This window comes from Embleya sp. NPDC050154 (assembly GCF_044460165.1).
Classification (GTDB): Bacteria; Actinomycetota; Actinomycetes; order Streptomycetales; family Streptomycetaceae; genus Embleya.
Genome location: NZ_JBITJP010000003.1, coordinates 475,915 through 591,257, shown reverse-complemented (window position 1 = coordinate 591,257; position 115,343 = coordinate 475,915). Strand labels below are relative to the sequence as shown.

The window sequence follows — 115,343 nt, the reverse complement described above, 5'->3', positions numbered from 1 at the left end:
CCCGCTCGCCGACGCGACACCCACCGCCATGGACCTGCTCGACAAGCGCGGCGCGGCCGTTGCGATCGTGCTCGCGGTCGCGGCCTGCGTGGCGATACCCAACATCCTGTCGCCCTACTGGCTCTACCTCGCCATCACCAGCGTGATCAGCGCCGTGATCATGCAGAGCTACGGCGTGATCGTCGGCCGCGCCGGCGTCATGTCGTTGTGCCAACTCTCCTTCGCGGCGATCGGCGCCTGGGTGGTGATGCGGCTCAACGTGGCCGACGCACCGGGCGGGCTGCTCGTCTGGCTGGTCCTCGGCGGCCTGGCCGCCGCACCGGTGGGCATGCTGATCGGTCTGCCCGCCCTGCGCGTTCGCGGCGTCAACCTCGCCGTGATCACCTTCGGCGCGGCGGTGTCCACCGACATCGTGCTGGGCGCCAAGCAGTTCCCCGGCACCGAGGAACTCGAGACGGTCGCCCGCCCGGCCGCCTTCGCCACCAACGCGAACTACTTCGTCCTGGTCGTCATCGTCTTCACCGTGATCGCGCTCGCCCTCGCCGTTCTCGACCGGACCCGACTCGGCCGTTCCTGGCTCGAACTGCGGCACTCCGAACGGCTGGCCGCCTCGCACGGCATCTCGGTGGCCCGCAGCAAACTCGCCGCGTTCGCGATCAGCGCGTTCATCGCCGGGATCGGCGGCGGCCTGATGGCCGGTCAACTCGGCCTGGTCGTCTCCGGCAACTTCGCCATGGGCCAATCCGTCACGCTCTTCGCGATCGCCATCCTGATCGGTCCGCATCACCCCGAAGGGGCTCTGATGAGTGGGGTGTTCGGCGCGACCATGGCCACCCTCCTGGAGAAGGTCAAGCTGCCCCAGGACCTGGGCGGGATCATCTTCGGCATCGTGCCGATCCTCGCGCTGCGCAGCGGGATGAGCCAGACCGACTTCACCCGCAACCGCAAACGCCTGGCCAAGGCCCGCAAGGTCGCCGACGCCGATCCCACGCACGACCACGAACGTGCCGACGCGGCCCCACCACCCGAGCGCACCGTCGGCGCGCCCGCCCGACCCATGGGCACCGAACCCGCCCTGGACGTCTCGGGCCTGACGGTCCGTTACGGCCCGGTCACCGCCCTGGACGCGGTCGACCTCACCGTCCCCGCCGGCGCCGTGGTGGGCCTGATCGGCCCCAACGGCGCGGGCAAGTCCACCTTCATCTCGGCGGTCGGCGGCTTCCTCGGCCGCACGCCCGGCTCGGTCCGCCTGGACGGGGCGCCCATCGACCGACTCGCCCCGCAGGTACGCGCCGCCAAGGGCCTGCGCCGCACCTTCCAAACCACTTTGATCGCCCCGGAGTTGACCCAGTACGAATACCTCGACATCGGGGCGGGGCGGCGGTTGGGCCGGGCCGAGGCCGACGAACTCCTGGAGTTCTTCGGCTGCCCCGTCGGCGACCTGCCCATCTCGATCGTCGACGCGGGCACCCGCCGCCTGCTCGACGTGGCCGCGGCGATCGCCGCGCGGCCGGCGGTGGCCCTGCTGGACGAGCCGGCCGCGGGCCAGTCCGCCGCAGAATCGCTGCGCCTGGGGGCTCGACTCGCCCAGGTGCCCGAGCGCTACGGCGTGGCCGTCCTGCTGGTCGAGCACGACATGGAACTGGTACGCGTGGCCTGCCGCGAGGTCACCGTCCTGGACTTCGGCAAAGTGATCGCGAGCGGCCGCACCGAGGACGTCCTGCGCGATCCGGCGGTGCTCGCCGCCTACCTCGGCGGCGCGGACACCCCCGACGGCGCGGCCCCCCCGACCGCGATCGTCACCCCCACCGGCTGACTCGCGGGCCGACCACCGGCCCGTCCACCGGCCGACCCGCTCCGACCCGCCCGCACCACCCCCGCGTCGCGCGCTCGCCTTCGCGCCGATCCGGGTTCCCCCGGCATGCCTTCGATCGGATCGACTCCGTACCGATCCACCATGACAAGGACGTTCCCCATGAAGCGTTCCCTCGTGAGCCGGTTGGCCGTGACCGCCGCGCTCGCCCTGGCCGCGACCGCGTGTGCCGGCGACGGCAGCGACGGCGGCTCCACCAGCGGCGCCATCAAGGTCGGCTCGATCAACGGGATCACCGGGCTGTTCCAGACCCCGGAGGTCCCGCAGGCGGTCAAGGCCGTCTTCGACGAGGTCAACGCGGCCGGCGGGATCAACGGCCGCAAGCTGGAGCTGATCAGCAAGGACGACGCGATGAACCCGCAACGTTCCACCGAGAACGAGGTGGAACTCGTGCAGTCCAAGGGCGTGGTCGCGCTGGTCGGCTCCTCCAGCGCGGTCGACTGCGGCGTCAACCGCGCCGCGTACAAGAGCGCGAGGATCGTCTCCATCCCGGCCGTCGGGGTCGACCCCGCGTGCTTCAACAGCCCCGACATCGCGCCGGTCAACCCCGGACCGTTCAAGCTGCTCACCGCGATGCTCTACTACGCCTCCGAGACGCTGCACCACGACAAGGTCTGCCTCTACTACACCACCCTGCCCGGCAGCGGCGGCGGGATCAGCGACGCGATCAAGGAGTGGAGCGACCTCACCGGCAAACAACTGGCCGCCAAGGACACCGCCGTCGGCGAGGGCGACCCCACGCCGCACCTGATCGCCGCCAAACAGGCGGGCTGTCAGGCCGTGTTGTACAACGCACAGGTCGGCCCGTGGTTCGCCCAGGCGCAGACCCAGGGCATGAACAACGTCGACTTCATCATGGGCGCGAACAGCTACACCGACGCCAACGCCAAGCTGGTGCCCTCGGGCATGCGGGCCTATGTCGGCACCGAATGGCAGCCGTACACCGACGTGACCCTGCCCGGCAACGGACGCTGGGCGCAACTGATGGACAAACACGGCATCCAGCGCACCGCGTTCAGCCAGGGCGCGGTGATGTCCGCCGACGTGTTCGTCCAGGTGCTCAAGGGCATCAAGGGCGACATCACCCGCAAGTCGGTCACCGAGGCGTTCAAGAAGATGAGCCCGATCGACTACCCGATGGTCGGCTCCCCGTGGGTCTTCGGCCCCGACGACAAGCACAACCCGGTCCAGGGCAGCCGCTTCGTCAAGGCCGTCGACGGCAAGTGGCAGGTGCTGCCCGAGGGCTTCGTCGTGCCCACCAGGAAGAAGTAGCGCGCGCGGTGGTCCGATCCCGGTGCGACCGATCGACCTCGCCGTGACCGCCGCCGACCGCGCACGCGCGGTCGGCGCGGCCGGCGCCTCGGAGCAGGAGGTGCTCGAATGCTGAACTCTGTGATCGCGGGCCTGAGCAGCGGCGGGGGCTACGCGCTGCTGGGACTGTGCGTGGTGCTGACCTATCGCCTGGTCGCCGTGGTGAACTTCGCGATGGCGGCGATCGGCGCGATGGGCGCCTTCACCATGGTCTCGCTGACCGACGACGGACTGAACGTATGGCTCGCGCTGCCGCTCGGGGTCGCGGTCGGCGCGACCTTGTCCGGCATCCTGGGCGCGGTGCTGATCCGCTGGTTCGGGGAGCACAACGAACGCACCAAGGCGGCCGTGACGGTGGCCGTCTACGTCGCGGTGATGGCCGTGGGGCTGCGGCTGTTCGGTGCCACCTCCACCGGCGCGCGCCGCTTCCCGGCGCCCTTCGACGGGGCGCTGTTCCGGATCGGTGACGTGGTGGTCTCGCAGGCCGTGCTGGTCTCGATCGCCTTCGCGGTGGCGATCACCGTCGGAGTCGAACTGCTGCTGCGCAGGACCCTGGTGGGGCTGCGCCTGCAGGCACTGTCGGAACGGCCGGGCACCGCACAGGTGGTCGGCATCTCCGCACCGCGGCTGGCCACCGCGGTGTGGGTGGCCATCGGCGCGCTCACGGCGCTGGTGATCATCCTGGTCGCGCCGCGCCTGGGCGGCGACTTCTCCACGCTGGGCAAGCTGATCGTCACCGCGCTCGCCGTCGCCATGGTCGGCGGGTTCCGCAACCTGCCGCTGACCCTGGCGGGCGGCCTGCTGCTCGGCTGCCTCGAGGGCATGTCCGCCGCGATGAGCGCGGTGCGCGAGTACCGAGGCGTGATCCCGTTCCTGGTGATCCTGGTGCTGCTGTGGTGGCGCAGCCGGCACGAAGTCTGGGACACCGCGCACAGTCGATGACAATGAACCGGAGTTCGCAGATGATCATGGGAACCCGCTCCGCCCCGGACGGCTCCACCCGCGCCGCGGTGCTGCGCGCGCACGACGAACCGCTCACCCTGGAGGACATCGCACTGCCCGAACGCTGCGAGCCGGGCGCGGTGTTGGTCCGGATCGGCTGCGCCACGCTGTGTGCGACCGACGTGCACCTGTGGCGCGGCGCCATGAGTTTTCCCGGCATGTTGCCGATGGTGCTCGGCCACGAGATGACCGGCGTGGTCGAAGTGGTCGGCGTGGGCGCCACCGACGCGCTCGGGCGCACGCTGCGGGTCGGCGATCGCATCGGCTGGTCCGAGTCGACCTGCGGCACGTGCCACGCCTGCACGGTGTTGCGCCGGCCGGTGGGTTGCGTCGATCGGGGCTACGGCTTCCGGCAACGATCGGACCGATGGCCGTACGCCACGGCCGGGTTGGCCGAGTTCGCCTACGTCGGGCCGCGTGCGGAGAAGGTGCTCGTACCCGACGACGTGCCCGACACCTGGGCCGCGTGCGCGGGGTGCGCGGTCAAGACCGTGCTGCACGCGTTCGACCGGGCGGGTGGGGTACGGCCCGGCGCCGAGGTCGTGGTGCAGGGCGCCGGAGCGCTGGGCATCGTGGCCGGCGCGATGGCCAAGGCGAGCGGCGCGCGCACGGTGATCACGATCGGCGGGCCCGAGAACCGGCTGGAACTGGCCCGGGAATTCGGCGCGGACGTGACGATCGGCCTGGACGGCGACGCCGGGGGCCGACGAGAGGAGGTACTGGCCGCCACCCGCGGGCGCGGCGCGGATCTGATCCTGGACCTGGCCGGTGCGCCCGGTGTGGGTGCGGAGGCGGTCGAACTCGCGGCGTTCGGTGCCACGTTCGTGATCGTGGGCAGTACCGGTCCCACCCCGGAGCGGTTGCCGCTGGGGACCGTCATGGGCAAGGAACTCGATGTGGTCGGCTCGCTCAACGGCGACGTGGGCGACTACCACCGGGCCGTCGAGTTCCTGCGCGACTTCCGCGACCGATTCGACTGGGACCGGCTGTTCGCGGCGCCGGTCGGGCTGTCCGGCGCGAGTGCGGCGCTGGCGGCGATGGGTCGGCAGGAGCAGGTCAAGGCCGTGGTGCATCCGTGGCTGCCGTAAGCGTTGTTCGTCGTTCTTCGAGCGCCGGTTCCGTCCGCACGCAGTAGTCGTTCCCGAGAGGACCTTCGATGGGTGACATCGACAGCATGACCGTTCCGCGCCGCCGGCTGGGGGTCGAGGGCCCGTACGTGTCCGCGCTTTCCCTGGGGTCGTGGCACACCTACGACCGGATGGACTTCCACGACGCGGTCGACATGGTCTCGCACGCCGTCGAGTTGGGGATCAACCTCTTCGACGTCGCGGTGTATGGGATCCCCGGGCAGAAGCAGGTGTTCACCGACGTGCTGTTCTCGGCGATCGTGCGGGCGGCGGGACTGGCTCGGGAGGAGTACCTGCTGTCCACCAAGGTGTGGCTGGAGGGCTATCCGGCGCGGCCGTTGCGCGAGCAGGTGGAACGGGCGATGTTCCGGGCCGGGACCGAGTACGCCGATCTGGCGATCCTGGGCGATATCCGCGATATCCGCGACGACGCGCAAGGCGCTGGGGACGGTGCCGCCGTGGATTTGGAGCAACTCGCCGGTGAGTTGGCCGAGTTGGAGGAGAGCGGGCTGATCGGGCACTGGGGTGTGAACAACTGGTCGGCGCAGGCGATCACCACGATTCGGCGGCACGCGGTGGAGGCGGGTTCGGCCGGTCCGCAGGTCGCGCAACTGAAGTACAGCCCCTGCAGGCGGGCGATCGCGGACGGCGCGCCGTTCGCCGAATTGTTCTCGGCCGGTCTGTCGATGCAGGCGTCCGATGTGTTGGAGGGCGGCATCCTGGCCGGCAAGGTCGCGCCGACGCGGGAGATCGGACGGGATCCGGGGGGCGTACGGGAGCGGATCATCGCGTCCGCGCCCGGGATCGCGGCGGTGGCGGCGGAACTGGACGCGAGCGCCGCGCAGGTGTGCGTTGCGTTTGCGTTGTCGCATCCGGCCACGGCGAGTGTGTTGTTCGGGGCCACGCGACGGGAGCAACTGGTGGACAACGTCGGGGGGTTGCGGTTGTTGGATCGGGTCGGGGCCAGTGCGTTGCGGGCTCGGCTGGTGCCGTTTTTTGCGGACGGGGGTGTGGTGGACCCTTCGGGTCCTTGAGGGTTTTGGTGGCTTGGGGTGGCCTCAAGCGCCGGCCGGGCTGAGAGGTGGCCTCAAGCGCCGGCCGGGCTGATTTGCTGAGAGCTGGCCTCGGGCGTCGGCCGGGCTGGAAGGTGGCCTCAAGCGCCGGCCGGGCTGGTTTGTTGAGGGGTGGCCTCGGGCGCCGGCCCGGCTGAGGGGTGGGCTCGGGGGCCGGCCGGGTTGAGAGGTGGGTTGGGGGTTGGCCGGGCCGGCGGGGTTGTCGGTTGGTTGGGTTGTCAGCGTTCCGTGCCCGTCGGGTTCATTGTGTCGGCGTCGACCCAGGTGGCGGAGAGGGCGGTGCGGAGGTCTTCGGGGTGGCGGGTGAGGAGGTTCAGGGCTTTGAGGTTGTCTTGCCATTGGGATATGCGGCTGGCGCCGAACAGGACCGTGGCGACTGCGGGGTTGGTGAGGCAGAAGGCGATGGCCAGTTGCGCGGGTGTGGCGTCGAATTCGGCGGCCACGCGGGCGATCAGCGGGTACGTGTCGCGGATGCGATCGCGGATGCCGCCGGGGTCGGCGCCGATCTTGCGGTGCGGCCGGAGGTTGCCCGCCAGGATGCCGCCTTCCAGCACGTCGGACGCCTGCATGGCCAGTCCGTCGGCGAACAGTTCGGCGAACGGCTCGCCCTCGGGCACCGCGCGACGCGCCAGGCTGTACTTGAGCTGCGCGAACGTCGGTGGCGTCAGCCCCTCCTCGGCGGCGAACCGCCGGGCCCGCCACACATCCGCGGCCGACCAGTTGTTGACGCCCCACGAGGTGAACCGGCCGGCCGCGATCTGCTCGGCGACGTCGCGGACCACGGCTCGTACGTCCAACTCGCCGAAGAAGTCGCCGACCACGACCAGGTCGGCCCGGTCGGTGCCGATCCGGTCCAGCGAGACCGTCAGTTGCTCGGCGAATCCCTTCCTCGGGTACTCCCACAACCACAGCTTGCCGCACAGCAGAAAGTCCTCCCGGGCCACGCCCGCGTCGCGCATCGCCTGCCCGAAGATCAGGTCGGTGCGCGCGTTCTCCGCGTGCGGACCCATGTCGTAGTGCGCGACGTCGAACAGCTCCACGCCGTGCGCCAATGCGTCGCGGATCAGCGCGACGGCGTCCGAACGGCTCATCCGGTCCCAGGTGTTCCACGAGCCCAGGCCGAGCACGGGCACCTCCGGACCGTGTGCGCCGAGTCGACGACGGGGCACCGGGCTCGGGCTGCCGGCGGCGGGGGAGAGCACCACGGATCCTCCAAGGGAGCGGAGACGGACACGATCGCCACTGTTGATGGCATCGGTAATCATATAGCATTCCAGATACCAACTTCCTGTCCCGCGAGGAGATCCGATGTCAGTTCCCTCGGACGCCCAGGCCGAGGTCGGCCCCGATCGCATCATCGAAATCGCGATCGCGTACATGGCCGCCAAGCAGCTATTCGCGGCCAACGAGGCCGGCCTGTTCGAGGCCCTCGCCGACGGGCCCGCGCCGCTCGACGAGCTCGCGACCCGGACCGGACTTCCCGAGCGCACCACGCTGATCCTGGCCGACGCGATGGTCGGCCTCGGGCTGCTGGAGCGCGGCGAGGCGGGATACACCGGCTCGCCCGCGGCCCGGCGCTACCTCGGGGGATCGACATCGGACGTGGATCTGCGCCCGTTCCTGACCTTCCTGGACACCGTCAGTTACCCGCACTGGCTCGGCTTCGCCGAGACCACCCGCACCGCGCGGCCCGCCCCGCTGGATCTGGGCGGCGATCGGCTCGGCGTCTTCCTCGGCGGGGTGATGACGTACAACGCGTTGCATGCCCGCATGCTGGTGGGCGCCTACGACTTCGGCGCGCACCGGCGGGTCCTGGATCTGGGCGGGTTGTCCGGGTCGTTCCTGGCCGAGGCGCTGCGTGCGAACCCCGAGCTGAGCGCGACCTTCATGTCCGCCGGCGACCTGGTCGGGCACGCGGAGAACACTCTCGCGGCGGCCGGGGTCGAAGACCGGGTCGAAGTGGTCACCGGCGACCCGCTGACGGACGACGTGCCCACCGGCTTCGACCTGGTGCTCCTCGAACACGTCGTGCACCGCTTCGACGCCGAGCAGAACCGGCGGATCGTGGCCGCGGCGCGCAAGGCCGCGGCTCCCGGGGCCCGGCTGTTGTTGCTGGACTTCTTCCTGGAGCCGAACGGGACGCCGCGGCTGATCGACACCCTGCACGCGGGGGAGTACCTGGTCATCGACGGCACCACGGTGTACCCGCGCGGCGAGGTCGAGGAATGGCTCACGGACGCCGGTTGGCGGCCGGTGGACATACTCGAACTCCCGGGCAGTCCGCGGGTGATCGTGGCGGAGGCCCGATGAGCACCGGACGCGTCGTGGTGGTCACCGGCGGGGCGAGCGGCATCGGCGCGGCCGTCGCGCGCGCCTTCGCCGAGGGCGGCGACCGGGTCGTGATCGCCGATCTCGACGTCGACGCGGCCGAGAAGACAGCCCGGGAGATCGGCGGCGTTCCGATCCCGATGGACATCACCGACCCCGCGTCGGTGGCCGCGGCCCTGGACCGGGTCCTCGCCGAGGTCGGCCCGCTCGCGGTCCTGGTCAACAACGCGGGACTGGTCGCGGGCGGCGGACTGCTCGTCGACCTGCCGATCGAGGTCTTCGACACCGTGGTGGCGGTCAACCTGCGCGGCACCTTCACCGTCACCGCGGCCGCGGCCCGGCTGATGATCGCCGCGGAGGCAGGCGGCGCCATCGTCAACATCAGCTCGATCGGCGCCCGGCAGCCCACCGCGGGACTGGGCCACTACGAGGCCACCAAGGCCGCGGTGGACGCGATCACGCGTACCGGTGCGATCGAACTGGCCCCGCACCGCATCCGGGTCAACGGGATCGCGCCCGGTCCGGTGCACACCCCGATGACCGCCGGCCTGATGTCCGACCCGCAGGCCCGACAGGCGTGGGAGGCGCGGATCCCGCTGGGCCGCATCGCGGTCCCCGAGGACGTCGCGCCGCTCGCGGTGTTCCTGGCCTCGCCGGCGGCCGAACATATCACCGGCACGATCGTGCCGGTGGACGGCGGTCAACTCCTGGTCTGAGCGGCGCCCCTCGAACCCGGCGCCCCCTGAACCCGGCGCCACCCGAACCCGGCACCGCAGGGACGCCGGCGCCGCACGAGCGGTACCACGCGACGAAGGGCGGGCTCCCGGAGCCCGCCCTTCGTCGCGTCGCCGAGCCGCTACGGGGTCCCGGTCTTGGCCTGGTGCAGCGCCGCCGCCGTGGCGATCTTGTGGGCGCACGCGGCCTGTTCGATCACCTGTGGGTCGGCGCCGGCGTCGATCAGGTCGAGCAGATGCTCGTGCTCGCGCACCGATGTACGGGCCCGGCCGGGCACGTAGGTGAAGGTCGACCGCCGCATGTGGTCCAGCCGCGCCCACTCCGACTCGAGCAGCGCGTTCAGGTGCCTGTCGGGGCAATGCGCGTAGAGCGAGAAATGAAATCTCCGGTTGAGCGCGGTGAACGCGGTGGGATCGAAGTCCGCCAGCGCCTCGACCATGCGGTCGTTGATCGCGCGGGCCTCGGCGATGTCGGCGGCGCTCATCAGCGGCGCCGAGATCGCGGTCGCGTAACCCTCCAGGCGGGCCAGCACGTTCAGCGAGTGCTCGACCTGCGAACGGTCGAAGACCGCCACCCGGGCCCCGACGTTGCGCACGATCTCCACCAGGCCGTCGGACTGGAGCCGGCGCACCGCCTCGCGCAGCGGGATGGTGCTGACCCCCGCCTCACGGGCGAGCTGGTCGAACACCAGCCGATACCCGGGCCCGTAGGTGCCGTCGAGGATGCGGCCGCGCAGCAGCTCGTAACACATCTCCGATTTCGACGCCTTGGCGGCCTTGCTCGCGGCGGTGGTTGCCTTTGCGGGACTCAACTACGGTCTCCTCAGTCTGGACCGGACACGGTGGCGGGCCGGGACGAGGTGTCCCGGCCCGGCGTCTCCGGCGTGGTCCGGTGGGGGCGGTACGCCGCGGTGGGTCAGCGGTCGAGGACCCGCACAACCAGTTCGCGGAAGAACGGGTTGACCAGAACGCCGTGGTGGTCGCCGGCCATGGCGACCATTCGGGATCCCGGGACCAGGGCGACCAGTTCCTTGGTGCCGTGGACCATCGTGTCGTCGACGCCGACCAGGAACCACGGCGGTGTACCGCCGGCCCACCGCTCGGGTGTGAACGGAGTCCTGCGCAGACCCTCGACACAGGTCACCAACCCGTCCGCGCGCGCACCCTCGGCGCGGATCAGGCTCGCGATCATGCCGGTGAGCGGATCGGCGGGCGGGGCCGCCTCGTCGCGCACCGCCCGGCGCAGCTCCGTGACGTCCACGTCGGCGAACGGCTCGGTCGGGCTCAATCCGCCGAACACGACCCGGCCGATCCGCTTGGGAGCCAGCGCGGCCAGCTCCCAGACCAGTCGGGCGCCGAGCGAGTGTGCGACGACGTCGAACCGGTCCGCGCCGTACGCGTCGACCACGGCCAGCAGGTCCTGAGCCGAGGCGACCGCGTCCACTTCCTCGGCGCTCGTCGGTGCGGGGCTGGCGCCGTGGCCGCGCAGGTCCGGCGCGATCATGGTGCGGCCGGCGTCGAGCAGGGCCTGGACGATGCCCGTCTCCAGCCACGTGCGGCGCGTACTGGAGCAGAACCCGTGTACGAGCAGCACCGGAGGCTGCTCGGTGCGCTCCGTGCTCGGATAGGTGGTGACGGCGAGGGGCTGCCGCAGGCGCATCCTACTTCTCCACTCGGCTATTTCGGATACGATTTCAGATCGTACACCAGGGGCGAATACTCACAGCTGCGACCCGATCCGGAATCCGTCGCCGGTCGCGTCCCGCGCGAACGAGAAACCGTCGGCGCCGACGGTCACTTCCGCCTCGCGGTCCTCCCGCCGGGCGAGCACCGGCTGCGGCCGGCCGGCCAGGTCCAGGACGGGGGAGGCCTCCGCGTACCAGGACGGCACCACCGGGTTGCCCCACCAGTCCCGCCGCTGGTTGTCCCGGACGTCCCAGGACAACACCGGGTGGTCAGGGTCCCCCGTGTAGTAGTCGGTCGTGTAGATCTCCACCCGATGCAGATCGGGATCGCGCACGTAGACGTAGAAGGCGTTGGACACCCCGTGCCGCCCGGGACCGCGCTCGATGTGCGTGGACCGGCGCCGCGCGCCGAGCAGATCGCACACGTGCAACACCTGAGCGCGCTCGTGCGTGCCGAACGCGATGTGGTGCAGCCGCGGCCCGTCGCCACCGGTCAGCGCGATGTCGTGCACCGTGTCCTTGCGGTGCAGCCACGAGGCGTACAACGTCTCGTCCTCGCCCCGGATGTCCTCGGTCACCCGAAAACCCAGGTCGCGGTAGCAGCGCTCGGCCCGGGCCACATCCGGCACCACGATGTTGAAGTGGTCCAGCCGCGCGATCGCGCCCGCGCCGTGCAGGTCGTAGCGCTGATGCAGGCGCGGCACGTGCTCGGCCTCGTAGAAGAACTCCAGGGGGAACCCCAACGGGTCCAGCACCCGTACGGCGGGCCCGATCCCGCGGGTCGCCCCGGGCGCGCGGCGCTCGACCGGCACCCCCAGCGCCCGGTAGTAGCGCTCGGCGACGTCGACCTCCCGCGGCGCGCGCACCCGATAGGCCAATGCGGCCAGCGCGCCGGCGGCCCCGCGCCGCAGCACCAGTGAATGGTGCAGAAACTCCTCGAAGGCGCGCAGGTACACCGCGTCCTCGTCCTCGTGGGTGACCACCAGGCCCAGCAGGTCGACGTAGAACTCGCGGGACGCGGCCAGGTCGGTGACCACCAACTCGGCGTAGGCGGCGCGAACGATGTCCGGACAGCGCGGGGTCGCCGGGTCGGGGGCAGGCACGCCGGGGCGGGCGGTGGGTGCGGGTGGAACGGCGGGAGTTGGCATCGGACTCTCCTCCTGTTCGAGGCGCCGGACCCGGCCGGCGCGATCGGCCCCGGTCACCCGGGCCCGATCCGGAAACTAGCGCTCCGCCCCCGGCCGGGGCCATGGTCGAGCGCGGACGGGGATCCGGCGGGCACGGACCGGACACCCGGCCGGCGTCCCGGGTTCACGCGGCGCCGAAACGGGCGGTGTGCAGCGGTGCCATGGCCACGTGGACGGCCTGCTGTGACGTGTAGAAGTCGATCGAGCGGTAGCCGCCCTCGTGACCGAGCCCCGAGGCCTTGATCCCGCCGAACGGTGTGCGCAGATCGCGGACGTTGTGCGAGTTGATCCACACCATGCCGGACTCGACGCTCTGCGCCACCCGGTGCGCCCGGCGGATGTCGTTGGTCCACACGTAGCCGGCCAGTCCGTAGCGGACCGCGTTGGCCAACTCGATCGCCTCCGCCTCGTCCGCGAAGGGGGTCAGCGCCACCACCGGTCCGAAGATCTCCTCCTGGAAGATCCGCGCGTCCGGCGGCACGTCGCAAAAGACGGTCGGCGCGAGGTAGTTCCCGGTCGGCAGGTGCGCGGGCCGGGCGCCGCCCGCGACCAGCCGCGCCTCGCGCCGGCCGATCTCCACGTACGCCAACACCCGTTCGTAGTGCTCGGGGTGCACCAGCGCGCCCACCTCGGTGGCCGGATCCTGCGGCGGCCCGACCACGATCCGCTCGGCTCGCGCGGCGAACCGCTCGACGAACTCGGCGTACACCCCCTGCTCGACCAGGATCCGCGAACCGGCGGTGCAGCGTTCGCCGTTGAGTGAGAACACCCCGAAGAGCGCGGCGTCGATCGCGTCGTCCAGGTCGGCGTCGGCGAACACGATCACCGGTGACTTGCCGCCGAGTTCCATCGACAGCCCCTTGAGGTGCCGGGCGGCGGAGCGGAAGATGCTCTGCCCGGTGGTGGTCTCGCCGGTGAACGAGATCAGCGGCACGTGCGGATGTTCGACCAGGGCCGCGCCCGCCTGCTCGCCGAATCCGCCGACCAGGTTGAACACGCCCTGCGGCAGGCCCGCCTCGGTGAGGATGTCCGCCCACAACGAAGCCGACAGCGGGGTGAACTCGGCCGGCTTGAGCACCACCGTGCAGCCGGCCGCCAGGGCCGGCGCCAGCTTCCACGACTCGAGCATGAACGGCGTGTTCCACGGCGTGATCAGCCCGGCGACCCCGATCGGGCGGCGATTGACGTAGTTGAGCTGGCGGCCCGGCACCTGGTAGGCCTCGTCGGTCTGACCGACGATCAGGTCCGCGAAGAAGCGGAAGTTCTCCGCGGCGCGCTGCGCCTGACCCAGCGCCTGGGTGATCGGCAGACCGGTGTCGAAGGTCTCCAACTCGGCCAGCCGGGCGTCCCGACGCTCCACCTCGTCGGCGATGCGACGGAGCACCCTGGCCCGCTCCTTGGCCTGCGTCCCGGGCCACGGACCCGAGGTGAAGGCGCGCCGGGCGGCCCGCACCGCGGCGTCCACGTCGGCCGCCTTGCCCGCCGCCGCGGTGGCGTAGGGCAGGTTGGAGGCGGGGGCGCAGACCTCGAAGGTGGCGCCGTCCAGCGAGTCCACGTGTCGGCCGTCGATGAAATGACGCAACCGTGTGGGCAGCGCGGCGGGTACCCCGGAGTGCTCGACGGGAGTCGTCGTCGTGGAACTCATAGTGCTTCTTCTCCAAGGGCGGGGTCGGTCAGCAGGTGGAGCCGGCTCTGTGCGAGGGCGGTCACGTCCGCCCGGCCCCGCTCGGACAGCGGCAGCAGCGGCGGACGCACGAAGTCGGAGCCGATCAGGCCGCGTCGGTGCATCAGCCACTTGGCCGGCGCCGGGTTGGTCTCCACGAACAGCAAGTCCACCAGGGGATGGAGGGCGTAGTGCAACTCGCGGGCTCGGCCCAGGTCGCCCTCCTGGTAGGCCTCGTACATCCGCGCGACCGCGGCCGGTGCGATGTTGGCCAGCGCGGAGACGAAGCCCGCGCCGCCCAGGACCAGTACCGGCAGGCACAACAGTTCGATGCCGGACCAGACCAGCAGTTCGGGACCGGCGGCCTCGATCACCCGGGAGAAGTGCTCGAAGTCCCTGGTGGTCTCCTTGACGCCGACGATGTTCTCGTGCGCCCGGAAGAGCCGGGCCACGGTCTGGGGAGCTATCTCCACGGCGGTGCGACCGGGCACGTTGTAGATCACCACGGGCAGGTCCGGGTACTCCCGGGCGACCGTGGAATACCAGGCGAACAGCGCCTCCTGGGTGGGGCGCGCGTAGTACGGGGTGATGATCAGCACCGCGTCGGCGCCGGACTCCCGGGCTATCCCGGTCAGTTCCAGGGTCTCGTCCAGCTTGGTCGATCCGGTGCCCGGCAGGAACGGCACCCGGTCGTCGATCTCGGCGGCGACCGCCCGGATCGCCTCGGCGCGCTCGGCGAGGGTCTGTGCGGACGGCTCGCCGGTGGAGCCGCCGAGCGAGATGCCGTGCGAACCGGCCGCGATCTGCCAGCGGACCAGGCGGCGCAGCGCGGCGGTGTCGACCGCGCCCTCAGGGGTGAAGGGGGTGACCAGCGGGGCGATCGAGCCGCGGATCAGGGACGGATCGGCGCGGTACTTCATCGGTGCTCCTCGCGGGTGGTGGTCGGGATGGTGCTTTCGCGGGCGGCGTCGGCGGGGGTGGTGATGCCTGCCGAGGTGACCGCAGGGCCGGCGGTGGAAATGTCGGCAGGGGGGTCGGCGGCCCACGCGCGGTAGGCGGGCTCCCAGTCCGGCCCGAGCGGGTACAGGCCGGCCAACTCCGCGCCGGCGGCCACCTGTTCGGTGATGAAGCGTTCGCGGGACTCCTGCTCCTCGGCGGCCGCGAGGACATCGGCGAGCAGTGTGGGCGGGATCACCACGGCGCCGTCGTCGTCGGCCACCACGATGTCGCCGACCTGTACGGTAGCGCCGCCGCACGCGATGGTGACGTCGGTGTCCCAGGGCACGTGCCGGCGGCCGAGTACGGCGGGATGCGCGGCGGCGGCCAGTACCGGCAGGCCCAGGGCGGCCACGGCGGCGCTGTCCCGGACGGCGCCGTCGGTGACGATGCCCGCCGCACCGAGGGTGCGGGCGCGCAGCGCGAGGATGTCGCCCAGGGTGCCGGCGCCGGCCACGCCGCGGGCCTCCATCACCAGGACCTGGCCCGGTTCCAGCGAGTCGACGGCGCGTTTTTGCGTGTTGAAGCCGCCCCCGTGCTCGGCGAACAGGTCCTTGCGGAACGGGACATAGCGCAGTGTGCGGGCGGTGCCGACCAGGCGGGTCCCCGGGGTGAGGGCGCGGACGCCGTCGATCGAGACGGTGTCGAAGCCGCGGGCGCGCAGTTGCACGCTCAGTGTGGCCACGGCGACTCGGGTGAGCCGGGCCCGCAGGTCGTCGGTGAGGACGGGGGGTGTGTCGGCGCCGGCGGGTTCCGCGGGCGGGGCCGGCGCGGGCGGCCCGGCGGGCTTCGGGGGGCGGCGCGGCTCGGTGGACGCGGGCCGGGTGCCGGTGGCGTCGGCCCGGGTGGCCGGGTCGACCCGGGGCGGTGCACCCCACGCCGCGAGTTCCGGGCCGGCGACCACGTCGGTGCGCAGCCTGCCGGTGCTGCGGTCGGGGTCGCGGAGGCTGTCCACCTCGACCTCGACGCGTTGCCCGATCCCGGCCACCGACGCGCCGGCCGGGGTGCCGGTGAGGATCACGTCGCCGACCTCCAGGGTGAGCAGCCGGGACAGGTCCGCGACCAACTCGGCGAAGCCGAAGAGCAGCGTCGAGCTCTCGTCCTCTTGGACCAACTCCCCGTCCAGCCAGGTGCGTACGCGCAGCGCGTCGGGTCGCAACTGGGCCGCGGGCAGCAGGGTCGGCCCCAGCGGGGTGAAGCCGTCGCCGCCCTTGGCCCGGACGTTGGAACCGCCGTCCGCGTAGCGCAGGTCGTACAGGCCCAGGTCGTTCGCGGCGGTCACCCAGCCGACGTGCGCCCATCCGTCGGCGGGCGCGACGCGGTGCGCGGTGCGGCCGATGATCAGCGCGATCTCGCCTTCGAAGCCCAGCAGTTCGACGCCGGCCGGCTGCTCGACGGGGCCGGATCCGGTGAGCGAGCTGCTCGGTTTGAGGAAATACGAGGCATGGTCGGGGACGCGGCCACGCTGACGCGCGCGGGAGCGATAGTTGAGGTGTACGGCCAGCACCTTGCCGGGCCGCCGCCCGGTCGATGCGGTCACCGCGTCGTGCGTCACTCGCCACCCCTTTGCGCCTGGATCAGCGATGCCATCTCGAAACATATATGATTCCGGATAGAATAATAGAGGTGATCTCGGTTGCACTGTCAACCACTGTGGCGGGAACGCTTGTTCGCCCGATCGGCGCGGGAGGAATCGGCGCGACGGTCGGGGAGCGCGCAAGGCGTGCGGTGCGAGCCCGGGCGGCGGTGTGCCGGCCGAAGCGGAAGTCCGGTTGAACCGGGCGAAGCGGCGTGGCGGGCCGGCTGAAGCGGCGGGCGTCGCCGGTCACCCGTGACCGCGGCGAGGGCGTGCACGTTCGCATCGCGCGGAGGGCCACGCCGGGGTACCGGGCGGGACGGGCCGGACTCGCGCGGATCGGGCGCCTTCGACGGGCGCTCTCCGGCGCCCGGTTGCCACACCCGGGCAACGGGGCGAGACGTGCCGGCCGTACTCCGAGCCGTGGCCGGTACGGCGGATGGTGGGACCGTGCGAGACGCGCGGAGCGGTAGCTCTCGCGGGCGGCGGGACGGCTACGGCCTCGGTCTCGCGCGGTCGATGACGGACTCGCACTCGGGGCCGATCCGGCCCGATCGTCGTTCGCTTCGAAACGGCGGTCGGGGCTCCGCGGACGCACTCGCGGAGCCCCGAAACACCCGGTCGGGGAGGAGGTGCCGAGACCGGGGGATGGTGGGTCAGCCGTGGTGGCCGTCGCCGACCAGGCTCCCGGTGTGGTTGCCGGCCGCGAAGTCGTCGTGCTCGTCCTCACCGTCGACGTTGAGGCAGACGTTTCCGAACGTCGGGTTGAAGGCGGCGAGGCCGTTGACCGTGTTCCCGCAAATGTTGATCGGGATGTGGAGCGGGACCTGCAGGTTGTTGCCGGACAACACGCCGGGGGAGTTCACGGCGGCGCCGTCGGCCTCGGCGGCGGCGCTCGCGCCACCCGCGCCCGCCATGACCAGGGCGGCGGTGCCGGCGGCCAGCACGGTGGCCTTCTTGAACGAGTTCACTGGTGTCTCTCCGTATCGACGTTCACGGCGCCGGATGCGGCGCTCGTGCAATGCAACGAGGCGAATCGCTCCGGGCAACCGGTCGGTGTCGACATTCACCCGAACGCCGGTCGGCGACGGGCGCGGGGAGGGCGATGGCCACGACCTCGTGCTCGACGTTCGGGACCCGGCGGTGTCCGCCAATCACGAGCGTTTCCGGCTCACCGCCGGACCCGAGGGCGCGAGCTGCGCCGATCCGGGCTTCGGCCGATCTCGTGCCGGACGTCCGCGACCTGGCTGCGTGCCACCTGGGCGGCACATCGATGGCCCGGCTCGTCGCGGCCGGGTTGGTGGTCGAGTCCACGCCGGGCGCGGCGGCCGTATTGGACCGGGCGCTGGGTACGGAACTGCTCCCGTTCGCCCACGAGGACTGCCGAGCGGAAGGCACCCGCGGTCCGCTCGGCCGGTGTCGATCGGCCGTGCGGACCGCGGGTGTGGCGACCACCTCGTCAGGAGGTCGCCGCGGCGCCCGAAGGCGGGCCGGGTGCGGTGCTCTGGTGCGCCGCGAAGTAGCGGACCAGGTCCGGGTCGAGCGGCGCCACCTCGGTACGCACGCCGCCCGCCCGCAACGAGGCGGTGGCGGCGACACCCGCCGCCACCGCCTGTCGCGCGGCGATCGGCGAGGTACGGGTGGGTCCGCCGTGGACCGCGAAGCGCAGGAACTCGGTGACCAGGGCCGGGTCCGCGCCGCCGTGCAGGCCGCCGCCGGGCACGTACTCACTGCGGTCGGCGTCGGCCCGGTAGCCGGAGCGGCGCAGGTTCCACAACTTGATCGACGGGTGGTCGTCCTCCAGGCCGTCGCCGAAGTTCTCCATCCGGCCCTCGTCGCCGATCACCGTGTAGTTGCGCCAGTAGTCCGGCGTGAAGTGGCACTGCTGATAGCTGGCCAGGACACCGTTGTCGAGTCGGGTGAGCATCAGGCTGATGTCCTCCACGTCCACGATCGGATTGAGCCCGGTCATCGCCGTCGGCGGCCACACCTGGGGGGCGAACCCGTCCCGCGCCCGGGCCTCCTCCTCGACCCGGGTCGCCGGATCCCGGCCGGCGGCGGCGAGCACGGGCTCGCGCCGGGGGTTGCCGCCGTACACCGCCAGGTCGCCCATCGCGACCACGTCGTGCGCATAGCCGCCGGCCAACCAGTGGATCACGTCCAGGTCGTGCGCGCCCTTCTGGAGCAACAGGCCGGTGGTGCGGGCGCGTTCGGCGTGCCAGTCCTTGAAGTAGAAGTCGCCGCCGTGCCCGACGAAGTGCCGGCACCACACCGACCGGACCCGGCCGATCGCGCCCTCGTCGATCAACTCGCGCATCCGCCGCAACATCGGCAGGTGACGCAGGTTGTGCCCGACGTACAACCTGGTTCCGCTCTCGTGCGCGGCGCGCAGCAGGCGGTCGCAGTCGGGCACCGTGATGGCCAGTGGCTTCTCCACGAACACCGGCACCCCGGCGGTCAGGAAGGACAGCGCGGGCTCGACGTGTCGATCATCCGGGGTCAGCACGAAGACGGCGTCGAGACGGTCGTCGAGCATGCGTCGATGGTCGGTGTGCACGGCGACGTCCGGGCCGAACAGGGCGACGGCGTCGGCCCGGCCGCGCACGGCGGGGTCGGCGCAGGAGACCACCCGGGCCCGGCCCGGCCGGTTCGCCTCGACGGCCAGACCGGCGCGCTGTCCGACCCCGACCACGCCCACGCGTAGCTCGCTCATCGCGTCAGTGCCCCAGCGTGGCGCGCAGTGCCGGCTGGAGCAGGTCCCCGTGCGCGCGGGCCATGTCGTCGCACAGGTCCCAGATGCGCTCGACGGGCAACGCGGCGGCGGTGGCCGGGTCGGCCATCGCCGCGTGCCGGATATGCCGGGGGTCGTCCTCCAGCGCGGCGCGTACGACCAGGTCGTTCACGCTCAGGTAGGCGCGGTTGAGCGCTGCGCACTGCGCGGGCAGTGCCCCCACCCGGGTGGGCTGCACGCCCAACGCGTCCACCAGGCACGGTACTTCGACGATGCCGTCGGCGGGCAGGTTGTCGATCAACCCGTGGTTGGGCACATTGCCGTAGACGGTGCGCGGGGTCCCCGTGACGATGCTGTGGATGATCTGCGGCGCGTACTCCATCGTGGACTCCACCGGGACCGGGTCCCCCGCGGCCAGCGCGCGGCGGGTCTCCTCGTAGGCGGCCATGTTCTCGTCGACGATGCCGAGATAGGCGCCGACCGGCAGCCGGAGCCGGGCGATCTCACTGTCGTGGCCCAGGTACCAGGGCACGTACTCGCTGGAGTGCTCGCTGGTCTCGGTCGGGTAGTAGCCCAGCCGGCGATACATGTCCACCCGTACCCGGCGCCGCAGTTCGGCGTCCTCGGCGATGAGCGCGTCCAACTTCGGGTACAGGTCGGTGCCGTTGTGCTCGAAGCGCAGCACCCAGGCCTGGTGGTTGACGCCGGCGGCGCGGTAGTCGACCTCCTCGTAGGGGATCCCGACCAGTTCCGCCAGGCCCTGCATGGTCCAGTAGACCGAGTGGCACAGCCCCACCACCCGGGTCAGGCCGGTGGCCCGGGTGAGGTATCCCACGTTCATCGCCATCGGGTTGGTGTAGTTCAGCAACCACGCGTCCGGGCAGATCTCGGCGATGTCCTCGCCGAGGGCCCGCAACACCGGGAAGGTGCGCAGCGCGCGGAAGATGCCGCCGATGCCGAGCGTGTCGCCGATGGTCTGGCGCAGACCGTATTCGGCGGGCACCTCGAAGTCGGTCCGGGTGGCCGCACGCATGCCGACCTGGACGATATTGATCACGAAGTGGGCACCGGCGAGTGCCTCGCGGCGATCGATGTGCGTGCTGATCACCGGGTCCGCGTCGCGATCCTTCGCGATCAGGCGGGCCGCGCCCTGTGCGGTGGCCAGCCGCTCCGGGTCGATGTCGTGCAGCGCGATGTGCGCCTGCCGCAACTCCGGGAAGGCGAAGAGGTCGGCCAGCAACCCCTGGGTGAACACGACGCTGCCGGCGCCGACGAAGACGATCTTGGTGCGGGTCATCACTGGTTCTTTCGGTTGCGGGCGAGGGCTGCGACAGCCTCGTCCCAGGTGGGTTGGGCCGGCGTGCCGCCGTGCGCCCGGGTGGACAACGCGCCGCACGCGGCGGCGAGTTCGAGTGCTCGGCCGGGCGACTCGCCGGCGAGCAGGGCGGCGAGGTACCCGGCGTCGAAGCTGTCGCCGGCGCCGACCGTGTCCAGCGGTCGCGCCGGGATGCCCCGGGTGCGCAGTACGGTGCGACCGTCGTGCGCGAAGGCGCCCTCGCCGCCGTTCTTGACCACCACCAACGGGCCCCGGGCGGCCAGCCGTTCGGCCGCCGCCTCCGGGGTGCCGGTGGGCATCCGGGCCAGCGCCAGGGCCTCCTGCGCGTTGGGCAACAGGACGTCGACGGCGGGCAGTACGGCGGCCAGGCCGGTGGGATCCCAGCGCCCGGAGGGGTCGTCGTTGGTGTCCAGGGACGTGCCCGCGCCGTGTGCGCGGGCGGTGCGCAGCAGGTCGGGCAGTGCCTTCGCGAGTCCGGGCATCAGGAAGTAGGACGCCGCGTGCACGTGCCTGCTGCGGGTGAGCAACTCCTCGGGAACGTCCTCGGGTCCGGTGGCGTCCAGGGTGCCGGCCGCGGTGAGGATCGCGCGGTCGCCGTCGGCCCGGGTGAGCACCGTGGTCAGCGGCGTGCACAGGTTCGGGTCGACGCGCAGTGCCGCGGTGTCCACGCCCCGGTCGGTCAGGGCGGCGCGGACGAAGCGTCCGGCCTCGTCGTCGCCGACGCGGCCGGCGATCGCGACGCGCAGCCCGAGTCGGGCCGCTCCGCAGGCGGTGATCGCGGCGGAGCCGCCGAGGGTGAGCAGGCCGGTGGGGACGAGTTGTTCGCGTTGACCGAAGGCCAACGGCTCGTCGAGGGGACCGAGGACGACATCGGGATTGGCGTCACCGATGACGAGCAGGTCGAAGGTGTGCGGCATCGAACTTCCTGGGTGCGAATGATGCGGACGGCACGGACGGTGCGCGAGGTGGGGCGGTATGCCGGGGGTGTGTCCCCGGGAGGGTCGAACTCCCGGGACACCGCTAACCCTTGAGCCCGCTGGAGGTGATGGACTGGATGAACGCCTTCTGCGCGCCGAGGAAGGCCAGCAGCACCGGAAGCACGGTGATCACGTTGCCCGCCATGACGGCGGCCCACTGGGTGTGGTGCTGCCCCTGGAAAGTGGTCAGGCCCAGTTGCAGGGTGTACTGGGTGTCGTGGTTGATCGCGATCAACGGCCAGGTCAGGTCGTTCCAGGTGGTCAGGAAGGTGAGCACGGCGACGGTGCTCAGCGCGGGTCGGGACAGCGGCAGCACGATCAGGATCAGCACCCGCAGCCTGGAGCAGCCGTCGATCCAGGCGGCCTCCTCCAGTTCCCGGGGCAGGGACAGGAAGAACTGACGCAGCAGGAACACCGCGAACGGCGTCACCAGCGAGGGGATGATCAGCGCGCCCAGCGTGTCGATCAGCCCCAACCGCTTCATGATCAGGAACGTCGGGATCATGGTGAGCTGGAACGGGATCGCCATGGTGGCCAGCATCGCCACCATCAGCACCCGCGAACCGGCGAACCGCATCCGGGCGAACGCGTAGCCGCCCAACGCCCCGAACAGCAGGTTGGAGGCGACCGCGACCGCCGAGACGATCAGCGAATTCATGAACCAGCGCGGGAACATCGCGTTGCCCAGGACGTAGCGGTAGCCGCCGAGGTGAATTCCCGAGGGCCACAACGCGGGTGGGAACCGGTTGATCTCCGCGTTGGTCATCACCGAACTGAGCACGAGCCAGACCAACGGCAGCGCGAACAGCAGGGACAACGGTGCGAGCAGCAGATGCCAGGGGCTGAACGGCAACAACCGGCGCCGGCGCGGCTCCGGGCGCGACCGGTCCTGCGGGCGGGCCGCCTCGATCGCTGCGGCGGTGGTCACGGTCACTGGGCGGCCCCCTCGACGACGGCACCGGGCTTGCGAGCGCGCACGAACCGCGTGCCCAGCCCGATGACCAGCAGGGCCGCGGCGAGCACGTAGGCCGCCGCCGCGCCGTACCCGGCGGTGAAGTTCTTGAACGCCTGCTCCCAGATGAAGTAGACGATGACGGTGGTGGACCCCAACGGCCCGCCCTTGGTGGTCACATAGACCAGGTCGAAGACCTGGAGCGCGTTGATCGTCTGCCACAACAACAGGAAGACGGTGACCGGCGTGAGCGTCGGCATCACCACGTGACGCAGCAGTTGCCATCGCCCGGCGCCGTCGAGGCGAGCCGCCTCCAGCAATGACGGCGGCACGTCCTGGAGCGCCGCGAGATAGATCACCACGCAAAAGCCGGTGCCGCTCCACACCGAGATCGCCACCAGGACGAGCAACGCCTGACCGGGGTCGGTGAGGAATCCCTGCCGACCGATGCCCAGCGCGTGCAGAATCGAGTTGGCCGCGCCGAACTCCGGATCCAGGATGAAGGAGAACAACACGCCCTGAGCCGTGGCCGAGATGACGAACGGCACGAAGATGAGCGTGCGGTACAGCCCGACCAGGCGGATCCTGCGGTTCAACACCAGGGCCAGGAACAGCCCGAAGGCCATGCTCAGCGGCACGTACAACGCGGTGTACAGCAGGGTGTTGCGGACGGCTTGGCCGAAGTGCGGGTCCTGGGTCAGCGCGTCGTAGTTGTCCAGGCCGACCCATCGGCTGGGCGTCACCAGGTCGTCGGCCCGGAAGGACAGCAGCAGCGACCACACGAAGGGCAACACGCTCAGGCCCAGGATGACCACGACGGCCGGAAGGATGTACGCCCAGGCGGTCGCCGATTCGCGCCGGCGTCTGCGGCGCAGGGTGCGGCGTTGTCGATCGTGGTCCGACAGCGTGAGTGGAGCGGGCAGTGATGACATGGGGGCTCCTCAACGCGGTATGACGAGGGCGGCCTTGGCCGCGGCGGCGCAGCGGTTCAACGCCCGGGTCGGACTGCTCTTGCCGAGCAGCACGGAGACGATGGCCTCGCCGAGCGCCATCGAGATCTGCGGATAGGCCGGATGCACCGGGCGCACGCGCGCGGTCTCCAGGGCGTGGGTGAACACCTCCAGGCCGTTGGTCTCGGCGGCGTGCGCGCGCCACTCGGGCTTGGCCTCGCAGGCTCGGCCCAGCGGCAGGCTGCCGACCGTCAGGGCCCATTCGATGTCCTGGTCGGGCTGCGCCAGCCAGGACACGAATGTGCGGGCGGCGCGTACCCGGGCGCTGCCGTTGTCGAAGACCGTCCAGGTGTCCGGACCGCAGATGGTCATCGGCCGGCCGCTGTAGGTCGGCAGCGGCACCACGTGGTAGTCGATCTCCGCCTGGGTGATGTCCGGGATCTGCCACGGGCCGGTCAGCACCATGCCCATCCGCCCGGACGCGAAGACCTGGTACATCTGCTCGCTGCCGGGCTTGGGGTCGATGTAGACGCTCTTGGCCCGCGCGAGTGCCTCCACGGTCTCCAGCGCGCGCACCCCGACGTCCTTGAAGCCGATGGTGCGGCCGTCCTCGGCGACCACGTCGCCGCCCAGGTCCCACACCATCGGCCACAGCCGCCACACGGTGTCCTCGTCGCCCACCCCCGGCCAGCCGGTGCCGAAGACGCCGCGCTGCGCGTCGGTCAGCCGCTGTGCCGTGGCCAGGAAGTCCGTCCAGGTCCAACCCGCCTGTGGCAGCGGGATCCCGGCCTCTTCGAAGAGCCGCTTGTTGCAGATCACGGCCAACGCGTCGAGCACGGCGGGCGAGGCCCGTACCCTGCCGTTGATCGTGACGGCCTGCCGGGACGGATCCCAGTAGTCCTCCCATGGCGTGGGGGCCGCGTGCACCGTCTCGCTCAGGTCGACCACCTTCGGGCTGCGGGCGACGCCGGCCAGGTCGGATCCGAAGATGTAGGCGATGTCCGGGTAGGAGCCGGACGCGAGCGCGGCGGTGATCTTCTGGAGCATCGCGTCGGACAGGACACCGCCGCCGAGGTCGACTCGGATCGCCGACTGCACCCGGTGGAACTTCTCCACCAGGGCCTCGATGCCCTCGCGGCCGGTGTCGGTCTGCCCGTGCCACATCTCGATCGTGACGCGCCCGTCGGCACCCACGCCGTCGTCGGTGCCGCCGCACGCGGACAGCGTCGCGGCGACCGCGACACCGGCGCCGGCGCGCAGCACGTCGCGACGGGAGAGACCGGCGGGATGCTGTCGGCCGAAAACCACTGGACCTCCAGGGAGACTTCGAACGCGCGGGCGGGGCCGGGTGCGCGAGGGCGCACCGAGCCGGGGATCCGCCACACACGCCGGGACGGGGACGGGCGGAGGAAGGGCCACACACAGGCGATCACCGGGCGCGAGTGGGCGGGCCCGGGGACGACGCGCGGGGGGCGTGCGCGTCCCCGGGCCCGTCGCGGGGGCACGGGTCGGCGGGCGAAGTGGCGGGGAGGGACACACCGGGCGCGACACGGGCCGCGCACGCGGCCCGGTGCCGGATGCCGACGGACCGGATCCCGACGGGCCCGGGCACCGGGCCGCGCGAAGGGGGATCAGCAGGTCTTGCGCACGTACTTGCTGTCGCCGATCGGGCTGACGCCGACGTCGCGGCGGACCACGCTGAGCTTGTTGCCCCACTTCGAGCAGGCGTTGGACAAGCCCTTGGCGGTGTACTCGATCACGATCACGTTGTTGCCGAAGTACTTGGTGTAGTCATCGCATTCGTTCCACTCGCCGCACTCCTCGGCGACGGCGAAGTCGAGCCCGAGGGCGGTGCGATCCGCGGCCAACTCGGAGGTGTTCTTCTGCGCGATCGCCAGGCCGCGCCGGTGCGCGTGGGCGGAGAGCAGGGCGATGTAGTCCTTGGCGTTCCGGTCGGTGAGCAGGTCCTCGGAGCGGGTGTAGCTGTCGTAGTTGTCCGGCTCGACGGCCTGGAAGCCCTTGTTCGCGCACTCGTCGATCTGCGCGTTGATCTTCGCGGCGATGTCGGTGCGTTTGGCGGCGGTGCGCAGGTCGAGCAGGGCTTCCTTCCACACGCCGTCGTAGACGATCGAGCCGTCGGCCCGCCGCAACAGCAGGTCCGCGCGCCAGTCGCCTTCGGCGTTCGGCTGGGCCTGGAAGGCGTTGACGTAACAGATGTTGTAGAGCCCGGGCGCGGGAGCGGCGCCGTGATCGCGGGTGACCACCTTGACTCCGGCGGGCGGCGTGTAGGCGCCGCCGACCTGGTAGTCGAAGTTCGCGTGTGTCGGGGGCACCGTGACGGCGCCGGCCTTCGCGTTCGTGCTGCTGCCGGTGTCCGCGCCCGCTTCGGTACTCGCGTTGGCGGACGTCGAGAGGAACAGGGTGCCCGCGAGCGCCGCGCTGGTCGCCGTCATCGCGGCGACGCGTCGGGCCGATCCACGCGAGAGGAAGGTGTTCATCATCGAACTCCAGATGCGGAGGATACGTCCCCGCCTCGGATGTCCACGGGCATCCTGGCGACTTTGTCCGGGCTTGCGGCTTAGCGCCGCCTACCGGCTGGGCGTACCTTTGACGCCGATTGCGCTGCTCTCGGCGTCGCAGCAGTAAATCGAGCAACATTCGTCATGTCAAGGGATTGTCTTTGCGCAGGACGCGCACGGGAGTTGCCGCGCGGGTGGCAGAATTCCGCCGGTCGGCTATCGATCGGGAAACCGTGACTGCGCGAATGCGCACGGATATGCTGCGCATATGCTGAGAACCGAGCGTCACGCGCGCATCCTCGAACATGTCAGTGCGAAGGGAAGCGTGAGCGTCGAGGAACTGTCCGAAATATTGGCGGTCTCGGGAGCCACGGTGCGGCGCGACCTCCAGCACCTGGACGCGATGAGTCTGCTGCGCCGCACCCACGGCGGGGCGTCCGTGGGCAACATCGGCCTCGAGACGCCCATGCAGTACCGCAGCGAGCGCCGGCGGCCGGAGAAGGTGGCGATCGCCCAGGCCGCAGCCGCGCTGGTGCCGCCGAAGGCGGTGGTCGGCCTGACCGGGGGTTCCACCGCCACGGAGATCGCCCGGATCCTGGCCGAGCGCGGACCCGTCACCATCGTCACCAACGCGGTGAACATCGCCGCGGAGATGGTCCTGCACAAGGACGTCACCCTCGTCGTGATCGGTGGCACCGCGCGCAACGAGAGCTACGAACTGGTCGGTCCGATCGCTGAGAAGACGCTCGCCGACTACTTCACCGACGTGACCTTCCTGGGCGTGGACGGCATCAGCGCCGCGCACGGCTGCACCACCCACGACCAGTTGGAGGCGGCCACCGACCGCGCCTTCACCGAGCGCAGCCAACGCACCATCGTGGTGGCGGACAGTTCGAAGATCGGGAAGGTGACGCTGGCCAGGATCTGCCCGCTCGCCCGGATCGGCCACCTGGTCACCGACAGCGACGCCCCGGAGGAGGAACTGGCGCGGATCGCCGAGGCGGGGGTCGCGGTCACGGTGGTGTGATCGGGGGTGTGACCCGGGCCCGCGCGACGGCACCGGCCGCGATCGTCCCGGTCACTTTCGCGCCGCTCGCTTCGGCGCCCCTCGCTTTCGCCCGGCTTGCTTCGGCGCCGCTCACCCTCGCCCCGCCCACGGTCGCGCCGGAGACGGCCCGGCGCCGGCCCGGGAGCGTGGCATGGCGGCGGTCAGCCGGCGTACGGCCGACACGGGCGGGTCTGTGCAACGGGCGTCACAGGTAGTCGTCCAGTCGGGCCAGGGCGAAGCCCTCTCGGGTGACCATGTCGATCACCCGGCGCAACATATCGGTCATATCGCCCTTCCACTCCTTGGGGCCGCGGAAGTGGGTCAGGATGATGTCGCCCGGCTTGAACACGTGGTCGTAGCGATACTCCATCCGGTCCGGGAACGCCTCCTGGTTCCACAGCGGGAAGGCGACGATCCCGCACGATCGCGCGGCGTGCAGGGTGTCCTCGTCGAACTCGCCGTAGGGCGGCCGGAACAGCCTGGGGGTGCTGCCGATCTCCCGGGTCAACTCGTCCTGTTGGCGGCAGATCTCGTTGCGCTGGCCCTGGTAGCCCAGCGTGCGCAGATCCGGATGGTTCACGGTGTGGTTGTTCACCGCCACGCCCTGCTCGTGCAGTCCGCGGAAGTAGCCGTAGTCCGAGCGCGCCAGGTACCCGCTGACGAACGCGCTGAAGGGCACCCGCAGTTCGCGCGTCATCCGGGCGAAGTCCGGATCCTTCTCCGCGCCGTCGTCGATGGTGAGGAAGACGACCCGGTCCTGGGTGGGCACCCGGTGCACCACCGCGGGCAGGTCGCCGTGCAGCACGACGCCGGGCCCGGACCGCAGCGCCGGGCGAGTGGCCGGCGGCGCGGGAGCGGCGATCGGGACGGAGGCCAGGCCCCACTTCTTCGCGGCGGCGGTCACCGCGGCGCGCTCCCGGCGGGTGGTGGCCTCGTCCGGCAGTGCGGCCCGCGCGGCCTGCCCCGGCGCCTCGGGCGCCGCCTTGTCCGGCGGCTCGCGGTCCGGAGCGACCCGGTCGAGTGCCACCGGTCGCGGTACCGCCGGACCCGCCTTGTCCACCCGCGCGGAGTCGGTGTCCGCGCACGCCGACGCGGCGAGGCAGGCACACAGGCCCAGCGCGAGGGTCCAGCGCGGGAGAACTCGACGAACACGGGACGTCACCACATCAACACAGCCCATAGCGGCGTTCGATGCCCCATTTTGTCCTAATTTTAACCAGAACGTATTTTCGAGTCCGGCTCGCGGGTCGTCCCGGTCGCACGGGTCACCCGAACGCAGGAAGTGCCGGCCGCCCGGAGGAGCCGACTCGAACGAGTGTGCACCACCCCCGGCTCCCGCCTGCGTCGACGCACCGGGACGCCGTGCCCGCCCTCGAACACCGGTCGGGAAGAATGGGCGCGTACGCACGGCGTACGCATGATCGAAACGCAACCGGGAGTCGAGCCGAGGAGGCAGGCGTGGATGCCGAGAACGGGCAGTCCGCAGAGCAGGCGCAGCCGATCAAGCAGCGCAAGAACGGCCTGTACCGGGACGTCTCGGAGGAACTGGCCGCGAACATGCGCGCCGGTTGGGCGGACACCGGGCGCGAGGATCTCGCGCCGATCGAACAGGCACCCCACACCGCCCGGCGCCGGGCCGCGCTGTCGGTCCGGTTCCCGGGCGAACGCCTGGTGATTCCCGCGGGCAACCTCAAGACCCGCTCCAACGACACCGAATACCCCTTCCGGGCGTCGAGCGAGTACGCCTACCTGACCGGCGACCTGACCCAGGACGGCGTGCTGGTCCTGGAACCGGTCGCCGACGGCCACGACGCGGTGCTGTACCTGCTGCCCCGGTCCGACCGCGAGAACGGCGAGTTCTGGCTGGACGGCCAGGGCGAGCTGTGGGTCGGCCGGCGGCCCGGTCTGACCGAGGGCGAGGCGCTGTACGGGCTGCCCTGTCGGGACGTGCGTGCGGCCGCGACCGAGGTGGCGCGGGCGGGCGCCGACGTGCGGATCGTGCGCGGGCACGACGCGGGGCTGGAGAGCGCCCTGGGCGAGCGGCTCGACGCCGAGCGGGACGAGGAACTGCGTGTCTTCCTGGCCGAGCAGCGGCTGGTCAAGGACGAGTTCGAGATCCGCCAGCTCCAGGCCGCGGTGGACTCGACCGTACGCGGCTTCGAGGACGTGGTGCGGGTGCTGGATCGGGCCGAGGCGACCAGCGAGCGCTACCTCGAGGGCACGTTCTTCCTGCGCGCCCGGGTCGAGGGCAACGACGTCGGTTACGGCTCGATCTGCGCGGCCGGACCGCACGCGACCACGCTGCACTGGGTGCGCAACGACGGGGCCGTGCGCTCGGGCGACCTGCTGCTCCTGGACGCGGGCGTCGAGACGCACACGCTGTACACCGCGGACGTGACCCGGACGCTGCCGATCGCGGGCCGCTTCACCGAGTTGCAGCGGCGGATCTACGACGCGGTGCTCGCCGCGCAGGAGGCGGGCATCGCCGCGGTGCGCCCCGGCGCCAAGTACCGCGAGTTCCACGACGAGGCGCAGCGCGTGCTCGCCGAGCACCTGGTCGCCTGGGGCATCGTCGAGGGGCCGGTGGAGCGTGTGCTCGAACTCGGCCTGCAACGCCGGTGGACCCTGCACGGCACGGGCCACATGCTCGGCCTGGACGTGCACGACTGCGCGGTGGCGCGGACCGAGTCGTACGTGGACGGCGCGCTGGAGCCGGGGATGTGCCTGACGGTGGAGCCCGGGTTGTACTTCCAGGCCGACGACCTGACGGTCCCCCAGGAGTATCGCGGCATCGGGGTGCGGATCGAGGACGACATCCTGGTCACCGAGGACGGCAACCGGAACCTGTCGGCCGCGCTGCCGCGCGGCGCGGACGAGATCGAGTCGTGGATGGCGCGACTGCGCGCCTGACGCACCCGCCGGCGCCGGCGGCTGCCGCCCCCGTCCCGGTGACGGCGGCCTCCGGCGCCGGCGGGTCGCCGGTCGTCACCGACCGGTGGGGTTCTCGTTCCGGACGGCCGCGTGCGCCGCCGCGATCAGGGTCGGGCGATCGATCTCCAGATTGCGCAACACGCGGGCGGCCGTGCCGTGTTCGAGCTCGGCGACGGCGATCAGGACGTGCGCCGTGCGCAGTTTCCCGGGCCGCTCGGACTTGGCGATGGCGACGGCCCGTTGGAACACCTCGTTCGCGCTGCCGGAGGCGCGGTACGGTCCGCGCGGGGCGGGCGCGGGGGAGACGGCGGCGATCGAGTCGGTGTCGATGCCGACCGAACGCAGCGCCGCGGCATGGGATTCGGCCAGCACGCGGCGGACGTCCTCGACGGTGACGCCGGACGCGGCCAGGGCCGTGCGGGCGGAGTCGTCGGGGAGCGCGAGGGCGGCCAGGAGCAGGTGTTCGGGGCCGGGGGTGTCCTCGCCGAGCGCGCGGGCCTGCTCCTCGGCGCCGGTGAGGAGGCGCTTCATCGCGCCCATGTCGTGTATCGCGGCTCGAATGCCCATGGTGGATCTCCTTGCCGGTCCGGTGGATCTACCGGTCCTGTGGTGGCGTTCGTCGGGAGGGTGACAGGCGTTTGTGGGCGGCCTGGGCGCTCATGCCCAGGGCCTGACCGATGTGGTTCCAGGTCCAGCCCTGGGCGAGTGCGTGGTCCACCGCGGCTCGCTCCAGTGACGCGGCGAGGCCGCGCAGTGCGACCACGGCCGCGAACGCGTCCTCGGGATGCTCGGGCGAGGGGACGTCTTTGGCGTCGATCACGCATCAACTTTAGTTGATGAAGGATCGGCTCGTCAACAAAAGTTGATGACGGTGACGGCTCCCGTGCGCCGCGCCGCCCGGAGCGGTCAGGCGGTCACGGCCGCCGCGGTGGCGAGCAGTTCCTCCAGCGTGCCGGGGAAGTCGCGGAGCAGGCTCGTCGCCACGACCCAGGCGTCCACGTCCTCGCGCAACCGCCGGCGCACCGTGTCGCGGGCGAATTCACGGCACACGATCAGGGCGTATGCGGCCGGCCGGGCCCCGGCCAGGATCTCCGCCCGGGTGAGCATCCCGTCACGCAGGAGGTCGCCCAGTTCCCGGATCGGGAACTCGCGCACGGGAGGGTCGGCGACCAGCGCCCGGGCGACGGCGGGGGACTGCACCCACCCGTAGGAGAAGAAATGCGGATGGCGCCGGACGAGGGTGTGGAGCAGGGCTTCGGGGCAGTCCGGGTGGTAGGCCGCGAGGGCAGCCGCCGGATCGGGGATCCGGTCGGCACCGGGATCCTCGGCCAGGCGGCGCCACAGCGCGGCGGGGACCCGGCGGGGCAGCGCGCGCAGGGGTTCGGGCGACGGCCAGGTCTCCAGGTCCGCCGGCGACGCGCGACCCTCGATGCGGTAGCGGGTACGGCCCCGCCGAGGATCGACGGACCAGATGCCCTCGTCGGTCCGGGCGAGTGCCTTGACCACCTCGGCGGAAAGCTCGTCCTCCACCTCCGCGAGCGCCTGGATCGCGTCGCGGCGGGCCGTGATCCGGCGGGCGATCCCGAGCGGGAGCTCGCCGGGCCACCGGCGGGCGAGCGCGACCGCCACCGCCGGGGCGAGACCGTGTCGGCCGGCGCCGAACGCGTGCAGGTCGTCCGGGTCCAGCGCGGAGACGACCTCGGCCGCCGGGCCCGGTTCGGCGCGGGTCAGCAGGAGCGACAACGGGCTTGTCGGGTACCGGAGCGGGCCGGGCGGCGCGGTGGGCGGCCCTGCGGTCCGGCCCGGGTCCGCGGCCGGCGCGGGAGTGCCGGCCGAGTACTCGACGTGGCGCAACAGTTCGTGGACCGTCCCGGGAAATTCCGGTCCCGTGCGGGCCAACCGCAGCCAGCCCGGGACATCGTTCGGCAGCAGCGGGCGGAGCGCCGTCACGAGCGGGTCGAACGCGGCGGCCCCGGCGGAGCGCGCGTCGAACGCGTCGATGGCGCGCAGGACGTCCCAGGCGGGCCGGCCCGCGCTCAGGAACTCCTCGGGCGTCGTCACACCCGCCAGCAGGGCCTGTTCGAGCGGGCGATGGTTGTGGTTCGCGGCGGCGTCCAGCACGGCCACCACCGACGGCGGGCAGCCCTCGGTGCCGGCCAGGGCCGCGGCCACCTCGGGCGTGAACGGCTCCCGCCGATGCGCCCGCGCGAGCGTGTCCCAGTCCGGCGGCGTGTCCGAGGTCGCGAGCACGTGCCGGGCCTCGCCGCGCCGCAAGCCGCCGGCTCGCAGCAGCGTGACGAGTTCGCGCTCGTCCGGTCCGGCGCACGCGCCGACCTCCAGCAACATCAACCCCTCGGGCGCGTCGAGTGCCGCGCGCACGATCGGCGCCACCACCTTGGTGCGATACCGGCCGACGGACAGCGCGGCGTGCACGGCCTCCGGCCCTTCGGCCCGCCACAGTCCGGCGAACGCCCGCAGCCGGGCCCGTTCGACATGGGGTCGGTTGGCGAGCCTGCCCAGGACGGTCAGCGCGTGCCGGAGCAGTCGGCCGTCACGCGCGTACACCAGGGCCAGCGCGTGCGTGCGGGTGCGGGTGGTGCGCAACGTCTCGCGCAGTTCGGGATCCAGGGCACGGCCGAGGATCCGGCGGCGGATGCGGGTGTCGGCGCGGGGATTGAGGAAGACGTGCCGATCGATCTCGGGATCGTCGAGCGCGACCAGCCGATCCAGGACCGAGCGAGGCAGCCGGTCGTATCGGGCGAGCGCGATGTGTACGGCCCGATCACCGTCGGTCAGCGCGTGGTCGACCACCTCGGGCACGTCGGACAACAGGGCCGCCAACCGGCCGCGCCCGCTGGGATCGCAGCGCGCCACGAGCTGCACGACCAGGCTCGGATCGGCGTGCCTCCACAACATCGAGATCGCCCTGCTCACCGCTGCCCCGTTCCGTCCCGTACCGCCCCGTCGCGTGTGCGCCCCGCCGCCCGACGCCTGTCTGGACCGGCGCCCGGCGACGCGCGGGGTCGTCGTCCGGCGGGCCAGTCTGGCATCGAACGCCGGGCGCGCCGGCGGCCGGCCGGGGGCCACCGAGCCGGCCCCGGACGTCGTGGCGTGCGCCTCGCACCGTGTGGCACGTGCCGGCGGGGTATCGTCGTGGCACGGTGTCGGGGGTGACGGACGGGGTCCGAGGTGTCGATCCGGGTGTTGATCGCCGACGATCAGGCCTTGTTGCGAGGCAGCTTCGCGATGCTCGTGGACACCGCGCCGGGACTGGCGACGGTCGGCGAGGCGGCCACCGGCGTCGAGGCGGTCGAACTGGCCCGGCGCGAACGCCCGGACGTGGTCCTGATGGATGTCCGGATGCCCGAGATGGACGGCGTGGAGGCGACCCGGCGAATCTGCGGACCCGAGGGCGTACCCGGCACCCGGGTGCTCATCCTGACCATGTTCGACCTGGACGCCTACGTGTATCCGGCCCTGCGCGCGGGCGCGAGCGGGTTCCTGCTCAAGGACACCCGGCCGGCCGAACTGCTCACCGCGATCGGCGTGATCGCGGCCGGCGAGGCGCTCCTGGCGCCGACCGTGACACGACGGCTGATCGCCGGCTACGGGCCGACCGCCCCGAGCGGGGAACCGGCGTCGCCGCCGGGCGAGTTGGTCGGGTTGACCGACCGCGAACGCGAGGTGCTGGCGCTGGTCGGCCCAGGGTTGTCCAACGCCGAGATCGGCGCGCGCCTGCGGGTCGGCCTGCCGACGGTCAAGTCGCACGTGAGCCGCCTCCTGGACAAGCTCGGCGCCCGCGACCGCGTGCAGTTGGTGATCGCCTGCTACGACACCGGCCTGGCCGCTCCCGCCCGCCCGGGCGCCGGATCCTGGCGGTAGGGCAACACGGCGACCACGCGGAAGCCACCCCCGGCGCGCGGACCGGCGGTGAGCGTGCCGCCGTGCAGCGCCACCCGTTCGCGCATCCCGACGAGCCCGTAGCCGTGCGGTCCGGCCGCGGTGCCGGGACCATCGTCGCTCACCTCGATCCGCACCCGCCGGCCGTCCGCCTCGACCGAGACCTCGCAACGGGCGGCCGGGGCGTGCCGGGTCACGTTCGTCAGCGCCTCCTGGACAATGCGAAACGTGGACAGGCCGACACCCTGGGGGAGCTCGCGCACGTTCGCGACCCGCAGGGTGACCCGTACGCCCATCCGCGTCGCACGTTCGACCAGTGCCCCCAACTCGGCGACGCCGGGAGCCGGTCGTGACCCGGCCTCCTCCTCGGCGCGCAGCACACCGAGCATCCGGCGCAGATCGGTCAACGCCTCGCGGCTGGTGGCCTCGATCACCCGCAGCGCCTCGACCGCCTCCCCGGGACGACTCTCGGCCACGTGGCCCGAGATCGACGCCTTGACCGCGATCACCCCCATCGTGTGCCCGACCACGTCGTGCAACTCGCGTGCGATGCGCAACCGTTCGTCGGCCGCCGCGCGCTCGGCCGATTCCCGGGCGGTGCGTGCCGCGAACTCGCGGCGGGCGCGTACCGCCCGGCCGATCGTCCACGCGCCGCCCAGCGCGCCGGTCGCGGCCATGGCCGGCGCCGGATCGATTCGCCACGCGTACGCGGGCCCGAACGCGGCCAGCGCGAACAGCGAGCCCGCGCCGAGCGCCGCGATGGTCGGCGTGGGCAGGCGGCGGTGAAGGGAGAGCGCGACCGGGTACAGCGCGAAGGCGGCGGCGACGAACAACGTGCGTGCGGCGCCCACGACTTCCGCCGCGACACACGCGGCGAGCACCACGGCGAACACCGGCCCCGGCCATCGGCGCCGGACCGCGATCGGAGCCCCGATCCCCAGGGCGAACAATCCGCGTGCCCACCACGGCAGATGACGTCCGTGTCCGCCCGACCACGCGGCGAGCGTGAACCCCACGGCGGCCGCGCCGTCCAGCGCGAACAACCACCGTCGGGTCAGCCGTCGGGTCACCGCCGAGCGCAGGCCGAACTCGTTCACACCCCGACCCTACGGAGCGCGACCGCGGCCCGCCTCATCCCCCGGGATGTCAGTCGGCCGCCCGATGTGCCAAGGCCTCCGGGCACCCGAGGGTGATCCGCATGATCGAAGTGGAAGACCTGACCGCGCGATACGGGCGGGTCGTCGCCGTCGACGCGCTGTCCTTCGTGGTGCGTCCCGGTGTGGTGACCGGATTCCTCGGCCCCAACGGCGCCGGCAAGTCCACCACCCTGCGGCTGATCCTCGGCCTGGCCGCGCCCACGCACGGCACCGCCCGGATCAACGGCCGCGCCTACGCCGAACTGCCGCGCCCGATGCGCGAGGTGGGTGTGCTGCTCGACGCGGACACCGCGCACGCCGGACGGACCGCGGTCGACCACCTGCGCTGGCTGGCCCGCAGCAACGCCCTTTCGCGCCGCAACGTCGACGCGGCGTTGGAACAGGTCGGTCTGGCCGCGGTCGGTCGCACCCGGGTCGGCGGATTCTCGCTGGGCATGCGCCGGCGACTGGGACTGGCCGCGGCGCTGCTCGGCGATCCCGGCGTCTTGATCCTGGACGAGCCGACCAACGGCCTGGATCCGGACGGCATCCGCCGACTCCGCGACCGGATCCGCGCCCTGGCCGGCGAGGGCCGCACGGTCTTCGTCTCCAGCCACCTGATGAGCGAGATGGAACTGACCGCCGATCGCCTGATCGTGATCGCCGAAGGGCGTCTGATCGCCGACACCTCCGTGCGCGAGCTCACCGATCGTTTCGCCCGGGGTGTACTGGTGCGTTCGCCGCGCGCGGGCGAACTGGCCTCGGCCGCGGTGTCCGCGGGCGCGACGGTGGCGTCGGAGCCGGACGGCCGCCTCCTGGTGCGCGGGCTCGAACCGCACGACATCGGCGACCTCGCCGCGACCCGCGGCATCCCGGTGTGGGAAATCCGCGCGCGAACCGCCTCGCTGGAGGAGGCGTACGTCGAACTGACGGCGGGCCGCCTCGAATTCGTGTCGACGGAGCCGGCGCGATGACCGACGTGCTCGCCGCGGAATGGCTCAAGCTGCGCACCGTGCGCTCCACGTACATCGTCCTGGCCGCGCTCGCCGTCGCCATGGCCGGCACCTGCGCACTCGCCGCGTACGGCGCGCACACCTGGGACGGGTTGTCGGCGACGGACCGCGCGCACTTTTCCATGTCGCCCCTGGAACCGCTCTTCCTGACCGTCGCCGAGATGAGTATGGCCGTGCTCGGCGCGCTGACGATCACCTCCGAGTACGCCGGCGGCATGATCCGGGACACGCTGGTCGCGGTGCCCAGGCGCGGACGCGTGGTGTGGGCGAAGGCGGCGGTCGTCGGCACGTTCGCCCTGGCGCTGGGATCGGTCTGCGTGTTCGCCACGTCCTACCTGACCCGGGCCGTGGTCGGGGACCGGCCGATCCCCGCCTACACCGACGCGGGTGCTCCCACGACCGGTCTGCTGATCACGCAGAGCCTGGCGATCACGGTGGCCGCGCTGGTGGGATACGGGCTGGGCGCGGTGCTGCGGTCCACGGCGGGCACGATCAGCGCCGTGGCCGGTCTCCTGTACGTCGTTCCGATGGTCGTGCACAACCTGCCCGCGCCCTGGGACGCACGGGCCGGCTCGTTCGCTCTCGACAGCCTTCCGGGTCAATTGGCGGGCACCGGCAACCCCTATTCCATCTACGGCACGACCCTGCCGCCGATCGCCGCCGCCGCGGTGATGGGTGCCTACGCGGTCGTGCCGCCGACCGTGGCCGCGATCCGGATCCGCCGCCGGGACCTGTGATCGAGGCGCTGATCGGGCGCGCGGAGCCGGTGCCCCGAACCCGCCCGAGGGCCTGCGCACGTCCCGGTCATTCGCGGCGCCCCAGGGCCCTGGCGCGGGTGTAGCCGCGGGCCGCGAGGAGCGCGCCGGCGGCGGTGAGCACGGAGTAGGCGAGGAGCGCCGGCGCGAAGCCACCCGGGAGCCACGGGAGCAGCCCGCGCTCGTCGTCGCCGAAGAGAAGTCGGACCAACCCCTGTCCGAAGGCCACCATCACGACCATGCCCAGGATCTGTCGAACGTCATGTCTCATGGACTCCCTCCTTCAACGTCCCGCGTTACGAACGTATCAGCGAGATGGCCGAAATCTGCCTTTGCAAGCAGCAATAGTTACGTTTCGTCACACAACGCGCACGCTAGAATGAGCACCATGCGTGACGAAAAAGGGTCGGGGTGTCGGATGTGCGGCGCCGACATCGCCGGGTCGCACCGCGGTCGTCCCGCCCTGTACTGCTCCCGGAGTTGCCAGGCCCGGGCGTATCGTCGACGCAAGCAGCCACCCGTCGCGACCGCGCCGACGGAGGCCCGGCCCAGGGACGTCCGGGCCCGGCAACGGCGCCGGATCGCCGAGGCGGTGTGGCGGATCGCCGCCGAACAGGGCCTGGACGCGGCGAGCATGCGCCGGATCGCGACGGAGGCCGGCGTGTCCCTGCGGCTGGTCCAGTACCACTTCGCCGGCAAGCACACCCTCCTGGTCGACGCGCTGCGCCTGCTGCACGAGGAGAACGGTCGGCTCGCCAGGACCCGGATTCCGACCGACGCGGGTGACATCCCCGGGCTGTTGCGGTCGATCCTGGGCGAGTTCCTGCCGATGGACGAGCAACGCGGCTTCGCGCTGCGGGTGTTCGCGGCCTACTACGCCCGTAGTCTGACCGACCCGGAGCTCGCGGAGGTCTTCCTGGCCGCCGAACAACCGCTGGAGCACATGGTCGCGGACATCATCGAGACGGGTCGCACGGCCGGGCTCGTGGCGCCGGGCCTGGACGCCGGGCACGAGGCGGACCTGCTGGTGTCGGGGGTCACCGGGCTGGGTCTGGACGTTCTGCACAACCGCCGCTCGCTCGCGGAGGTGCGGGTGGTCATCGACTACCACCTGGCCCGGATCTTCCCGACGGCGGTCGTCTCGGACTGATCCTCACGCGGATCCGCACCCGGCCCCTCGTGGGCGGCGGGTCGCGAAAAAAGAAGTTCCCGCGGATTCGGAGAGAAATCCGGGCGCGGACGCACATCCCCACCGAACGGGTCGTCACGCGCGGCCCCCAGGCGAAGGGATGCCTCCATGTACCGGTTCTCGCACCCGCGTTCGGTCGCTCGCCGAACCGCACACACCGCGCTTCACCTCCCGCGTCGAACGGGCACGGCGGTGGCCGGCGTGCTCGCGGCGACGACGCTCGGATCCGCCGTCGGCGGCTGCGCGCTGCTCGCCCGCGCCGCCGTGGAGGTGACCGCCGAAGCGGCCGTCACGGCCACCGCGTCCGCCTTCTTCGAGCGCGTGGGCCGGGACCGGGCCGACGTGCACCCGGCGCCGGACGGCGGCCGTCGTCGTGGCGACACCCCCGGTCTGTACGGCGTCGCGCGCGACGTGCCCGGTTGCGACCGGCCCAGGCTCGTCGCGCTGCTGGCGGCCGACCCGGTCAAGGCCGCCGCGTGGACGGCCGCCCTGGGCATCACGATCGCGCAGATCGACGACTTCGTGGCCCGCACCACGCCCGTTCTGCTGCGCCAGGACGCGCTGGTGCGCAACCACCGGTTCCGCGGCGGCACGGCGGAGGGCTACCCCGCGCTGCTCCAGGCGGGTACGGCGGTGCTGGTCGACCCGTGGGGTCGGCCGGTGGTCAAGTGCGGCTGTGGCAACCCGCTCACCGCCCTGGCCCAGGCGCCGGACCGGATCAAGCCGAACGGTCTGACCCCGGCCTGGAAGCGGGTGTACGACAAGCGCGCGGTCGTCGCCGTCACCGGCGGCGACGGCAGCCCGATGTCCCGCATCGTGCTGACCGACCTCGACCGCCCCGACGTCACGATCGTGCGGCCGACCGGGACCGCCGGCGAGGCCGACACCACCTCCGAGCGCCGACCGAAGCCTCCCTCGGACCACCCGTCGACGCTGCCCGCGCCCGGCCGATCGGCGCCCACCACCTCGACGCTGCCCGCGCCCGGCCGGTCCGCGCCCACCACCTCGACCAACCGCCCCGGCGGTCGAAGCGTCGGGCCGACGAGCCCCTCGCGCACCGCGGCGCCGCCGGTGACGTTGACGCTGTCGACGAACACGGTCGCCGTCGGCGCGTCGTACACCGCGCGCGCGGCCGGCTTCGAGCCCGGAGAGCGGATCACCTTCCAATGGACCGGAGCCAGTACCGGAACGATCGACACCGTCACCGCGAACCGCGACGGGACGGCTGTGATCTCGGTGCGCGAAGGCGCGGCTCCGGGCGACTACCGCATCCTGGCCCGGGGGGCCGTGTTCGGCCGGATCGCCGCCGCGCCGCTGCGCGTGGTGGCCGCCACGTCGCCGGCGGCGCCCGCGCCGACCCTGACGCTCTCCACGAGCACCGTCGCGGTCGGCGCCTCCTACACGGCGCGCGCGGCCGGATTCCGCCCCGGCGAACGGATCACCTTCCGCTGGACCGGGGCCGGTTCCGGGACCATCACCACGGTCACGGCGGACACCGCCGGATCCGCCTCGATCTCGGTTCGCGAAGGGGCCGCCCCCGGCGACTACCGCATCCACGCCGACGGCCTGGGCTCGGGTCGCACCGCCGGCGCCCCGCTGCGCGTGGTCTGACCGGCACCGGGAAAGCGCGTCGGCCGGGCCGGGCGGATCGCCGGGCCCGGCCGAACTCCCGGGCGGGAGGCCGCTGTCGGGTGGGGGACAAGAGGGGACGCGGAAAGTCAGCGTGAACCGGTCAGGTGTGCGAACAGCACGGTGTTGTCCTGGTAGCCCCCGTTGTCGGGGTCGTAGTCGCCGCCGCAGGTGATCAGGCGCAACTCGGCCCGGTTCAGGTCGCCGTACACCCGCTGTGTGGGGAACTCGGCCTTGGCGAAGCGCTCCACGGAGTCGACGGTGAACACCGCGATGCTCCGGTCCGCGCGGCGGATCTCCACGGTCGACCCCGGGTGCAGGGTGCCGACGTCGTAGAACACGGCCGGGCCGGAGGCGGAGTCGAGGTGGCCGACCACTACGGCGGGGCCGAGTTCGCCCGGCGTGGGTCCCTGGTTGTACCAGCCGGCGTGACGCTCCGGATCGGGGGGCGGAACCTCGACGGCGCCGTCCGCACCGAGCCCGACCGAGGTCACGGGGGCATGCAGGCCGATCTCCTGGATGTCGACCGAGGCGGGCTCGGCGCGGGCGAGGATCGGGCCCTCGACCGCCGGCGCGGCGGGAGGGACGGGGTCGGCAGGGCCATTCGGGCCGCCCGGGCCGCCGGTGGGCGTCGTGGCGGGCGCGTGCGTGGACACCACCTTGGGCGCGGCCGTGGCCGCGGCGGGTGGACGTCGTTCCTGATAACCGAGCACGGCGAGCACGACGCCGCAGACCAGCACCGCGACGGCCGCCACCAGCAGGAGGCGGCGGCCGGCGCGATGGAGGAAAGGTGTGTCAGCCACGCAGGTTGCCCCGGCGCAGCGCGAACGCACCGGCCCCGGCACCCGCGACGGCGAGTGCGGCGCCCAGACCCAGGAGGCTGTTGTCGGACTCGGTGGTGCCACCCGCGCCGCCGGCCACCGCGCCGACCGGCAGCAGCTTGGTCTGGCCGGCCGGCCTGGCCTCCGGACGGGCTTCGGGCTTGTGGACGGGCGCGGCGGGCTTGTGCACGGGCTTGTGCGGGGCCGGCTTCACCGCTTCGGGGTGCTTGACAGGGTGCTTGACGGGGTGCTTGACGGGGTGCTTGACAGGCTTGTGGTGGTCCACCACGACCGTCTTGTGGTTGTTCACCACGAAGCTGTTGGTCGTGTGGCTGATGTGGTTGTTCGTGACGACGGTGTTCGTCACGTGGCCGATGACGATGCCGTCCGACTTGTGGCTCGGCTTGTGCTCCGACTTGTGGTCGGGCTTGTCCGCCGGCTTACTGCTCGGCTTGTGGGCCGGCTTGTGGTCGGGCTTGTCCGCAGGCTTCTCGGCGGGCTTGTGCGCCGGCTTGCTCGAGCAGTCGTGCGCCGGACGGGGGCAAGTCGGGGCACCGCTCCCCTTCTTGCCCTGCTCCGCGCCGGATCCGCTGTCGGCGCCTGACGCCTCGGCCTTGATGTCCTTGGTCTGCGGGCCGGGACCCTCGGCGGCCGTGGCGGTGCCTCCGATGGCTACGGCCAACAGGCCGGCGGCTACGGTGCTGCAAAAGACACGAGTGGTACGCATCAGGGACGATCTCTCCTTCGCAGCCGGCGCGTGATCGGCGATCCGATGGGGAACGCGACGGCACTGCGGAAAGTTGCCTCATATATTGCGAAAATCACCCTTAGTAGCGCTAAGTAACACTTATGGGTGATCACCGCTCTTCGGGTCGGGAGCCGATCCCGCCGGTCGAAAGCGACCAACTCCGGTATTGCTGGGGTGAGTTGCGCGTCATCGGCGGTTTTCTCGGCCGGACGTGAAATGAGGCGCCCGTGGGCGGTGCCGACGGGCCGACGGAAGAACACACGCGCTCGAACAGCGAAGCGGATCAACCTTTGGCCGGGGTGACCGATGGGTCGGCCGCCGAAGCCCCCAATCGGCGGTCGGACCGCGCTACCATCCACCGGCCGTACAACCGCGTCCGGTCGTACATCCGAGTGGGGGACCGTGGTGCGTGGCGCCGGTGGGCGAACAGCGGGATCACGGAAGGTGTTTCGGGTCGCGGGGGTGGCGGCGGCCCTGGCGGCCGTGTCGTGCGCCCCGGCTCCGACCGCGTTCGACGGGGCCGAGCACGACGTCACGCGGGAGTATCTGCGTACGGTCGCCGACGGCGGTTCACCCGCGGCGCTCTACGGCGCCTGCGCCGGTGCGAACGGCGCGGACGCGCATCGGATCCTGGCCGGCGAGGGGACCGGGTTCAGCTTCTCGCTCGTTGCTTCCACCCGGACCGACGACACGGCCACGGTCAACGTGAAGGTCACCGGACAGGACCATTCGGCCTCTCCCTACAACGTCGACCTGCGCCGGGAGAACGGGAAGTGGCGGGTCTGCGCCATGGGCCCGGGCCATATCTCGATCGACGTCGACGCGTTTTAGGCCCTGTCCGGCGGATCCTGGTGGGTCCGCGCCGCCTGGCACCGCGCCTCGCCGCACCGGAGAAACAGCCGAATACAACCACTATGCGGCTGCTTCCCCGGCACGCCGATGCACGGCATCCGCCCTTCGGGCTCCTTGCTGCGCTCACGACGCGGCCCGATCCACCACGATCCGCCGGACAGGGCCTGGTGCCGGGGCGGTGGGCGGGTGATCCCACGTGTTCCGGCGACGGGGAGCGGGCCGGTCTGCGATATTTCGCACGAGCCCGACCGCGCACTCCCGGAACGGAATCGGTGAAACCATGACACCCGACCGCCACGCCTTACCATCCGCAAACGACCCCACCCGCGCCTTCGTGCGTCGGGACCGTCCGGCCGGCCCGACCCGGCGGCGCGCGCTGCGTACGCGGGTCGCCGCGATCGTGGTCGCCGGCCTGTCGGTGATCGGGGCCGGCTCGGTGAACGCCGCCGCCGCGACCGCCGAGAGCGCACCGCCCACACCCACCCTGGCCTGGGCACCCTGCGCCCAGGACGCGACCTTCGAGTGCGCGAACGCCGCGGTGCCGCTGGACTATCGCGACCCCCGCGGGCGTACCCTCACCCTCGCGGTGATCCGACACCGGGCCGCGGATCCGAGCAGGCGGCTGGGCACCCTGGTGATGCAACCGGGCGGACCGGGCAACTCCGGGGTCGACTTCGTGCGCGGCAACCACGCCGCGCTGCCCGCCGAATTGCGGGACCGGTTCGACGTATTCGGCTTCGACGCGCGCGGAATCGGGCGCAGCGCCCCGTACGAGTGCTGGGACGACGTCCGCTACGCCCAGGAGATCGGGGCCTCGCCGGGACACCCGGGCCCCGACGCGTACCGGCGCGCGGTGACCACCGCGCGGGACTTCGACGCCGCGTGCGCCGCCAAGGCCGGCGACGTACTGCCGTTCATGGGCACCGACTACGTCGCCCGCGACCTGGACCTGCTGCGACAGGCCCTGGGCGAGCGCCGGCTCTCCTTCTACGGACGCTCGTTCGGCAGCTTCGTCGGCACGGTGTACGCGGACCGATACCCGGGGCGCGTCCGCGCGATGGTGCTGGACGGCGGGTACGACCCGGTGCGCTACGCGAACCGCCCCTACGAGTACGACCGGCCGCAATATCTGGCCCTCGACGGCGCGATGGGCCGCTTCCTGGACTGGTGCTCGGCCGACCCGACCGGCTGCGGGTTCGGCGGCGGCGACGCGCGCGGCGCCTTCGACCGGCTGGTGTCCGAGTTGGACGCGCGCCCGGTGGTCACCCCGTCCGGAGCGCTCGCCAACGGCTACACCCTGGTGTATCGACTGATGTTCAACATCAACGAGGGCAAGGCGATCTGGCCCGCGTTCGGCGCGGCGCTGCGGCAGGCGGAGCTGCGCGACGGTACGGCGTTCCTGCTTCGACCGCCGTCGCCGGCGAGCTTCGACTTCCTCACCGCGAACATCGCCGTCGAGTGTGTCGACCGCGTCTACCCGAAGGACCCGGGCCGACTGGAGCGCAACGTGCGGGCCAACGTCCGCGACGCGCCGCTGCTCGGCCCGGCCATCGGTTTCGGCCCGCCCACCTACGACCACAACCACGCCCCGGCCTGTGTGCAGTGGACCGGTGAGCGGGTCAGCCGACACCAGGGCTCGTACCGGGCGTGGGGCTCCGCGCCGATCCTGGTCCTGGGCACCACCGGCGACCCCGACACCCCTTACCGGGACGCGGTCGCGCTGGCGGATCGGCTGGACAACAGCCGGCTGCTCACCTTCCGCGCCGAGGGGCACACCGCCTTCGGCCGCAGTGCGTGTGCCAAGGCGGCGGCCACGGCCTACCTGACCGATCTGGACCTCCCACCGCGCGGCACGGTCTGTGCCGACGAGGTGGACCCGACCGCCGCGGCGGCGCCCCGCGCGGAGCGGGCGGCCGGACCGGGCCGCGACGAAGGGTTCGACCGGATCGGCTGACCCGGATCGCCGACCGGATCGGCCGACCCGCCCCGGCCGACCGGACCGTCGATCCGGATCGGAGCCCCCGGGGCCGGGGCCGGGGTCGATACGATGAAGGTATCCAGCCCCGGCCCCGGCGACCGGCGGGAACACCCGCCTCGCGTCGCTTGTTCTCTTCCCGGGTGAGTAGTCGAGGCAGTCAGGAGTTGCGACATGAGTGCTCAGGTGGAGAAGGCGGTTCTGGCCGGCGGATGCTTCTGGGGGATGCAGGACCTGATCCGCAAGCAGCCGGGGGTCACCGCCACCAGGGTCGGCTACTCGGGCGGCGACGTCCCGAACGCGACCTACCGCAACCACGGCGACCATGCCGAGGCGATCGAGATCCTCTTCGACCCCTCCGTGACGACGTACCGCGACGTCCTGGAGTTCTTCTTCCAGATCCACGACCCGACCACCCGGGACCGGCAGGGCAACGACATCGGCCGGAGCTACCGTTCGGCGATATATTTCGCCGACGAGCAGCAGCGCGCGACGGCCATCGAGACCATCGCGGACGTGCAGGCCAGCGGCCTGTGGCCGGGTGACGTGGTCACCGAGGTGGAGCCGCTGGGCGACTTCTGGCAGGCCGAGCCCGAGCACCAGGACTACCTGGAGCGCTACCCGCACGGCTACACCTGCCACTTCCCCCGCCCCGGCTGGAAGTTGCCGCGCCGTACGCACGCCTGACCCGCAATCCTCGCGCCCCGCACCGTACGGTGCGGGGCGCGAGGTCGTTCGGCCGGGCCCGCGCCCGGCGCGGTGGGTGGAACTGTCGGCCGACCGGTCGCGTCCCCCACCGCGGATCCACGTGCGGATCAACGTAGAGTCTCCCCACCTCCGGGAGGCCGGCGAACGCGGGACGGCACACGATGACCACGACACCAGGTATCGACGACGAGCATCGGCCCCGGGACCCGGGCGATCCGCCGCGCGTCCTGGTCGTCGACGACGACCCCGCGATCCGCCGCGCCCTCGAACGCGGCCTGCGCTTGGCCGGCTACCACGTGCTGCTCGCGTCGGACGGAGCCGCCGCGCTCGACCTCACGGGCAGCGCCGAGCGCCCCGTGCCGCGGGCACCGCACGCGATCGTGCTGGACGTGGCCATGCCCGGCCGCTCCGGCATCGAGGTCTGCGCCACGCTGCGGGCCCGAGGCATCGAGACCCCGGTCCTGATGTTGTCCGCCCGGGACGAGACGGCCGACCGGATCACCGGCCTGGAATCGGGCGCGGACGACTACCTGGTCAAACCCTTCGACCTGCGCGAACTCGACCTGCGGCTGCGGGCGCTGCTGCGCCGCCGCCCACCGGAGGCCGCGACGGACTCGGTGCTGCGCGCGGGCCCGCTCGTGCTGGACCGCGCCGCGCACCTGGCCACCCACGACGGCGAGCCGGTGAACCTGACCGGCCGCGAGTTCGCCCTGCTCGACGTGTTCGTGCGCAACGCCGGCCAGGTGCTGACCCGCGATCAACTGCTGGCCCGCGTCTGGGGATACGACTTCGAAGTACGCACCGACGTGGTCGACACCTTCGTCAGCTATCTGCGCCGCAAACTGGAGGCCGGCGACCGACCGCGCCTGCTGCACACCGTGCGCGGCGTCGGCTTCGTGCTGCGGGTGCCGGACGGCCGGCGGTGACCGCCGCCCCGGACCGGGCCCGCGAAACGCGCCGTAGACCGGCCATGCGGCTGTCCACCCGGATCGCGCTGGCGGTGGGCGTGCTCGTCCCGCTGCTGGTGATCGCCGCCGGAACCCTGGTCGTCCGGTGGGTCACCGCCGATGTGACCCACCGTCAGGACGTGGCCCTGCGGCAGCGCGCCGACCATCTCGCACCCGACGCGCGGGCCCTGGTGCGTGCCGTGGAGAACGAGCGGGAGAACGCCGTACGAGCCCGGGAGAACCGGCTGCTGGACGGTGCGCTCGACCTCGGCGTACGGGTCGAACTGCCCGGCGGCCCGGTGTCGGCCGGGCCCCAACCGCCCGCGGGCGTGTCGCTGCCGGACGCGAGGCGCCGGAGCCCGGTCACCGTGCGTGCCGGCGGCAAGGCGTGGCGCATGGTCAGCCGCCCACTCGGCGCGAGCGGCACGCTGCGGGTGTTCCAGCCCACCTCGGAGACCGACGCGCGCACCGCGCTGCTGCGCCGGCGCGTGTACGTGGTGGCCGGATTCGCGGTACCCGTCTCCGCGCTCGCCGGCCTCGCCGTCGGCAGCACCGCCACCCGGTCGTTGCGGGCGCTGCGGCGGCGGGCGGCCGCGATCGAACCGGACGACGCGGCGCGCCCGGACGTGCACATCGCGTCGGGGGTCGCCGAGGTGGACGATCTCGGCCGCACGCTCGCGGCGGTCCTGGGTCGCTACGACACGCAGACCGCCCGGACCCGGGAGGCGCTGGAGACGGCCCGGGCGTTCGCCGCGACGGTGGACCACGAACTGCGCGGACCGCTCACCGGCATGCGCACCGACCTGGACGTGCTCGCGACCTACCCCGAACTGGCGCCGGCCGAGCGTACGGAGATCGTCGCCGACCTCACGGCCGGGCAGGAGCGGATCCTGTCGCTGCTCGCGTCCCTGCGCGCGCTCGCGCAGGGCGATCTGGCCGACGGTCAGTCCTTCGAGCGGGTCGATCTCGGCGAACTGGCTCACGCGGCGGCCCGCGACGCGCGCACCCACCGACCCGACGCGGACGTGGTCGTGTCCGCTCCGAAGGACGAGGTCCGGATCGACGGCCTGGGACCGGGGCTGCGGCTGCTCCTGGACAACCTGATCGGCAACGCGCTGGTGCATGGGCGCGGACCGGACGGCGCGGTCTCGATCCGGATCGGGGTCGAGGCCGGGGTGGACGGGGCCCGGATCCGGGTGGACGACGACGGACCCGGCATACCGGTCGAGCGCCGCGAGGCGGTGTTCGAGCGGTTCCGGCGGGGCCCCGACAGCCCCGGTGCGGGTCTGGGCCTGACCCTGGTCGCCCAACAGGTGGCCCTGCACCTGGGACGCGTCACGGTGGGGACCCCGCCGACCGGGCGCGGCACCCGCGTCGAGGTCGTGCTGCCGCTTCGGCGCCCGGACGTGGAGCCGAGCCGGACCCGGGGGATCCGGCACGACTGGTTGACTCGGGAACCGGCGGCACGGGCGGCCGGCGGCTGAACGCGCGGCCGAACCGGAAGTGGGACCGGCGCCGGGAGCGGTCACCGAGCGCCGGGTTCGGGCGCCCGGCGAAGGTCGGGCCGGCCACCGCACCGGCCTCACACGAAGCCCACAGGCAGCCCACAAGAACCCCACAGAACAGGGTCATACCGTCGCGGCACGCCACCTCGCACCGGAGTGGTGAACCGTGAACTCGGGAGAAGCACCATGTCTCGCCGTAACACCGCGCGAACCCGCGCACCCCGCCGTCTCGCGACGCTCGGCGCCCTCGCGGCGCTGACCACGATCGCCGGCCTGGCCGCCGCCCCCGCCGCGCAGGCCGGCCCCATGCCCGGCGCCGACAAGCACAAGCCCGCCATCTGCAAGCGGCTCCCCGCGATCGACACCCGGCTGGACAAGGCGATCGAGCGGCTGAACGGCGCCGCCGCGGTCAAGGGGTCGATCGCCCACCTGCAAGAGCGGATCGCCACCGCGGACCGGCTCGACCGCCCGGCGGTGAAGACCTACCTGAACGACAGGTTGACCACCCGTCAGCGCCTGCTGCCCGAACTGCGGCAGCGCAAGACCGATCTGGCGAACGTGAAGACCTGGTGCGACGCGCGGCAGCCTGCCGCCGGCAAGTGACCGGCGCACCTCGTCGGGCCGGTGCCGCCCTGATCGCGGTCCTCGTGCTGGGCACCGCGCTGAACGCGTGCGGTGGATCGGACGACAGCGGCGGCGGACCGGTCCCCGCCGGCACCCGCGTCGCTCCCACCGGCGCACCGACGGACCCGGCGGCCATCCTCGCCGAGGCGGAACAGGCGGCCGACCGGGCCGACCGGGACGCCGACGCCCCGGAGACCCCGCCGGGCTGACCGGGCGGGCCCGGGCGCACACCCGACCTCGAGCACCCGGCGTCGCGCACATCAGCGGTACGCACACCGGCGGGCCGCACCCGATCGTGGGCGGCCCGCCGGCCCGCCGGCCCGCCGGGCCCTGAACGACCTCGCCGCTAGCCCCGCGCCACGCCCTCGGCCGGCTCGTCGGCCGGAACGCGCACGGCGACGAAGGCCGGGGTGCGGCGCAGTCGGAAGCCGAGGGACTCGTACAGGCGGATGGCGTTCACGTTCTCGGCCGCGGCGTGCAGGAACGGTGTGTCGCCACGTGCGGTGATGTGCGCGACCAGCGCGAGCACCAGCCGGGTGGCCAGACCCCGTCCGCGCCGGGTCGGATCGGTGCACACCGCGCTGATCTCGGTCCAGCCGGGCGGGCGCAACCGTTCCCCGGCCATCGCGACCAGCGCGCCGTCGTGTCGAACGCCCAGATACGTGCCCAGTTCGATCGTGCGCGGCAGGAACGGGCCCGGTCGGGTACGGGCGACCAGATCGAGCATCTCGGGCACGTCGGCGTCGGTGAGCCGGACGAGCGAGTCGTCGGGTATGCCGAAGACCGCGTCACCCACCAACTGCACACCGCGCATCCGCATCACCACCTCCCACGCCGCGGGCGGCCGCAATTCCTCGCCGTCGGCCAGCGGTACGACCGCACCCGGGCCGGCGAGCGCGGCCAGATCCGCCCAGTCCGCCGGACCGGGGTCGTCGGGCAGAGCCATGAACGGCGCCACGTCGGCGCGATAGCGCACGACCCGGCCCTTGCGTTCGGCCAGCCCGGCGTGCGGGCCGGTCAGGGACGAATAGGCCACGTTGTCCAGCACGCGCACATCGTTCATGGCGTGCCGATCATCGACCGGGCTCGGGACATCGTCGATCCACTCCGCTCTCGCGTCACCAGGGGAGGAAGGGCCGGATCGGCCGGTGCCCACGCGCCCGATCGGGCGACGCCACACCGAACACCCTTGGCCCTGCCGGGAAAAGGCCGCTGCGGGCACGTCGAGGGACCGACCTGCCGATCCCCTCGGGACCCGCCGGCCACGGCACCGGTCGGAACGGCTCAGCGGGAGCCGGGCAGGCCGAGGCGACACGCGGCACTGCTCACCCGCAGCAGGTCGATGTGCCTGCGGGTCGCCAACCGGATCCTGGCCTGCATGATCGGCAGGCTACGAGCTTGATCGCGCCCCGTCAAAGGGCTTCCACGGTGTGACACCGCGACCCGCGTCGCCCGCAGCCGCGCCGGATCCGCCCCTTCGGGGCGCCGATCCGGGAGCGGCAAGAGGCATGCCCGGCCGCGTCGTTGCCACCGTCCGGGTCGATGGACAAGACCCGGCGGGCTGCGTTAGCGTCGCGATGTCGGCCGATACCGGTCGGCGCCGCAGTACGTGTCACGAGTGCCGACATCGAGCCCCGGCTGGTCGGCCGGCAACCCTCCTTCGCGACGGGGTGCCCCGGGTGAGGACACGGCCGCGCGTCACTCGCGGGGCAATCGCGGGGCCCGCCTCGACGGGCCCGGGGCAAGGGGACGATGTCATGAGCAGGTGCGTGATCGCGGTGGAGCACCGCGCCGCCACCATGCCCGCCGTCCCGACTTCGGCCGGCCGCCGGGAGAGCACGATCGGCACCCGCGGGCGGCGCGCGACGTCGCCCCGGACCCGGCTGACCCGGCGCCTGTTCATCGATCTGCGCCGCTCCGCCGGCTCCCTGTGTCACTGATCCACTAGCACCCGCCACCCCGAGCCGTACGCGCCGCGAAGCCGCGGCACCGCCCGCCCGAGGTCGCGTCACCGTGCCCGTCCGCCGTCGAGCCGGCTCCGCCATGGACGCCTGCTCCCGGACGAACCCGCCCTGAAATCGCGAGTGTTCGGCACCCGCCGAACGCTCGGGAGCGGGCGCCCACCCGCCGCCGGGCACCCATGAGACCCCTTCCCGGCCGACCATCGCACGGAGCAGGCCGCCGGGCGATCGGCCGCGCCGTGTCGTGCCGCCCGCCCGTGACTCACCGTCGTCACCCGCGGTCGTCCCCATCGTCACCGCTCGCCGCTGCCACTCACTGTCGCCGACCACCGTCGTCATCCACCCGAAAGCGAGATTTACCGATGACCACCCCGAACACCCCCGTCCCCACCCCCCTGCATCTGGCCCTCGCGCTGGACGGAGCCGGTTGGCATCCCGCCGCCTGGCGCGAACCCGACGCCCGCCCGGGGGAGTTGTTCACCGCCCGCTACTGGACCGACCTGGTCGCCGAGGCCGAAGCGGGCCTGCTCGACTTCGTCACCATCGAGGACGCGCTGTCACCCCAGTCCACCCGCTTCGACGGCTTCGACGCCCGCACCGACCAGGTCCGCGGCCGGCTGGACGCGGTACTGATCGCCTCCCGCGTCGCGCCGGTGACCGAGCACATCGGACTGATCCCGACGGCGACCGTGACGCACACCGAGCCCTTCCACGTCTCCAAGGCGATCGCCACGCTCGACTACGTCGGCCTCGGCCGCGCCGGGTGGCGTGCCCAGGTGTCCCGCCCGGCCGAGAACACGCACTTCGGCCGCCGCGAGCACGCGCCGTTCTCCATCGAGGACTACCACCGACCCGAGGTGCAGGCGGCCGTCGCGGAGAGCTTCGCCGAGGCCGAGGACTTCGTCGAGGTGGTACGCCGACTGTGGGACAGTTGGGAGGACGACGCGGAGATCCGCGACGCCGCCACCGATCGGTTCATCGACCGCGACCGGGTGCACTACATCGACTTCGTCGGGTCCAGGTTCCGGGTCCGCGGGCCCTCGACCGTGCCGCGCCCGCCCCAGGGCCAACCCCCGGTCACCGTGCTCGCCCACTCCACCGTGCCGTACCGGCTCGGCGCCCGCTCGGCCGACGTCGTGTACGTGACGCCGCGCGACCACGACGACGCGCTCGCCATCGTCACCGAGATCCGCACCGAACAACGCGCCGCCGCACGCGAGTCGGAGACCGTGCACGTCTTCGGCGACCTGGTCGTCTTCCTCGACGACACCGCGACCGCGGCCCGCGAGCGCAAGGCCCGGCTGGACGACCTCGACGGCACCGAGTACACCAGTGACGCACACGTGTTCACCGGCACCGCGGCCGAACTCGCCGACCTCCTCCAGGACTGGCAGCGCGCCGGCCTGACCGGATACCGCCTGCGCCCGGCCGCGCTGCCGCACGATCTGCAGGCGATCACCCGCGAGTTGGTGCCCGAACTGCAACGCCGCGGCGTCTTCCGCACCGAGTACACGGCCGGTTCGCTGCGCACCCGACTCGGCCTGCCGCGCCCGGCGAGCCGCTACGCGACGCCCACGGCCGCGGCGTGACCCGCGCCGAGTCCACCAGCCCCACCGCCGTCCCGGCAATCGTCCGAAGGGACCCATCCCGATGAGCACGTCGCGCAAACAGATCATCCTCGGCGCCTACGTGGGAGGCGTGAACCACCACACCGTGTGGTCCGACCCCGAAGCCGGCAGCCAGATCGACTTCTCCTCCTTCAAACACGTCGCGCAGACCGCCGAACGCGGCCGATTCGACTTCTTCTTCCTCGCCGAGGGCCTGGCCCTGCGCGAACGCCTGGGCCTGATCTTCGACCAGGACATCGTCGGACGCCCCGACACCCTGCCCGTGCTCACCGCACTCGCCGCCGTCACCGAACACCTGGGCCTGATCGGCACGGTCAACGCCACCTTCAACGAACCCTACGAACTGGCCCGCCAGTTGAGCACACTCGACCACCTCTCCGGGGGCCGAGCCGGCTGGAACGTGGTCACTTCCTTCGACGCCTTCACCGGCGCGAACTTCCGCCGCGGCGGCTTCCTGGACCGCGAGGACCGCTACACCCGGGCAGCCGAGTTCCTGGCCGCCGCCCGCGAACTGTGGGACTCCTGGGCGGCGGACGCGGTGGCCGCCGACCGGGCGGCGGGCGTCTTCCTGCGCGATCCCAAGGCCGGCGAATTCTCGTTCACCGGCGAGCAGTTCGACATCGCCGGCCGGTTCGGCACACCGCGCAGCCCGCAGGGCCGGCCGGTGATCCTGCAGGCCGGCGTCTCGCCGCAGGGTCGCGACTTCGCCGCCGGCGGAGCGGACGCGATCTTCTCCCCGTACCACCGCTTGGACGAGGCCCAGGAGTTCTACCGCGACATACAGGCCCGGGCCACCCGCCTGGGCCGGCCCGCCGGTTCGGTCAAGCTGCTGCCGTCCGCGTCCTTCGTGCTCGGCGAGAGCGAGGCCGACGCCGTCGAGCGGCACCGCGACATCACCCGGCGCCAGATCGGCGGACGCACCGCGCAGATCCTGCTCGAGACGGTCTGGAACCGCGACCTGTCCGGCTACGACCCGGACGGACCCCTGCCCGACGTGGAACCCGACCCCGACGGACCGCCGGTGATCCGCGGTCGCGCCCGGATCGCCGAGGACGCCCACCGCAGGGTGGCCGAGTGGCGCGCACTGGCCGAGGCCAACTCGTACTCGCTGCGCGACCTGGCCATCCACGTGTTCGGCCGCACCGAGTTCGTCGGCACCCCGGAACAGGTGGCCGAGCGGATCGACACGTTCGTGCAGCAGGACGGCTCGGACGGATTCATCCTGGGCTCGCACCTGACCCCCACCGGCCTCGACGAGTTCGTCGACAAGGTGGTGCCGCTGCTCCAGGAACGCGGCTCGCTGCGCGCCGAGTACACCGGCGGCACCCGGCGCGAGAACCTGGGCATCGGGCCGGTCCGGGAGGAGGGCGCCGCGGCACGCGTGGCGTGAGACCCGGTCGGGTGGATCGCGGCGCCGCCCGCCCGGGCGACCCCGCGATCCACCCGACGGCCGGCCTCACCCGTTCGGCACCCAGTCCAAGGTGCGCTGCACCGCCCGCTTCCAGTCCGCGTAACCGCTCTCCCGGCGCTCGCGGTCCCACTCCGGCTCCCAACGGGCGTCCTGGTTCCAGTTGGCCCGCAACTCGTCGGTGTCGCGCCAGAAACCGACCGAGAGACCGGCGGCGTACGCCGCGCCCAGCGCGGTGGTCTCCGGGACGGTCGGCCGGATCACCGGCACCCCCAGCACGTCGGCCTGGATCTGCATGCACAGGCTGTTCTCGGTGACCCCGCCGTCCACCTTCAGCACGCTCAGCCCCACACCCGAGTCCTTGGCCATCGCGTCGACCACGTCACGACTCTGATAGCAGATCGCCTCCAACGTGGCCCGGGCGATGTGGCCCACGTCGTGATAGCGGGCCAGGCCGACGATCGCGCCGCGCGCGTCGCTGCGCCAGTACGGCGCGAACAGACCGGAGAAGGCCGGCACGAAGTACACCCCGGCCGTGTCCTGGACCTGGCGGGCCAGCGTCTCGCTGTCCGCGGCCTTCTTGATGATGTGCAACTGGTCGCGCAACCACTGCACCGCCGACCCGGTCACCGCGATCGAGCCCTCCAGGGCGTACACCGGATCCTGCCCCGCGAAGTGGTAGGCGACCGTGGTCAGCAGACCGTGCTCGGAGCGCACGATGCGGTTGCCGGTGTTGAGGAGCATGAAGTTGCCGGTGCCGTAGGTGTTCTTCGCCTCGCCCTCGGCGAAACACACCTGCCCCACCGTGGCCGCGTGCTGATCGCCCAGCGTGCCGGTCAACGGGATGCCCACGAGCGGACTCGTGTCGGGCGACTCGCCGTAGCCGTCCGGGTAGCCCGACGGGCGAATGGTCGGCAGCATGCTCCGCGGGATGTCGAAGAACGACAACAACTCCTCGTCCCAGTCCAGCGTGCGCAGATCCATCAGCATCGTGCGCGAGGCGTTGGTGACATCGGTGACGTGCACCCCGCCGCGGACCCCGCCGGTCAGGTTCCACAACAACCAGGTGTCGATGGTGCCGAAGATCGCGTCGCCCCGCTCGGCGTCTTGGCGCACCCCGTCGACGTTCTCCAGGATCCACTGCACCTTGCCCGCCGCGAAGTAGGTCGACGGCGGCAGGCCCGCCTTCGCCCGGATCACCTCGCCCCGGCCGTCCTGCTCCAACGCGTGGGCGATCCGGTCGGTCCGGGTGTCCTGCCACACGATGGCGTTGTGGTACGGCCGGCCGGTGCGCCGATTCCACACCACCGTGGTCTCGCGCTGATTGGTGATGCCCAGCGCGGCGAAGTCGGCGGGCGTGAGGTTGTACTGGTTCAGCCCACTGGAGATCACCGAACGGGTGCGCTCCCAGATCTCCACCGGGCTGTGCTCCACCCACCCCGCGCGCGGCATGATCTGCCGATGCTCCAACTGCTGGCGTCCGACCACGTTGCCGGCATGGTCGAAGACCATGAAACGGGTGCTGCTGGTGCCCTGATCGATTGCCGCGACGAAATCCGCCATCTCCAACCCTCCACTGTGGCGACGCCGACCCCGGTGCCGTGGCCGCGCGACGTCGGATCTGCCCGTTGCGTACGTCGGTCAGTCGGCTTCGACCACTCTGCCCGGCGGTTGCTCCGCCGCGGGCAGGAACGGCGCGATCAGCCGTTGATACAGGGCCGCCCCGATCAGGCCACCGAGGAACGGTCCCACGATCGGCACCCAGAAGTAGAGATTGCCGTACTGGTCGCGCCAGGCTCCGCCGTACCCGGTCAGGAAGCTGGCCAGCCGAGGACCGAAGTCGCGGGCCGGATTGATCGCGTAGCCGGCGTCGGTACCGAACGCCATTCCGATCGCGACCACCAACAGGCCCGTCAACAACGCACCCAAATTGGCCTTGGGCGCGGTGTTGAGCACGTCCGTGAGTGCCATGATCACCAGCAGCAGGATCGCGGTACCGATGATCTGGTCGCGCAGCGCGCCCCACTCGCTGACCGGGAATGTGCCGTTGCCCGGCAACGTCGAGAAGACGGTCTGCGTCTTGATCGTGTGCCCGGGGTCGGCTTGGGCCAGCACCTCGGTGTAGTTCCAGCGCACCAGCAGCGCCGCGACGAACGCCCCGGCGGTCTGGGCGACCGCGTACGGCGCCACCTTGTGCCACGGGAAGCCGCGGAAGGCGGCCAACGCCACCGTCACCGCCGGATTCAGATGCGCGCCCGAGGTGCGGGCGGCGATGTACACCCCGAAGGTCACCCCCAGACCCCAGGCCCAGGCGATGCTGTCGTGATCACCCAGGTCCGCGGCCACGACCTGGGCCACCACGCCCGTGCCGAACAGGATCAGCACCATCGTGCCGACGAACTCGGCGATCAGCTCACCCCGGAGCGCCCACCGTCCACTCGGCGGGGACACCGGATCCACCCGCCGGGCTCCGGTGTCCCGCGCCTCGCCCGAGCTCACGGCGCCGGGACGATGTCGGGGGCACCGAGCCGTGCCGCGTCGGCGGTCAGGTCGTCCGGTTGCCGCTGAGCGTCGCGTTCGGCCTCCACCCGTTTGCCGTAGTGCGCGATCTCGTCGAGGATCTGCTGCTCGTTCCACCCCAGCGGCCCGGCCATCAGGCGCGCGGCGATCTCCGCCGCCTCCACGCCGCGATCCCAGGACTCGATGGAGGCGCGGGTGCGTCGGGTGAGCACGTCGTCCAGATGGCGCGCGCCCTCGTGGGTGACCGCGTACACCACCTCGGCCCGCAGATAGTCGTCCGCCCCGGGCAACGGCTTGGCCAACTCGGGATCCTGCTCGATGAGTTCGAGCACCTCGCCGATCATCGAGCCGTAGCGGGACAGCAGATGCGCGATGCGGGCCACATGCAGTCCCGATGCCTTGGCCAGGCTGTGTCGGCGATTCCGCAACGCCTGGTAGCCGTCCGCGCCCAACAGGGGCACGTCGTGGGTGACCGACGGGCCCGGATACGCGCCGTCCAGCGTGCGAACCGCCTCGTCCACGGCGTCCTTGGCCATCACCCGATACGTCGTGTACTTCCCGCCCGCGATCACCACCAGGCCGGGCACGGGATGGGCGACCAGGTGCTCCCGGGACAACTTGCTGGTCTCGGCCGCGTCGCCGGCCAGCAGCGGACGCAGCCCCGCGTACACCCCCTCCACGTCGTCCCGGGACAGCGGCGTGGCCAGCACCCGGTTGACGTGCTCCAACAGGTAGTCGATGTCGCGCGAACTCGCGGCGGGGTGCTGCTTGTCCAGGTCCCACGGCGTGTCGGTGGTCCCGATCAGCCAGTGTCGACCCCACGGGATCACGAACAACACGCTGGCCTCGGTGCGCAGGATCAACCCGGACCGCGAGTTCACCCGATCCCGCGGCACCAGCACGTGCACGCCCTTGGACGCGCGTACGTGGAACTGGCCCCGGGTGTCGGCCATGGCCTGCGTGTCGTCGGTCCACACACCCGTCGCGTTGATCACCTGCTTGGCGTGCACCTCCAACTCGCGGCCGGACTCGACATCGACCAGCGTCGCGCCGGTGACCCGTTCGCCCTGCCGGAGGAAGCCGGTGACCCGGGTCCGGTTGGCCACGTGCGCGCCGTAGGCGGCGGCCGTACGGGTGATCGTCATGGTGTGCCGGGCGTCGTCGACCTGCGCGTCCCAGTACTGCACCGCACCGATGAGCGCGTCCGCCTTGAGGGCCGGGACCTCGCGCAGCGCGCTGTGTCTGGTGAGGTGTCGATGATGGGGCAGCCCCCGGGAACTGCCCGAGGTCACGCCCATCGTGTCGTACAGGAGCACGCCGGCGCCGACGTACAGTCGCTCCCATCCGCGATGGGTCAGCGGATACAGGAACCTGACCGGTTTCACCAGGTGCGGGGCCAGCCGTTGCACCAGCAGACCACGCTCGCGCAGCGCCTCCTGGACGAGCCGGAAGTCCAGCATCTCCAGATATCGCAGGCCCCCGTGGATGAGTTTGCTGGAGCGGCTGGAGGTGCCGCTGGCCCAGTCACGGCCCTCGACCAGACCGACACTCAGTCCCCGGGTGACGGCGTCGAGCGCGCATCCGGCACCGACGACACCTCCGCCGACGACCAGGATGTCCAGTTCGCGGCCGGACCCCAACGCGGTCAGGGCATCTTCGCGGGCCTTCGGCGACAGGGCGACGGGCTTCACGTCGGACTCCTCGGCAGGGAAACGCTGGTCCCTACATTCGATGGCCTCCGCCCGCGCCCCGCACGTCGAGCGGTGCCCGGTTGTGGGCCGGGCGGAGTAACGGCCGACCGATCCGGGGCGCGGGCGGATCGGGTGAGGTGGGTCGTCGTCGACGATGGCCGGCACCGAACGGTCAGCGGATGTGCGACCGCGCCGGTGTGGGGGGCTCGGCGGACGACGCGGCCAGGGACGTCAGGGTTTCGTACGCGCGGGTCAGCGACTGTTCGGCCAGGGGCTTGAGAGCGGACATCGCGGGGACGGTGGTGGCCAGGGTCAGTTCGGCGTGGACGAACTCCAGGTCCTGAGCGAGGCCGATCGAGCGCAGTACGGCCCGCAGGTACGGCTCCTGGTGGTCCCAGCCCTCGCGCGGCGTGCCGGGCGCGTACGACCCGCCCCGGCTGGTGACGACGACCACGGATTTGCCCGCCAGCGGGCCGGGGCCGCCATCGGGCGTGACCATGTTGGCCGGTGTGACGACGCGGTCCAACCAGGTCTTGACCGTGGACGGGATCGAGTAGTTGTACATCGGCACGCCCATCACGACGGTGTCCGCGTCCCGCAGTTCGGTGTTCAGCAATTCGGTGAGGGCCCGCTCGTGCGGGGGTTCGCCGTGCTCGCCGCTGGGATCCAGGAGGGCTTCGCGGACGGCGTGGGTGATGTGCGGAACGGGGTGGGCCGCGAGGTCTCGGTGGACGTAGCCGCCGTCCGGGTGTCGAGCGCGCCACCGGGCGGCGAAGTGGGCGGACAGGTCACGGGATACCGAGCCGGTCCGGCGAATGCTCGCGTCCAGATGCAGGAGGGAAGGCATGTACGACCTCGAATCGGGTGTGGGAGGAGGCGGATCGGCGCCGTCCCTGCCGGGCTGCGGCGCACGATGACGACCGTAGGGATTGACGTCGGTGTCAGGGCAAGCCCGCTCGGCGGCGGAGCGGTGTCGTACCGCCGCCGGCGGAGATCGCTCGCCGGCTACGGCGCAGGTTTACCCGCGATGTCCACCGAGGACGGGACGACAGCCGGCGGCCGGTCGGCCAGGGTTGCGCCTGGCCGCGCCCGCGTGCGGCGGGCACCGCGATTCACCCGAGTACCAGGGGCTTTCATGGATGGAACCGACAGAACAATGGCACCGGCTCGACCGAGACGGAGCAGGCGTCGTGTGCGTCGCCTGTGGGGCGCGTTCGCCGTCGCGGCGGCGTTGACGCTGACCATGGTGGGCTTGCCGACGCAGGCGCAGGCGTTCCCACCGCCGCCCGCGCCCGCGTTGCCGGCGGCGAACTCGAACGGCATCACGGTCACCCAGTGGACGAACTCGAACCTGCTCAGCGACCGCAAGATGTTCGACGCCACGATGACCACCTCGGCCATCATGACGCCGCGCGGCGGCACCCCCACGATCGATCCCGTCAAGGTGCCGGTCAAGGTGCGGATCTGGTTGCCGGACGACTACGTGAGTGATCCCGCCAAGGCGTACCAGGTCCTGTATCTGCTGCACGGCGGAGCCGGGGACTTCGAGCAGTGGTCCAAATCGGACGCGGGCGACATTCTCGATACCATCGACCGCCGAACGTTCAAGGGCATCGTGGTAATGCCCGAGGGCGGCAAATCCGGTTGGTACACCGACTGGGCGGGCCACACCCGGGGAAACTTCGCCCCGATGTGGGAGACCTTCCACATGCGGCAGCTGGTGCCCTGGATCGACGCGAACTTCAATACGGTCGCCAACCGTTCGGGGCGCGCCGTCGCGGGCTTGTCGATGGGTGGGCTCGGCGCGCTCAGGTACGCGGCCGATTTCCGGGAGCAGTTCTCCGCGGTGGGCGCCTTCTCCGGGGGTACCACCCTGGATGACGACGGCGCGATGAATCGGGTGGCCGACTCGATGCTCGGCTATGGCGCGGCGACCTCCTGGAACGGTCTCATCGACCCGAACTACCGGGTGTACGGCAGCGCGTGGGAGCGTGCCGAGGCGGTCTACGGCCCGCGGGCGAACTGGGCCGCGGTCACCCCGGTCGGCATGGCCCAGGCCGGGAAGTACTCGGGCTACGCGGGCAAGTTCGCGATGTACGCGGGCGGCGCGGACGGGCAGGGGCATCCCAGCGGGCAGGGCGAGTCCGACATCAAGGCGTGGAACGACCAGTTGCGCGCGGCCATCGGCACGTCGTTCACGCCCCGGTACTGCACGGGGCCCGGCGAGCACAACTTCGACTACTGGCGCAACGACCTGCGCGACTTCGTGCAGTACGTGTACGGCGGCACACCGCCCGCGCATTGCACGGAGAACGGGCGTTCCGGCAACACGGGCAACATTCCGTGGGTTGCCGGCTGACCCTCGGCACTCGGCCCGGCCCGCACCTGTCGGCTCCTCGACGGTGCGGGTCGGGCCGGCGCGCTCCGGATGGTGAAGCAAGTCGGCTGTCTCAAAACGGAGTTCGGCCTGAGGCAGGTGCTGCGCGGACGAGTCGGACGAGTGCGGGCGACAGGATTGAGCGTGGGAACGCGGGGCAGACGGGCGGACACAGTGCCCGCGACCGGCGGGCGCGAGCCGGAGAGGGGTCGCGTGTGATGCCCGAGCTGAGGGACGTGAGGGACACGGCGGCGGTTTCGCGGGACGTCACGGTCGGGGGGCCACTCGTGCCGGGTGCCCCGGGGCGAGTGCAGCGGATGCCGACGGCCGACGCGGCGCGCGGGCGTACCGCGATCGCCGACGCCGTGGTCGCGAAGATCACCGGTGTGGCCGCGCGGGAGATCCAGGGCGTGTACGCGCTGGGCGGCTCGGTGGCGCGAGCGTTGGACGCGGTGCGACAACGCGTTCCGGGCGGCCGGCCGAACGTGGCGCACGGGGTGAGCGTCGAGGTCGGGGAACGACAGTGCGCGCTGGACCTGAACCTGGTCGTGGAGTACGGCGTGCCCATCGCCGAACTGGGCCAGGCGGTACGAGCGCACATCATCGAGACGGTCGAACGGCTGACCGGCCTGGAAGTGGTCGAGGTGAACATCGCCGTGGACGACATCCACCTGCACGACGGCGACCAGCACGCGTCGGCTCGGGTCGAGTAGGCGCGCGCTCGGTCGCGGCGGCCCGGTCCACGCTCGCGTACCCGCATCCGGCCGGGAGCGGCCGGTATTCGCGGGACTCGGCCCGGCCGTTCGCTCAGCCGTCGCGGTAACCTCGGCCGCGGGTACGGCGAAAGGCGTCGCGGTAGGCGGCGCGGACCGCGGCGGTCACGGCGTCGGCGTTCGCGAGCCGGGTCAGGCGGTCGTGGCCGGCCCGGCCCAGGCGTCGTCGTTCGTGCGGGTGGGTCAGGAGGGTGTCGAGGGCCTGGGCGAGGGCGGCCACGTCGGTGGGTTCGACCAGGACACCCGCGTGGCCGTGGTCGAGTTGGTGGGGGATGGCGCCGACCGTCGTGGCCACCACCGGTACGCCCGCGGCCATCGCCTCCAGGACGACCAACGGGGCGCCCTCGGTCAGCGAGGGCACGCACAGGACGTCCAGGGCGGCCACCGCCGCCGGGCCGTCCGTGCGCATACCCCGGAAACGCACCCGGTCGCCCAACCGCAAACGCCTGGCCAGCGCGTGGAGTTCGCCGCGCAGTGTGCCGTCGCCCACGATGGTGAAGGCTACTTCGGGATGCCGATCCGCGATTCGGGCGGCGGCGCGCACGAAGAACTCGACGCCCTTCTCGCGCTCCAACCGGCCCACCACGCCCACCGTCACCGGCGAACCGTCCCCGGACGGATCGGTCGCCATCGGGGGGCCGAACACCGCCGTGCCCACGACTCGGACCCTGGACGCGGGAACCCGGTCCACGGTGCGCAGCCGGTCCGCGATCTGTTCGGAGACGGCCAGCACCAGCGCGCATCGGCGGTACAGGGGCCGGCTGTAGGCGCGGGCGAGGGGGCCGCGCCAGGACGCCATGCTGTGCTCGGTCACCACGACCGGGACGCGGGCGATTCGGCCGGCGAGGGCCGCGGCCATCGTCGCGGCGTGCACGTGCGCGTGTACCAGGTCGAACCCGCCCGCCCGGACCAGCCGCGCGATCCGCAGCGCCAGCATCGGGCTGACCAGGCGGGCCACGCGGCGCCTGCCCAGCACCACGACGCGCACGCCCGCCGCGGCGAGTTCGGCGCCGGCCGGCCCGTCCTCGGTGCAGGCCAGCACCACCGCGTGCCCGTGTGCGGCCAACGCGACGGCCAGGCCCGCGACTTGTCGCTGCGCGCCGCCGATGCGCAGGTCGTCCACCACGAGCAGTACTCGTAGCGGTGCCCGCCCACCCGCGCGGCATTGCCCGCGCGGCGCCCCCCTGGCCCCGATCGTCGCCCCCCAAGTGCACGGCCGCCGCAGTGTCGCGCCCCCGTCCTACGAGCATGTCCCTTCTCGGGCGCCGGGGGAGGCAAGAGTCGAATCCGGACCGATCTCGACGAGGATCGGCCGTATTGTCTGCGGGGGCCGGAATCTATTGTCGGCCCGCACGGAAAACAAGACCCGTGCGTGCCGGGCAGGGGCGGTCGGCACGCCGTGCGCGCGGGCGTTCGATCGCCGGGGCCGGGGCCGTACTCGCTATTCCGAGCCCGCGCCGTTCGGTCCGGGGCGCGCGGAGTCGGCTTCGGGGGATCTCACCACGGCGTAGCCCTGGCCGGGCGCCGGGCGCAGTGCGGTGGACGAGCCGGAGATGAAGGGGGACAGCAGGTCCATCTCGCGGTGGTAGACGAACAGGGAGGACTTGGTGCCGAAGATGTTCGGCCCGTCCAGGACCAGGGGCAGCTCGGCTATCGCGTAGCCGACGGCCTGGTCGATCTGCTCCTCGGTCGGCTCGCGGCCCGCGAGGTGGCGGACCGCGGCGCGGGCGGTGCGGCGACAGGCGCCCCGGATGGCTTCGTCCGTGTGATACGCGTCGCGTACGCGCTTGAGACAGCGCTGGTAGGCGGGCCGCTCGGACAATTGTGTCCAACTGTGCAGGTGTAGGTCCGGGTCGGGCACCCCGGCGCGTTTGAGGCCGCGCCGCGCCGGCGCGCGTAGTCGGCCGACGGCGTAGCGTGCACGGCGGACGGCCTCCGCCGGTTGTGCGCCGGCAGCGGCCAGGGTGTGCGCGGCCTCATCGCCGGGAACGAACACGTCCACCCGGGCGAAGTTCGCGGATGCCCATCCGACCAGGGCCTCGACCACACGCGGCTTGTAGTAGCTGTTCCAGGGGCTGAGTCCGATCAGTACGTGCTCGGCACGTTCGAGGACACTCCGGCTTCCGTGGGTACACGGCCACACCACGAATCCCATATCGATCGACTCCTTCTTCCCGTTGCCTCAAGGATTCCACCGATGACCGATGACGCCCGCTCTCACGGCCGGCCGGCCCGACCGCGCGATATCGACGATCGGCGCGCGGGGGCCATTGATGTTGTTGACCGGGGGGCGTGTGTCGAACCGCTCACCATCGGTGGCGGACGCCGGTGTGGGGCCGAGAAGACGCGCAGACACGGCCGGGCCGGGCGTGCGGGCGCGGGCCGGGCTCGCGCGCGGCTGTGCTCGAGCGCTCGGCTCCATGAGCTCCGTGGGGTCCGTGCGTTTCATGGGCTCGATGGCGGCGCGCGGCACGGTGATGTGGCTTGGGTGCGGGCCGAGGCCACGCGCCGGTTCGGTGGCCTACCTCGACGGGGCACGGCCTGCCCGAGACTGCCGGCGTGGTTCAGCGCACGCGACCCATGGCCGCGAACATGTTCGTCTCCTCGACGCCCACCGGCGTTTCGCCCTCCGCGGGGCGCCAGTGCTGCATGGGCACCACACCCGGCTCGATCAGGTCGCAGCGGTCCGCGAACAGGGCCGCCAACTCGTCGCGGGAGCGCAGGTACATCGGCACGCCCCGGCGCGTGTACACCTCGGCCAGCGCGGTGGACCCTACCGCGAGGTCGGCGGTCGCAGCGGTGATGGCGAGGTAGCTGCCCGGTGCCAGGGGAGCCGTCAACTTCTCGATCAGGCCGGCGGCATCCTCGACGAACTGGAGCATCGCGATCACCGTCACCCCCACCGGTCGGCTCAGGTCCAGCGTCGCGCACAGTTCGGGCGTCGAGAACAGGAGGTCGGGCTCGCGCATGTCCGCCTCGACATAGGCCGTGCGGCCTTGCGGGGAACTGGACAGCAGGGCCCGGGCGTGCACCAGCACGATGGGATCGTTGTCCACGTACACCACGCGCGACTCGGGCGCGGTCTCCTGTACGACCTCGTGCAGATTCGGCGACGTGGGAATGCCGGTGCCGATGTCGAGGAACTGGCGTATGCCGCCCTCGGTGGCCAGCCAGTGCGCCATCCGTCGCATCACCGCCCGGTTGACCCGCATGCTCGTCCACAACTCGGGCCATACCTTCAGCGCTTCCTCGGCCGCCTCCCGGTCGGCGAGGTAGTTGTCCTTGCCCCCCAGGACGTAGTCGTACATCCGAGCCGAATGCGGAACCGTCGTGTCCACCTGAACCATGTCGGCCACTCCTGCCTTCCCACCGGTTACGCGCCGACATCGGTTCGCGTCCGGGCGCGCATCCAAGGAACGTATAAGCGCTTCCCGGATCGGACAACCGGCGTGGCGCATTCGTCCGCTTTGAACTCGGCATTCGTTCGCCAAGCCGTTCGCGGCCTCACCCGCTGCCACCCGCGCCGGTCGAGGAGCTGAGCGCGTGGACTGCGGCGGCGACCGCCTCGGGAGCGGAAATCATGGGCAGGTGGCGGGACTTGGGGATGATCGTCGGTGCCGGCGCGCCGATGCGCGCGGCGGTCTCGGTCGGGGTGCCCGCGTCGAAGACGTCGTCGTCGGCGCCGAAGACCACCGACTTGGGCACGTGCAGTTCGTGCAGTTGGGCCAACCGTCGGGCGGAGATGCCCAGGACCCCTTCGCCCAGCATGCTCCACAACGCGCCCTCGGCGCCTGCCACTTGGAAGGGGCGCCGCCATTCGTCGACACCCGCGCGGTCGAGCCTGGGACACTCGGGCCCGCACTGCGAGTCGTACATCCTGCGGATCAGCCCATCGACGCCGAGTCCGATGCGCAACAGGCTGGTTCGGAACGGATCGATCAGGACGTACTCGAGTGCGGCCGGTGGTCCGGCACCGGTGTCGAGCCCGTCGCCGTCCAGGAGCATCACTCCACCGATCCGCTCGGGTGCGCGCAACGTGGCCTCGGCGACGATCGCCGCGCCGCTGGAATGGCCCACCAGTATCGGTCGTTCGTCGGGGCCGCCCAGGCGCATGGCGTCGAGGAAGCCCAGGAGTTGGCGAGTCAGGTGGTCGACCGTGTACGGGCCGCGCCGTTGGCTGTATCCGTAGCCGGTGAGGTCGAGCGCGTAGACGCGATGATTCCGGGCGAGGATCGGCGCCGGCCGAGACCACGTGTCGACCGATTCGAAGGCACCGTGCACCAGCACGACGGGTGGTCCCGATGTGCCCCAGGTCTGGTAGCGCGTGCGTACGTCGGCGGCCTGAACGTAGGTCAGTCCCGGAGGTGGCGTGGCGCGATCGTCGGTGAAAGCGTTGTACGTGAACGACGCGATCGTCACGGCGACCAGCAGCACGGCGCAGGTCAGCGCGATGCGACGGGTCCACCGGCGTAGACGGGAACGCGGTGGATCGTCGGCGACCGGCGGTTTGAATGGTTCCGGCGCTTCGGACTCATCAGGTGTTTCGGGTTCGGTGGACTCGGTGGGTGCTTCGGGTGCTTCGCCCTCTCCGATCTCTCGGGTTTGCGCGGGTGTTTCGCCGCGTCGAGGGGCCGAACCGGTGGTCGTGGTCGCCGTGCCTTCCTCGGTGCCGGCGGTCTTGTCGCCGGTTGATGCCTGGTCCAAAGCGTGCGCCCCGTCGATGGATGAAAGCGCCGGAACCGAGCGGCCCGGACGCGTGGGCGAACCGGCGGGGCCGACGGTGCCGGCCGACGATCCGGTTCTCCTTCTCGCGGGACAACTCTCGCGTTCGGCCTCCCCTCGGCGCGTCCGACGCGAGGATGCTTTCCGGCACCTTCGTGTGGGGCAGGCCACGCGCACACGCATGCTCCCCGGGAGGTAGGCGCGAGGCGCGGACCATGGATTCGGGCATCGGGCCGGTCGCCGCCGGCCGCCGGAGTCATCCGGTGTCGGTCGCCTGCGGGACGATCACCAGGGGACCCGGGGCGTGGTGGATGAGGCCGTGGGTGACCGATCCGAGGAGCATGCCGCGGAATCCGCCCACCCCTCGGGTGCCCACCACCAGGCACAACGCGTCCTCGGCGGCGTCCGCGAGGGAACGGATGCGATGGCCGAGGATGGTGATGCGCTCCACGGGCACGTCCGGATACTTCTCGCTCCAACCGGCGAGCGTCTCGCCGAGCCGGATCAACCCCTCCTCGACCTCGGACTCGCTGCCGAACGCGGCGACCATGTTCGCCGTCGGCGGGCGTACCTGGACCGCGCGCAGCGAGGCGCCGCGTAGCGACGCGGTCTCGAAGGCGTAGCCGACGGCGCGTTCGCAGCCGGGCGAGCCGTCGATCCCGACCACCACCGTCGGCGGCACGCCGGCGGCGGCTTCGGGGCCGCGGACGACGGCCACCGGACACGGCGCGTGTGCGCTGACCGGGACGGCGATGCTGCCGGTCGTGAAGAGCTCCGCGAGGGCGGACAACCGGCGCGACCCGAGGACGAGCATGGACGCGGCGTGCGCCTCGGCCCGCAGTACCTCCACCGGCCGGCCCTCGACCGTCTCGGTACCCACCTCCAGTGCGGGGTGCCCCGTCGCGGCCACGGCCCGCGCCTTGTCCAACAGCGCGTCGTCGGCCGCGTGCCGGCGCTCGGCCCAACTGAGGCGGGGTACCGACATCCCGGCCTCGGGGTAGGTCTCGACCGACCAGTCCAACGCGTGGGCCGTACGCAATCGGCCGTCGTGGCGGGTCGACCGCGTCGAGGCATCGGCCTCCGCCGGGTCGACCGGCCATTCCGACGCGTGCACGAGCCGCAATGGCAAGCCGTGTCGTACGGCCTCGTCCGCGGCCCAGCCGACGGCGAGCATGCCCGCCGCCGAATTCTCCACTCCGGCCACCACGGGCCGACGTCCGGTTGTCATGACAGCTCCCGATCACCCTGGGGAATCCGCCTCGATCGCGGTGCTGTCTACCACTGTCTCTCGGCGAGTGCCCCGACGGCGCGGCCACCGCTCTCGGGACACCTGTGGGTCGCCGCGGCGTCGCGGTGGGTAGCCCGCCGGAGGCGGCCGTGAGGCGAGGAAGGCCGTATATCGGCGTCGTGTCACCGGTCGAACCCGTACGGTGAGGACCGTCGAGCCGAGCCGCCTTCGCGCTTCGGCGTCTTCGAGGGCGGCCCGTCCGGATCGGAGAGGGCGTCACGATGGGTGAAGAGAGGGCTGTGGGCGTGGGTCCGTCGGGCATCGACGTGGCGTAGAGCGCTTCGGCGACGCGGCGGACCCGCCCGTGTTGTTGGTGATGGGCGGCGGGGCGCAGATGATCGATTGGCCCGACGGGTTGTGTGCCGACCGGCCGACCGCGGGCTGTACGTGATCCGATTCGATGCGGCCGCCCTCCATGCGGCCGACCTCGACACCGGAGCCCACCATGTCCATCGAACGACCGCTCGACGGCCGAGTTGCGATCGTCACCGGCGCGAGCCGGGGCATCGGCGCCGCCACCGCCCGCGCACTGCACCGCGCCGGGGCGGCGGTCGTCCTCGCCGCCCGCGACACCGACGCGCTGAACACGCCGGCCGCCGAGATCGACGCGGACGGCGGACGCGCGCTCGCCGTCCCCTCCGACGTCACCGACCCCGTCGCCGTCGAACGCCTGGTGGCCGCCGCCGTCGACCGAGTCGGCCGACTGGACGCGGCCGTCAACAACGCCGCGGGCGGCGGTCACCCGCCCACGCCGCTCGCCGACGTGGACGTCGCCGCCTTCGACAGTGCCCTCACCGTCAGCCTGCGCGGCGTCTTCCTGGCCATGAAGTACGAGATCCCCGCCATGCTCGGTTCCGGCGGAGGCGCCATCGTCGACATGTCCTCCACCGCCGGGCTCCAGGCCGTCGGCGGGCCGGCCGGCTATGTCTCGGCCAAGTTCGGGCTGATCGGTCTCACCCGGACCGCCGCGCTCGACTACGCCGACGCGGCATCCGGGTCAACGCGCTCGCGCCCGGGCCGATCCACACCGAGCAACTGGAGGCGGCGGGCGAATACGCGCGGCAGGCCGCCGCGCAGGCGATGCCCATGAAGCGGATCGGCGTGCCCGACGAGGTCGCGGCGGCGGTGGTGTGGCTGTGCTCGGACGCGTCGTCCTTCGTCACCGGCGCGACACTGCCCATCGGCGGCGGCAAACTCGCCGGCGCGCCGCCCTTCCGTAGGCCCGTAGGTACTCCGCCGCGCCTGGGCGGGTCGTCTTCGTGAACCTGCTCTCGACCGGTAACTGCGGTGGCACGCAGGGCTGTTGGGGAGCGTCGAACACGCCGACCCGGGCGTCGATCGGTGTGCGGTACCGGCGGTGGCGTGCCCCGACGGATCGCGGTGGGAACCGATTCGGGTCGGTGGCCATCGAAGCGGCGTGACGACGACGGAAGACGGGGGTGCCCCCGATATGGGACCCGGGATCGAGACGGAATCGCCGAGGCGGAGTCGGTGGTGGACTCGTGCCCGGGTGCTCCTGGCCGCCGGCACGCTGTGTGCGGTCGTGGGTGTGACGGCGCTCGTGTGGGAGCCTTGGGCCGACGGTGATCCGGGGCGGGGGGACGCGGGCCCGGTGTTGGTTCCGGCGAGTCGGACGTATCCGGTCCTTCCCGATCCCTACGGTGACCGGTACGACGCGAAGTTGTCCCCGAAGTTGATCCGGGAACGGCACGCCTTTCGACAGCGAGTGGCCGACGTCGTGCAGCGGCATCTGCCGCCGGGGGCGGCGATGGCGATCAGCGAGCTCTCGTTCGGCGACTATCGGGTGACGATCGACGGGAAGGAGTACCCGGTCACGTTGTACATCGACCCCCTTCGGCCGGCTCGGAAGCCACCGAAGGGCGTGGTCATGACGATGCGCTCGGATCCGGCTCCCGCCCTTCGGCCGCGGATGAGTATCGACCGGTACAACCCGAGATGCCAACCCTCGCCACCTCGTCTGCCGGGCCTGGGGTGCGTCGACGGGGCCCTGCCCAACGGTGAGTACGCCGCCGTGTACTTCCCCGAGAAGACGGACGTCCCGGATTTCCGACCCGGGGCCACCGGTCCGTCGGCATCCTTCCGGTATCGCAACGCCACGGTGCAACTCACCGTCCGCACTCAGGAGAAGTCCCGCGCCTTCCCACCGATCGGCGGCGAACAGTGGCTCGGCGTGGTGACCGACCGGGACTTCATCGAGCTCGTCGACTACTGGCGCGCGCATCCGAAACTGAAGGGCAACGGCTGGTGAGGGCGGATGCGGGAGGAGTCGAACCGGGACCGCGTGGCAGCGTGTCCCGGGCCGAATGCGCGCACCGGTGAGGTCCGGCGGGCCGCAGACGAATGCGGCGGATCGGAACCGGTACGGGGAGCGTTGTCGACACGGCCGGGGAAGCCGGTGCCCGGCGACCCCATGCCGGTAGGGCAGGATGGGGCACATGAGCAACGTCTACTTCGACATCACCATCGACGATGTGCCCCAGGGCCGCATCGTCTTCTCCCTCTTCGACAAGGTCGTCCCCGAGACCGCGCGGAACTTCCGCGAACTCGCCACCGGCCAGCACGGCTTCGGCTACGCGGGTTCGTCCTTCCACCGGGTCATCCCGGAGTTCATGCTTCAGGGCGGCGACTTCACCCGCGGTGACGGCACGGGCGGGAAGAGCATCTACGGCGCGAAGTTCGCCGACGAGAACTTCACCCTCAAGCACGACCGTCCGTTCCTGCTGTCGATGGCGAACGCCGGCGCCAACACCAACGGCTCGCAGTTCTTCATCACCACCGTGGTCACCTCGTGGCTCGACGGCAAGCACGTGGTCTTCGGCGAGGTCGTCGAGGGTGCGGACCTGGTCAAGAAGATCGAGGCCCTGGGCTCGCGCTCCGGCAGCACCAAGAGCAAGATCACGATCGCCGCGTCGGGCGTCGTCGAGGGCTGATCCCCCACGCCACACCTACGGCGACCCCGAACTCGCGTCGGGGCTCGTCGGTGCCCCCGGGCGCCACGTTTCGGGTCGAGTGCCCCGTGGCACCCGGGGGCTTCGCACGCCGCGCCCCACCGTCGGCCGTCGCCACCGCCTCCGCTCAGCCCTCGTCCGCGCCCTCGTCACGCGCCTTGCCGGTCGCCTCCTCGGCCGTGCCCGCGACGGCCGACAGCAGGGGTCGTTCGAAGAGCGTGCGGAGCACGATCGTGCTGCCCGTGGAGCGGATCACCGGGACCGATCGGATCCGGTCGAGCGTGTCGGCGAGATCGGTCGTCGACGCCACCCTGACCTTGATCCACATGCAGTCCTCGCCCGCGACGTCGTGCGCCTCCAGCACGGCCGGCTCACGCCGGATCGCCGCCTCCACCTGATCGCGCGCCGCCTTCCCGGCGTCGAAGCGCAACGCGACGAACGCCGCCGTGCCGGCATCCACCGTCTCGGGTGCGAAGGCCGCGTGATAGCCGGTGATCACACCGTCACGCTCCAGGCGCTGGAGGCGATCGCGGACCGCCGGCTCGGACAGGTCCACCGACTTCGCGAGCGCGCGCACGGTCCGTCGCCCGTCGTTGCTCAGCGCTCGAAGCAGTGCGCGGTCGATCTCGTCGAGCTGCCGTGCCATCGAATCCCCTTGTTTCCGCGAATGTGATGGATCTACTCTAAAAAAGGCTAGCAGCCGGTTCGGCTTAACTTATCGAGGCATGGGGGCCACCTTGACTCCTCTAATGAGGGATCGACTGATGCCGTGGGCGGCTCTCGTCACCGTTTGGATCCTGTGGGGCTCGACGTATCTGGGCATTCGGTATGCGATCGAGACGATTCCCCCGCTGCTCTCGGCCGGAGTGCGGTTCCTGACCGCCGGCCTGCTGATGTTCGCGGTGGTCGGACCCAGGCACGCGCGTGGCGCGCAGCGACCGACCTGGCCGCACCTGCGTTCGACCGCGATCATCGGCGGGCTGCTCCTGGTGGGCGGCAACGGGCTGGTCACCCTGGGCGAACAACACCTCGACTCGGGACTGGCCGCGTTGATCGTGGCGACGGTGCCGGTGTGGATGGTGCTGATCAACGCGGGAGTCACCAGGACGCGCGTGTCCGGCCCGGTCCTGCTCGCGCTGCTCCTGGGCACCGTCGGCATCGGCGTACTGGTCGGCGGCCCGGGCGGCGACGTGCACGCGGGCGGCACGGTCATGGTCCTGATCGCGTGCGTGTTGTGGGCGGCCGGCTCGGTGTACGCACGGAGCGCGCCGCTGCCGAAGCACCCGCTGGTGGTGGCCTCGTTGGAGATGATCACGGCCGGTGTGATCCTGCTCGTACTGGCCGCGCTGCGCGGCGAGTTCGGCCGGGTTGTGGTCGCCGACATCTCGACCGCCTCGTGGCTGGGCCTGGCCTGGCTCGTCTTCGCGGGCTCGATCGTCGCGTTCAGTGCGTACATGTACGTCAACAGTGTGCTCCCCAACGACACGGTGGCGACGTATGCGTACGTCAATCCGGTGATCGCGGTCCTGCTCGGCGCCGCGATCGCCCGCGAGTCGGTGGGCCCGAACGTGTACCTGGGCGGCGCGATCATCGTCGCCTCGGTGGTCTTGATCGTGGCCACCCGCTCACGCCGCCCCCACCCGCCCCGACCCACTCGCACCCGAGCCGCCGATGAGACGGCGGCGGCCGAACCGGCGAAATAGCCCGGCGCACCGGCCGCAGGGATTCCGCCCGGCGGGTGGGAACCCGTGGCGGGGACGAGGACACACAAGGGCGGGAACTTTCCCACCGAGACCGACCGTGAGTTGTGGGACAGGGCCTGCCGGGGCGAGCGATCAGCCTTCGGCGACCTGCTCGACCGACACGCGCGCGCTGTCCCACAGCCACCTGTTTCGGCGCACCGCGTCGTCGGCTACCTCGAGCCGGACCCGAACGGAGGCCGGAATCCGCTGACATGCCCACCGGCCGTGCCCTGGACGGCGGGGAACCGAACCGGTCCTGAGGTACGCGCGCGCCTGCTCCGCCGGCTCGATCGCCGCGCGGAGCGAGCGCGCCCATCGCCGCGGCCGTCGCGCGCGGTTCCGGGACGGTCCCGGCGAAGTGGTCGAGCGAGCCGAGGGCGAGGGCCCACGCCCGGACCGCGTGCGGTGCGGACATCGGGCCGGCGACCGGGTTGCGGATCGTCGCGAAGGTGCCGCTCCGGACACCACCGCCGGCGGGGCACCGACCGAGCGCCGGACGCGGCGACGGGTACAGGCGTCCGGATCGACGCCTGTACCCGTGCCGCGCGGGGCGTGCCCCACGAGGTCTGCTCACCTCGAGGTGTGCTCACCTCGGGGCTGCTCGGCTCAGGGCTTGCTCACCCCCAGCGTGTAGCTGCCCGAGCCGCTGTAGGCGTGCACGACGTAGCGGTAGCGACCGGCGGTTCCGTTGTAGTTGATCGTCTCGTTCGCCTGCGGTGTCGTGCCTGCGGCGACCTCGTTCCAGGCGGAGCCGTTCCACTTCTGCAGGGCCAGGTCGAAGTCGGTGCCGACGGGTCCGGTCAGGCAACCGGTGTGCGTGCCGGACGCCGTGGTCTCGTAGTACGAGTTGTTCGGCTGGATGGCCTGCGCGCCCGACGCGAGGGTGCCGGAGTAGGTGTTCTGTGCCCCGGCGCAACCGGTCGGCGGGGTGTCGCCGGTGACCAGGGTCAGTCCGTACGTCTGCAGGATCTCGTTGACCGGCTGGTGGTACGTCTCGCCGCCGGAGGAGCAGTTGCCGGATCCACCGGAGGTGACGCCCTGGGCCTGGCTGCCCGAGATGAACGACCCGCCGGAGTCGCCGGGTTCGGCGCACACCGTGGTGCGCGTGACGCCGGTGACGGTCCCCTGGGGGTAGGTCACGGACGTGTTGTGCTGCCGGATCGTGCCGCAGTGCCAACCGGTCGTGGAGCCGGAGCGGCAGATGGACGAGCCGGCCGGAGCCTGGGTGGAACCGGCGACCGGCACGGTGCCGGGATAGCGGTTGACGAGCGGCCGCGGGGTCCAGTTGGCGTTCGTGGCCACCCACGCGTAGTCGTTGCCGGGGAAGGAGGACGCCTGGAAGGTGCCCTGCGCAGCGCCGTTGCCGGTGGTGGTGGCGCCGGCGCGGCCGCAGTGGCCGGCGGTGACGAAGCCGTTCTGGGCGCCCCGGGTGATCGGGAACCCGATGGAGCAGCGGGAGGAGTTGTTGATGTTGTACGCGTCGCCGCCGCGCAGGTCGGCCAGCGCGCGGGGCTGCACGGTGGAGGGCACGATCTCGACGGCGGCGGCGTCGACACCGCTGTCCACGACGAAGGCGCGGGTACGGGCGGTGTCGTGGGACTGGACCACGACCTTGTTGGTGGCGACGTCGACATACCACAGCGGGGTGTCGACCGGTGTCCGGCGCAGCGCGGAGCGGTCGAGCGCCTCGCGGACTCGATCGAGGTCGGCGAGCGAGTGCGCGACCACGCGGGCGGTCGCTCCGTTCGCCTCGATGGTGCGCACATCGCGCCGGTCGGTGGTGGCGACCACGAACTGCGCGGAATCGCCGCTCAACCAGGCACCGGCCCAGTCGGCGCCCAGGCGTTGACGCAGGGCGGGCTCCTGGATCGCCGCGCGGTATTCGTTGGCCAGGCGGGCCTTGGCCGCGGTTTCGGTGAGGCCCAGATCGCGTTGGAGTGCCTCGACGACACCCTCGGGGGCGATGGGGGCCGGCTCGACGGGGACGACGAGGGCGTCGTCCGTGGTGGGGGATACGGGACTCGCTCCGGCCGTGGAGGCGGTGCCGCCGAGGGACAGGGCGGCGAGCAGAACGGCACAGGACGTGGCCGCGACACGCTTGAGGCGCATGGGGACTCCTGTCGGTGGGGACGACAGAAACGTATCTGCGAGCGATGGGTCGAGGTACCTGTCAACAACCCCCTGTCGCGGTGTTATGGGTGGGCCGGCGGCGCTGTGCCGCAGGCCGGTCGCGACCTCCCGTCGTGAAGCCAAGTGCCGTGCCTTTGACGGAGATTGACGTGACGTCAGTCGGCGAGGGGAGAGCCGGCACGCGTTCAGTTCGCCGTTCCGTAGCCGTATCCGTCGTGCCGGGCGAGCCAGTCGACGTAGCGCGGTGCCTCTCGAACCGCCGCGGCGTGCGCGGCGCGGGCCTGGGCGGTCACCAGGGCGGCGGTCCGCGCGGCGGGAGCGTGCGGATGCCAGCCGATCAGATGCCGCCACGACAGCGGTACGCCCGCCAGCGGCACCCTGGCGATGCCGGGCGTCGCCGGCATCGTGGCTCTGCACAACCCGACGGCGCGGCCGACCTGGGCCAGGTGCACGCACGACGCCACGTCCGTCTCGTAGATCGCCTTCGGGGCGAATCCCGCCCGGGCGCACGCGGTGGAGAAGCAGTCGCCGAAACACCCCTCGCCCGGAACCACCACCCAGGTCTCGCCGGCCAGCGCGGCAAGGTCGGCCTCCCGCTCGCCGGCGAGCGGATGGTCGAGCGCGAGCATCAGGAAGACCGGATCGTTGCCGACCTCACGCCACGCGAGACCGTCGTGGTAGGCGGGGCGGCTCTCGCCGCACGCGCCGAGCAAGAGGAAATCCAGCCGCCCGGTGGCGACCATGCCGGCCAACTCCCGGTTGGACCACGACATGTACGTGGTGACCGCGTCGGCCCGATGGCCCTCCGCGAGGCGGTCCACCAGGCCGCCGAGTAACGGCCCGTGGGTTCCGCCGAGGCGGAACTTGGGGGTCACCTCGCCTCGGTTGGCGAACCGGACGGCCTCCTCCTGGAGTTCGCGGGCGGCGGGCAACAACACCCGGGCCCGATCCAGGACCAGTTCGCCCAGCGGGGTCAACGTCACGCCCTCGCGGCCGCGCTCGAACAAGGCGCCGCCCAGGGCCTTTTCGATCCGCTTGAGTTGGGTGCTGAGGGCGGGCTGGGCCAGGCCCAACACGGCGGAGGCGCGGGTCAGACTGCCCGCATCCGCGATCGCCCGAATGGTGCGCAGATGGCGCAATTCCATGTCCATGCCCGGCAAGGTACGGCCGACAGGTGGCTGCTACAAGGGACTGACACACGTCACACGGCATCCGGCACAGACCCGAAAAGACCAACGGGACACCGCACCCGGAATCGAACCGCCGGCCGCGCCGAGCGGCCCCCGGCCGCGCGGGCACCTACGCGCGGAGCTCTTCGACGGGAGCGACAACCGCCGCGATCGTCGCGTGCCCGGCGCGACGCGGCGCGACGCGGCGCGGCCCGGCTCGACCCGGTCCGGCTCGGACCGACCGGGCCGAGCCGGACCGGGCCGGGAGTGCCGCGGATCGGCGGGGCTTCAGGCGCTTTCGGCGGTGACGCGGCCGGTTTCGACGGCCTTCAGCAAAGACGCGTGGTCGCGCTCGTTCTGGTCGGCGTACGCCTCGGCGAACGTCGTCAGAGCTCGGTCGAAGCTGTCGCCGCCGCCCAGGTAGGCGGCGATGGCGATGCGGTCGCCGGATCGGGCGTGGGCGCGGGCCAGGGTGGCGCCGCACAGTTCGCCGAACGCGCGCATGCCCCGCGGGACCATGAGCGAGGGTTCGGCGATGCCCTTCCAGTCGCGCAACTGCCTTACGTAGAAGTCCCGTTTGCGGCCGTCGATCCCGTCGACCCGTTCCCAGCCCAGGAGCATGTCGCCGGCGGACTGCATCAGGCGCTGGCCGGCGACGACCCGCTCTCCCTGGGTGGCGGTTTCGCCGGCGCCGACGTGGGCGGCCAGTACCGACTCGTCGGCCTCCTTGGCTTGGAGGATCAACGGGTCCCCTTCGTCCCGGCCGAGCAGGAGCAGGATCCAGCATCGGGTGCCGACGCTGCCGACGCCGACGACCTTGCGGGCCATGTCCACCACGGTGTACCGACCCAGCAGGTGTCGAAGGTCGGATCGCAGGGTGCGGCGATAGCGGTCGACCAGATCGCCGAGTCGGCGTTCGATCGCGTCGGGATCGCCGGCGGGCACGAACTCGGAGAGCGGGGTGATCAACGGCGGCGAGGAGATGAACCGAGGCTTGCCGTCTACCATGTGGGTGAGTTTGCCGAACGCCTGGAGGCTGTCCCGGGTACGCGCCTTGGCCAGAGTCTTGGAGAGCCGCTTGCGACCGCGCTTGTGCAACCGGCCCGACGCCAGGTCCTGCAGTAGCTCGGAGTCGGCCTTGGCGTACCACACGTCCAGGTCGCCCATGGCGGCGAAGCGGCGCATCTGCTCGCGGTAGGAGCGCACGGTGGTGCGGACGATGTCGGCGCGCTCGCGGTCGGTGTACTCGTTCTCCCGTCCCGCGATGACGAGACTGGTGGCCAGCCTCTTCACGTCCCACTCCCACGGGCCGGGCAACGTCTCGTCGAAGTCGTTGATGTCGAAGAGCAGGAGTCGCTCGGGCGAGGCCAGCAGTCGAAAGTTCAGCATGTGCGCGTCGCCGCACACCTGGGCCCGAAGGCCCGACATCGGCGTACCGGCGAGGTCGCCGGCCATGATCGCGGCGGCTCCCCGATAGAACCGGAACGGCGACTCGGACATGCGGCCGTAGCGGATCGGCACCAACTCCGGTACCCGCGAGGCCGATTGCTTCTCGATGACGTCGACCGGATCCGGCCGCTGCCGGGTCGGCGCGTATTCGGCGTGACTGGAACGGGACGCGTTCGCCCGCGCCGCCCGGCCCTTTTCGGCCCGCTCCCGGGGGGTGGGGCACGGAGCCCTGCGGGTGGCGACCTTCGGGTTCGCCCGGCGTGTGGCGGTTCCCGCCTTGGAGGTCATCGCAGGGCCTCCGGACTCGGGTCGGGATCCGCGATGCCGATTCGATCGGCAGGCGGGTGTGCGGTGCCGGAGCCTGGTGTGTGGACGGACATGGCGCTCCCGGTCCGGATCGACGATCTGGGCGAGGGCGGCACGCCGCCCTGTCCTCAGGAGACGTGGGACCGGCGGTTCGTGCGAGCCGGGTGCCTCGAACGTGTGACGGCCGTACGGCCGGGTGCCTCGAACGTGTGACGGTCCTGCCCATGGCGGGGCGCGACGCGATCACCCGATCGAAGCGGCGCCACGCCCCGCGATCGCGCCTTGCGTGCCCGCGACCACGCTTCGGCGGGTACCGGTGTCACCCGTACGGCAGCGCGGGGGTTGCGGCGGACAGGTGGGCGCAGTGTCGGCAGGCACGTGCCGAGTTCGCCATCACCGCGTGCGAGGCGGCGGCGAGCGTGCCGGCGCATGCGAGCAGGGGCCAATTCGTGGCCAGGAGCGAGGCGGTGGCGAGGGCGAGGGTCGTGACGGCCATGGCGACGCCGGCGATACCGGCGGCCCAGCCGACCACGAGCGGCAGCCGCTCGGGTGTCGGCAGCCGGCGGGCGAGCGCGCCGGTGGCGGCCAGGGTGGTGCCGGCCAGCAGCGCGGCGACGGTCGCGACGGCGGCCAGATGTACGGCCAACAGTTGTGCCACGTGCGGCAGTTGCCAGGAACGATCGTGGCCGGCGATACGGGCCAGGTACCAACAGGCGATCAGGACAGGGGCAGTGAGGGCCACCGTGCCGGCGGTGTGCCGGGCCTGGGCGATGGTCAGTTCGCGCTGGCAGCTCGGCGCGATCTCCTCGACGCTGCCGAACTCGCGTACCGCCTGGTGGGCGGCGCGTGGGTGGGGCATTCCGTCGTCGGCGTGGGCGGCGGCCGTGTCGGTGAGGCCGTCGCGGATCTCCTCGATCATCCGGGCCTTGGCGCGAGCCGGTCCGCGCAGGACGGCGGTCAGGGCCGCCACATGGTCGCCGATGGGGTCGACGTGGCCGGTGCCCGCGCTCATGTCGCCGCCGGCCCGGGCGACGGGGAGGGGTTCAGGACCGAGCCGATCGCCTTGGTGAACTCGCGCCACGCCGTGCGCTCGCCGGCCAGGGTGTGCCGTCCCGCGTCGGTGAGTTCGTAGCAGCGCCGCCGCCGTTCGCCCTCTGAGTGCCAGCTGCTGCTCAGCAGTCCGAGCCGCTCCAGTCGCTGGAGCGCCGGGTAGATCGTGCCGGTGCGCAATTCGAGTGCGCCATCGCTCCTGTGCTGTACCGCGGCGATGATCGCGTAGCCGTGCAACGGCCCCGATTCGAGCACGGCCAGCAACAGTCCGTCCAGGTGCCCGCGCACCGCGTCGGTCTTCATGAGTAGGCAGCCTACCCAAAAAAGCTGTAGGCGGTGTATGTATTGGCAGGCAATGTATCTACGTCGGTGCCGGGCGCGCTCCGCTGCGCTTCGCCCTGCCCTGCCCCGTTTTTCGAACAGGAGACCTCGCGGTGACCAAGCTGTTGTTGTCCGTGCACGTGCTCGCGGCGATCCTGGCGGTCGGATCGATCGCCGTGGCCGCCTCGATGTTCCCGCGATACGCACTCCAGGCGTGCGGCGACGACCCGAACGGGCGGGCCGCCGCGATCGCCGCGCTGCTGCACCGCGTCTGTCGCGGCTACGCCGTGGCCGGGCTCGCCGTACCGGGCTTCGGACTCGTCACCGGTGCCGCTCTCGGCGTCCTCACCGATGCCTGGCTGATCGTGTCACTCGTGCTGACCGTGATCGCCGCCGGCGTCCTCGCCCTGGCCGTGCTCCCCGACCAGCAGCGGTTGCTCGGGACCGCCGGCGGGCCCTCCGCCGGGGAGACGGCACGCCCGATGGCGACCCGCCTGAGCATGGTCACCGGCATCTTCAACCTCCTGTGGGCGATCGTCGTCGTCCTGATGATCGTCCGACCCGGATCGACGACGGGCGCCTGACCCCGGGATCATCGCCGAACAGGCCCGGTGTGGAGGGGAGTTGGCGGCTGCCCGGGCCGTCGGCACCTGACAGATCGGGTCGGGAGCGATAGGCTCCCCCGCGATGACCACTCATGTTGTGAACCGATTGGGGGTCCCGTCCGCGCGAAGTGAGTGCTGATGCTCACTCGAACCGCGAACAGGGATTCCCGCCTTTCCTTGTGGCTGCGCGTGCGTGAGTTCGCCGTGCCGCCCGCCATGATCGACACCGCCACCGCCCGCCGGCATACCGGGGACTGGTCGGGGGCGTGCGCTGCGGCACGCGTCGATGTCGATCTCGATCTCCGCTCCTTGGCACGCACCCACGGCCGCGAGCTCGCGGCCCGGGTCCGGGACGATCTCCGCCATCTGGCTCCCGATCTGTTGCGCTGGCACATGCCGAGGATCGGCCCCGACGGGCTGCTGCGCCCGGGGCTGACCATGGCGTTGGCCCGATACGACGACCCGGATCGCGCGGGTGGCGGCCCGGTGTACCTGGTGGCTCGGACTCCGCCTGCCTGGGCGGACGCCGGTCAGCGGATCAGCCTGATGGTGTGGGACGGAACGCGTCGCGCGGCCGACGCCGAGCGACGCCGGCATCCGCACCCGCATCCCGACCGACGCTTTCGTCTCGATCTGCACCGTCACCTGTGGGACGCGCGCAGGAGCGGCGAACTGCGGATCCGGTCGGGGGCGGACCGGCTGCCCGCCGACGACCCCGCCGAGGCGCTCCCCGAACCCTGGCCGGCCCTGGCCCTGCCGGCGGGACGGAGCTGCGCGGTCGACCGGTGGGCGGCCGAGGCCGGCATCGTGCTCCGAGCCGAGGGCCGATCCACCGGCACGGTCACCGCGCGGATCGGCGTGCGACATCGGCTCGCCCTGGACCTGATCGCGGGCCGGGGCGATGTCGGGCCGCCCGTGCTGCGGATCTCGGCGGCGTCCGCCCGTGCCGCCGAGCCGACGATCCTGCCCGACGCCGCGACCTGGGTGCCGCCGGACCTGGAACTGATCCGGGCCGGCGCGATCGACGTGGATCGGCTGCACCCGCTGGTCGGCGCGGCACTGGCCCCGGATCACGCGCCGACCGAGCCGTCCCGCACCGGACACCCGGCGGGACCCCCGGCCGAGCGTCCGGTGGAGTGTCGGGGAGCCCGGCATCGGATCGGCCTGGTCGACGGAGTGCTGGTACCGCTGGACCACGACCCGGCCGAGATTCGCCGCGAGGAACTGCTTGCCGCACTCACCGGTACCCCACTGCCGTGTCTGCGGGTCATCGACGAGGTGCACCGTCGTCCGGAGTGCCTGACCGGTGTCCGCGAACGCCTGGACCACGGCGACTTCGCCGGGGCGTTGGCCGTCGTCGAAGGCCTGCTCGGCCCCGACGCGCTGCTGCGCGCCGGCGCGCTCCGCGACGAACTCGAGACGGCCGCACAACGACGGATCGTCCACGGGCTGTTCCGGGCCGGGCTGACCGAACCCGGACCCCGCCCGGACCGTCGCGGCCCGCGCCGCCGCCGCTCCCACTGACACCAAACCACCGGTCGATGCCCCGGGGACTCCCGTCCCCGTACCGACTCGACCCCTCACGAACCCGAAGGTGATCGCACATGCCCACATCCACCATGCCCACATCCACTCCGACCGCCACCACCACCGCTCCCCACGCCGACCCGGCCGGCGCCTCCCGAACCGATCCCCACGCCGACCCCGCCCACGCCTCCCGACTCGACGTCGCCGGCGACCTGTTGGCCCTGCTGCGGGAGACCGACACCGAGCCGCGCCCCGACCTGCAACTGGAGGCGCTGACCCTGGCCGTGGCCGCCGACCTGCCCGTGCTCCTGCTGGGCGAGCCGGGCATCGGCAAGACCGCGGCGCTGACCCGGCTCGCCGAGGCCCTGGACCTGCCGCTGACCACGGTGGTCGCCAGCGTGCACGAGCCGTCCGACTTCTCGGGTTTGCCGATCGTCGGCGACGATCCCGCCGAGCAGGGTGTGCCGATGGCCCCGCCGGACTGGGCGGTGCGCCTGGTCCGGGCCGGCCGAGGACTGTTGTTCCTGGACGAGTTGTCCACCGCGGCACCGGCCGTGCAGGCCGCGCTGCTGCGCCTGGTGCTCGAACGCCGGATCGGCGCCCTGCAACTGCCGCCCGGGGTACGGATCGTGGCCGCCGCCAATCCGCGATCCTCGGCCGCCGACGGCTGGGAGCTGAGCCCACCGCTGGCCAATCGATTCGTACACCTGCGGTGGACCCACGACCACGAGGTGGTGGTCCGCGGCCTGGGCGGGGTCTGGCCCCGGGCGACCCTGCCCACCCTGGACCCGGAACGACTCGCGGAGTCGGTGGCCTTCGCCCGCCGCGCGGTGTGCGGGCTCCTCACCGCCCGCCCGGCACTGGTACACCGACTGCCCAGCGGCGAGACCCGTCGGGGCGGCCCCTGGCCGTCCCCGCGAAGCTGGGAGATGGCGCTGTTTCTGACCGCCTTCGCGACCGCGGCCGGATCCACCCGCGAGGTGCTGTCCCTGCTGGTCCGAGGGGCCGTCGGAGACGGCCCCGGGCTGGAGTTGCTGGCCGGCCTGGACCGGATGGACCTCCCGGACCCCGAGGACCTGCTCGCCGACCCGGCGAGCGCCGTCCTGCCCGAGCGCGGGGATCTGCGCCAAGCCGTACTCGACGGCGTCGTGGAAGCGGTCCGCAAGCGCCCGGAGAAGGCCCGGTGGGACGCGGCGTGGGCGCTCCTGGTCCGGGCGTTGGACACCGGCGCGCCGGACCTGGTGGTCGTGCCCGCGAGCACCCTGGCCGCGCTGCGGCACGAGGACTGGGACGTACCGGCGTCGATCGATCGGCTCGCCGGAGCGGTGTCGCTGTCCCGACGGGCCGAGCGCGCGGCGGAGCGGGCGGGCGTCGCGGCGAAGGCCGATCGATGACGCCGGGCACGCCGGGCGGATCGGGCCCGCCGGGGACATTGGACCTGGACAAGCTCTACGCCGCCCGGTTGTACGCCGCCCGGGTCCGGCCGTACCTGGCCACGGCGCTGTTCGCCCTGCACATCGTGGAGTCGCGGTCGGTGCCGACGATGGCCGTCGACCGGCACTGGCGGTGCTATGTCTCGGCGAGGTTCGTGGACCGCATGCCATTGGAGGAACTCGCCGGGGTGTGGGTGCACGAGGTGTCGCACCTGCTGCGCGACCATCACGGACGCGGAGACCGGGTCGCCCGCGAGCGCGAACTGCACGGCCCGGGGGAGCGACTGCGAATCAACATCGCCGCGGACTGCGAGATCAACGACGACGTGTTCGGCGACGGCTTGGTCCGGCCCGAAGGCGCGGTCGTGCCAGAGGCGTTGCACCTGCCCCGCGGCGAACTCATGGAGGACTACCTGCGCCTGTTCCGGCTCGGACGGCTCACGCAGAGCATGGTCTGGCTGGACTGCGGCAGCGGTGCCGACGGGCTGGAACGGGAGTGGGACCTGGGACCGGACGGCGCGCACGGGCTCAGCGGGCAGGAACGGGACGCCGTTCGGTTCCGGGTCGCGCAGGGCATCACGGCCCGTCCGGGGGACGCGCCGAAGGGGTGGCGGCGCTGGGCGGAGGAGGCGTTCCATCCGCCGCAGCCGTGGCGGGAGCTGCTGGGCGCGGCCGTGCGTTCGGCGAGTTCCGGGTCCGGCGCGGGGCAGGACTACTCGTACGGCCGGCCGGCGCGGCGCTCGGTGAGCCTGCCCGGCGTCGTGCTGCCGAGTCTGCGGCGCAGGCCGCCTCGGGTGGCGGTGGTCATCGACACGTCCGGGTCGGTCAGCGACGCCGAACTGGGCAGCGCGCTCCTGGAGGTGGCCGCGATCTCCCGTGCCGTGGGCGGCCGTCGGGACATGGTCACGGTCGTGCCGTGCGACGCGGCGGCCGATTTCGCACGATCGTTGTGCCATGAGGAGGGCATCGCGCTGATCGGCGGCGGGGGTACGGACCTGCGCACCGGCTTCGTGAAGGCGCTGCACACCCGGCCCCGACCGGACGTCGTGGTCGTGCTGACCGACGGGCAGACACCGTGGCCGGCCACGCAACCGCCGTGCCGGACGGTGGTGGGCCTGTTCCCCCGAGAGCGGAGATCGTCCCGGTACGAGAACGATCCCGACTACGTACCGGACACGCCGCCCGAGTGGGCGCGCGTGGTGGTCATCGATTCGGGATCCGGCGCTCGATGAGCGGACCCGGGACGGCGTACCGAGCCCGTCCGGGCCGCCGACGGCCCTTCGTCGACGACGGGTGCGGGTGAGGCCGCTGCCCGATGGGCAACGGCCTCACCCGCAAGGGTGGTGATCGCCTCGGATCGGCGCCGTCGAGCGGCACCGATCCAACGGTCAGCGCGCGATGCCGGCCTCGATGGCCTCGATGATCCGCGGGCGCAGTTCGGCGGCGCTGATGATCGCGTCCACCGAACCGACCTCGACCGCACGCCGGATGCTGTGCACCCGGTCGAACTCGGCGGCGACCTCGCCGAGTTTCTCCGCCCGGACGGCGGACTGGGTCTCGGCCAGCAGCGCGTTGAGCGCGGCGCGCTCGGCGCCGCCGGCCGCCGAGACCCGGGCCTGTAGCCCGGTCACCCGCGGGTCGGTCGCGGTGCGGTTGTTGACCTCGCCGGAGAAGACGACGGCCGCGGCCGGGGCGCCGCCGAGTACGGACGCGAACGAGCCCTCCAGGGCCAGGACGGTCATGTTCGGGTTGAGTGCCTTGGAGAAGACCACGAACGCGCCGCCGTGGTAGCGCGAGATCACGCAGAACACGATCGGACCGTCGAAGTTGACGATGGCCCGGCCGATTTCGGCGCCGTACTCGAGCTGGACCTTGCGCATGGATTCCGGTGATCCGTCGAACCCGGAGAGGTTCGCCAGCACCACGAGCGGCCGGTTGCCGGAGGCGGCGTTGATCGCCCGGGCGGTCTTCTTCGAGGACTGCGGGAACAGGGTGCCGGCGGTGTAGGTGTCCGGGCCGTCCGTGGGCGGGAAACCGCGTCGCGGAACCGGCCGAGACTCGATGCCGATCAGGCAGACCGGCCGCCCGCCGATGTGCACGTCCTGCACCGCCGCGGTGTCCGCGTCGGCCATGCCCGCCCAGCGCTCCAGCACCGGATGGTCCTGGTCGGAGAGCGCGCGCATCACGGTCCGGATGTCGAACGGCTTCTTGCGGTCCGGGTTGTGCTCCGCGGAGAAGATCTGGCCGACGGTGGTGAAGTCGCTGTCGGCGATCGTGTGCGGGAACTCGCGGACGTCGCGGTCGGACGGGTCCTTCGTGACCGCCTTGCGCGGCGCGCTCTCGCCGGGCACGACGTAGGTGTGGTCGTAGTGGGCCATCAGGACGTCGCGGGCGGCGGCGAGGTCGGGTGCCCAGTACTGGGCCTGGCCGTTGGGGCCCATCACGCGGTCGTAGCCGCCGATGCCGAAGTTGTCCTCGGCGGAGACGCCGCCGGAGAAGTCCAGCGACTGCTTGCCGGTGAGCACCATCGCCGAGTCCGGGGTCATCACCAGGATGCCCTTGGTGTGCATGAGCATCGTCGCCTCGGCGTTCCAGTACGGCTGCGCGCCGACGGTGATGCCCGCGACCACGATGTTGATCTCGCCGCCGTCCTGGGTGAACGTCACGATCCGCTTGAGCGCCGCGGCCACCCAGTCCATGTTCTCGGTGCCCGAGGTCATCGAGATCCGCGCGCCCGCCGAGAGAGCGAACCACTCCAACGGGACCCGCAGGTGCTCCGCCAGGTCCAGCGCGGCGATCACCCGACGGCACTCCGGCTCCGACAACGCACCCAACGCCTTCGTCGGGTCCCCGAGCAACACGACACGGGTCACACCCTCGGGATGCCGCTCGGTGGGCGTGCTGACCACACCCGCGACGATCGCCGCGGTGTTGCCGCCCCTGAGCCGGTCCACCGGCACCAACGCGCCGTGTTCGTCGAGGTCGTGCTCGACGAAGCCGCCATCGGTCCCGGCGAGCAGGCCGGTCAGTTCATACGGGTAGACGTTGCCGCGTCGGGCCGCGCGCAGCACCTTCTGGCGGTACTCGTCCAGCGGCAACACCGGTTCCGTCGACGGCTCGCCGACGTGCACGCCCGCGCCGTGGCCGGGGTCGAGGGTGATCCGTACGGCGACCTCGGTCATTTCGCCCGCGCTCGTGCGCCGGCGGGCCAGGAACTGGACCTCCTCCAGTCCGGCGCCCGCCGTGGTCGGCAGGATGCGCTGGACCAGCGTGTCGAGTTCCTCGGTGGTCACATCGGTCGACGGCCAGACGTACATCATGATCCGGTTGGTGTCGAACCGCTTGTTCTGCGGACGCTGCGCCTGGATGTTGCGGATCGCGTCCATGCACGCGGTGACCGCGTCCTCCACCGCGGGCAGCGCGACCAGTCGGCCGTCCGCCTCGCGCAGCGGCGTCAGGTCGCGGATCTGGCACATCGCGAACAGCCGTTCGTCGGCCGGGTTGCTCTTCGCGACGGCCTTGAACAGGTGGATCTCCTCGTCCGCGGTGGGCAGCCGGGTGAGGTCGAACTCGCGCAGCCGCTCCAGTTGCAGGCGTCGCGCGATCTGCGGGTGCAGGCCGCGGATCAGTCGGTCCTCGGCGAAGCCCGCGCCGTCCGGACGGAAGGTGAAGTGGTGGTGCATCACCGCGCCGCCGGCGCCCACCACGGTCGTGGTGATCCGGGCGACGCCCGCGGGCAGCGACCGCCCGGCCAGGACCTCGCCGAGCCGCGCCGCCATCGTGTCGGCGTCCGGCTGGTCCTCCCACGTGACGTACAGGTCGGCGACCAGGCCGCGTTCGGCGACGTCGGCGGCGAACGCGCCGACCGCGCCGATGGCGTCGGGCAGTGCGGCGATGTCGACGGCGGTGGTGACCAGGCGGGTCACCCGGCTGGTGCCGGTGTGCTCGGCGGTGACGAACCGGCAGCCGGCCCGCTCCGACGCGGTCACCTCGGACAGTCCGCGGTTGCCGTAGTAGCGCCGGGTCAACACCTCCAGCAGCGGCCCGTGATCCCACCCGGGCCGCCCGCTCCGCCGGCCGATCAGCCGCACCAGCGGCTCGGCGACGGCCACCATGGCCTGGATGCGCTCGGCGCGGTCCGGCGCGTCCGGGTGCTCGTCCAGATGCCGCAGGTCGTTGCGCACCGCGGCGTACGCCTTCGCCCGGTTGCGGCGCAGCAGCGGCTGGGCGAACCAGCGCCACACCACGCCGCGGGCCAGGTCCGAGACCGCCGGGAAGCGCACCTGGGTGGCCTCGACCAGGTGTTCCAGGGTCAATCCGGCCCGCTCGCGCAGCGGTTCGGCCGGCGGCGCGCCGGCCAGCCACCGGCGCAGTACCTCGGAGACGATGGCGACGTCGGTCGACATCCGCTGTTGGGCCAGGAAGATCCGGAAGACCGCGGCCTCCAGTTCCGGTGTGCGGTCCAGGTCGGTGATGCCGTAGTGCCCGAGCATGCGCCGGAGCTTGGCCTGGAAGCCCTCGGTGACGCCCGCGCGTTCGACGTCGAGGCTCTGCAGGTAGCTGTGGAAGTACTCGCGCGGGCTGTGCACCGGGCTGCCCGGCTCGACGTCGAGTTCACCGCCCGAAGTGTTGCGGCTGAGTTCCGACAGGTCGGCGAACACGGTCAGCAGGTCCACCTCGCCCGGCAGCGGCCGGCCACCGAGTTCGGCCCGTGCGAGGGGATACGCGGACAGGACGCGGGCCCGGTCCTGCGGGTCGACGTCGAAGCCCAGCAGCAGGCCGCGCAGGTCCGCGAGGCCGCGCTCGACCCGCTCGACGGCGGACGCGTCGATCGGCTCGGCGGGCAGGTCGATCTCGACACTGCGCACGGCGCCCGCGGTCTCCTCGTCGGGGGCCTCGTCGGCGAGCGGCTCCAGACGCATCAGCGGCGTGCCGGTCTCGACCTGGCTGCCCACCGACACCGGGCACTCGCGTACCCGAGCCCGGAACGGCGCACGCAGCACCGTCTCCATCTTCATGCTTTCCAGCACCAGGATCGGCGCGCCCGACTCGACCTTGTCGCCGACCGACAGCGGTGTCGCGACCACCAGCGCGGGGGCGGGGGAGCGGACGACGCCGCCCTCGTCGCGGCTGATCCGATGGGTGACGCCGTCGACCTCGACCAGGTGGATCGGGCCGTGCGTGGCGGAGACCAGGCGGAAACGGTGCCCGTTGACCACGATCCGGCCGCTGTGCGCGTCGAAGCGCTCGAGCTCGACGTCCGCCGGGTGCACGTCGCCGCCACCGGAGACGCCGACACGGAAACGCTTATGGCCCACGCGGGCGACGCTCACGCGGTAGTCGACGCCGCGAAGGCGCAGCTCCAGCGGACGGCCGCTGTCATGGCGCACCTGCGGACGCCCGCCGCGCGCGGTGGTCAGCAGTCGGCGGCGGCTGACCTCCTCCTCGTCCCGGTAGGCCTCGATCGCGGCCGCGGCCAGGGCGACCGCGGAGTGCCGGTGGGTGACCAGACGGCCCTCGGCACGGACACGGTCGATCCAGCCGGTGTCGGCGCTCGCGTCGATCACCTCGGGCTGGTCGAGCAGGTCGATCACGAAGCTCTTGTTGGTCGCGCCGCCCTCGATGATCACGGTCGTCTCGGCCATCGCCCGGCGCAGTCGGCCCAGCGCCTGCTCGCGGTCGCGGCCGTAGGCGATGATCTTGGCGATCATCGAGTCGAAGTCGGCCGGGATGGTGTCGCCCTCGCCGACGCCGGTGTCCACCCGGATACCGGGGCCGGCGGGCAACACGAGCCGGGTGATGCGGCCGGGCGAGGGGGCGAAGTCGCGGTCCGGGTCCTCGGCGTTGAGCCGCGCCTCGACGGCGTGGCCCGCCTCGACCGGGCGGGGGCCGTCCAGCTTCCCGCCGTTCGCCACGTGCAGTTGCAGGCGGACCAGGTCGGTGCCGGTGGTGATCTCGGTGATCGGGTGCTCGACCTGGAGGCGGGTGTTGACCTCGAGGAACGCGAACAGCTTCTCGCCGGGGTGGTAGAGGAACTCGACGGTGGCCGCGCCGCGGTAGTCGACGGCCAGCGCGAGTCGCTCCGCCGACGCCTTCAGCTCCGCGATCTGCTCGGGGCTCAGGACCGGGGAGGCGGACTCCTCGATGATCTTCTGGTTGCGTCGCTGTACCGAGCAGTCGCGGACGCCGAGCGCCCACGCGGTGCCCTGCCCGTCGGCGATCACCTGGACCTCGACGTGCCGGGCGCCGGTGACCAGGCGCTCCAGGAACATCACGCCGGAGCCGAACGCGCGCAGCGCCTCTTGGCCGGTGCGCACGTAGGCGTCGGCCAGGTCGGCACCCGACGCGACCATGCGGATGCCGCGCCCGCCGCCGCCGGCGGTCGCCTTGAGCATCAGGGGGTAGCCGATCTCGTCGCCGGCGCGCAGCGCGTCCTCGAGGGTGGCCACCTCGCCGCGACTCCACGGCGCGACCGGGACGCCGACCTCCTCGGCGATCAGCTTCGCGCCGATCTTGTCCCCGAGCCGGCGCATCGCCTCCGCGCTCGGGCCGACGAAGGCGACGCCGATCCGCTCGCACAACTCGGCGAACGCCGGGTCCTCGGCCACGAAGCCCCAGCCGACCCAGGCGGCGTCCGCCCCGGTCTCCACGAGCGCCCGCTCCAGGACGGCATGGTCGAGGTACGGGCGGGCCGAGGCGGGGCCCAGCGGGTAGGCGACGTCGGCCTCGCGCACGAAGGTCGCGTCGCGATCGGAGTCGGTGTACAGGGCGATCGTCTCGACCCGCGTCCCGGTTTCCGCCGACAGATCCCGGACAGCGTGGATGAGCCGCATGGCGGCCTCTCCACGGTTGACGATGGCGACACGACTGAACACCGGTTGATCCTCCCGAATACCCACGCACAGAAGGCGACGTCCCGGTCCCGGAGCGCCGCCTCCACCTACTCCCAGCCTGTCCGATGAAGGCCGGGTACATCAATGTGCCGCTCCACGCATCCCGGCGCCGCTATGTTGTGGGAACCCTACAAAAAGCGATCCCGGCCGGCGCATCCGGTGGCCGTCTCACGCAAGGCCTACCACAAACACAACCGCACATCGGCACGTGTGCGGTCGGCGGCCCGGTCTCCCGGCCCCGGGCCGGGCTCGGCCGACGCGGCGTGCCGTCGTCGACGTGCGCGGTGTCGGTGAGTTCTTTGCCCGGAGTAGGTGTTTGCCCGGAGTATCTCTATTCGCGCCCGCTTTTCGGGCCGACGGAAGATCCGCTTTCCGTGCTGGCGGCAAGATCGGCAAACGCTCGTTTTCCTGGTTTGTGTGAGGAATATGTGCGTGTTTTTGATCTGTGATCCACGTCACATTGACGCGCCTTTCGTGTCGGGGATTCACTTCCAAGGCAACGAGAATCGGAAACTCGGATTCTCCAGCGATGGATTATCGCCCCGGCCCGCCCGCGTCACGTATGCGACTCGGTCGGTTCACAAGTCACCTGGAGGTTGTCGTGTCGAAGATCGTCAACTCTTTCTCCAAGAGGTTCAGGACCGAGAAGAGCCTGAAGTCCGCCACCTGGTTCATCTGGTACAGCTGATCGGAACACGTTCGCGCATCGGATGATCATCGAACCGCCGCGGGTCGTGCCCGCTTCCGCCGCACGATCGACACCATTGCGGTAGCGCCGCCTCGACCCGACCGAGCGTCGGTTCGCAGTCCGGTCCCGCGCCCGGTGCAGCCGTACATCCGGCCGCACCGGGCGCGGGACGCTCGCAGTGCGGGAAGCGTCGAGCCTTGTTGAGAGCGTCGAGCCTTGTGGAGAGCGTCGATGAGTCGTCCCGAAACGGTCGGCAGGGCCCGGGTCACGGTTTTCTCGCCGAAGATCGAGGAACTCCTTCGCGATCGGCGCGGAGCGAAGGTTTTTCGCCTCGAGGCCGACACCGTCGGAGTCGCCGACCCGAACGTCATGGACAAACTGCTCGGGAGCAGGTCGGCCCATGAATTCGAGCGACCCACTTTCAAGCCACTCCAGGGAAGATCCATTTCCCGGGCGGAAGCGAACGACATGTTGCACGCGATCTCGCGGGACGTCCGCGACGCATTGCAGAGGCCGGCCCCCGATTCGATCGATCTTTCCGGAATCTGGCCGCGCGCGGGCCACGCCTATCTTCGTGATCTGCTTTTCGGACCGGAACCCCCGAGGTTTCGCCTGCTGACCGATCCGCGACTCGAAACGGCGCCCGTGGTGGCCCGCGCGGCGGTCCGAGCGAGTGCGGCATGGCCCGGCAGGCCCGGCCCGGAAGCGTCCATGTCGCACCTGGCGCTCCGCGCCGCCGCCGCCGCCGACGACGATCGGCACTACGCCATGGGGCTGTACCGACGAGTCGCCGCACCGGTGTGCCTGGGTGTGTCCGCGCTGGTCGCCAACGCGCTGTGGCTCGGCTCGCCGTTCGACCCGGACGCGTCGAACCGGCACATCGTGCTGGAGTCGCTCCGGTTGTTGCCCCCGTCGTGGAACATCCTGCGTGTGGCGTCCGGCGATTTTCCCGCCCTGGACCCGCGGATCGGTCCCGGCGACGACGTGCTGCTGCTCCCGCTGCTCAGCCACCGCGATCCCGATCTGTGGGACGACCCGGACGAGTTCCGACCGCGGCGCTGGCAGGACCTGGACGCGGAGAACCAGCCGGGATTCCTCCCCTTCGGCCACGCCAACGAGCGCTGCCGAGGCCGACACCTGATCGTGCCCCTGGCCGAACACCTGCTGGAACGGATCCGTTCCGAGGGTCTCGTGGTGAGCCCGGAGCAGACCACCGCCAAGGTGCCGCTGGCCGGCCTGCTCGGCGTCACCCGGGTGCGGGTCGTCCGCCCGCGCGCCTGACCCGACGGCGCGATCGGCGCACGCCTCGCGGCGATCCGACCCCGGCCGGCGCGTCGGCGTCGGCGTCGAGCGCATGCCGCGCCCCAACTCCCCGAGCCTCCTCGGCACTTCGATCCACGTGCCCGGGAGGCTCGACGCGTTCTCCCGGGCGACGCGGCGCCGAAGACGCGTTCTCCCGGGCGACACGACGCCGAACGGGCGCATACGCCCCGCACCCGCGCGCCGCGGCCCGAGCCGAGTACCAGTACCCCGGTACCGCCTGCGCGCGCAATTCTCGTCCCGCCGTACGACGGCGGGCCGGAAAAGCCCTGGCAGTGTGGAGAACACGGATCGCGGGGGCGGTTCGCTTCGTCGATCGGGCCCCCGACCACACACGTTCGACCTCGCCGTAGCGGCGCTGTCGGACCCACGAACCACAGGGGTCGACGCACAACCGGAGTGGGATCGACCCACACCCGGTTCGGCATGCACACATCCCGTCGCCGCACGCCCATGGCGTCGTGGGCGTTGATTTTCCCGCAGGTCGGAACTCATTGGAGGCACCATGTTCGGGCGAGGCAAACGAGGCGACCGTCGGGCGAACACGGGGCCCGTCGCGTCCCCGCGCCCGGACCGGGTACCGCACACCGGGCACCCGGTACAGCACGGCCATCCGGGATACCCCGAACACCCCGAACACCCCGGACACTCCCCGTACGCGGGCCGGCCGAGCCGGCTCGCACCCCCGAGCCCGCCCCCGCACGACATGGGCCCACCGGCCGTCCGGCTCGAAGGGGTCACCAAGACCTACGGGAGCGGTTCGCAGGCGACGCACGCGCTGCGCGGCATCGACCTGAGCATCCCCAAGGGCAGTTTCACCGCGGTCATGGGCCCGTCCGGCTCGGGCAAGAGCACCTTCCTGCACTGCGCCGCCGGACTCGACAAGCCGGGCGCGGGCCGGGTGTTGCTGGGCGACGACGACTTGACCGCGATGAACGAGAACCAACTCACCCGACTGCGCCGCACCCGTCTGGGCTTCGTCTTCCAGGCGTTCAACCTGCTGCCCTCGTTGACCGTCGAGAAGAACGTACTGCTGCCGCTGCGACTCGCGGGCGAACGCGCCGACCGGCGACGCGCCGCCGAGGTGTTGTCCCTGGTCGGACTGCACGAGCACGCCGGTCGCCGCCCCTCCCAGCTCTCCGGCGGCCAACAGCAGCGGGTCGCCATCGCCCGCGCCCTGGTCACCCGCCCCGACGTACTGTTCGCGGACGAGCCCACCGGCGCGCTCGACAGCAGCACGGCCGCCGACGTGTTGTCGCTGCTGCGCCGGGCGGTGGACGACACCGGTGCCACCATCGTGATGGTCACCCACGACCCGGTCGCCGCCTCCTACGCCGACCGCGTCGTCTTCCTCGCCGCCGGGCACCTCGCCGGTCACCTGCACGAGCCCACGCCCGAGGCGGTCGCCGCCCGTATGGTCGCGCTGGCGCAGCCGGTGCGCACGCAGGGGCGGGCCGCCTGATGCCGCGCACCAACGGCCTCGCCCGCACCTCCGTGCGGTTTCGGCCCGCGTCCTTCATCGGCTCGTTCGTCGCCCTGCTGTTCGCCGCCACGCTCGTGACGATGTGCGGGATCTTCCTGGAGAGCGGCCTGCGCGCGCACCTGCCGCCCGGTCGCTACGCCGACACCCCGATCGTGGTCGCCGGCCAGAACAGCGTGCACAAGACCTTCGGCAGCGGCGAGGACAAGGAGGAGGTCTCGGTCGCGCTGCCCGAGCGGGCCCGGATCGACGCGGGGCTGGCCGCGCGCATCGCCGCGGTGCCCGGCGTCGCCGCCGTCCTGCCCGACCTCACCTTCCCCGCGCAGACCCCCACCGCCGTGCTCGACGCGCACCCGTGGTCCGCCGCGCGCCTGGCCGGCACCCCGCAGGGCGGCGCGGCGCCGCGCCCCGGCGAGGTGGTGCTGACCACCGAGGCCGCGGCCCGCGCCGGCAACGGCGCCGCGCCCGGCGGCACGCTGCGGGTGAGCACGCCCTCGGGCGAGGCCGGCCTGCGGATCACCGCCGTGGTCCCGGGCCAGGGCGCCCGGCTCTACGTCGCCGACTCCGAGGCACCGCGGTTGGCCGGGAACCCGGGCAAGGTGACCGCGTTCGGCGTACTGCTCGCCGACGGCGCCTCCACCGGCAAGGTCGCCGGCGACCTGCGCAAGGCGCTGAAGGACACCGACGTCAAGGTCCGCACCGGCGACGGACGCGGCGAGGTCGAATACCCCCGCCTGGGCGACACCAAGGAGATGCTCGTCGCGGTCGGCGGATCCTTCGGCGGCGTCGTCGCCATGGTCTCCGTGTTCGTCGTCGCCGGCGCCACCACGCTGTCCGTGGCCCAGCGCCGCCGCGACTTCGCGCTGCTGCGTGCCGTGGGGGCCACGCCCTGGCAGATCCGCCGGATGATCGCCACCGAGGCCGGATTCGTGGCCCTGATCGCCGGCCTGGCCGGACTGCTGCCCGGGACACTGCTCGCCCGGTGGTGGTTCGACCGGATGATCGAGCGCGGCATGGTCGAGACCGGGGTGACCCTGTCGATCGGCCCGATCCCGATGCTCGCCGCGGTCGGCGCGGGCATCCTGTCCGCGGTCCTGGCCGGGCTCGTCGCCGCCAGGGCCAGTGCCCGCACCAAGCCCACCGAGGCACTCGGCGAGGCCGGCATCGAGCGCGCCCGCGTCGGCTGGTTCCGACTCGTGCTCGGTATCGTCTCGATCGCCGGCGCCGGGGTCCTGTCCGGACTCGCGATGAAGGTCGCCGGCGATCAGGCGGTCGCGGCGGCGAGCGGCGTGATCATGCTGTTCATGCTCGGCATCGGCCTGCTCGGTCCACTCGTCGCGCACCTGTTCGTCCGGCTGACGGGAGTCCTGCTGCGCCTGTTCGGCGTCCCCGGGCAACTCGCCTTCGACAACGCCCGCGCCAACTCGCGCCGGCTCGCCTCCGCGATCACCCCGATCACGCTGACCGTCGCGTTCGCGAGCACGCTGATGTTCATGTTCGCCGCGCAGGACCACTACAGCGAGAAGCAGGCCGAGGCCGCCCTGACCGCCGACCGCGTGGTCACCGGACCCGGATTCCCGGCCCGTACCGCGGGCGACGTCGCCCGCGTGCCCGGAGTCGACGCGGTGACCTCGATCCTGACCACCAGCGTGGTCATGTCCACCTCGGACCGGCTGGAGAAGTTCCCCACACAGGCCGTCGGCGGCACCGACAGCGACCTCGCCCGGGTTCTGGACCTGGGTGTACGCAAGGGCACCCTCGATGCCCTGCGCCCCGGCGCCGCCCAACCGCCCGGCGGCGCGGTTGCCATGGACCGGCTCACCGCCGACACCGTCAAGGCACGCGTCGGCAAGCCCGTCGAGATGCGCCTCGGCGACGGCACCAGGATCAAGCCCGTGCTCGTGGCCACCTACGACCGGGGCCTGGGCACCGCCGTCGTCACCCTTCCGCGCGCCGTGGTGGAACACCACGTCGACGCCGCCCTGGACGGCCGCCTGCTCGTCCGCTTCGCCGACGGGGCCGACCCCGCTGCCGTGGACGCCGCGCTCACCAAGGCGACCGGGCAACACCCCGGTACCTCGGTGTCGGACCGGGCCGGATACGCCGCGGAACGCGACCAGGCCCGCGAGACCAACAAGTGGACGAACCAGGTGATGCTGGTGATCCTGGCCGGCTTCGCCACGATCGCCGCGGTCAACACGATGGTCGTGTCCACCTTCGCCCGACGTCGTGAACTCGGTCTGATGCGGATGATCGGCAGCACCCATGCCCAGGTGCGCGGCGTGCTGCGCGGCGAGGCGGTACTGGTCGGCGTCATCGGTCTCGCCCTCGGCCTGGCCGTCGCGCTGATCACCCTGGTCCCGTTCGGCAAGGCCGCCTTCGGCGAGAGCACTCCCTACGTACCGATCCCGCCGCTGCTCGGGATCAGCGCCGCCGCCCTGTTGCTGGCCCCACTCGCGGTCGCGCCGGTCACCCGACGACTCCTGCGCATCGAACCGATCGACGCGGTCGGCGCCAAGGAATAGCCGAGAGGAATAGCCGGTATATTTCGCAGCACCGATCGGCAGCGAAGGAGACCGACGATGGGGTTCCGACACCCACAGGCGGTCTCGGCGGAAGCTCCCGGTGCCGGCGCCACGGCGAGCCCGCACCCGGAGCCGTTGCCCCGGCACTGGCGCGACCTGGTGACCGTCCGGGCCGTGCGCAACGATGTGCTGATCGCGCTGTTCGCCTGCGCCGGGGACGTCCTCAACTACGTCGCGCCCGAAAGTGCCGACAGCACCGAGGTGACGCCGCTCGGGATCCTGTTGGCGGTGCTGGGGTCCGTGTTCCTCCTGTTGCGCCGGCGATACCCCGTGTGGGTCCTCACGGCCACGGTCGTGACCCAGGCGGCCTTCCTCCTGGTGGTCACGCCGAGCTCGCAGAACTACGGCGGCGCGATGGTGTTCGCGCTGTACACGGTGGCCCGCCATCGGGGGAGCCGGGACACCGCGATCGCCGCCTGCGCCTGTATGGCGGTGCAGTGGTTGCGGGCAGAGCGCGTCGGGAACGGTGTGCTGCTGCCCGTCCTCGCCGATATGGCGGTGACGGTGCTGGTGGTCGCGATCGGCATCGGCGTCGCCAAGTGGCAGAACCAACTCGCCCTCAACCGACAGTTGCTCGCGGAGCGGGCGGTGACCGAGGAACGGCGGCGGATCGCCCGGGAGTTGCACGACACCGTCTCGCACCACATCACCACGATGAACCTGATGTCCGGTGGCGCGCGGTCCACGCTCACACCCGAGCAGGAGATCGCGCGCGGCGCGCTGCTCACCCTGGAGGAGTCCGGCCGGGCGGCGCTCGACGAGATGCGACAACTGCTCGGCGTGCTGCGCGGCACGGACGCCGACGCCGACGCCGACCCGCCGTCCCGTTCTCGGCCCGGGATGGAGGACATCGGCCACCTGATCGCCGAGTCGGACGCGGCCGGCCTGCCCGTCGACTACGAGCAGGCGGGCGAGCCGAGGCCGCTGCCGCCGGCCGCGGGGTTGACCCTGTACCGGATCGTGCAGGAGGCGCTGACCAACACGCGCAAGCACGCGGGCGACGCACGGGCGTGCGTGCGGGTGCGGTATCTCCCCGACCGGGTCGCGGTCGAGGTGCTCGACGACGGCGCCGGCGCCGCGGTGCCGGCCGGACTGGCGGGCAGCGGGTACGGCCTGGTGGGCATGCGTGAGCGGGTGGTCCTGCACGGCGGCACATTGGAGACCGGACATCGTCCGGAAGGCGGGTTCCGCGTCGCGGCGGACATTCCGCTGCCGCCGGTTCTCGGTCGCGTCGAGGACCCGGCGCGGGGCTTTCTCGTGGCGTCCTCCGCCGGGAGCCCGAGCGAGGCCGAACCCGGCGACGACACGCGGCAGACGCGGATCTGAGGGTACGGTCGGCGGCGAGGCGGTCGTCGAAGGCGCCCCGAGCATGCGGGACCGATGCCGCTCCCATGGCGCGACGTGCCGTTCGCGCTCGTCGCGGCGTGGGTCGTGGCGTGGTTGCCGTCGGTTTCGCGATGTCTCGTGAAACGATCGTGAAACCGCGATGAGTTCTGCCGCCGGCGGTCGTCTACCCCATGACAGAGTTCACCGACCTTCGACACACCCTGGGGACCACCATGCGGAAGATCACCGCCGGCCTGTTCGTTTCGCTCGACGGCGTCGTGGAGGCACCCGACCAGTGGCACTTCCCGTACTTCGACGACGAGATGGGCGCCGCGGTCGGTTCGATGCTGGGCACCTCCGAGACCATTCTGCTCGGCCGCAAGACCTACGACAGCTTTGCCGGGGCGTGGCCGGAGCGGGAGGCGGCCGGTGGTGAGGACGCGGCCTTCGCCAAGGTGCTGGGCGACGCGCGCAAGATCGTCGTGTCGCGGCGCGAGCTCGACTTCACGTGGCGCAATTCCGAGCAGCTCGAGGGCGAGCTCGTGGCAGCCGTCACCGCCCTGAAGAACGAGCCGGGCGGGGACATCTCGCTCAGCGGCTCGATCTCGATCGTGCGCCGGCTGTTGGAAGCCGGCCTGTTGGACGAGCTGCACCTGTTGGTGCACCCGATCGTGGTTCGCAAGGGCATGCGGTTGTTCGACGAAGGCGACGACACCATCCCGCTGCGTTTGATCTCGTCGACGACGTTCGGGTCCGGCGTGCTCCACCTCGTCTACACCCGCGCCGACTCCGCCGGCACCGGTACGTACGAGGACGCCAAGACCCACCTGTCGCAGACGACTCGGTAACCCGCCGACGGGCGGTCGGGGCCGTCGTCGCGCACGTGTTCCCACCCGCGCCGGACGACCGTCACCCCCACGCGCCGATCACGCCTCGGGCGAGCCGCGTCCGTTGATCGACTACCGTCGGACCGACGGGAATTCGAGGGCCGACGGGATCGGGTGCGGGTACTCCGCGTCGCCTCGGTCCGGTGGGCCGACATGTTCGGCGAGCCTTCGACGTCCCGGCCGTAAATGTTCGAAGAACATGGGAGCAACCTCTTGCGACGCATTTCACGAACACGCACCGCGGCGGCAACCGCACTGCTGGCCGTGGCCGTTACCGTCGGCCCCGCGACGGCGGCCGAGGTATCGGGTCCGGAGGCGGCCGGCTCGTCGCGGTCGCAGGGCACGGCGACCCTCCCGGCACCGGACCTCGCGGGATTGCGCGATGTCCTGACCCGGACACTGGCGGCCGGTGCTCCCGGGGCGATGACCCGGATCGACGAGGGTCGCACCGTGTACCGCGAGACGGCCGGCGTGAGCGACACCGCGACCGGCGCCGGCATGGACACGAACGCGCGGTTTCGCATCGGCAGCGTGACGAAGACCTTCTCCACCGTCGTGCTCATGCAGTTGGTCGGTGAGGGCGTCGTCGACCTGGACGCGCCCGTCGATCGCTACCTGCCCGGCGTCCTGCCGGACACCCGGATCACCGTGCGCCATCTGCTCACGCACAAGAGCGGGCTGTGGGACTACTCGAACGACATGTTCGCCCGAACCGTCCCGGGCTTCGAGGCGGTGCGCAACAAGGTCTTCACCTACGACGAACTCATCGCGCTGTCCACCGCGCATCCCGCGACGGCCGTGCCGGGCACCACCTACCAGTACTCCAACAGCAACTTCGTGGTCGTCGGGGCCCTGATCGAAAAGCTGACCGGCGGCACGGTGCGGCAGGAATACGAGCGACGGATCATCGGCCCGCTGCACCTGCGGGACACCCGGTACGTGCACCCCGCGACCGGCATCGCCGGCAAGGGCATCCGCGGCTACCTCACCCCGGACGAGGCGGGCGCGCCGCTGGTGGACTCGACCGAACAGACCGTCTCCTGGGCCCAGTCGGCCGGAGCGATGATCTCCAGCCCGGGCGACCTCGACCGTTTCGTCTCGGCGCTGCTGGGCGGCCGACTGCTGCGCGCCGACCTCCTGGACCAGATGGTGCAGATGACACCCAGCGATACCTCGGGGACCCGCTTCTACGGTCTGGGTCTGCGTCGACGGGATCTTTCCTGCGGCATCTCGGTCTACGGGCACACCGGGACCGTGCAGGGCTACTACACCTACGCGTTCACCACTCGTGACGGCCGACGCAGCGTCACCTCGGTGGCCAACGTCACCAACAACGGCACCGTGAACACGATCCTGGGCGACACCCTGGAGTCGGCGTTCTGCGGCAAGGCGCCCGCGCCGCGCGCGCTCGTCGGCCGAGCGCCGCTGCCCGAGGACGAGGCGGCTGCTTCGGTCGGGTGACGGCGGGTCGACCCCGCCCCGCGCGGTGGGACCGGCCCCACCCGGGACCGGCCCCACCGTCGTGGTGGGATCGGCAGTTCTTCACCCGGCGATGCGCCGGTGGCCGTCGGGCGAGCGGGCGCAAACGGGCCGGCTAGGCTGTGCGGATGGGCGAGAAGACCGTTCCGATTCTGCCGTGCCGGACCATCCGACCCGTCGTCGACTTCTATGTGGCGCTCGGGTTCGAGACGACCTACCTCCAGAAGAGCCCCAATCCCTACGCGGTCGTCGAACGCGGTGACATCGAGCTCCAGTTCTTCGGCTTGAGGCAGTACGAGCCGGCCGAGTCGTACAGCACGTGCTACATCCACACCGAGGACGTCGACGGGCTGTACGAGGCGTTCCGGGCCGGCCTGAAGGCGACGTATGGACGGATCCCGACCCGTGGGCTGCCGCGCATCGGGCCGCTGAAGGAAATGTCCTACGGGGTAAGGCAGTTCCTCGTCACCGATCCGGGTGGCAACTGCCTCCGCATCGGGCAGCCGACGAGCGCGGAACAACACCATCGTCCCGCCCCCGAGGAGACCTTCGCCCGGGCGCTGCACCATGCCTCGTTGTTCGCCGACTCCAAGGAGGATCCGGCGGGTGCCGCGAGCATCATCGACCGAGTACTGGACCTCCCGGACGAGCGGCCCACGCCCGCGCAATTGCTGCGCCTGCTCGTGCTGCGCGCGGATGTCGCCGGGCGCCTGGGGGACGAGAAGACCGCCGCGGACGCGCTCACGCGCGCCGATCAGGTGCAACTCACCGCCGAGGAAAGGGAGTCCGCGAAGGACGACCTCCGGCGGTTGGTGGATCTCCGCGACCGGACGGTGCCGGAGCCGCCGGAACCGTCCGGGTGAGCGCGGGCGGCCGGACCGCTCCGGGCGGGTGCGGACCCGTCCGGCACCGTCCGGCCGCGGCTGCCTCAGGGGAGGCTCGACGCCGTTTGCCACATGGTGTACGAGTATTCGCCGGTGCTGCTGATGCCGAAGGTGCCGAACCGGCCCTCGCTGGTCTGCACGCAGTACGGCTTGCGCATGTTCAGCTTGCCGAAGTCGGTGGTCCACGCGTCGGGTCGTACGGTGACGCAGTCGGACAGGGACGGCTTGCCCTCGCCCGAGTGGTTCGCGTACACCGCGCCGTGCGCGCCGGAGGGGCCGCTGAGCGTCACGTGCAGGTCCGTGCCCTTGCGCGAGCCGGAACGTTTGTCCGTGTCGAAGTCGAAATCGGTGTACTTGCCGGCCGCCAGCACCCGGAACTTGCCCGAGCTGCGCATGGGTTGCTCCAGGCTGTCGACGACGGCGACGGTGGTGGGCGTGTCGGACGCCGCGTCGATGGTGATCAGCTTCCTGCTGGGCTCGAAGGTCTGGATGGTCCGGCCGTTGGTGATCACGTGCACCTTGCCCGCGTAGGCGACCTTGTACCCGGTGTTCTGCACGGTGGCGCCGACCTTTCGCCGCACCACGATCGTCCAGTCGTTCTCGACGGCCTTGGTGCCCACCTGGGTCACGGCGTTTCCCGACCCGGTGGTGCCGGTCAGTTGGTCCAGGAGGATCGGCCCGACAACCGACACCGTGAGCTTCAGCGCCTGCCGGATCGTGATCGCGCCGCCCTGCGCCATCATGATGCGGGCGACCTCGACGGTCAACGCGGGCGCCGCCTGTTGTACGACCACCCCGCAGGCGACCAGCGATCCCGCGACCGACCCCACGCACAGGGTTTTGCCGAGGACGTTCGCGCGTGCCGTAGTGCCTGACATCCCGTACCCCCACTGCTTCACCGCGACCGAAAACCGGCGCGGCCCCCCAACGGTCCCCGCGTCACGCGCGGCACCGATCCCGTTTCAGGCTAGGGCGCATCGCCCTCGTTCGTGAGGGTTTCCGGCGGACGGCACGTCGGGTTCGCCACGAGGGCGCGAGCGGACGGCCGACGCGCGAGTCGGGCGTGCCCGTGGCGTCCGCGCCCCGGATGTCGTGGTGCCACGGGGTCGACGCCTACACGACGCGCGGGCCTGCTCAACGCGCGCGTCGGGTCGGACTCGTCCGGAGGACTGCCATGGCCGCGTTGTGGCCGGGGATACCGCTCACGCCGCCGCCGCGGCGCGCGCCGGCCCCGCAGAGCAGGACTCGCTCGTGGGCCGTCTCGACGCCCCATGTGCCGTGCGCCTCGGCGTCCCGGGTGTATGGCCAGGACAGGTCCCGGTGGAAGATGTGCCCCGCAGGCAGCCCGAGTTCGTGCTCCAGGTCCAGTGGTGTGCGGACCTCCAGACACGGGTTGCCGTCGCCGTCGCGCAGCAGGCAGTCCTCGATCGGCTCGGCCAGGACGCTGTCGACCGAGTCGAGCATCGCGCGCAGCGCCTTCGCCCTGGCGCCGTCGTTGTCGTCGGCGAACAGCCGCGCGGGCATGTGCAGGCCGAACAGCGTCAGCGTGTGCACGCCCGCCGCCCGGGGGCCTGGACCCAGGATGGAGGGATCGGTGAGGGTGTGGCAGTACATCTCGCCCGGCGGCAGGGCCGGCATGCCCCCGGTCGCGGCGCGGTCGTACGCCGCCGCGAGCTGCGCGTATCCCTCGTTGACGTGGAAGGTGCCCGCGAAGGCCCGGTGCGGGTCCGCGAGCGGGTCACGCAGCCGTGGCAGTCGGGCCAGGACCATGTTGACCTTGAGCTGGGATCCCTCCGGCGCGGGCCCGTCCGGAGGCTCGCCGAGGAGCCGGGCCAACGTGTCGGGAGCGACGGCGGCCAGTACGTGCCCGCCCGTGACACGACAGTCCCGGCCGCCGATCGTGTACCGCACCTCGCCGTCCGGATCCACGGCGGTCACCGACGCCCCGGTGAGCAGCCGCGCGCCTGCGGCGCGGGCCGCGTCCGCGAGGCCCGAGGTGACGGCTCCCATGCCGCCGACCGGTACGTCCCAATCTCCCGTGCCACCGCCGACCACGTGATAGAGGAAGCAGCGGTTCTGCCGCAGCGCGGGGTCGTCCATCGGGGCGAACGTGCCGATCAGAGCGTCGGTCGCCACCACGCCGCGCACCGTGTCGTCGGTGAACTCCGCCTCGATCAGGCCCGACAGGGGCTGCGCGAACAGTGCGTCCCACAGGCGTTCGTCGTCCACCAGCCGGCGGAATTCGGCCGCGGAGCGCAGCGGTTCGGTCAGGGTGGGAAACACCCGACGGGCCAGTCGCGCCGTGGCCGCGCCGAAGCGCTCCCACGCGTCGGCCTCGCGCGGGCCGGCGAAGCGGGTGAGTTCGGCGCGGGTGCGTTCGTGGTCCGCGGCGTCGACGAGCAGGCCGCGGTCGCCGAGCGGGGTGTACGAGCCGACCCGGCGTCGGCGCAGCGTGAGCGGCAGCCGCAGGTCGTCGACGATCTTGCGAGGCAGCAGACTGACCAGGTAGGAGTATCGCGACAGGCGCACGTCGACCCCGGGGAACGGCCGGCACGACACCGCCGCACCGCCGACTTCGTCGAGCCGTTCCAACACCAGGACCGAGCGGCCCGCCTGCGCCAGGTACGCGGCCGCGACCAGGCCGTTGTGCCCGCCCCCGACCACGACGACGTCGAATCTCGCACCGTCACGCACCACGTACGCCTCCGGAATCGGCGATCTCGGCCTGCACGACAACCACGCACAGCAGCGTAGGGTCCGGCGTCGCGGCCGGGTAGCGGGCGCGCGGTCGGGGCCGGTGTCGGGGCGGGCGCGCTCCGACGGGGGAGGCGCCCTTGGTCGAGGCGTCGTCCTCCGGCCGTGGCCCCGCGTCGTCCTCGTCCTCCGATCCTGGCCTCGTCCTCGTCCTCCGGTCGGGGCCTCGTCCCCGTTCTCCGGTCGGGGCCTCGTCCCCGTCCTCGTCTTCGTACGGATGGACACACCTTCGACGTATCGCTCGTGCCCGGGCCCGAACCCCGTGGGCACGGCCGCGGCGATACTGAGGGGCGCCACCGGGGAACCGGCCCACCCGTACTCGAAGAGGTTCCGTATGCAGGTCGATCTCGTTGTCCGCGAAGGATCCGTCGTCGACGGAAGCGGATCGCCCGCGTTCGACGGCGATGTCGCGATCGACGCCGGGCGGGTGGTCGCGATCGGGGATGTCGGCGCGACCCGGGGCCGCGACGAGATCGACGCGCGGGGCTGTGTGGTCTGCCCCGGCTTCGTCAACGTGCTGAGCCACGCCTACTTCACGCTCCAGACGGACCCCCGGGGCCTGTCGGACCTCTACCAGGGTGTCACCACGCAGGTCTTCGGCGAGGGCGTCTCGCTCGGTCCGGTGGCCGGCGCGATGACCGAGGGGATGGTCGAGTTCGGCGCGGTCCCCGAGGGAACCCGCCGCTCGTGGCCTCGGTTGCGGGACTTCCTGGAGGAGCTTCAATCGCGCGGCGTAGGCCAGAACGTGGCGAGCTTCGTCGGGGCGGACAATCTGCGGATGTCCGTCGCCGGCCTCGAGGATCGCCCGCTGAGCGACGACGACATCGGCAGCGCGTGCGCGCTTTTGGAACAGGAACTGGCGGACGGTGCACTGGGGGTCGGCTCCGCGCTGATCTACCCACCGGGAACCTACGCCACCACGTCCGAACTCATCGCCTACGCACGCGTGTTGGCGCGGTATGACGCCCTGTACATCTCGCACCTGCGCAACGAGGGCGATCACCTCCTGGAAGGCGTCGAGGAACTCCTCGACATCGCCCGGGCCTCCGGTGCGCGCGCCGAGATCTACCACCTGAAGACCGCGGGCCGTGACAACTGGACCAAGATGCGCGAGGTCCTGAACCGGATCGAGGCGGCCCGGGCGGCCGGTGTCGACGTCACCGCGGACATCTACCCCTACGCGGCCGGCAGTACGGCGTTGGCGTTCGCCATTCCGCCGCCCTTCCACCTCGGTGGACCCGAGCGGCTCCGGGAGCGTCTCGGCGATCCGCGGGAGCGCTCGCCGATCGCCGACGCGGTGCGCGACGGCGGCGACTGGGAAAGCCTGTGGCGGATGAGCGGCGGCGCCGAAGGCGTCGTGATCCTGTCGAACCATCCGGACATCGGTGTCACCCCCGGATCCACCGTCGCGGAGATCGCGAAGGCCCGAGGCGACGTCGACCCGGTCACCACCCTGCTGGACATCGTCCTCGCCGCGCCGCACGCCGACGCGGCCTACTTCATCGGCAACGAGGACAACATCCGACTCGCCTTCGAGCGGGACTGGGTGTCGGTGGGCTCGGACTCGGACGCACCCGCGGTCGACGAACGCTTCGCCGACCATCCCGTGCACCCGCGGGCGTTCGGAAGCTTCGCCCGGGTGCTGGGTCGCTACGCGCGCGACGAGGGGATCGTGACGCTGGAGCAGGCCGTACGGCGGATGACGAGCCTGCCCGCGACGACGCTGCGCCTGCGGGACCGAGGAGCGCTCCGGGTCGGGGCACACGCCGACGTGGCGATCTTCTCGGCCGAGGACGTGCTGGACACGGCGACGTACGCGAATCCGGCAAGCTACGCCCGCGGTATGCGGCACGTCCTGGTGAACGGGACCGCCGCACTGCGCGACGGGCGACCCACGGGCGCGTTGGCCGGTCGAGCACTGCGACGCGACGTGTCGTGACCACGATCCCCGGGATAACGACGGCGACTCGGGTCGGAAACGGTGCCCTACCGAAAACGCCGGCGCGCCCGAGGCGGGCTCAGCCGTCGACGAAGGTGAGGCTGGTCGCGTCGTAGCGGGTGCCCGCGATCTGCTCGGGCGGAGCGGCGGCCTCGATGGCGGCCAGGTCGTCGGCGGACAACGCGATCGTCAGGGACGCGAGGTTCTCCTCCAGATAGCGCCGGCGCCGCGTGCCGGGGATCGGGACCACGTCGTCGCCCCGGTGCTGCACCCAGGCCAGGGCGAGTTGTCCGGCGGTGACTCCCTTGGCCGCGGCCAGTTCGTTCAGCTTCGCGACGATCGCCAGGTTGCGTTCGAGGTTGCCGTCCGCGAAGCGCGGCTGGCTGCGCCGTACGTCGGTCTCCGCCAGTTCCGCGACCGAGTTGTACCGGCCGGTCAGGAAGCCGCGCCCGAGGGGGGAGAACGGGACGAGTCCGATGCCCAACTCGCGGCAGACCGGGGCGATCTCCGGCTCCAGGTCGCGGGTCCACACCGACCACTCGCTCTGTAGAGCGGTGATCGGGTGTACCGCGTGCGCCCGCCGGATGGTGTTCGCGCCGGCCTCGGACAGGCCCAGGTGTCGGACCTTCCCGGCGCGCACCAGGTCGGCCATGGCGCCGACGGTCTCCTCGATCGGCACCCGCGGGTCGACCCGGTGCTGGTAGTAGAGGTCGATGTGGTCGACCCCGAGCCTGCGCAGCGACGCGTCGCACGCCTGCCGTACGTAGGCCGCGTCGCCGCGCACCCGGGTGGGTTCGCCGAGGCGGTTGGCGAAGCCGAACTTCGTGGCCACCACCACCTCGTCGCGGCGCCCGGCGATGGCACGCCCGATGAGCTCCTCGTTGTGCCCGGCACCGTAGAAATCGGAGGTGTCCAGGAGGGTCACCCCGAGGTCGAGGGCATGGTGCAGCGTCGCGATCGACTGCTCGTCGTCCGAGGCGCCGTAGGCGTGGCTCATGCCCATGCAGCCCAGGCCCTGTGCGGAGACCGCCAGTTCCCCCAGGTATCGGGTGGGTGTTTCGGTCATGTCGGTGCCTCCCGGGCTCGTGATCGTTCGCCCACGACGCTAGGTGTTGGAGTGCACTCCATGTCAATCGTGGCGCACCCCATGGCGGTCGGGTACGAACACGGCCGGCACCTACCGGTGGTCGAGGTCGCCGCGGCGCGCGGCTCGCCGGATTCCGCTGCGGGCGGACAACTTCGAAACAGGGCGAGGGGCGGCCTACCATGAGGCATGGCCGAGACCGCCCCACCGCTTTCGCCCCGTGCCGCCGACGACAAGCGTTCGCCCCGTGCCGCCGACAACCAGCACCGCGCACCCGAGCCGCGGCGCGCTGCCGCGCCGCCGAGCCGCGAGCCGTTGTGGCGGCACGCGCTCGGTGAGCAGCTTCGTTCGCTACGACACGATCGCGGCGAGACACTCGTCGAGACGGCGGGTCGCGCGGGCGTGTCGCCGCAGTACCTCTCCGAGGTGGAACGCGGCCTCAAGGAGCCGTCGAGCGAGATGATCGCGGCCGTCGGCGGCGCCCTGGGGGTGAGCCTCGTCGATCTGACCCTCGCGGTCGGCGAGAACCTGAGGAGCACCCGGCCGGCGGGACGTTCCACCCCGGTCTGCCATGCCGCCTTCGCCCTGGCGGCCTGACCGTACGCCGTCGGGGAGCGGGGGCGCGCCGGTCGGGGCGCCTCAGCGCTCCTCGAGCACGACGTCGACGAGCCCGTACTCCTTGGCTCCCGTCGCGGTGAAGACCCGGTCGTGGTCGGTGTCCGCGCGCAGGGTGGCCGTGCTCTGACCGCTGTGCCGGGACAGGATGCGCTCGATGTCCGCGCGGACGCGCACCACTTCGTCGGCCTGCAGGATCAGGTCCGGGATCGTGCCGCGTCCCTGCGCGGCGGGTTGATGGAGCACCACCCGCGCGTGGGGCAGGGCGGCGCGCTTGCCGGGTTCCCCTGCGGCGAGCAGGACCGCGCCCACCGCGACCGCCTGCCCCACGCATGTGGTGGCGACCTCCGAACGGATGTACCGCATGGTGTCGTACACCGCCAGCATGGCGCTGGGGTCGCCGCCTTCGCAGTTGATGTAGAACTGGATGTCGCGTTCGTGGTTGTCCGCCTCCAGGAACAACAACTGCGCCACGAGCGCGTTGGCCACGCCCGCGTCGATGCCCGTCCCCAGGTAGATGACGCGCTCGGCGAGCAGGTGCGAGTACACGTCCATGATGCGTTCGCCGCGGGAGTCGCGGGTGATGACGTTCGGAATGGTGTAGGTGCTCATCGCGACACTCCCCGGAATCCGGCGTTCTGCGGGCTGCGGCGGGCGCCGCGTGGTGCGACCTCGTGGAACTCCTGCACGATCGCGTCGATGAAGCCGTAGTCGAGCGCCTCCTGGGCGGTGTACCAGCGGTCGTGCAGCGAGTCCTCGAAGATGCGCTCGACGGGCTGCCCGGTGTCCTGCGCGATGAGGCCGAGCACCGTGTCCCGGGTATGCCGGAGATCGTTGGCCTGCAACTCGACGTCGACGGCGCTCCCGGCGATCCCGGCCGAGCCCTGGTGCATCAACACCCGGGAGTGCGGCAGCGCCCGGCGCTTGCCCGGCGTTCCCGCGGAGAGCAGGAACTGGCCCGCGCTGTAGGCGATTCCGAGCACCAGCGTGGACACGTCGCACGGGACGAGGCGCATGACGTCGCGGATCGCGAGCATCGAGGGCACCGAGCCGCCGGGCGAGTGAATCCACAGCGCGATGTCCTCGGAGGGGTCCTCCGCCGCCAGGTTGAGCAACTGCGTCGTCAGCAACGTGCCGTTGTCGTCGTCCAACGGGCCGTCCAGGAGCAGGACGCGCTTGGCGTACAGCTCGTTTCGGGTGCGTTCGGGGAAAAGCTTCGTGTCATCGCTCATGCCTCCACCCTGGGCCGTCGCACACGGTGGTTCCAAGCCGATCTGCCCTGAGCGGATCCGCTCAGGGCTTATCCGCTCACAGCAGATCCGGGCGTGGATTTGCCGATCCTGTGGCCGGCGGGGGGAGTTGTCGCCCGGGGTCGACCGGTGGCCGTGGAGGGCCGCCGGATCGGGTGTTGCGCGCTCCCTCTAGCATCCGCACATGCTGATCTCGACGACGTACACCTACACGTGGCGGACCGGTGCCGCGGCGATGTTCGCGGCCTATCGGAAGTGGGGCCGTCGGGGGTTGGTCGCGTTGCCCGCGGTCGCGCTCCTGGCCGTCTTCACGCAGGAGGGCCTCATGCGTGTGTGGCTGTTCTTCTTCGTGTTCGCCCTGTTGTTCCTCCACGCCAGACAGGTGCGTGCGCTGATCAAGCAGGGCGCGATCGACATCGTGCTCGACGACGAGGAATTCACGCGCGAACGGCCCGGCGTGGGTACGACGAGCACGCGCTGGTCGACCACCCTGGGTGTGCGGCGGGAGTTCGGGCTGCTGGTGATCCGCACGACGCCGCGGTGCGTGACCGCCGTGCCCGAGAGTGCGTTCACCGCCGAACAACTCGCCCGGCTGGACGAGTTCATCCGGGAACGCGATGCCGCGCCGCCGTCCACCCGCTAGCCCGAGGGTCGCTCGGGTCGACCGGCGGATGCCCGAGGGCAGTTGCGTTTGCGGGCAGCTCATGGGGGATTGCTCAGGTCGGCAGGCGGATGGTGAAGACCGAGCCGACGTCGGGGGTGCTGCGGGCCGTGATCGTGCCGGCATGGGCGTGGGTGAGGCGGTGGGTGATGGCCAGGCCCAGGCCGCTGCCGCCGGTGCGGCGGTTGCGGGACTTGTCGGCGCGCCAGAACCGGTCGAAGACGTGCGGGAGATCGTGGGCCGCGATGCCGGTTCCGGTGTCGGTCACCTCGAAGACGACCTGCGGTCCGTCCCGGTAGGCGTGCAGGGTCACGCTCCCGCCGTGCGGGGTGTATCGCACCGCGTTGGACACCTGGTTCCAACACTGGCCCGCAGTGCTCTCGCCGGCCTCGGTCGCGGCGGGCTTCGGCGGCGCGATCCTGGTCGGCATGGTCGCCGGCGTCTACCCCTCGATCCGCGCCTCCCGGCTGACCCCGACCGAGGCACTGGCCGGCACGTGACCCCCGTGACCGGGTCACGGCATGCGATCGCACGCCGTGACCCGGCGCGGGCGCGTATCGCCCGCCGTGGTCGGGGTTACACCCGAGCCCACCGACGCAGCGTGGCGGTGGCGGCGGCGGCATCCGCGGGGGAGAGGGCCCCGATGGTCAGGCTGTGGCCGGTGTGCGGCGCGATCCGGACCTGCGCGTCACGGCTGCCGGGGCCGAGTCGGAACGGCTCCGCGCGCGTGGGGTCGTTCTCGCCGTAGAGGAAGAGCATTTCGCTGCTCCGGAACCGCACCCACCGGTCGATGTCGCGCATCGCCCCGGGCTGGAAGCGCAGCGGGATGTCGCGCGGTACGTAGCTGCGCACCTCCTGGATCCCGGGGTGACGCAGCAGGCCGTCGAGATGGGGCGCGGCGACCTGCGGGTATCCGAGCTGAGTGCCGAGTTGGTAGAAGTAGGGCTGGAAGAACTCGACGCTGCGGTCGGTGTAGACGCTGAATCGGGTGATCCCGTCGAGCCACGCGTACAACTCGTCGGAAGTCGCGGCCGGAGTGGGCACACCGGCGCAACTCGGCTCGCCCGCGTACATCCAGAACATCGTCGGCAGGCGCAGGACCGCGAGTTCGAAGGCCTTGTCGACACTCCCGAGCGTGTCGAACGTTTCGCCGTTCGCCTGGGCCCACTGCCCGTAGCGGGCCACCAACTCGTCGCGCCGCACCAGCGCTTCGCGTTGCACACCTTGTAGCGCCGCCCGGCATTCGGGGGTGCCCACGGTGGCGAGGAACGTGTCCCACGCGCTGTCGTCACGGTCGTCGGTGTTGTTGGGCGCGGAGTAGACGACGCTGCCGTCGACGTCGTTCGGATAGAAGCGACGGTGGTAGACCGTGGTCATGCCGCCCTTGCTGCCACCGGTGGATATCCACGCGCCCCGGTAGATGCCCTTCAATGCCTGGATCAGCCGGTGGTGATCGCCCGCGGCCTGCCGGATGGTCAGGTTCGCCAGGTCGGCGGGCTCGGGTCGGGACGTGCCGAAGTAGCGCTGTTCGGTGTAGATCTGGTTGCCGTCGAGCACGGTGGCCGGATCGGAGCGGAAGCTCGGCCCGGCACCGAGGTTGTATCCGCTGGTGTACAGGACCATCGGTCGCTCGACCGATCGGTGTTGCAGGCTCAGCCGCTGCTCGAAGGAACCCCGCTCGGGGTGCTCGTGATCGATCGGCTGACGGTAGGTCAACTCGAAGTAGCGGATGCCCGGCGCGGCCGGCTTCTCGCCGGTCACCCGCATCCCCGGGATCGCCTCGATCCGGGCCCTGATGTCGGTCTCGGCCTGCCGCGTGTCGGCATGCGGGGCGCCCGCCGGCAGCGCCCCGGCCGGCGCCGCCGCGCCGGATCCCACCAGGCCGAGCACCACGGAGAACAGCGCGAGCGCCGCAAGTCTGCCTCGTGCGGGGCGGATCGATGCGCCGCGCCCGGGGGGTGGTGCCACCCGGCGGTCGTCGCGAGCCGGGTTGTTCGGTGTGTTCGTCGTCGTTCCGGTCATGGGGCAAGCAAAGCCGGAGCCGCCGGGTCGGCGGATCCCCGAGCCGGGGGAACGGCCTCCCCCGCCCGGGGGAGGCCGCCCACCGAGCAGCCTGCCAGGATGTCGTCAGGTGCCGTCCTGCCAGGCCGGCGCGCTTGTCCGGTCTCGCCGATCGCTCCGAGCACGGGAACGTTCATGGACGCGTCGAGGTCGACGGAGCGCCGCCGCCCCACCCGACCCGGTGGCGGACGACCACCGCCGGTCGGCTGCTGCACGAATCCCCCACGCCGCTCGGCACGGTGGGCCAACAGATCGGCTACGCCTCGGAGTTCGCGTTCTCCAAGGCGTTCGAGCGTGAGTTCGGCATGGCGCCGGGCAGGTGCCGACTCGCCGCCGGCGCAACGCGCGCACCCGCGGCCTCGGGACGAGGTCCGCGCACGACCGGTCGGGCGCCGCGCGCGGACCTCACGGGAGCAGCGTGAAGGGCGCCGTCGCGCGGACCTCGCCGTTGACGATGATGTCGAGGTCACGCGGACCGGGGGGTTCGGCGCGCGTGGTGACCGGACGGAAGGAGTGCGACCTGGCGAGCGTGAAGGTGTCGTCGGCCGCTTGTGCGACACGTTCGGCCAGGTGGAACACCCGGCGGGAACCGTCGCGGCGGACCGCGTACTTCAGCAGCAGCGGCCCGGGGCCCTCGGCCCGGACGGTGACGGTGAAGGGGATGCGGTCCCCGGTCGCGACGGTTTCCGCGACGGTGAGGGATTCCACGGTGCCGCTGCCGTGCGCCGCGCCGACGAGGCCGAGCGCCTCGGGATGCCCCGCGCGCAACAGGCCCCGGGCGGCGTGCCGCACGACGCGGTCGGTGTACGTGCCGCCCTCCGTGTGCCAGCGGCGGAGCAGGGCCAGGGCCGTTTCGGGGTGGTCCTTCGCGATGTCGTTGACATGGTTGGCCACCGAGCGGCGGACGTACTCGCTCGGGTCGTCGCGCAGCCGCTCGAGGATGGGCAGGGTCGGACCGGGGGACATCAGCCCGCGGACGCGCGCGCCCCAGGGAAGGCGCGGACGGGTGCCCTCGGAGGCGAGCCGGCGAAGGTGTTCGTCATCGGAGTCGGCCCAGCCCCGGATGATCACGAGCGCCGCGTCCCGATCGCGGTCGAGGTAGGGGCGTACGGCGAACTCGGCGGTCGCGAAGGGGGTGATCACAGCGAGTGTGGACATGGCCTCGTCGAGGTGGTCGACGCCCTGGACGGCGACGTAGTCGGTGGCGGGCCAGCCGCTCCACATGTCCAGGCGGGTGTGCGTGGTCGCCGCGCGCAGGATCGGGGCGGCCTGCGGGAACGGCAGGTCCAGGGCCGCGTGCAGGGACTGCGCCACGTGACCGACCCGGGCCTTGAGCTCCCGGCCGTCGAGCCCCGCGAGCGCGCCCGCGACGAAGCGGTCACGGGGGAACGCGCCGTGCGCGGCGGCGACACCGTCGGCGAGGGTGGCGACGGAGGTCGCGTTGATCATGTCCTTGAGCGGTTGGGCCATGCGGCCCACCCTGCCAGACGGCACCGACACCGGTTGCGACGTCGAGCGCGTACACGTTCCGGTCGTCGCTGCCGGTGTAGACCATCCCGCCGGCCACCGTCGGCGCTCGCTGCTTCCCGTGCTCCGGGGTGATGTCACAAACGCCGGGGCTGCCTCGTCTGGGATGTCGAGGGTGTGTTCCGATCAGGAGGGTGACGGTCATGCGGGTGTACGTGGCAGGCGGGGCCGGGGTTCCGGGACGGCCGCCCTCGTGGCGCCGGGGCCGGAAGCAGGCGGCGGCGTGAGGCGGGTCGAGGAGTTCGAGGAACTGCGACCGCTGCTGTTCTCGATCGCGTACCGGATCCTGGGCAGCGTGAGCGAGGCCGAGGACGCGGTCCAGGAGACCTGGCTGCGCTGGGACGGCTCCCCGATCACGCCCGCCTCGACCAAGGCGTTCCTGTCCGCAGTGGTGACCCGGATCTCGATCGACGTCCTGCGCTCGGCCCGCGTCCGGCGTGAGGAGTACGTCGGGCCGTGGTTCCCCGAACCGCTGATGGCCGACCCCTACCAGGACCCGGAGCGCTCGGCGGAATTGGCCGATTCGTTGTCGATGGCGGCCCTGCTGCTGTTGGAGCGGCTCAGCCCGCTGGAGCGCGCGGTCTTCGTCTTGCGCGAGGTGTTCGCCTTCGGTTTCCCGGAGATCGCCTCGGCGGTGGGGCGCTCGGAGACGGCGTGCCGCCAGCTCGCGGTGCGGGCCCGCCGGCACATGGACGAGGGCCGTCCCCGATTCGACGCCGACCGCAAGGAGCGCGAGGAACTCGCCGAACGCTTCTTCGACGCCTTCCGGGAGGGGGACGTCGACGCGTTGCGGGAACTCCTCGCCGCCGACGTCCACATGGTCGGCGACAGCGGCGGCAAGGCTCCGCAGTGGGCCAGGGGCATCGTCGGCGCCGGGAACGTGGCCCGGCTGCTCGCCGCGATCGTCCCGCCGTTCGTGCGGATCGGCGGCGTCGTGGAGCCGCACCGGGTGAACGGTCAGCCCGGCGCGATCCTGCGGGACCGGGACGGCAGGGTCCTCAACACCGTGGTGCTCGACGTCCTCGACGGTCGGATCCAGACGATCCGCTCGGTGATCAACCCCGACAAGCTCGGCCACGTGGGTCCGGTGGCGGACGCCCGAGCGGTCCTGCGCGAAACCTGGCAGGCCCGCCGGGACGCGGACCGACCGGAGGAGCGGCCGGCACCGTGACGGCGCGGCGCGCCGGGTCCCGCGCGGTGCCGTGCGGGTGCGGGGCCGGCGCTCGCCCGACCCCGCGCCCGGCCGGTGCACCCGGCCGGTTCGCGGCCCCGCAACCGCCGACCACCGTCCCGGCGTCGGGCCGCCGGCGCGCGCGAGCGGCCGAGTGTACGCCCGGGCGGACGTCAGCGGTCGCCGATCCCGCACCGCCGATCGAGACTCGAGGGTGGAAAGCCCGTCGGCCGACCCCGGCGTCCACGGCGATCCCGGCGGCACCGGGCCCGTACCCCGACGTCGGAAGGGGATCGTCGTGAACGCCTCCGAGGAACCGCAGGACCGGGTCGAGCCCGGAGTGGGTCCCGCGCCCGGGGAGCCCGCGCGGTTTCGGCCCTACCGGCACCCCGCCGCGGGCTGGGGCGCGGCCAGGAGTGTGGCCGGCCTCCTGCTGGGGCGCGCCGTGGTGGACGGATCCCGGGCCGTCATGCGGATGAATCACGAGAACGGCGGCTTCGACTGCCCCGGGTGCGCGTGGCCGGACGACACCAAGGGCCTGCACCTGGACATCTGCGAGAACGGCATCAAGCACGTCACCTGGGAGATGACCCGCAAACGGGTCGGCCGCGAGTTCTTCGCCGCCCACACGGTGACCGAGTTGGAGCAGTGGAGCGACTTCGCGCTGGAGAACCAGGGCCGGCTGACCGAGCCGATGGTGTACGACCCCGCGTCCGACCACTACGTCCCCATCCGTTGGCAGGACGCCTTCGAACTGATCGGCCGGACCCTGCGCGAGCTCGACGACCCGAACCAGGCCGCCTACTACACCTCCGGCCGGCTCGGCAACGAGGCGACCTTTCTCTACCAGTTGATGGCCCGCGAGCTGGGCACGAACAACCTGCCGGACTGTTCCAACATGTGCCACGAGGCCAGCGGCCGCGCCCTGACGGCATCGCTGGGCACCGGCAAGGGCACCGCGGACCTCAAGGACTGGGAGAGCACGGACGCGCTGTTCATCATGGGCGTCAACGCCGCCTCCAACGCGCCCCGGATGCTCACGGCCCTGGCCGACGCGTACCGCCGCGGCGCCCGCATCGTGCACGTCAACCCGCTGGTGGAGGCCGCCGCGACCCGCACGATCGTGCCGCACGAGTTCGTCGACATGGCCCTGTTCAAGTCGACGAGGACCAGCACCCTGAATCTGCAACCGCGCATCGGCGGCGACATGGCACTGCTGCGCGGCATGGCAAAGGCCATCCTGGAGCAGGCGTCCGGCGATCCCGAGGCACTGGACCGGGTGTTCATCGATCGGCACACCGCGGGCTTCGAGGAGTACCGCGCGCTGTGCGCGAGCACGCCCTGGGAGGAGATCGAACGCCAGAGCGGGCTCGGTCGCGCCGACATCCTCGAGGCGGCCCGCGTGTACCGCGAGGCCGACCGGAGCATCTTCAGTTGGTGCCTGGGCATCACGCAGCACGAACACGGCGTCGACACCGTCCGGGAGATCGTCAACGTGCTGCTGCTGCGCGGGAATCTGGGACGGGAAGGCGCGGGTCCCTCCCCGGTGCGCGGGCACAGCAACGTGCAGGGCAACCGCACCTGCGGTATCGACCACCGTCCCGCCGACACCTTCCTGGACCGGCTCGCCGAGGTCTGCCGCATTCGGCCGCCACGCGAGCCCGGCCTGGACACCGTCACCACCATCGAGGCGATGCACGACGGCCGGGTGAAGGTGTTCGTCGGCATGGGCGGCAACTTCGCCCTCGCCGCCCCCGACACCCGGTACACCCAGGCCGGCCTGCGTGCCTGCGAACTCACCGTGCACGTCAGCACCAAGCTCAACCGCAGCCACGTCGTGCACGGCCGCCGGGCCCTGATCCTGCCGTGCCTGGGGCGGACCGAGAAGGACCACCGCCGGGGCGGCATCCAGAGCACCTCGGTCGAGGACTCGATGAGCATGGTCCATCTGTCCGTCGGCATGAAGAAGCCCGCGTCCCCGCACCTGCTCTCGGAGCCCGCCATCATCGCGGGCATGGCCCGCGCCGCCCTCCCGCACAGCGAAACCCCGTGGGAGTGGTACGTCGAGGACTACGACCGCATCCGCGACACCATGGCCCGAGCCCTGGACGGCTTCGAGGACTTCAACCGCCGGGTACGGCTGCCGCTCGGGTTCCGGATCAAGCAGCCCGCCCGCGAACTGATCTTCCTGACCCCCTCGGGACGCGCGGAGTTCTCCGCCGCCCCGCTGCCGGACGTCGTCCCCGCCCCCGGCACCCTGGCCCTGGGCACCATGCGCTCCCACGATCAGTGGAACACCACCATCTACTCCGACAACGACCGCTACCGCGGCATCGAGAACCTGCGCACCCTCGTCTTCATGAACCGGGACGACATGCGCGAGCGCGGCGTCCGGGAGTTCGACCCGGTCGACATCACCAGCACCGCCAAGGACGGCAGCACCCGCGTCCTGCACGGCTGTCTCGCCGTCCCCTACGACATTCCCCGCGGCTGCGCGGCCGGTTACATGCCCGAGATGAACGTGTTGTGCGCGATCGGCGACTACAGCACACAGAGCGATCAGCCGATCATGAAGCACCTCAAGGTCGCCATCACCCGAGCCCCGGAAGTCCCGGCCGCCCCAGGCCACCCGCACGCCGCGGGCCGTTGACCGGCCGACCCTCGGACTCCCTCGGCCGACCGCGGAAAGCACCGGCCGCGCCGTCGCCGCCGCGTGCCCGGGTGGGCGTTCCCGGGCCGCGGATCGTGCGTGCGGCTCACTCCTGTGGCATCGGCTCGACGGTTGTCCCGACCGGCGAACGGCGCCGAGACGTCGTCTGATCGAGGAGGACGACCAGGACCGTGGCCGCCGCGAGTCCGGCGCCGATCCAGGCCACGGAGATGACCCCGGCTCCGGCGTCGAGGGAGATTCCGGCGAGCACCGGGACGAGGCTGATGCCGAGTTGGAAGGCGGAGACCGTGGTGGCGCCGGCGAGTGTGGGGGCGTCCGAGGCGATGGTGAACACGCGGCCGTAGATCGCGGGGTTCAGCACGAATCCCGCGATCCCGAGCAGCAGCACCAGGGGGACGACCACGACGGCGTGGCGCGCGAACAGGGCGAGCAGTACCGAGCAGAGCAGGATTCCGATCGCTCCGGCCAGGAGCGCGTGGTACGGGCGCTCGTCGGCGATCCTGCCTCCGATGGAGAGCCCGATGAAGGCGCCGACGCCGAACAGGACGAGGATCCCGGAGACCCACACGTCGGGGACGCCGGTCACGTCGGTCAGCAGCGCCGCGAGGTAGTTGAACGAGATCATGTACGCCGCGGTGCTCAGCAGTGTCGTGGCGTAGACGGTCCACAACCGGGGGCGTCGCATGGCGGTGAGTTCGCTCTTGATGCTCGGTCGTCGGTGTGCGGTGGTCACGGGCAGTGCGAAGAAGACCGAGGCGGCACCGAGCAGGGTCAGTGCCACGACCATCCAGAATCCGCCGCGCCACCCGGACAGGTGGCTGATCAGCGTGCCGGCGGGGCCTCCGGCGATCATGGCGAGGCCGAGCCCGCTGACCACGACGCCGGAGGCGCGTGCGGTGCGGTCGGGGGTCACCAGGCTGATCGCGGTGACGGCCGCGACCGCCCAGAAGCCGGCGTAGGCGATGCCCGCCACGAATCGGGTGGCGAGCAGCGTTTCGTAGTCGTCGACCACGAGTCCGGCCGCGACCGCGAGGGCGAAGACGACCTGGGTGATCACGAGCGCGGAGCGTCTTGGCCAGCGCAGGCTGAAGACGGCCAGCGGGGGACCGCCGACGACCACGCCGATCGCGAACGCCGTGACCAGGCCGCCGGCGGCGGCGAGGCTGATGTCGAGATCGTCGGCGACCGCCGGCAGCAC

General features: G+C 71.8%; 97 protein-coding genes, 2 pseudogenes and 1 riboswitch (2 of these 100 only partly in view). Of the genes and pseudogenes, 48 read left to right on the top strand and 51 right to left on the bottom strand.

Annotation, left to right across the window (positions count from 1 at the left end; all coding sequences use genetic code 11):
- The 5 genes from ACIBSV_RS09215 to ACIBSV_RS09195 all read left to right on the top strand — a co-directional run.
- Positions 1-1,816, top strand: partial view of a branched-chain amino acid ABC transporter ATP-binding protein/permease gene (locus tag ACIBSV_RS09215; RefSeq protein WP_395860838.1) — the 3' portion only. The gene continues 35 nt to the left of window position 1, outside the view; the window shows 1,816 of its 1,851 coding nt (coding positions 36-1,851); its start codon lies off the left edge, out of view; the stop codon is at positions 1,814-1,816.
- Between the two features lie 159 nt (positions 1,817-1,975).
- Positions 1,976-3,145, top strand: a complete 1,170-nt coding sequence (locus tag ACIBSV_RS09210) for an ABC transporter substrate-binding protein (RefSeq protein WP_395860836.1) — start codon at positions 1,976-1,978, stop codon at positions 3,143-3,145.
- Between the two features lie 108 nt (positions 3,146-3,253).
- Positions 3,254-4,126: a branched-chain amino acid ABC transporter permease gene (locus ACIBSV_RS09205; RefSeq protein ID WP_395860834.1), complete on the top strand. Its 873-nt coding sequence runs from the start codon at positions 3,254-3,256 to the stop codon at positions 4,124-4,126.
- 2 nt (positions 4,127-4,128) lie between these two features.
- Positions 4,129-5,274, top strand: a complete 1,146-nt coding sequence (locus ACIBSV_RS09200; protein ID WP_395860832.1) for a zinc-binding dehydrogenase — start codon at positions 4,129-4,131, stop codon at positions 5,272-5,274.
- A gap of 68 nt (positions 5,275-5,342) precedes the next feature.
- Positions 5,343-6,347, top strand: coding sequence for an aldo/keto reductase (locus tag ACIBSV_RS09195; protein WP_395860830.1), 1,005 nt, complete (start codon positions 5,343-5,345; stop codon positions 6,345-6,347).
- Between the two features lie 257 nt (positions 6,348-6,604).
- On the opposite strand, the gene ACIBSV_RS09190 is transcribed toward ACIBSV_RS09195, so the two are convergent.
- A complete protein-coding gene (locus tag ACIBSV_RS09190; RefSeq protein WP_395860829.1) occupies positions 6,605-7,591 on the bottom strand; it encodes an aldo/keto reductase in 987 nt (328 codons plus the stop codon).
- Between the two features lie 103 nt (positions 7,592-7,694).
- Between ACIBSV_RS09190 and ACIBSV_RS09185 the strand changes: the two genes are divergently transcribed.
- Together ACIBSV_RS09185 and ACIBSV_RS09180 are read left to right on the top strand one after the other, a co-directional pair.
- Positions 7,695-8,696, top strand: a complete 1,002-nt coding sequence (locus ACIBSV_RS09185; protein WP_395860827.1) for a methyltransferase — start codon at positions 7,695-7,697, stop codon at positions 8,694-8,696.
- Positions 8,693-9,430: an SDR family NAD(P)-dependent oxidoreductase gene (locus tag ACIBSV_RS09180; RefSeq protein ID WP_395860825.1), complete on the top strand. Its 738-nt coding sequence runs from the start codon at positions 8,693-8,695 to the stop codon at positions 9,428-9,430. The genes ACIBSV_RS09185 and ACIBSV_RS09180 overlap by 4 nt, the downstream gene beginning before the upstream one ends.
- A gap of 140 nt (positions 9,431-9,570) precedes the next feature.
- Here the strand turns inward: ACIBSV_RS09180 and ACIBSV_RS09175 are convergent, their stop codons facing one another.
- The 14 genes from ACIBSV_RS09175 to ACIBSV_RS09110 form a co-directional block, all read right to left on the bottom strand.
- Entirely contained in the window at positions 9,571-10,260 is a 690-nt protein-coding gene (locus tag ACIBSV_RS09175) for a GntR family transcriptional regulator (RefSeq protein ID WP_395860823.1), read from the bottom strand.
- 104 nt (positions 10,261-10,364) lie between these two features.
- Complete coding sequence (locus ACIBSV_RS09170; protein WP_395860821.1) at positions 10,365-11,108, bottom strand: alpha/beta fold hydrolase; 744 nt, start codon at positions 11,106-11,108, stop codon at positions 10,365-10,367.
- Positions 11,109-11,168: 60 nt separating this feature from the next.
- Complete coding sequence (hpaD, locus tag ACIBSV_RS09165) at positions 11,169-12,281, bottom strand: 3,4-dihydroxyphenylacetate 2,3-dioxygenase (RefSeq protein ID WP_395860819.1); 1,113 nt, start codon at positions 12,279-12,281, stop codon at positions 11,169-11,171.
- 163 nt (positions 12,282-12,444) lie between these two features.
- The gene (gene hpaE / locus ACIBSV_RS09160) at positions 12,445-13,965 is read right to left on the bottom strand and encodes a 5-carboxymethyl-2-hydroxymuconate semialdehyde dehydrogenase (RefSeq protein ID WP_395860818.1); all 1,521 of its coding nucleotides are present in this window, start codon (positions 13,963-13,965) and stop codon (positions 12,445-12,447) included.
- Positions 13,962-14,903 (bottom strand): 4-hydroxy-tetrahydrodipicolinate synthase, encoded by a 942-nt coding sequence (dapA, locus tag ACIBSV_RS09155; protein ID WP_395860816.1) that lies wholly within the window; start codon positions 14,901-14,903, stop codon positions 13,962-13,964. The genes hpaE and dapA overlap by 4 nt, the downstream gene beginning before the upstream one ends.
- Positions 14,900-16,534, bottom strand: a complete 1,635-nt coding sequence (locus tag ACIBSV_RS09150) for a fumarylacetoacetate hydrolase family protein (protein ID WP_395860814.1) — start codon at positions 16,532-16,534, stop codon at positions 14,900-14,902. Before ACIBSV_RS09150 ends, dapA begins: the two co-directional genes overlap by 4 nt.
- A 677-nt stretch (positions 16,535-17,211) precedes the next feature.
- On the bottom strand, positions 17,212-17,526 hold the full coding sequence (locus ACIBSV_RS09145) for a chaplin (RefSeq protein WP_395860812.1): 315 nt from the start codon (positions 17,524-17,526) through the stop codon (positions 17,212-17,214).
- A gap of 488 nt (positions 17,527-18,014) precedes the next feature.
- A complete protein-coding gene (locus tag ACIBSV_RS09140) occupies positions 18,015-19,268 on the bottom strand; it encodes a Gfo/Idh/MocA family protein (RefSeq protein WP_395860811.1) in 1,254 nt (417 codons plus the stop codon).
- Between the two features lie 4 nt (positions 19,269-19,272).
- Positions 19,273-20,583 carry an alpha-glucosidase/alpha-galactosidase gene (locus ACIBSV_RS09135; RefSeq protein ID WP_395860809.1) on the bottom strand — a complete coding sequence of 437 codons (1,311 nt, stop codon included), beginning with the start codon at positions 20,581-20,583 and terminating at the stop codon, positions 19,273-19,275.
- On the bottom strand, positions 20,583-21,539 hold the full coding sequence (locus tag ACIBSV_RS09130; protein WP_395860808.1) for a carbohydrate kinase family protein: 957 nt from the start codon (positions 21,537-21,539) through the stop codon (positions 20,583-20,585). The genes ACIBSV_RS09135 and ACIBSV_RS09130 overlap by 1 nt, the downstream gene beginning before the upstream one ends.
- A 103-nt stretch (positions 21,540-21,642) precedes the next feature.
- Positions 21,643-22,527 (bottom strand): carbohydrate ABC transporter permease, encoded by an 885-nt coding sequence (locus tag ACIBSV_RS09125; protein WP_395860989.1) that lies wholly within the window; start codon positions 22,525-22,527, stop codon positions 21,643-21,645.
- A 2-nt stretch (positions 22,528-22,529) separates the two neighbouring features.
- The gene (locus tag ACIBSV_RS09120) at positions 22,530-23,483 is read right to left on the bottom strand and encodes a carbohydrate ABC transporter permease (RefSeq protein WP_395860806.1); all 954 of its coding nucleotides are present in this window, start codon (positions 23,481-23,483) and stop codon (positions 22,530-22,532) included.
- 9 nt (positions 23,484-23,492) lie between these two features.
- A complete protein-coding gene (locus ACIBSV_RS09115) occupies positions 23,493-24,761 on the bottom strand; it encodes an extracellular solute-binding protein (RefSeq protein ID WP_395860987.1) in 1,269 nt (422 codons plus the stop codon).
- A gap of 371 nt (positions 24,762-25,132) precedes the next feature.
- Positions 25,133-25,999 carry an endo alpha-1,4 polygalactosaminidase gene (locus tag ACIBSV_RS09110; protein ID WP_395860804.1) on the bottom strand — a complete coding sequence of 289 codons (867 nt, stop codon included), beginning with the start codon at positions 25,997-25,999 and terminating at the stop codon, positions 25,133-25,135.
- Between the two features lie 289 nt (positions 26,000-26,288).
- On the opposite strand from ACIBSV_RS09110, the gene ACIBSV_RS09105 reads away from it, so the two are divergent.
- Positions 26,289-27,047: a DeoR/GlpR family DNA-binding transcription regulator gene (locus ACIBSV_RS09105; RefSeq protein ID WP_395860802.1), complete on the top strand. Its 759-nt coding sequence runs from the start codon at positions 26,289-26,291 to the stop codon at positions 27,045-27,047.
- A 226-nt stretch (positions 27,048-27,273) separates the two neighbouring features.
- Here the strand turns inward: ACIBSV_RS09105 and ACIBSV_RS09100 are convergent, their stop codons facing one another.
- Positions 27,274-28,230: a polysaccharide deacetylase family protein gene (locus ACIBSV_RS09100; protein ID WP_395860800.1), complete on the bottom strand. Its 957-nt coding sequence runs from the start codon at positions 28,228-28,230 to the stop codon at positions 27,274-27,276.
- Between the two features lie 296 nt (positions 28,231-28,526).
- Here ACIBSV_RS09100 and ACIBSV_RS09095 point away from each other — a divergent pair, with 296 nt between their 5' ends.
- Positions 28,527-29,978 (top strand): aminopeptidase P family protein, encoded by a 1,452-nt coding sequence (locus tag ACIBSV_RS09095; RefSeq protein ID WP_395860798.1) that lies wholly within the window; start codon positions 28,527-28,529, stop codon positions 29,976-29,978.
- 75 nt (positions 29,979-30,053) lie between these two features.
- On the opposite strand, the gene ACIBSV_RS09090 is transcribed toward ACIBSV_RS09095, so the two are convergent.
- The 3 genes from ACIBSV_RS09090 to ACIBSV_RS09080 all read right to left on the bottom strand — a co-directional run bounded on the left by ACIBSV_RS09090 (position 30,054) and on the right by ACIBSV_RS09080 (position 32,933).
- Entirely contained in the window at positions 30,054-30,566 is a 513-nt protein-coding gene (locus tag ACIBSV_RS09090; RefSeq protein WP_395860796.1) for a Clp protease N-terminal domain-containing protein, read from the bottom strand.
- 28 nt (positions 30,567-30,594) lie between these two features.
- Positions 30,595-30,819, bottom strand: a complete 225-nt coding sequence (locus tag ACIBSV_RS09085) for a helix-turn-helix domain-containing protein (RefSeq protein ID WP_331770379.1) — start codon at positions 30,817-30,819, stop codon at positions 30,595-30,597.
- Between the two features lie 86 nt (positions 30,820-30,905).
- Positions 30,906-32,933 (bottom strand): hypothetical protein, encoded by a 2,028-nt coding sequence (locus ACIBSV_RS09080; protein ID WP_395860795.1) that lies wholly within the window; start codon positions 32,931-32,933, stop codon positions 30,906-30,908.
- A gap of 255 nt (positions 32,934-33,188) precedes the next feature.
- On the opposite strand from ACIBSV_RS09080, the gene ACIBSV_RS09075 reads away from it, so the two are divergent.
- Entirely contained in the window at positions 33,189-33,881 is a 693-nt protein-coding gene (locus ACIBSV_RS09075) for a response regulator (RefSeq protein ID WP_395860793.1), read from the top strand.
- Here ACIBSV_RS09075 and ACIBSV_RS09070 read toward each other — a convergent pair.
- Positions 33,827-34,996 (bottom strand): sensor histidine kinase, encoded by a 1,170-nt coding sequence (locus ACIBSV_RS09070; protein WP_395860791.1) that lies wholly within the window; start codon positions 34,994-34,996, stop codon positions 33,827-33,829. The genes ACIBSV_RS09075 and ACIBSV_RS09070 overlap by 55 nt on opposite strands.
- 101 nt (positions 34,997-35,097) lie before the next feature.
- On the opposite strand from ACIBSV_RS09070, the gene ACIBSV_RS09065 reads away from it, so the two are divergent.
- A complete protein-coding gene (locus ACIBSV_RS09065; protein ID WP_395860789.1) occupies positions 35,098-36,009 on the top strand; it encodes an ABC transporter ATP-binding protein in 912 nt (303 codons plus the stop codon).
- The gene (locus ACIBSV_RS09060) at positions 36,006-36,785 is read left to right on the top strand and encodes an ABC transporter permease (RefSeq protein ID WP_395860787.1); all 780 of its coding nucleotides are present in this window, start codon (positions 36,006-36,008) and stop codon (positions 36,783-36,785) included. The genes ACIBSV_RS09065 and ACIBSV_RS09060 overlap by 4 nt, the downstream gene beginning before the upstream one ends.
- A 67-nt stretch (positions 36,786-36,852) precedes the next feature.
- Here ACIBSV_RS09060 and ACIBSV_RS09055 read toward each other — a convergent pair whose 3' ends face one another.
- The gene (locus tag ACIBSV_RS09055; RefSeq protein ID WP_395860785.1) at positions 36,853-37,074 is read right to left on the bottom strand and encodes a hypothetical protein; all 222 of its coding nucleotides are present in this window, start codon (positions 37,072-37,074) and stop codon (positions 36,853-36,855) included.
- A gap of 117 nt (positions 37,075-37,191) precedes the next feature.
- On the opposite strand from ACIBSV_RS09055, the gene ACIBSV_RS09050 reads away from it, so the two are divergent.
- Complete coding sequence (locus ACIBSV_RS09050; protein ID WP_395860783.1) at positions 37,192-37,953, top strand: TetR/AcrR family transcriptional regulator; 762 nt, start codon at positions 37,192-37,194, stop codon at positions 37,951-37,953.
- A gap of 240 nt (positions 37,954-38,193) precedes the next feature.
- Positions 38,194-39,603, top strand: a complete 1,410-nt coding sequence (locus tag ACIBSV_RS09045; RefSeq protein WP_395860781.1) for a DUF6777 domain-containing protein — start codon at positions 38,194-38,196, stop codon at positions 39,601-39,603.
- 107 nt (positions 39,604-39,710) lie between these two features.
- Here ACIBSV_RS09045 and ACIBSV_RS09040 read toward each other — a convergent pair whose 3' ends face one another.
- Positions 39,711-40,424 (bottom strand): class F sortase, encoded by a 714-nt coding sequence (locus tag ACIBSV_RS09040; protein ID WP_395860779.1) that lies wholly within the window; start codon positions 40,422-40,424, stop codon positions 39,711-39,713.
- A complete protein-coding gene (locus ACIBSV_RS09035) occupies positions 40,417-41,169 on the bottom strand; it encodes a hypothetical protein (RefSeq protein ID WP_395860777.1) in 753 nt (250 codons plus the stop codon). Before ACIBSV_RS09035 ends, ACIBSV_RS09040 begins: the two co-directional genes overlap by 8 nt.
- Before the next feature lie 465 nt (positions 41,170-41,634).
- Here ACIBSV_RS09035 and ACIBSV_RS09030 point away from each other — a divergent pair, with 465 nt between their 5' ends.
- From ACIBSV_RS09030 to ACIBSV_RS09000, 7 genes are all read left to right on the top strand, one after another.
- Positions 41,635-42,021: a hypothetical protein gene (locus tag ACIBSV_RS09030; protein ID WP_395860776.1), complete on the top strand. Its 387-nt coding sequence runs from the start codon at positions 41,635-41,637 to the stop codon at positions 42,019-42,021.
- Between the two features lie 301 nt (positions 42,022-42,322).
- Entirely contained in the window at positions 42,323-43,996 is a 1,674-nt protein-coding gene (locus ACIBSV_RS09025; protein WP_395860774.1) for an alpha/beta fold hydrolase, read from the top strand.
- Positions 43,997-44,191: 195 nt separating this feature from the next.
- Positions 44,192-44,704, top strand: a complete 513-nt coding sequence (gene msrA / locus ACIBSV_RS09020) for a peptide-methionine (S)-S-oxide reductase MsrA (protein WP_395860772.1) — start codon at positions 44,192-44,194, stop codon at positions 44,702-44,704.
- 182 nt (positions 44,705-44,886) lie between these two features.
- Positions 44,887-45,651 carry a response regulator transcription factor gene (locus ACIBSV_RS09015; protein WP_395860770.1) on the top strand — a complete coding sequence of 255 codons (765 nt, stop codon included), beginning with the start codon at positions 44,887-44,889 and terminating at the stop codon, positions 45,649-45,651.
- 44 nt (positions 45,652-45,695) lie between these two features.
- The gene (locus ACIBSV_RS09010; RefSeq protein WP_395860768.1) at positions 45,696-47,156 is read left to right on the top strand and encodes a sensor histidine kinase; all 1,461 of its coding nucleotides are present in this window, start codon (positions 45,696-45,698) and stop codon (positions 47,154-47,156) included.
- A gap of 207 nt (positions 47,157-47,363) precedes the next feature.
- A complete protein-coding gene (locus tag ACIBSV_RS09005; RefSeq protein ID WP_395860766.1) occupies positions 47,364-47,780 on the top strand; it encodes a hypothetical protein in 417 nt (138 codons plus the stop codon).
- On the top strand, positions 47,777-48,010 hold the full coding sequence (locus ACIBSV_RS09000; RefSeq protein ID WP_395860764.1) for a hypothetical protein: 234 nt from the start codon (positions 47,777-47,779) through the stop codon (positions 48,008-48,010). The genes ACIBSV_RS09005 and ACIBSV_RS09000 overlap by 4 nt, the downstream gene beginning before the upstream one ends.
- Before the next feature lie 137 nt (positions 48,011-48,147).
- Here ACIBSV_RS09000 and ACIBSV_RS08995 read toward each other — a convergent pair whose 3' ends face one another.
- Positions 48,148-48,864, bottom strand: a complete 717-nt coding sequence (locus tag ACIBSV_RS08995; RefSeq protein ID WP_395860763.1) for a GNAT family N-acetyltransferase — start codon at positions 48,862-48,864, stop codon at positions 48,148-48,150.
- 221 nt (positions 48,865-49,085) lie between these two features.
- On the bottom strand, positions 49,086-49,181 hold the full coding sequence (locus tag ACIBSV_RS08990) for a putative leader peptide (protein ID WP_395860761.1): 96 nt from the start codon (positions 49,179-49,181) through the stop codon (positions 49,086-49,088).
- Positions 49,182-49,411: 230 nt separating this feature from the next.
- Positions 49,412-49,523: riboswitch (SAM riboswitch) on the top strand.
- A gap of 35 nt (positions 49,524-49,558) precedes the next feature.
- Between ACIBSV_RS08990 and ACIBSV_RS08985 the strand changes: the two genes are divergently transcribed.
- From ACIBSV_RS08985 to ACIBSV_RS08975, 3 genes are all read left to right on the top strand, one after another.
- A complete protein-coding gene (locus ACIBSV_RS08985; protein ID WP_395860759.1) occupies positions 49,559-49,741 on the top strand; it encodes a hypothetical protein in 183 nt (60 codons plus the stop codon).
- Positions 49,742-50,124: 383 nt separating this feature from the next.
- Positions 50,125-51,351, top strand: a complete 1,227-nt coding sequence (locus ACIBSV_RS08980; protein WP_395860757.1) for an LLM class flavin-dependent oxidoreductase — start codon at positions 50,125-50,127, stop codon at positions 51,349-51,351.
- A 61-nt stretch (positions 51,352-51,412) separates the two neighbouring features.
- Positions 51,413-52,780 (top strand): NtaA/DmoA family FMN-dependent monooxygenase, encoded by a 1,368-nt coding sequence (locus ACIBSV_RS08975; RefSeq protein WP_395860755.1) that lies wholly within the window; start codon positions 51,413-51,415, stop codon positions 52,778-52,780.
- 66 nt (positions 52,781-52,846) lie between these two features.
- On the opposite strand, the gene glpK is transcribed toward ACIBSV_RS08975, so the two are convergent.
- The 4 genes from glpK to ACIBSV_RS08955 form a co-directional block, all read right to left on the bottom strand.
- The gene (gene glpK, locus ACIBSV_RS08970) at positions 52,847-54,361 is read right to left on the bottom strand and encodes a glycerol kinase GlpK (protein WP_395860753.1); all 1,515 of its coding nucleotides are present in this window, start codon (positions 54,359-54,361) and stop codon (positions 52,847-52,849) included.
- 78 nt (positions 54,362-54,439) lie between these two features.
- Complete coding sequence (locus ACIBSV_RS08965; RefSeq protein WP_395860985.1) at positions 54,440-55,249, bottom strand: MIP/aquaporin family protein; 810 nt, start codon at positions 55,247-55,249, stop codon at positions 54,440-54,442.
- A 44-nt stretch (positions 55,250-55,293) separates the two neighbouring features.
- Positions 55,294-56,994 (bottom strand): glycerol-3-phosphate dehydrogenase/oxidase, encoded by a 1,701-nt coding sequence (locus ACIBSV_RS08960; protein WP_395860983.1) that lies wholly within the window; start codon positions 56,992-56,994, stop codon positions 55,294-55,296.
- A gap of 187 nt (positions 56,995-57,181) precedes the next feature.
- A complete protein-coding gene (locus ACIBSV_RS08955; protein ID WP_395860751.1) occupies positions 57,182-57,856 on the bottom strand; it encodes an FMN-dependent NADH-azoreductase in 675 nt (224 codons plus the stop codon).
- 345 nt (positions 57,857-58,201) lie between these two features.
- Between ACIBSV_RS08955 and ACIBSV_RS08950 the strand changes: the two genes are divergently transcribed.
- Positions 58,202-59,368 (top strand): alpha/beta hydrolase, encoded by a 1,167-nt coding sequence (locus ACIBSV_RS08950; RefSeq protein ID WP_395860750.1) that lies wholly within the window; start codon positions 58,202-58,204, stop codon positions 59,366-59,368.
- 236 nt (positions 59,369-59,604) lie between these two features.
- Positions 59,605-60,099 carry an Asp23/Gls24 family envelope stress response protein gene (locus ACIBSV_RS08945; RefSeq protein ID WP_395860748.1) on the top strand — a complete coding sequence of 165 codons (495 nt, stop codon included), beginning with the start codon at positions 59,605-59,607 and terminating at the stop codon, positions 60,097-60,099.
- A 94-nt stretch (positions 60,100-60,193) separates the two neighbouring features.
- Here ACIBSV_RS08945 and ACIBSV_RS08940 read toward each other — a convergent pair whose 3' ends face one another.
- The 5 genes from ACIBSV_RS08940 to ACIBSV_RS08920 form a co-directional block, all read right to left on the bottom strand.
- On the bottom strand, positions 60,194-61,285 hold the full coding sequence (locus ACIBSV_RS08940) for a glycosyltransferase family 4 protein (protein ID WP_395860746.1): 1,092 nt from the start codon (positions 61,283-61,285) through the stop codon (positions 60,194-60,196).
- A gap of 315 nt (positions 61,286-61,600) precedes the next feature.
- Entirely contained in the window at positions 61,601-62,314 is a 714-nt protein-coding gene (locus ACIBSV_RS08935; protein WP_395860744.1) for a tRNA-dependent cyclodipeptide synthase, read from the bottom strand.
- A 409-nt stretch (positions 62,315-62,723) separates the two neighbouring features.
- Positions 62,724-63,506: an SAM-dependent methyltransferase gene (locus tag ACIBSV_RS08930; protein WP_395860742.1), complete on the bottom strand. Its 783-nt coding sequence runs from the start codon at positions 63,504-63,506 to the stop codon at positions 62,724-62,726.
- Positions 63,507-63,663: 157 nt separating this feature from the next.
- The gene (locus ACIBSV_RS08925; protein ID WP_395860740.1) at positions 63,664-64,578 is read right to left on the bottom strand and encodes an alpha/beta fold hydrolase; all 915 of its coding nucleotides are present in this window, start codon (positions 64,576-64,578) and stop codon (positions 63,664-63,666) included.
- A 559-nt stretch (positions 64,579-65,137) separates the two neighbouring features.
- Entirely contained in the window at positions 65,138-66,109 is a 972-nt protein-coding gene (locus ACIBSV_RS08920; protein WP_395860738.1) for a universal stress protein, read from the bottom strand.
- 460 nt (positions 66,110-66,569) lie between these two features.
- Between ACIBSV_RS08920 and ACIBSV_RS08915 the strand changes: the two are divergent.
- From ACIBSV_RS08915 to ACIBSV_RS08905, 3 genes and pseudogenes are all read left to right on the top strand, one after another.
- A pseudogene (locus ACIBSV_RS08915) lies at positions 66,570-67,432 on the top strand (SDR family NAD(P)-dependent oxidoreductase).
- A gap of 418 nt (positions 67,433-67,850) precedes the next feature.
- Positions 67,851-68,438 carry a hypothetical protein gene (locus tag ACIBSV_RS08910; RefSeq protein WP_395860736.1) on the top strand — a complete coding sequence of 196 codons (588 nt, stop codon included), beginning with the start codon at positions 67,851-67,853 and terminating at the stop codon, positions 68,436-68,438.
- Between the two features lie 187 nt (positions 68,439-68,625).
- Positions 68,626-69,120: a peptidylprolyl isomerase gene (locus tag ACIBSV_RS08905; RefSeq protein ID WP_395860734.1), complete on the top strand. Its 495-nt coding sequence runs from the start codon at positions 68,626-68,628 to the stop codon at positions 69,118-69,120.
- A gap of 145 nt (positions 69,121-69,265) precedes the next feature.
- Here ACIBSV_RS08905 and ACIBSV_RS08900 read toward each other — a convergent pair whose 3' ends face one another.
- Complete coding sequence (locus ACIBSV_RS08900) at positions 69,266-69,784, bottom strand: Lrp/AsnC family transcriptional regulator (RefSeq protein ID WP_395860732.1); 519 nt, start codon at positions 69,782-69,784, stop codon at positions 69,266-69,268.
- 103 nt (positions 69,785-69,887) lie between these two features.
- Between ACIBSV_RS08900 and ACIBSV_RS08895 the strand changes: the two genes are divergently transcribed.
- Positions 69,888-70,841, top strand: coding sequence for an EamA family transporter (locus ACIBSV_RS08895; protein ID WP_395860730.1), 954 nt, complete (start codon positions 69,888-69,890; stop codon positions 70,839-70,841).
- Between the two features lie 645 nt (positions 70,842-71,486).
- Here ACIBSV_RS08895 and ACIBSV_RS08890 read toward each other — a convergent pair.
- The 5 genes from ACIBSV_RS08890 to ACIBSV_RS08870 form a co-directional block, all read right to left on the bottom strand.
- Positions 71,487-72,989, bottom strand: a complete 1,503-nt coding sequence (locus ACIBSV_RS08890; protein ID WP_395860728.1) for a S1 family peptidase — start codon at positions 72,987-72,989, stop codon at positions 71,487-71,489.
- A 206-nt stretch (positions 72,990-73,195) separates the two neighbouring features.
- Positions 73,196-74,161 carry a LysR family transcriptional regulator gene (locus ACIBSV_RS08885; RefSeq protein ID WP_395860727.1) on the bottom strand — a complete coding sequence of 322 codons (966 nt, stop codon included), beginning with the start codon at positions 74,159-74,161 and terminating at the stop codon, positions 73,196-73,198.
- Positions 74,162-74,467: 306 nt separating this feature from the next.
- Positions 74,468-75,916 carry a DUF2252 domain-containing protein gene (locus ACIBSV_RS08880; protein ID WP_395860725.1) on the bottom strand — a complete coding sequence of 483 codons (1,449 nt, stop codon included), beginning with the start codon at positions 75,914-75,916 and terminating at the stop codon, positions 74,468-74,470.
- Positions 75,917-76,253: 337 nt separating this feature from the next.
- Positions 76,254-76,946, bottom strand: coding sequence for a permease prefix domain 1-containing protein (locus ACIBSV_RS08875; RefSeq protein WP_395860723.1), 693 nt, complete (start codon positions 76,944-76,946; stop codon positions 76,254-76,256).
- On the bottom strand, positions 76,943-77,287 hold the full coding sequence (locus ACIBSV_RS08870) for a PadR family transcriptional regulator (protein ID WP_395860721.1): 345 nt from the start codon (positions 77,285-77,287) through the stop codon (positions 76,943-76,945). The genes ACIBSV_RS08875 and ACIBSV_RS08870 overlap by 4 nt, the downstream gene beginning before the upstream one ends.
- 131 nt (positions 77,288-77,418) lie before the next feature.
- On the opposite strand from ACIBSV_RS08870, the gene ACIBSV_RS08865 reads away from it, so the two are divergent.
- The 4 genes from ACIBSV_RS08865 to ACIBSV_RS08850 all read left to right on the top strand — a co-directional run bounded on the left by ACIBSV_RS08865 (position 77,419) and on the right by ACIBSV_RS08850 (position 82,102).
- On the top strand, positions 77,419-77,889 hold the full coding sequence (locus tag ACIBSV_RS08865) for a hypothetical protein (RefSeq protein WP_395860719.1): 471 nt from the start codon (positions 77,419-77,421) through the stop codon (positions 77,887-77,889).
- A 159-nt stretch (positions 77,890-78,048) separates the two neighbouring features.
- Entirely contained in the window at positions 78,049-79,434 is a 1,386-nt protein-coding gene (locus tag ACIBSV_RS08860) for a hypothetical protein (RefSeq protein ID WP_395860717.1), read from the top strand.
- A 95-nt stretch (positions 79,435-79,529) separates the two neighbouring features.
- On the top strand, positions 79,530-80,831 hold the full coding sequence (locus ACIBSV_RS08855; protein ID WP_395860981.1) for an AAA family ATPase: 1,302 nt from the start codon (positions 79,530-79,532) through the stop codon (positions 80,829-80,831).
- A complete protein-coding gene (locus ACIBSV_RS08850) occupies positions 80,828-82,102 on the top strand; it encodes a VWA-like domain-containing protein (RefSeq protein WP_395860715.1) in 1,275 nt (424 codons plus the stop codon). Before ACIBSV_RS08855 ends, ACIBSV_RS08850 begins: the two co-directional genes overlap by 4 nt.
- 156 nt (positions 82,103-82,258) lie before the next feature.
- On the opposite strand, the gene ACIBSV_RS08845 is transcribed toward ACIBSV_RS08850, so the two are convergent.
- Positions 82,259-87,703, bottom strand: a complete 5,445-nt coding sequence (locus ACIBSV_RS08845; RefSeq protein ID WP_395860713.1) for a carboxyl transferase domain-containing protein — start codon at positions 87,701-87,703, stop codon at positions 82,259-82,261.
- Between the two features lie 979 nt (positions 87,704-88,682).
- Here ACIBSV_RS08845 and ACIBSV_RS08840 point away from each other — a divergent pair.
- From ACIBSV_RS08840 to ACIBSV_RS08810, 7 genes are all read left to right on the top strand, one after another.
- Positions 88,683-89,732 carry a cytochrome P450 gene (locus ACIBSV_RS08840; RefSeq protein ID WP_395860711.1) on the top strand — a complete coding sequence of 350 codons (1,050 nt, stop codon included), beginning with the start codon at positions 88,683-88,685 and terminating at the stop codon, positions 89,730-89,732.
- Between the two features lie 745 nt (positions 89,733-90,477).
- On the top strand, positions 90,478-91,233 hold the full coding sequence (locus ACIBSV_RS08835) for an ABC transporter ATP-binding protein (RefSeq protein ID WP_395860709.1): 756 nt from the start codon (positions 90,478-90,480) through the stop codon (positions 91,231-91,233).
- Entirely contained in the window at positions 91,233-93,776 is a 2,544-nt protein-coding gene (locus ACIBSV_RS08830; RefSeq protein WP_395860707.1) for an FtsX-like permease family protein, read from the top strand. The genes ACIBSV_RS08835 and ACIBSV_RS08830 overlap by 1 nt, the downstream gene beginning before the upstream one ends.
- 57 nt (positions 93,777-93,833) lie before the next feature.
- The gene (locus ACIBSV_RS08825) at positions 93,834-95,162 is read left to right on the top strand and encodes a sensor histidine kinase (protein WP_395860705.1); all 1,329 of its coding nucleotides are present in this window, start codon (positions 93,834-93,836) and stop codon (positions 95,160-95,162) included.
- Positions 95,163-95,395: 233 nt separating this feature from the next.
- Positions 95,396-96,010 (top strand): dihydrofolate reductase family protein, encoded by a 615-nt coding sequence (locus tag ACIBSV_RS08820; protein WP_395860979.1) that lies wholly within the window; start codon positions 95,396-95,398, stop codon positions 96,008-96,010.
- 303 nt (positions 96,011-96,313) lie between these two features.
- The gene (locus ACIBSV_RS08815; RefSeq protein ID WP_395860703.1) at positions 96,314-97,510 is read left to right on the top strand and encodes a serine hydrolase domain-containing protein; all 1,197 of its coding nucleotides are present in this window, start codon (positions 96,314-96,316) and stop codon (positions 97,508-97,510) included.
- Positions 97,511-97,656: 146 nt separating this feature from the next.
- Complete coding sequence (locus ACIBSV_RS08810) at positions 97,657-98,391, top strand: bleomycin resistance protein (RefSeq protein ID WP_395860702.1); 735 nt, start codon at positions 97,657-97,659, stop codon at positions 98,389-98,391.
- A 65-nt stretch (positions 98,392-98,456) separates the two neighbouring features.
- On the opposite strand, the gene ACIBSV_RS08805 is transcribed toward ACIBSV_RS08810, so the two are convergent.
- Both ACIBSV_RS08805 and ACIBSV_RS08800 read right to left on the bottom strand, forming a co-directional pair.
- A complete protein-coding gene (locus ACIBSV_RS08805) occupies positions 98,457-99,290 on the bottom strand; it encodes a hypothetical protein (RefSeq protein WP_395860700.1) in 834 nt (277 codons plus the stop codon).
- A 256-nt stretch (positions 99,291-99,546) separates the two neighbouring features.
- Positions 99,547-101,109, bottom strand: coding sequence for a phytoene desaturase family protein (locus ACIBSV_RS08800; protein WP_395860698.1), 1,563 nt, complete (start codon positions 101,107-101,109; stop codon positions 99,547-99,549).
- A 391-nt stretch (positions 101,110-101,500) separates the two neighbouring features.
- On the opposite strand from ACIBSV_RS08800, the gene ACIBSV_RS08795 reads away from it, so the two are divergent.
- Entirely contained in the window at positions 101,501-103,105 is a 1,605-nt protein-coding gene (locus ACIBSV_RS08795) for an amidohydrolase family protein (protein ID WP_395860696.1), read from the top strand.
- Positions 103,106-103,184: 79 nt separating this feature from the next.
- On the opposite strand, the gene ACIBSV_RS08790 is transcribed toward ACIBSV_RS08795, so the two are convergent.
- On the bottom strand, positions 103,185-104,171 hold the full coding sequence (locus tag ACIBSV_RS08790; protein ID WP_395860694.1) for an aldo/keto reductase: 987 nt from the start codon (positions 104,169-104,171) through the stop codon (positions 103,185-103,187).
- Positions 104,172-104,378: 207 nt separating this feature from the next.
- Here ACIBSV_RS08790 and ACIBSV_RS08785 point away from each other — a divergent pair, with 207 nt between their 5' ends.
- A complete protein-coding gene (locus tag ACIBSV_RS08785; RefSeq protein WP_395860693.1) occupies positions 104,379-104,786 on the top strand; it encodes a helix-turn-helix domain-containing protein in 408 nt (135 codons plus the stop codon).
- A 42-nt stretch (positions 104,787-104,828) separates the two neighbouring features.
- Here ACIBSV_RS08785 and ACIBSV_RS08780 read toward each other — a convergent pair whose 3' ends face one another.
- Positions 104,829-105,416, bottom strand: coding sequence for an ATP-dependent Clp protease proteolytic subunit (locus tag ACIBSV_RS08780; RefSeq protein WP_331770318.1), 588 nt, complete (start codon positions 105,414-105,416; stop codon positions 104,829-104,831).
- The gene (locus tag ACIBSV_RS08775; RefSeq protein WP_395860690.1) at positions 105,413-106,036 is read right to left on the bottom strand and encodes a ClpP family protease; all 624 of its coding nucleotides are present in this window, start codon (positions 106,034-106,036) and stop codon (positions 105,413-105,415) included. Before ACIBSV_RS08775 ends, ACIBSV_RS08780 begins: the two co-directional genes overlap by 4 nt.
- Positions 106,037-106,238: 202 nt before the next feature.
- Between ACIBSV_RS08775 and ACIBSV_RS08770 the strand changes: the two genes are divergently transcribed.
- On the top strand, positions 106,239-106,697 hold the full coding sequence (locus tag ACIBSV_RS08770; protein WP_395860687.1) for a hypothetical protein: 459 nt from the start codon (positions 106,239-106,241) through the stop codon (positions 106,695-106,697).
- A 73-nt stretch (positions 106,698-106,770) separates the two neighbouring features.
- Here the strand turns inward: ACIBSV_RS08770 and ACIBSV_RS08765 are convergent.
- Positions 106,771-107,073: pseudogene (locus tag ACIBSV_RS08765) on the bottom strand (sensor histidine kinase); the annotation flags it as partial.
- Here ACIBSV_RS08765 and ACIBSV_RS08760 point away from each other — a divergent pair.
- The gene (locus tag ACIBSV_RS08760) at positions 107,060-107,215 is read left to right on the top strand and encodes an ABC transporter permease (RefSeq protein WP_395860993.1); all 156 of its coding nucleotides are present in this window, start codon (positions 107,060-107,062) and stop codon (positions 107,213-107,215) included. The pseudogene ACIBSV_RS08765 and the gene ACIBSV_RS08760 sit on opposite strands and share 14 nt — an antisense overlap.
- A gap of 76 nt (positions 107,216-107,291) precedes the next feature.
- Here the strand turns inward: ACIBSV_RS08760 and ACIBSV_RS08755 are convergent, their stop codons facing one another.
- The gene (locus ACIBSV_RS08755; protein WP_395860685.1) at positions 107,292-108,737 is read right to left on the bottom strand and encodes a S28 family serine protease; all 1,446 of its coding nucleotides are present in this window, start codon (positions 108,735-108,737) and stop codon (positions 107,292-107,294) included.
- 134 nt (positions 108,738-108,871) lie between these two features.
- On the opposite strand from ACIBSV_RS08755, the gene ACIBSV_RS08750 reads away from it, so the two are divergent.
- Positions 108,872-109,198: a hypothetical protein gene (locus ACIBSV_RS08750; protein ID WP_395860684.1), complete on the top strand. Its 327-nt coding sequence runs from the start codon at positions 108,872-108,874 to the stop codon at positions 109,196-109,198.
- Here the strand turns inward: ACIBSV_RS08750 and ACIBSV_RS08745 are convergent.
- Both ACIBSV_RS08745 and ACIBSV_RS08740 read right to left on the bottom strand, forming a co-directional pair.
- Entirely contained in the window at positions 109,182-110,246 is a 1,065-nt protein-coding gene (locus tag ACIBSV_RS08745) for a DNA alkylation repair protein (protein ID WP_395860682.1), read from the bottom strand. The genes ACIBSV_RS08750 and ACIBSV_RS08745 overlap by 17 nt on opposite strands.
- Positions 110,155-110,448: a PQQ-binding-like beta-propeller repeat protein gene (locus ACIBSV_RS08740; RefSeq protein WP_395860680.1), complete on the bottom strand. Its 294-nt coding sequence runs from the start codon at positions 110,446-110,448 to the stop codon at positions 110,155-110,157. Before ACIBSV_RS08740 ends, ACIBSV_RS08745 begins: the two co-directional genes overlap by 92 nt.
- Before the next feature lie 78 nt (positions 110,449-110,526).
- Between ACIBSV_RS08740 and ACIBSV_RS08735 the strand changes: the two genes are divergently transcribed.
- Positions 110,527-111,474 carry an RNA polymerase sigma-70 factor gene (locus ACIBSV_RS08735; RefSeq protein ID WP_395860678.1) on the top strand — a complete coding sequence of 316 codons (948 nt, stop codon included), beginning with the start codon at positions 110,527-110,529 and terminating at the stop codon, positions 111,472-111,474.
- Positions 111,475-111,772: 298 nt separating this feature from the next.
- The gene (locus tag ACIBSV_RS08730; protein WP_395860676.1) at positions 111,773-114,124 is read left to right on the top strand and encodes an FdhF/YdeP family oxidoreductase; all 2,352 of its coding nucleotides are present in this window, start codon (positions 111,773-111,775) and stop codon (positions 114,122-114,124) included.
- Positions 114,125-114,230: 106 nt separating this feature from the next.
- Here ACIBSV_RS08730 and ACIBSV_RS08725 read toward each other — a convergent pair whose 3' ends face one another.
- Positions 114,231-115,343, bottom strand: partial view of a Cmx/CmrA family chloramphenicol efflux MFS transporter gene (locus ACIBSV_RS08725; RefSeq protein WP_395860674.1) — the 3' portion only. The gene runs 117 nt beyond the window's last position; the window shows 1,113 of its 1,230 coding nt (coding positions 118-1,230); the start codon falls outside the window, past its right edge — the gene reads right to left on this strand; the stop codon is at positions 114,231-114,233.

What these genes read in the sequence shown, in the direction of transcription:
- ACIBSV_RS09210 (WP_395860836.1), top strand. Translation starts at nt 1,976, where the DNA reads ATGAAGCGTTCCCTCGTGAGCCGGTTGGCCGTGACCGCCGCGCTCGCC.
- ACIBSV_RS09205 (WP_395860834.1), top strand. Translation starts at nt 3,254, where the DNA reads ATGCTGAACTCTGTGATCGCGGGCCTGAGCAGCGGCGGGGGCTACGCG.
- ACIBSV_RS09200 (WP_395860832.1), top strand. Translation starts at nt 4,129, where the DNA reads ATGAACCGGAGTTCGCAGATGATCATGGGAACCCGCTCCGCCCCGGAC.
- ACIBSV_RS09195 (WP_395860830.1), top strand. Translation starts at nt 5,343, where the DNA reads ATGGGTGACATCGACAGCATGACCGTTCCGCGCCGCCGGCTGGGGGTC.
- ACIBSV_RS09185 (WP_395860827.1), top strand. Translation starts at nt 7,695, where the DNA reads ATGTCAGTTCCCTCGGACGCCCAGGCCGAGGTCGGCCCCGATCGCATC.
- ACIBSV_RS09180 (WP_395860825.1), top strand. Translation starts at nt 8,693, where the DNA reads ATGAGCACCGGACGCGTCGTGGTGGTCACCGGCGGGGCGAGCGGCATC.
- ACIBSV_RS09170 (WP_395860821.1), bottom strand. Translation starts at nt 11,108, where the DNA reads ATGCGCCTGCGGCAGCCCCTCGCCGTCACCACCTATCCGAGCACGGAG.
- hpaD (WP_395860819.1), bottom strand. Translation starts at nt 12,281, where the DNA reads ATGCCAACTCCCGCCGTTCCACCCGCACCCACCGCCCGCCCCGGCGTG.
- hpaE (WP_395860818.1), bottom strand. Translation starts at nt 13,965, where the DNA reads ATGAGTTCCACGACGACGACTCCCGTCGAGCACTCCGGGGTACCCGCC.
- dapA (WP_395860816.1), bottom strand. Translation starts at nt 14,903, where the DNA reads ATGAAGTACCGCGCCGATCCGTCCCTGATCCGCGGCTCGATCGCCCCG.
- ACIBSV_RS09140 (WP_395860811.1), bottom strand. Translation starts at nt 19,268, where the DNA reads ATGAGCGAGCTACGCGTGGGCGTGGTCGGGGTCGGACAGCGCGCCGGT.
- ACIBSV_RS09135 (WP_395860809.1), bottom strand. Translation starts at nt 20,583, where the DNA reads ATGACCCGCACCAAGATCGTCTTCGTCGGCGCCGGCAGCGTCGTGTTC.
- ACIBSV_RS09130 (WP_395860808.1), bottom strand. Translation starts at nt 21,539, where the DNA reads ATGCCGCACACCTTCGACCTGCTCGTCATCGGTGACGCCAATCCCGAT.
- ACIBSV_RS09120 (WP_395860806.1), bottom strand. Translation starts at nt 23,483, where the DNA reads ATGTCATCACTGCCCGCTCCACTCACGCTGTCGGACCACGATCGACAA.
- ACIBSV_RS09110 (WP_395860804.1), bottom strand. Translation starts at nt 25,999, where the DNA reads ATGAACACCTTCCTCTCGCGTGGATCGGCCCGACGCGTCGCCGCGATG.
- ACIBSV_RS09105 (WP_395860802.1), top strand. Translation starts at nt 26,289, where the DNA reads ATGCTGAGAACCGAGCGTCACGCGCGCATCCTCGAACATGTCAGTGCG.
- ACIBSV_RS09090 (WP_395860796.1), bottom strand. Translation starts at nt 30,566, where the DNA reads ATGGGCATTCGAGCCGCGATACACGACATGGGCGCGATGAAGCGCCTC.
- ACIBSV_RS09065 (WP_395860789.1), top strand. Translation starts at nt 35,098, where the DNA reads ATGATCGAAGTGGAAGACCTGACCGCGCGATACGGGCGGGTCGTCGCC.
- ACIBSV_RS09060 (WP_395860787.1), top strand. Translation starts at nt 36,006, where the DNA reads ATGACCGACGTGCTCGCCGCGGAATGGCTCAAGCTGCGCACCGTGCGC.
- ACIBSV_RS09055 (WP_395860785.1), bottom strand. Translation starts at nt 37,074, where the DNA reads ATGAGACATGACGTTCGACAGATCCTGGGCATGGTCGTGATGGTGGCC.
- ACIBSV_RS09050 (WP_395860783.1), top strand. Translation starts at nt 37,192, where the DNA reads ATGCGTGACGAAAAAGGGTCGGGGTGTCGGATGTGCGGCGCCGACATC.
- ACIBSV_RS09035 (WP_395860777.1), bottom strand. Translation starts at nt 41,169, where the DNA reads ATGCGTACCACTCGTGTCTTTTGCAGCACCGTAGCCGCCGGCCTGTTG.
- ACIBSV_RS09025 (WP_395860774.1), top strand. Translation starts at nt 42,323, where the DNA reads ATGACACCCGACCGCCACGCCTTACCATCCGCAAACGACCCCACCCGC.
- msrA (WP_395860772.1), top strand. Translation starts at nt 44,192, where the DNA reads ATGAGTGCTCAGGTGGAGAAGGCGGTTCTGGCCGGCGGATGCTTCTGG.
- ACIBSV_RS09015 (WP_395860770.1), top strand. Translation starts at nt 44,887, where the DNA reads ATGACCACGACACCAGGTATCGACGACGAGCATCGGCCCCGGGACCCG.
- ACIBSV_RS09010 (WP_395860768.1), top strand. Translation starts at nt 45,696, where the DNA reads ATGCGGCTGTCCACCCGGATCGCGCTGGCGGTGGGCGTGCTCGTCCCG.
- ACIBSV_RS09005 (WP_395860766.1), top strand. Translation starts at nt 47,364, where the DNA reads ATGTCTCGCCGTAACACCGCGCGAACCCGCGCACCCCGCCGTCTCGCG.
- ACIBSV_RS08995 (WP_395860763.1), bottom strand. Translation starts at nt 48,864, where the DNA reads ATGAACGATGTGCGCGTGCTGGACAACGTGGCCTATTCGTCCCTGACC.
- ACIBSV_RS08990 (WP_395860761.1), bottom strand. Translation starts at nt 49,181, where the DNA reads ATGCAGGCCAGGATCCGGTTGGCGACCCGCAGGCACATCGACCTGCTG.
- ACIBSV_RS08985 (WP_395860759.1), top strand. Translation starts at nt 49,559, where the DNA reads ATGAGCAGGTGCGTGATCGCGGTGGAGCACCGCGCCGCCACCATGCCC.
- ACIBSV_RS08980 (WP_395860757.1), top strand. Translation starts at nt 50,125, where the DNA reads ATGACCACCCCGAACACCCCCGTCCCCACCCCCCTGCATCTGGCCCTC.
- ACIBSV_RS08975 (WP_395860755.1), top strand. Translation starts at nt 51,413, where the DNA reads ATGAGCACGTCGCGCAAACAGATCATCCTCGGCGCCTACGTGGGAGGC.
- glpK (WP_395860753.1), bottom strand. Translation starts at nt 54,361, where the DNA reads ATGGCGGATTTCGTCGCGGCAATCGATCAGGGCACCAGCAGCACCCGT.
- ACIBSV_RS08955 (WP_395860751.1), bottom strand. Translation starts at nt 57,856, where the DNA reads ATGCCTTCCCTCCTGCATCTGGACGCGAGCATTCGCCGGACCGGCTCG.
- ACIBSV_RS08945 (WP_395860748.1), top strand. Translation starts at nt 59,605, where the DNA reads ATGCCCGAGCTGAGGGACGTGAGGGACACGGCGGCGGTTTCGCGGGAC.
- ACIBSV_RS08935 (WP_395860744.1), bottom strand. Translation starts at nt 62,314, where the DNA reads ATGGGATTCGTGGTGTGGCCGTGTACCCACGGAAGCCGGAGTGTCCTC.
- ACIBSV_RS08930 (WP_395860742.1), bottom strand. Translation starts at nt 63,506, where the DNA reads ATGGTTCAGGTGGACACGACGGTTCCGCATTCGGCTCGGATGTACGAC.
- ACIBSV_RS08920 (WP_395860738.1), bottom strand. Translation starts at nt 66,109, where the DNA reads ATGACAACCGGACGTCGGCCCGTGGTGGCCGGAGTGGAGAATTCGGCG.
- ACIBSV_RS08905 (WP_395860734.1), top strand. Translation starts at nt 68,626, where the DNA reads ATGAGCAACGTCTACTTCGACATCACCATCGACGATGTGCCCCAGGGC.
- ACIBSV_RS08900 (WP_395860732.1), bottom strand. Translation starts at nt 69,784, where the DNA reads ATGGCACGGCAGCTCGACGAGATCGACCGCGCACTGCTTCGAGCGCTG.
- ACIBSV_RS08895 (WP_395860730.1), top strand. Translation starts at nt 69,888, where the DNA reads ATGAGGGATCGACTGATGCCGTGGGCGGCTCTCGTCACCGTTTGGATC.
- ACIBSV_RS08890 (WP_395860728.1), bottom strand. Translation starts at nt 72,989, where the DNA reads ATGCGCCTCAAGCGTGTCGCGGCCACGTCCTGTGCCGTTCTGCTCGCC.
- ACIBSV_RS08885 (WP_395860727.1), bottom strand. Translation starts at nt 74,161, where the DNA reads ATGGACATGGAATTGCGCCATCTGCGCACCATTCGGGCGATCGCGGAT.
- ACIBSV_RS08880 (WP_395860725.1), bottom strand. Translation starts at nt 75,916, where the DNA reads ATGACCTCCAAGGCGGGAACCGCCACACGCCGGGCGAACCCGAAGGTC.
- ACIBSV_RS08875 (WP_395860723.1), bottom strand. Translation starts at nt 76,946, where the DNA reads ATGAGCGCGGGCACCGGCCACGTCGACCCCATCGGCGACCATGTGGCG.
- ACIBSV_RS08870 (WP_395860721.1), bottom strand. Translation starts at nt 77,287, where the DNA reads ATGAAGACCGACGCGGTGCGCGGGCACCTGGACGGACTGTTGCTGGCC.
- ACIBSV_RS08860 (WP_395860717.1), top strand. Translation starts at nt 78,049, where the DNA reads ATGCTCACTCGAACCGCGAACAGGGATTCCCGCCTTTCCTTGTGGCTG.
- ACIBSV_RS08855 (WP_395860981.1), top strand. Translation starts at nt 79,530, where the DNA reads ATGCCCACATCCACTCCGACCGCCACCACCACCGCTCCCCACGCCGAC.
- ACIBSV_RS08850 (WP_395860715.1), top strand. Translation starts at nt 80,828, where the DNA reads ATGACGCCGGGCACGCCGGGCGGATCGGGCCCGCCGGGGACATTGGAC.
- ACIBSV_RS08845 (WP_395860713.1), bottom strand. Translation starts at nt 87,703, where the DNA reads ATGCGGCTCATCCACGCTGTCCGGGATCTGTCGGCGGAAACCGGGACG.
- ACIBSV_RS08840 (WP_395860711.1), top strand. Translation starts at nt 88,683, where the DNA reads ATGAGTCGTCCCGAAACGGTCGGCAGGGCCCGGGTCACGGTTTTCTCG.
- ACIBSV_RS08835 (WP_395860709.1), top strand. Translation starts at nt 90,478, where the DNA reads ATGGGCCCACCGGCCGTCCGGCTCGAAGGGGTCACCAAGACCTACGGG.
- ACIBSV_RS08830 (WP_395860707.1), top strand. Translation starts at nt 91,233, where the DNA reads ATGCCGCGCACCAACGGCCTCGCCCGCACCTCCGTGCGGTTTCGGCCC.
- ACIBSV_RS08825 (WP_395860705.1), top strand. Translation starts at nt 93,834, where the DNA reads ATGGGGTTCCGACACCCACAGGCGGTCTCGGCGGAAGCTCCCGGTGCC.
- ACIBSV_RS08820 (WP_395860979.1), top strand. Translation starts at nt 95,396, where the DNA reads ATGCGGAAGATCACCGCCGGCCTGTTCGTTTCGCTCGACGGCGTCGTG.
- ACIBSV_RS08810 (WP_395860702.1), top strand. Translation starts at nt 97,657, where the DNA reads ATGGGCGAGAAGACCGTTCCGATTCTGCCGTGCCGGACCATCCGACCC.
- ACIBSV_RS08805 (WP_395860700.1), bottom strand. Translation starts at nt 99,290, where the DNA reads ATGTCAGGCACTACGGCACGCGCGAACGTCCTCGGCAAAACCCTGTGC.
- ACIBSV_RS08795 (WP_395860696.1), top strand. Translation starts at nt 101,501, where the DNA reads ATGCAGGTCGATCTCGTTGTCCGCGAAGGATCCGTCGTCGACGGAAGC.
- ACIBSV_RS08790 (WP_395860694.1), bottom strand. Translation starts at nt 104,171, where the DNA reads ATGACCGAAACACCCACCCGATACCTGGGGGAACTGGCGGTCTCCGCA.
- ACIBSV_RS08785 (WP_395860693.1), top strand. Translation starts at nt 104,379, where the DNA reads ATGGCCGAGACCGCCCCACCGCTTTCGCCCCGTGCCGCCGACGACAAG.
- ACIBSV_RS08780 (WP_331770318.1), bottom strand. Translation starts at nt 105,416, where the DNA reads ATGAGCACCTACACCATTCCGAACGTCATCACCCGCGACTCCCGCGGC.
- ACIBSV_RS08775 (WP_395860690.1), bottom strand. Translation starts at nt 106,036, where the DNA reads ATGAGCGATGACACGAAGCTTTTCCCCGAACGCACCCGAAACGAGCTG.
- ACIBSV_RS08770 (WP_395860687.1), top strand. Translation starts at nt 106,239, where the DNA reads ATGCTGATCTCGACGACGTACACCTACACGTGGCGGACCGGTGCCGCG.
- ACIBSV_RS08755 (WP_395860685.1), bottom strand. Translation starts at nt 108,737, where the DNA reads ATGACCGGAACGACGACGAACACACCGAACAACCCGGCTCGCGACGAC.
- ACIBSV_RS08745 (WP_395860682.1), bottom strand. Translation starts at nt 110,246, where the DNA reads ATGGCCCAACCGCTCAAGGACATGATCAACGCGACCTCCGTCGCCACC.
- ACIBSV_RS08740 (WP_395860680.1), bottom strand. Translation starts at nt 110,448, where the DNA reads ATGACCGTCACCCTCCTGATCGGAACACACCCTCGACATCCCAGACGA.